The 87,406-nt window shown below is 54.9% G+C and carries 82 protein-coding genes and 1 pseudogene (1 of these 83 cut by a window edge); 35 read left to right on the top strand and 48 right to left on the bottom strand.

Translation table 11 applies throughout. The annotated features are described in order from the left end of the window. Positions 1 to 90: 90 nt before the first annotated feature. The 9 genes from ACR0NF_RS17110 to ACR0NF_RS17070 all read right to left on the bottom strand — a co-directional run bounded on the left by ACR0NF_RS17110 (position 91) and on the right by ACR0NF_RS17070 (position 10,198). Positions 91 to 984 (bottom strand): nucleotidyl transferase AbiEii/AbiGii toxin family protein, encoded by an 894-nt coding sequence (locus tag ACR0NF_RS17110; protein ID WP_480778662.1) that lies wholly within the window; start codon positions 982 to 984, stop codon positions 91 to 93. A gap of 74 nt (positions 985 to 1,058) precedes the next feature. Then, positions 1,059 to 1,655 (bottom strand): DUF6088 family protein, encoded by a 597-nt coding sequence (locus tag ACR0NF_RS17105; RefSeq protein ID WP_480473222.1) that lies wholly within the window; start codon positions 1,653 to 1,655, stop codon positions 1,059 to 1,061. Between the two features lie 204 nt (positions 1,656 to 1,859). After that, positions 1,860 to 3,245: a M20 family metallopeptidase gene (locus ACR0NF_RS17100; protein WP_480472952.1), complete on the bottom strand. Its 1,386-nt coding sequence runs from the start codon at positions 3,243 to 3,245 to the stop codon at positions 1,860 to 1,862. Between the two features lie 12 nt (positions 3,246 to 3,257). Beyond that, entirely contained in the window at positions 3,258 to 4,664 is a 1,407-nt protein-coding gene (locus ACR0NF_RS17095) for an amidohydrolase (protein ID WP_480472950.1), read from the bottom strand. Positions 4,665 to 4,684: 20 nt separating this feature from the next. Beyond that, positions 4,685 to 5,689 carry an ABC transporter ATP-binding protein gene (locus ACR0NF_RS17090; protein WP_480473306.1) on the bottom strand — a complete coding sequence of 335 codons (1,005 nt, stop codon included), beginning with the start codon at positions 5,687 to 5,689 and terminating at the stop codon, positions 4,685 to 4,687. Then, positions 5,686 to 6,663 (bottom strand): ABC transporter ATP-binding protein, encoded by a 978-nt coding sequence (locus ACR0NF_RS17085; RefSeq protein WP_480778661.1) that lies wholly within the window; start codon positions 6,661 to 6,663, stop codon positions 5,686 to 5,688. Before ACR0NF_RS17085 ends, ACR0NF_RS17090 begins: the two co-directional genes overlap by 4 nt. Further along, entirely contained in the window at positions 6,660 to 7,583 is a 924-nt protein-coding gene (locus ACR0NF_RS17080) for an ABC transporter permease (RefSeq protein ID WP_480472946.1), read from the bottom strand. The genes ACR0NF_RS17085 and ACR0NF_RS17080 overlap by 4 nt, the downstream gene beginning before the upstream one ends. Next, positions 7,580 to 8,557 carry an ABC transporter permease gene (locus ACR0NF_RS17075; RefSeq protein ID WP_480473304.1) on the bottom strand — a complete coding sequence of 326 codons (978 nt, stop codon included), beginning with the start codon at positions 8,555 to 8,557 and terminating at the stop codon, positions 7,580 to 7,582. The genes ACR0NF_RS17080 and ACR0NF_RS17075 overlap by 4 nt, the downstream gene beginning before the upstream one ends. A 60-nt stretch (positions 8,558 to 8,617) precedes the next feature. Beyond that, entirely contained in the window at positions 8,618 to 10,198 is a 1,581-nt protein-coding gene (locus ACR0NF_RS17070; RefSeq protein WP_480472940.1) for an ABC transporter substrate-binding protein, read from the bottom strand. A gap of 180 nt (positions 10,199 to 10,378) precedes the next feature. Here ACR0NF_RS17070 and ACR0NF_RS17065 point away from each other — a divergent pair, with 180 nt between their 5' ends. Continuing rightward, a complete protein-coding gene (locus ACR0NF_RS17065; protein WP_480472938.1) occupies positions 10,379 to 11,290 on the top strand; it encodes a LysR family transcriptional regulator in 912 nt (303 codons plus the stop codon). On the opposite strand, the gene ACR0NF_RS17060 is transcribed toward ACR0NF_RS17065, so the two are convergent. Continuing rightward, the gene (locus ACR0NF_RS17060) at positions 11,287 to 12,828 is read right to left on the bottom strand and encodes a M81 family metallopeptidase (RefSeq protein ID WP_480473302.1); all 1,542 of its coding nucleotides are present in this window, start codon (positions 12,826 to 12,828) and stop codon (positions 11,287 to 11,289) included. The two genes, ACR0NF_RS17065 and ACR0NF_RS17060, sit on opposite strands and share 4 nt — an antisense overlap. Before the next feature lie 151 nt (positions 12,829 to 12,979). Between ACR0NF_RS17060 and ACR0NF_RS17055 the strand changes: the two genes are divergently transcribed. Beyond that, positions 12,980 to 13,480 carry an RES family NAD+ phosphorylase gene (locus ACR0NF_RS17055; protein WP_480473300.1) on the top strand — a complete coding sequence of 167 codons (501 nt, stop codon included), beginning with the start codon at positions 12,980 to 12,982 and terminating at the stop codon, positions 13,478 to 13,480. A 217-nt stretch (positions 13,481 to 13,697) separates the two neighbouring features. Here ACR0NF_RS17055 and ACR0NF_RS17050 read toward each other — a convergent pair whose 3' ends face one another. Next, entirely contained in the window at positions 13,698 to 15,257 is a 1,560-nt protein-coding gene (locus ACR0NF_RS17050) for an acetolactate synthase large subunit (RefSeq protein ID WP_480473298.1), read from the bottom strand. Positions 15,258 to 15,378: 121 nt separating this feature from the next. Next, positions 15,379 to 15,564, bottom strand: a pseudogene (locus ACR0NF_RS17045) (hypothetical protein); the annotation flags it as partial. 153 nt (positions 15,565 to 15,717) lie between these two features. Here ACR0NF_RS17045 and ACR0NF_RS17040 point away from each other — a divergent pair. The 6 genes from ACR0NF_RS17040 (at position 15,718) to ACR0NF_RS17015 (ending at position 21,039) form a co-directional block, all read left to right on the top strand. Next, entirely contained in the window at positions 15,718 to 16,335 is a 618-nt protein-coding gene (locus tag ACR0NF_RS17040; protein ID WP_480473296.1) for a GNAT family N-acetyltransferase, read from the top strand. A gap of 436 nt (positions 16,336 to 16,771) precedes the next feature. Continuing rightward, positions 16,772 to 17,305: an FHA domain-containing protein gene (locus ACR0NF_RS17035; RefSeq protein ID WP_480778660.1), complete on the top strand. Its 534-nt coding sequence runs from the start codon at positions 16,772 to 16,774 to the stop codon at positions 17,303 to 17,305. Positions 17,306 to 17,397: 92 nt separating this feature from the next. Beyond that, positions 17,398 to 18,348, top strand: coding sequence for a S1 family peptidase (locus tag ACR0NF_RS17030; protein ID WP_480778659.1), 951 nt, complete (start codon positions 17,398 to 17,400; stop codon positions 18,346 to 18,348). 351 nt (positions 18,349 to 18,699) lie between these two features. Further along, positions 18,700 to 19,563 (top strand): LysR family transcriptional regulator, encoded by an 864-nt coding sequence (locus ACR0NF_RS17025; RefSeq protein ID WP_480668032.1) that lies wholly within the window; start codon positions 18,700 to 18,702, stop codon positions 19,561 to 19,563. A 402-nt stretch (positions 19,564 to 19,965) separates the two neighbouring features. After that, positions 19,966 to 20,235 carry a hypothetical protein gene (locus tag ACR0NF_RS17020; RefSeq protein WP_480570596.1) on the top strand — a complete coding sequence of 90 codons (270 nt, stop codon included), beginning with the start codon at positions 19,966 to 19,968 and terminating at the stop codon, positions 20,233 to 20,235. 252 nt (positions 20,236 to 20,487) lie between these two features. Then, positions 20,488 to 21,039 (top strand): 2OG-Fe(II) oxygenase, encoded by a 552-nt coding sequence (locus tag ACR0NF_RS17015; RefSeq protein ID WP_480778658.1) that lies wholly within the window; start codon positions 20,488 to 20,490, stop codon positions 21,037 to 21,039. Between the two features lie 205 nt (positions 21,040 to 21,244). On the opposite strand, the gene ACR0NF_RS17010 is transcribed toward ACR0NF_RS17015, so the two are convergent. The 4 genes from ACR0NF_RS17010 to ACR0NF_RS16995 all read right to left on the bottom strand — a co-directional run bounded on the left by ACR0NF_RS17010 (position 21,245) and on the right by ACR0NF_RS16995 (position 30,220). Further along, positions 21,245 to 22,555: an MFS transporter gene (locus ACR0NF_RS17010; protein ID WP_480570591.1), complete on the bottom strand. Its 1,311-nt coding sequence runs from the start codon at positions 22,553 to 22,555 to the stop codon at positions 21,245 to 21,247. A 671-nt stretch (positions 22,556 to 23,226) separates the two neighbouring features. Beyond that, positions 23,227 to 25,752: a cation:proton antiporter gene (locus ACR0NF_RS17005; RefSeq protein WP_480778657.1), complete on the bottom strand. Its 2,526-nt coding sequence runs from the start codon at positions 25,750 to 25,752 to the stop codon at positions 23,227 to 23,229. A 1,771-nt stretch (positions 25,753 to 27,523) separates the two neighbouring features. Then, positions 27,524 to 29,068 (bottom strand): ShlB/FhaC/HecB family hemolysin secretion/activation protein, encoded by a 1,545-nt coding sequence (locus tag ACR0NF_RS17000; protein WP_480778656.1) that lies wholly within the window; start codon positions 29,066 to 29,068, stop codon positions 27,524 to 27,526. 219 nt (positions 29,069 to 29,287) lie between these two features. Further along, complete coding sequence (locus tag ACR0NF_RS16995) at positions 29,288 to 30,220, bottom strand: SdiA-regulated domain-containing protein (protein WP_170790473.1); 933 nt, start codon at positions 30,218 to 30,220, stop codon at positions 29,288 to 29,290. Positions 30,221 to 30,402: 182 nt separating this feature from the next. On the opposite strand from ACR0NF_RS16995, the gene ACR0NF_RS16990 reads away from it, so the two are divergent. Then, complete coding sequence (locus tag ACR0NF_RS16990) at positions 30,403 to 31,161, top strand: DUF4956 domain-containing protein (RefSeq protein WP_170493949.1); 759 nt, start codon at positions 30,403 to 30,405, stop codon at positions 31,159 to 31,161. Here ACR0NF_RS16990 and ACR0NF_RS16985 read toward each other — a convergent pair whose 3' ends face one another. From ACR0NF_RS16985 to ACR0NF_RS16955, 7 genes are all read right to left on the bottom strand, one after another. Next, positions 31,162 to 32,031 (bottom strand): metallophosphoesterase family protein, encoded by an 870-nt coding sequence (locus ACR0NF_RS16985; protein WP_170790474.1) that lies wholly within the window; start codon positions 32,029 to 32,031, stop codon positions 31,162 to 31,164. Between the two features lie 61 nt (positions 32,032 to 32,092). Continuing rightward, positions 32,093 to 33,526: a hypothetical protein gene (locus tag ACR0NF_RS16980; protein WP_480778655.1), complete on the bottom strand. Its 1,434-nt coding sequence runs from the start codon at positions 33,524 to 33,526 to the stop codon at positions 32,093 to 32,095. 19 nt (positions 33,527 to 33,545) lie between these two features. Then, positions 33,546 to 34,187, bottom strand: a complete 642-nt coding sequence (locus ACR0NF_RS16975) for a protein-tyrosine phosphatase family protein (protein WP_480778654.1) — start codon at positions 34,185 to 34,187, stop codon at positions 33,546 to 33,548. Between the two features lie 120 nt (positions 34,188 to 34,307). Beyond that, the gene (locus ACR0NF_RS16970) at positions 34,308 to 34,481 is read right to left on the bottom strand and encodes a hypothetical protein (protein WP_170493938.1); all 174 of its coding nucleotides are present in this window, start codon (positions 34,479 to 34,481) and stop codon (positions 34,308 to 34,310) included. A 402-nt stretch (positions 34,482 to 34,883) separates the two neighbouring features. Beyond that, positions 34,884 to 35,498, bottom strand: a complete 615-nt coding sequence (locus ACR0NF_RS16965) for a hypothetical protein (protein WP_170790052.1) — start codon at positions 35,496 to 35,498, stop codon at positions 34,884 to 34,886. A 55-nt stretch (positions 35,499 to 35,553) separates the two neighbouring features. Further along, entirely contained in the window at positions 35,554 to 35,916 is a 363-nt protein-coding gene (locus ACR0NF_RS16960; protein ID WP_170790053.1) for a hypothetical protein, read from the bottom strand. Between the two features lie 300 nt (positions 35,917 to 36,216). Beyond that, entirely contained in the window at positions 36,217 to 36,516 is a 300-nt protein-coding gene (locus tag ACR0NF_RS16955) for a hypothetical protein (protein ID WP_170790054.1), read from the bottom strand. Positions 36,517 to 37,084: 568 nt separating this feature from the next. Between ACR0NF_RS16955 and ACR0NF_RS16950 the strand changes: the two genes are divergently transcribed. The 3 genes from ACR0NF_RS16950 to ACR0NF_RS16940 all read left to right on the top strand — a co-directional run bounded on the left by ACR0NF_RS16950 (position 37,085) and on the right by ACR0NF_RS16940 (position 38,964). Beyond that, the gene (locus ACR0NF_RS16950; RefSeq protein WP_480778653.1) at positions 37,085 to 37,600 is read left to right on the top strand and encodes a DUF805 domain-containing protein; all 516 of its coding nucleotides are present in this window, start codon (positions 37,085 to 37,087) and stop codon (positions 37,598 to 37,600) included. Between the two features lie 73 nt (positions 37,601 to 37,673). Further along, complete coding sequence (locus ACR0NF_RS16945) at positions 37,674 to 38,444, top strand: hypothetical protein (RefSeq protein ID WP_170790056.1); 771 nt, start codon at positions 37,674 to 37,676, stop codon at positions 38,442 to 38,444. Next, on the top strand, positions 38,428 to 38,964 hold the full coding sequence (locus ACR0NF_RS16940; protein WP_281996014.1) for a hypothetical protein: 537 nt from the start codon (positions 38,428 to 38,430) through the stop codon (positions 38,962 to 38,964). The genes ACR0NF_RS16945 and ACR0NF_RS16940 overlap by 17 nt, the downstream gene beginning before the upstream one ends. Before the next feature lie 108 nt (positions 38,965 to 39,072). On the opposite strand, the gene ACR0NF_RS16935 is transcribed toward ACR0NF_RS16940, so the two are convergent. Then, on the bottom strand, positions 39,073 to 39,390 hold the full coding sequence (locus ACR0NF_RS16935) for a hypothetical protein (RefSeq protein WP_480778652.1): 318 nt from the start codon (positions 39,388 to 39,390) through the stop codon (positions 39,073 to 39,075). 144 nt (positions 39,391 to 39,534) lie between these two features. On the opposite strand from ACR0NF_RS16935, the gene ACR0NF_RS16930 reads away from it, so the two are divergent. The 3 genes from ACR0NF_RS16930 (at position 39,535) to ACR0NF_RS16920 (ending at position 44,336) form a co-directional block, all read left to right on the top strand. Further along, the gene (locus ACR0NF_RS16930) at positions 39,535 to 40,245 is read left to right on the top strand and encodes a M48 family metalloprotease (RefSeq protein WP_480778651.1); all 711 of its coding nucleotides are present in this window, start codon (positions 39,535 to 39,537) and stop codon (positions 40,243 to 40,245) included. 351 nt (positions 40,246 to 40,596) lie between these two features. Continuing rightward, positions 40,597 to 41,961, top strand: a complete 1,365-nt coding sequence (locus tag ACR0NF_RS16925) for an alpha/beta fold hydrolase (protein WP_480778650.1) — start codon at positions 40,597 to 40,599, stop codon at positions 41,959 to 41,961. A 773-nt stretch (positions 41,962 to 42,734) separates the two neighbouring features. Further along, positions 42,735 to 44,336 carry a GMC family oxidoreductase gene (locus ACR0NF_RS16920; protein WP_480778649.1) on the top strand — a complete coding sequence of 534 codons (1,602 nt, stop codon included), beginning with the start codon at positions 42,735 to 42,737 and terminating at the stop codon, positions 44,334 to 44,336. 519 nt (positions 44,337 to 44,855) lie between these two features. On the opposite strand, the gene ACR0NF_RS16915 is transcribed toward ACR0NF_RS16920, so the two are convergent. Continuing rightward, positions 44,856 to 45,500, bottom strand: a complete 645-nt coding sequence (locus ACR0NF_RS16915; RefSeq protein WP_170766404.1) for a cation diffusion facilitator family transporter — start codon at positions 45,498 to 45,500, stop codon at positions 44,856 to 44,858. Between the two features lie 75 nt (positions 45,501 to 45,575). Here ACR0NF_RS16915 and ACR0NF_RS16910 point away from each other — a divergent pair, with 75 nt between their 5' ends. Then, positions 45,576 to 45,992 (top strand): MerR family transcriptional regulator, encoded by a 417-nt coding sequence (locus tag ACR0NF_RS16910; RefSeq protein ID WP_170363786.1) that lies wholly within the window; start codon positions 45,576 to 45,578, stop codon positions 45,990 to 45,992. Between the two features lie 275 nt (positions 45,993 to 46,267). On the opposite strand, the gene ACR0NF_RS16905 is transcribed toward ACR0NF_RS16910, so the two are convergent. Continuing rightward, on the bottom strand, positions 46,268 to 47,128 hold the full coding sequence (locus ACR0NF_RS16905; RefSeq protein WP_480667932.1) for a LysR substrate-binding domain-containing protein: 861 nt from the start codon (positions 47,126 to 47,128) through the stop codon (positions 46,268 to 46,270). Between the two features lie 131 nt (positions 47,129 to 47,259). Between ACR0NF_RS16905 and ACR0NF_RS16900 the strand changes: the two genes are divergently transcribed. Genes ACR0NF_RS16900 through ACR0NF_RS16890 form a run of 3 tightly spaced genes read left to right on the top strand, consistent with a single transcriptional unit; the run spans position 47,260 to position 50,314 of the window. Then, complete coding sequence (locus tag ACR0NF_RS16900) at positions 47,260 to 48,279, top strand: agmatine deiminase family protein (RefSeq protein WP_480667933.1); 1,020 nt, start codon at positions 47,260 to 47,262, stop codon at positions 48,277 to 48,279. Further along, positions 48,279 to 49,199, top strand: a complete 921-nt coding sequence (locus tag ACR0NF_RS16895) for a helix-turn-helix transcriptional regulator (RefSeq protein ID WP_480667934.1) — start codon at positions 48,279 to 48,281, stop codon at positions 49,197 to 49,199. Before ACR0NF_RS16900 ends, ACR0NF_RS16895 begins: the two co-directional genes overlap by 1 nt. Before the next feature lie 17 nt (positions 49,200 to 49,216). Further along, entirely contained in the window at positions 49,217 to 50,314 is a 1,098-nt protein-coding gene (locus ACR0NF_RS16890; protein WP_480667935.1) for an agmatine deiminase family protein, read from the top strand. Between the two features lie 65 nt (positions 50,315 to 50,379). Here ACR0NF_RS16890 and aguB read toward each other — a convergent pair whose 3' ends face one another. The 7 genes from aguB to ACR0NF_RS16855 all read right to left on the bottom strand — a co-directional run bounded on the left by aguB (position 50,380) and on the right by ACR0NF_RS16855 (position 58,765). Beyond that, positions 50,380 to 51,261, bottom strand: coding sequence for an N-carbamoylputrescine amidase (gene aguB / locus ACR0NF_RS16885; RefSeq protein WP_480667936.1), 882 nt, complete (start codon positions 51,259 to 51,261; stop codon positions 50,380 to 50,382). An 84-nt stretch (positions 51,262 to 51,345) separates the two neighbouring features. Continuing rightward, the gene (locus tag ACR0NF_RS16880) at positions 51,346 to 52,383 is read right to left on the bottom strand and encodes an extracellular solute-binding protein (RefSeq protein WP_480778648.1); all 1,038 of its coding nucleotides are present in this window, start codon (positions 52,381 to 52,383) and stop codon (positions 51,346 to 51,348) included. A gap of 20 nt (positions 52,384 to 52,403) precedes the next feature. Further along, positions 52,404 to 53,207, bottom strand: a complete 804-nt coding sequence (locus ACR0NF_RS16875; RefSeq protein WP_480667938.1) for an ABC transporter permease — start codon at positions 53,205 to 53,207, stop codon at positions 52,404 to 52,406. After that, complete coding sequence (locus ACR0NF_RS16870; protein ID WP_480667939.1) at positions 53,207 to 54,061, bottom strand: ABC transporter permease; 855 nt, start codon at positions 54,059 to 54,061, stop codon at positions 53,207 to 53,209. Before ACR0NF_RS16870 ends, ACR0NF_RS16875 begins: the two co-directional genes overlap by 1 nt. 35 nt (positions 54,062 to 54,096) lie before the next feature. Next, positions 54,097 to 55,152 carry an ABC transporter ATP-binding protein gene (locus tag ACR0NF_RS16865; protein ID WP_480667946.1) on the bottom strand — a complete coding sequence of 352 codons (1,056 nt, stop codon included), beginning with the start codon at positions 55,150 to 55,152 and terminating at the stop codon, positions 54,097 to 54,099. A 500-nt stretch (positions 55,153 to 55,652) separates the two neighbouring features. Continuing rightward, complete coding sequence (locus ACR0NF_RS16860; RefSeq protein ID WP_480778647.1) at positions 55,653 to 57,836, bottom strand: esterase-like activity of phytase family protein; 2,184 nt, start codon at positions 57,834 to 57,836, stop codon at positions 55,653 to 55,655. Between the two features lie 335 nt (positions 57,837 to 58,171). Beyond that, positions 58,172 to 58,765 (bottom strand): TetR/AcrR family transcriptional regulator, encoded by a 594-nt coding sequence (locus ACR0NF_RS16855; protein ID WP_480778646.1) that lies wholly within the window; start codon positions 58,763 to 58,765, stop codon positions 58,172 to 58,174. A gap of 103 nt (positions 58,766 to 58,868) precedes the next feature. On the opposite strand from ACR0NF_RS16855, the gene ACR0NF_RS16850 reads away from it, so the two are divergent. Together ACR0NF_RS16850 and ACR0NF_RS16845 are read left to right on the top strand one after the other, a co-directional pair. Next, positions 58,869 to 59,294 (top strand): VOC family protein, encoded by a 426-nt coding sequence (locus ACR0NF_RS16850; protein ID WP_480667320.1) that lies wholly within the window; start codon positions 58,869 to 58,871, stop codon positions 59,292 to 59,294. 383 nt (positions 59,295 to 59,677) lie between these two features. After that, positions 59,678 to 60,448, top strand: coding sequence for a VOC family protein (locus ACR0NF_RS16845; protein ID WP_480778645.1), 771 nt, complete (start codon positions 59,678 to 59,680; stop codon positions 60,446 to 60,448). A gap of 299 nt (positions 60,449 to 60,747) precedes the next feature. On the opposite strand, the gene ACR0NF_RS16840 is transcribed toward ACR0NF_RS16845, so the two are convergent. Continuing rightward, positions 60,748 to 60,978, bottom strand: a complete 231-nt coding sequence (locus ACR0NF_RS16840; protein WP_170646575.1) for a hypothetical protein — start codon at positions 60,976 to 60,978, stop codon at positions 60,748 to 60,750. Between the two features lie 97 nt (positions 60,979 to 61,075). Further along, the gene (locus ACR0NF_RS16835; RefSeq protein WP_480778644.1) at positions 61,076 to 62,668 is read right to left on the bottom strand and encodes a tetratricopeptide repeat protein; all 1,593 of its coding nucleotides are present in this window, start codon (positions 62,666 to 62,668) and stop codon (positions 61,076 to 61,078) included. Between the two features lie 163 nt (positions 62,669 to 62,831). Between ACR0NF_RS16835 and ACR0NF_RS16830 the strand changes: the two genes are divergently transcribed. Both ACR0NF_RS16830 and ACR0NF_RS16825 read left to right on the top strand, forming a co-directional pair. Further along, positions 62,832 to 63,143, top strand: a complete 312-nt coding sequence (locus tag ACR0NF_RS16830) for a hypothetical protein (RefSeq protein WP_170637314.1) — start codon at positions 62,832 to 62,834, stop codon at positions 63,141 to 63,143. A gap of 20 nt (positions 63,144 to 63,163) precedes the next feature. Next, the gene (locus ACR0NF_RS16825; RefSeq protein WP_480778643.1) at positions 63,164 to 63,763 is read left to right on the top strand and encodes an HdeD family acid-resistance protein; all 600 of its coding nucleotides are present in this window, start codon (positions 63,164 to 63,166) and stop codon (positions 63,761 to 63,763) included. A 67-nt stretch (positions 63,764 to 63,830) separates the two neighbouring features. Here ACR0NF_RS16825 and ACR0NF_RS16820 read toward each other — a convergent pair whose 3' ends face one another. The 4 genes from ACR0NF_RS16820 to ACR0NF_RS16805 all read right to left on the bottom strand — a co-directional run bounded on the left by ACR0NF_RS16820 (position 63,831) and on the right by ACR0NF_RS16805 (position 66,718). Then, positions 63,831 to 64,328 (bottom strand): DUF6653 family protein, encoded by a 498-nt coding sequence (locus ACR0NF_RS16820; protein WP_480667325.1) that lies wholly within the window; start codon positions 64,326 to 64,328, stop codon positions 63,831 to 63,833. A gap of 93 nt (positions 64,329 to 64,421) precedes the next feature. Next, positions 64,422 to 64,799, bottom strand: coding sequence for a nuclear transport factor 2 family protein (locus ACR0NF_RS16815; RefSeq protein ID WP_170623095.1), 378 nt, complete (start codon positions 64,797 to 64,799; stop codon positions 64,422 to 64,424). 39 nt (positions 64,800 to 64,838) lie between these two features. Beyond that, positions 64,839 to 65,768 carry a DMT family transporter gene (locus ACR0NF_RS16810; protein WP_480778642.1) on the bottom strand — a complete coding sequence of 310 codons (930 nt, stop codon included), beginning with the start codon at positions 65,766 to 65,768 and terminating at the stop codon, positions 64,839 to 64,841. Then, on the bottom strand, positions 65,768 to 66,718 hold the full coding sequence (locus ACR0NF_RS16805) for a glutathione S-transferase family protein (RefSeq protein ID WP_480778641.1): 951 nt from the start codon (positions 66,716 to 66,718) through the stop codon (positions 65,768 to 65,770). The genes ACR0NF_RS16810 and ACR0NF_RS16805 overlap by 1 nt, the downstream gene beginning before the upstream one ends. A 115-nt stretch (positions 66,719 to 66,833) precedes the next feature. Between ACR0NF_RS16805 and ACR0NF_RS16800 the strand changes: the two genes are divergently transcribed. Beyond that, positions 66,834 to 67,754 (top strand): LysR family transcriptional regulator, encoded by a 921-nt coding sequence (locus ACR0NF_RS16800; protein WP_480778640.1) that lies wholly within the window; start codon positions 66,834 to 66,836, stop codon positions 67,752 to 67,754. A gap of 491 nt (positions 67,755 to 68,245) precedes the next feature. Here the strand turns inward: ACR0NF_RS16800 and ACR0NF_RS16795 are convergent, their stop codons facing one another. From ACR0NF_RS16795 to ACR0NF_RS16780, 4 genes are all read right to left on the bottom strand, one after another. Further along, on the bottom strand, positions 68,246 to 69,199 hold the full coding sequence (locus tag ACR0NF_RS16795; protein ID WP_480667330.1) for a BMP family protein: 954 nt from the start codon (positions 69,197 to 69,199) through the stop codon (positions 68,246 to 68,248). Between the two features lie 89 nt (positions 69,200 to 69,288). Beyond that, on the bottom strand, positions 69,289 to 70,221 hold the full coding sequence (locus ACR0NF_RS16790; protein WP_480667331.1) for an ABC transporter permease: 933 nt from the start codon (positions 70,219 to 70,221) through the stop codon (positions 69,289 to 69,291). A 3-nt stretch (positions 70,222 to 70,224) separates the two neighbouring features. Then, positions 70,225 to 71,310 (bottom strand): ABC transporter permease, encoded by a 1,086-nt coding sequence (locus ACR0NF_RS16785; RefSeq protein ID WP_480667332.1) that lies wholly within the window; start codon positions 71,308 to 71,310, stop codon positions 70,225 to 70,227. Beyond that, on the bottom strand, positions 71,307 to 72,836 hold the full coding sequence (locus ACR0NF_RS16780; protein ID WP_480778639.1) for an ABC transporter ATP-binding protein: 1,530 nt from the start codon (positions 72,834 to 72,836) through the stop codon (positions 71,307 to 71,309). The genes ACR0NF_RS16785 and ACR0NF_RS16780 overlap by 4 nt, the downstream gene beginning before the upstream one ends. Positions 72,837 to 72,999: 163 nt before the next feature. Between ACR0NF_RS16780 and gcvA the strand changes: the two genes are divergently transcribed. The 8 genes from gcvA to ACR0NF_RS16740 all read left to right on the top strand — a co-directional run bounded on the left by gcvA (position 73,000) and on the right by ACR0NF_RS16740 (position 80,952). Further along, positions 73,000 to 73,926: a transcriptional regulator GcvA gene (gene gcvA, locus ACR0NF_RS16775; protein WP_480778638.1), complete on the top strand. Its 927-nt coding sequence runs from the start codon at positions 73,000 to 73,002 to the stop codon at positions 73,924 to 73,926. 97 nt (positions 73,927 to 74,023) lie between these two features. Then, entirely contained in the window at positions 74,024 to 74,707 is a 684-nt protein-coding gene (locus ACR0NF_RS16770; protein ID WP_480778637.1) for a DUF1989 domain-containing protein, read from the top strand. Beyond that, complete coding sequence (locus tag ACR0NF_RS16765) at positions 74,655 to 76,208, top strand: amidohydrolase family protein (protein ID WP_480778636.1); 1,554 nt, start codon at positions 74,655 to 74,657, stop codon at positions 76,206 to 76,208. Before ACR0NF_RS16770 ends, ACR0NF_RS16765 begins: the two co-directional genes overlap by 53 nt. A gap of 15 nt (positions 76,209 to 76,223) precedes the next feature. After that, positions 76,224 to 77,111, top strand: coding sequence for a polysaccharide deacetylase family protein (locus ACR0NF_RS16760; protein WP_480778635.1), 888 nt, complete (start codon positions 76,224 to 76,226; stop codon positions 77,109 to 77,111). Beyond that, entirely contained in the window at positions 77,108 to 78,379 is a 1,272-nt protein-coding gene (locus ACR0NF_RS16755) for an amidase family protein (protein ID WP_480778634.1), read from the top strand. The genes ACR0NF_RS16760 and ACR0NF_RS16755 overlap by 4 nt, the downstream gene beginning before the upstream one ends. Positions 78,380 to 78,474: 95 nt before the next feature. Beyond that, positions 78,475 to 79,134 (top strand): FMN-dependent NADH-azoreductase, encoded by a 660-nt coding sequence (locus ACR0NF_RS16750; protein ID WP_480667339.1) that lies wholly within the window; start codon positions 78,475 to 78,477, stop codon positions 79,132 to 79,134. Between the two features lie 270 nt (positions 79,135 to 79,404). Then, positions 79,405 to 80,751 carry a dihydrolipoyl dehydrogenase family protein gene (locus ACR0NF_RS16745; protein ID WP_480667340.1) on the top strand — a complete coding sequence of 449 codons (1,347 nt, stop codon included), beginning with the start codon at positions 79,405 to 79,407 and terminating at the stop codon, positions 80,749 to 80,751. 42 nt (positions 80,752 to 80,793) lie between these two features. After that, on the top strand, positions 80,794 to 80,952 hold the full coding sequence (locus ACR0NF_RS16740; RefSeq protein WP_480667341.1) for a hypothetical protein: 159 nt from the start codon (positions 80,794 to 80,796) through the stop codon (positions 80,950 to 80,952). 91 nt (positions 80,953 to 81,043) lie between these two features. Here ACR0NF_RS16740 and ACR0NF_RS16735 read toward each other — a convergent pair whose 3' ends face one another. Next, positions 81,044 to 81,964 (bottom strand): SMP-30/gluconolactonase/LRE family protein, encoded by a 921-nt coding sequence (locus ACR0NF_RS16735; RefSeq protein WP_480667342.1) that lies wholly within the window; start codon positions 81,962 to 81,964, stop codon positions 81,044 to 81,046. A 126-nt stretch (positions 81,965 to 82,090) separates the two neighbouring features. Here ACR0NF_RS16735 and ACR0NF_RS16730 point away from each other — a divergent pair, with 126 nt between their 5' ends. After that, positions 82,091 to 82,372 (top strand): winged helix-turn-helix transcriptional regulator, encoded by a 282-nt coding sequence (locus ACR0NF_RS16730; RefSeq protein WP_480778633.1) that lies wholly within the window; start codon positions 82,091 to 82,093, stop codon positions 82,370 to 82,372. 253 nt (positions 82,373 to 82,625) lie between these two features. On the opposite strand, the gene ACR0NF_RS16725 is transcribed toward ACR0NF_RS16730, so the two are convergent. Further along, positions 82,626 to 83,609, bottom strand: coding sequence for a LysR substrate-binding domain-containing protein (locus ACR0NF_RS16725; protein WP_480473165.1), 984 nt, complete (start codon positions 83,607 to 83,609; stop codon positions 82,626 to 82,628). A gap of 101 nt (positions 83,610 to 83,710) precedes the next feature. Here ACR0NF_RS16725 and ACR0NF_RS16720 point away from each other — a divergent pair, with 101 nt between their 5' ends. Beyond that, entirely contained in the window at positions 83,711 to 83,989 is a 279-nt protein-coding gene (locus tag ACR0NF_RS16720; RefSeq protein WP_480473163.1) for a DUF4242 domain-containing protein, read from the top strand. A 237-nt stretch (positions 83,990 to 84,226) separates the two neighbouring features. Here ACR0NF_RS16720 and ACR0NF_RS16715 read toward each other — a convergent pair whose 3' ends face one another. Further along, a complete protein-coding gene (locus ACR0NF_RS16715) occupies positions 84,227 to 84,700 on the bottom strand; it encodes a DUF6714 family protein (RefSeq protein WP_480473161.1) in 474 nt (157 codons plus the stop codon). A 71-nt stretch (positions 84,701 to 84,771) separates the two neighbouring features. Here ACR0NF_RS16715 and ACR0NF_RS16710 point away from each other — a divergent pair, with 71 nt between their 5' ends. After that, positions 84,772 to 85,239 carry a hypothetical protein gene (locus tag ACR0NF_RS16710; RefSeq protein WP_480778632.1) on the top strand — a complete coding sequence of 156 codons (468 nt, stop codon included), beginning with the start codon at positions 84,772 to 84,774 and terminating at the stop codon, positions 85,237 to 85,239. A gap of 211 nt (positions 85,240 to 85,450) precedes the next feature. Here ACR0NF_RS16710 and ACR0NF_RS16705 read toward each other — a convergent pair whose 3' ends face one another. After that, positions 85,451 to 86,317 (bottom strand): LysR substrate-binding domain-containing protein, encoded by an 867-nt coding sequence (locus ACR0NF_RS16705; protein WP_480778631.1) that lies wholly within the window; start codon positions 86,315 to 86,317, stop codon positions 85,451 to 85,453. A gap of 358 nt (positions 86,318 to 86,675) precedes the next feature. Then, a protein-coding gene (locus tag ACR0NF_RS16700; RefSeq protein WP_480473153.1) for an adenylate/guanylate cyclase domain-containing protein crosses the window boundary here: on the bottom strand, positions 86,676 to 87,406 show its final stretch. 1,012 nt of this gene lie beyond the right edge of the window; the window shows 731 of its 1,743 coding nt (coding positions 1,013–1,743); its start codon lies off the right edge, out of view; it ends in the stop codon at positions 86,676 to 86,678.

Raw genomic sequence — 87,406 nt, 5'->3', positions numbered from 1 at the left:
GGTCAGTTCACGCCCGGACTCCGTCCGTTTCGTCAATTCGCAGAACTGGCTGCCTAACTTTGGTATAATCGCCAAGACAATTTGGCGCGTTCAGAACTTTGCAACAGAGCCATCCCCGATGATCATTTCTTGCATCCCCACATAGTCCCGGCGCAGCGCTGCTTTCAGCTCAGGGTTTGGTAGCAATCTTAGAGATCCAGGCCTGGCATTCTCGTAGTTAGCCCAAGCCGCTTTGAAGAAGACGGACTTATGGTGTGCAACCTGATCCAGCAAGTCGATCTGTTCGATAGCACGAGAATGGGACTCGTGTCTGATCAACTGAGCCATGTCGTAATAATGGCGCGACATACGGTCAGCCAGAGGTTTGGTGATGTTCTGATGAAAGAGCATATGCAGGATCGTGGCTTTTTCCCAGAATGTGCGTTCAACACCCAAGACCTTCACATCGACGTCGCCCTCCCCCAAAAGGTCTGGAAAGGCCTGATGCACATAAGGTGATATCCTGCGGGACTCGGCTGGTAGGTGAACCCCACGGGCGCCAAATTCGAACCGCACTACCGGCTGGATGTAGCCGCTGGCCGCACTTGTCTCGGATGGATAGGCGAAAAGCAAGGTTTGTGCATCATTAGGATCGACCGACAGGAAAAAGTGCTGATCCAGCGCGGCGCCAAACTTGATCTTGGTTTCTTTCAGAAGCGGTCCTGAGACTACTTTGGTGGCCGTATCCTGAAGTTCCTGCAATAGTTGCTTTTGTTTTTTGCCGGAAAGGGCAGGGTGCTCGGGGTCACGTTCGCCCTCGAATCCAAGCTGCGCTCGGTCGAGTGACAGATCCACGTCTTCCGAGAACCGATGGATGATGTCATAGGCCTTGGATAGCGATGTCCCACCCTTGAAGATCATGTGAGTGCCAAAAGAGGGCAGGGCGAATAGATGTTTCAGCGACCAGCAGACCCAGAAATCCTTCTCAACGATTGCCTTGGACATACCAAGCTTTGCGGCCGTTTCCTGAAACGCTTCTTCACGGTTCTTTGGAGTATCGTTGGCAAACTGGTCCAAGATCAGACCCGTGCCACAATTTGCTGCACTACCGGGTGCATCCAGGCCGGTACATATCTACTTTGTTTTGCGAGCAATGCGCGGTCCTTAACATCCAGATTGCGGGCCAGCGTGTCGACAACACGGCTATCCACCTGGTTTTTGCCAACATAGCGTAACGCCTGAAATATGGCGCCGGTTTTCTGGCCTGCACCAACTAGCGTTTTGGATGATGCATTTCGAAACTGGATGACTTGTCGACCAACTGTCTTGGTGCGGGTCGGGCCGTCGGTCATATAAGTCGGCTTGGACGGCACTTGGGTCGACAGCCCCAACTGGTTGGCTGCCATGGCAGGGGAGGGCTGTAGAACCTGATTGTCTTTGCGTGCAATCGCTTTGGCAATGTCATCGGCTGACGGAGACAACAGCCCTAATCGGGCGCTCTTTCTCGGATAGTCATAAAGCCCACGCGTTAACCGTCGGATCATCCCTTGATCCGCCAAACGCGACAATGCCTGATCCACGCTTGCGCGGGAGCCGATATCCAAAAAGTCCAGTGGCGCAAAGATTGCCCCCCGGCCTTTTCCGATGATGCGTTGTTTAATCGATGAAGTGATCATAGTTTTCTCCTTGTCAGAAAATATAGTACTTTTTTCTGACATTCAAGTTAGGAGAAAGCTGAGGTGATGTGTAAGTCGGGCGGACAGCTGACTTTCGCTGCATATGCGAGAGCAACTCTACCAATCTGTGAAAGCGGTCATTTACAGTCAGATATGCGATACACGCCCGATCCAGGTACGGATGAAGTCCTTTGTGGCGCGGGATCAGAGCGACCTGGCAAGGTCGCCAATATCCCAAAAAAGCCCGGCCATTGCGCGCAATGCATCACGCGAAACTGACTTTAACACGTGCTCGTTTGGCGCGTGCTGCGAACAGCCACGATAGGAGTGCGGCACCCAAACCGTTGGGAGACCGAGCAAATCGGAAAAGACCTCGTTGGGCAAGGAACCGGCGAGATTTGGCAGGACATGGGGTGGCTTCCCACACGTTTTTTCAAGCGAACGCGCGACAAAAGACACCCACGGATGGTTGGGCGACGTTCGCGTTGCATCAAAGAAGCTGCGGTCATGAGGCTTGATCTGAACGATCTCAAAACCTCTCGCATCAAGGTGGCGTCGAAGGGCGGGCAGGATATCGGATTGGTTAGTGCCAACAACGAAGCGGAGCTGGCAGGCGGCTATGGCAAATCCCGAGATCGCGTTGACCGGTGCCTCGGGGACACCGCTTTTCATTGCGAGGACCGCAAAACTGTTCCAGCCGAAGACGCGTTCGGCCGGTGTCAGGCCTTCCTCTCCCCAATTCTCGTCAATCTTCGGACCACCATCCCCGCCAACCGGCAAGTTGCGCAGGGTGTCCCGGATGTCTTCAGTCAGGCTGGTCGGCCGCCATTCTGGTATTTGGATTTGGCCCCGCACATCGGTGATCGTCGAGAGGGCTTGTGCAAGGATCATCGCGGGGTCGGCAAGCAAACCGCCCCAGTTACCCGAATGGTGCGCGCCGTCTCTTAGATCAACGATGAGGTCGAACGAATTGCCGCCCCTTGCCCCCATGAACAACGTGGGCGTGTCGGACTGAAGGCGCGGCCCGTCCGATGCGATCAGGACGTCTGCGGCTAGGTTGTCCTTGTGCTTGGCGCAAAACTCCGACAACCCCGGTGATCCCATTTCTTCGCCCATTTCAATGAGAATGCGCATGTTGAAGCCGAGCGCTCCACGGGCCTCAATGACAGCGCTCAGCGCCGCCAAATTGATGAGATGCTGCCCCTTATTGTCGGCTGTTCCGCGTCCATAGAGGCGGTCGCACTCATCAACCAGTCGAAATGGGTGAAGCCCGTCGCGCCATTGATCCGTTTGCGCGCGGATCACGTCGCCATGCCCGTAGGACAGGATTGTCGGACGCGTGTCGTCCTCGATGCGCTCTGCAACCAAGATCGGTCCGGCATCGTGCACAGGGTTCGGGTAGATTTCACAGGAGAACCCGAGTCTGCTCAGGCGCGGAACGAGGGCTTCCTCAAGATAGCGCGGAAGCTCCGCGGCTTTTTCTTGTGTCTGGCTCTCCGTCTCATGGGCAACCAGTTCGCTAAGTTCTGTTGCAAATTGACCGGTGTCGAAAAACTGGGCGGCGTTGTCTATTGCAGAGGCGCGGGTCACGGTTGTTTTGCCTCAGACAGGTGGACGCACGTCGTCCGGGATCGGACATGTGTAAGGTGTTTGGCCCAGATGGTCTTGATGCGTCGCGCATGCAGCTTCGATGCGCGAGGGATCCTCAACCAGTCGACAAGCTGTCGCGGCCATTGCTTTTGCCGCGTAGACCATGCCTTTGTGAGCCGCGGGCGCCTTGCCTTGTGCCACTGTTTGCCACGTATGAAACGGCGTTCCTATAGCACAGGTGGCAACTCGTGCCTGAACGGTTGGGACTGCCCAACTCACGTCGCCAACATCTGTCGAGCCTTCGCCGCCATCGCTGTGGCGATCAAGAGGTGCGATGAAGTCGCAGAGTGCGAGATTTTTTTTGGGCTTAGCACCGATCCGCTTGAAGGTCGTATTGATGTCAGCGGCGGTTAATGTGGTCTGAATGTCGCGGGCAAAACTGAGATCTGCCTCGTCAAAGGCGACGGGTCCAAGTTTCTCTAGCTCGTGCTGCATGGTTTCTTCCAAAGGACGGTTGCCAAGCAGGTTTGAAACGCCGGAAAAGACCTGGCTGGTAACTTGCGTTCCTGTCATCAGCGCCGCGCCGTCCGCAATCTTTCGGACGCGCGTAACCAAATCGGCGAGGTCCGGTAGCGAGCTGGCGCGGACGAGTTGGCGCACTGTGGCCTTGGCCTGCACCACGTTCGGCGCAACACCACCTGCATCGAGATAGGCGTAGTGAACCCGGGCGCTGTCGGGCATGTGCTCGCGCAGGTAATTTACACCGATGTTCATCAGTTCAACCGCATCAAGCGCCGACCTACCCAATTCCGGTGCACCCGCCGCATGGGCAGCTTTTCCATGAAAAGTGAAATCGATCCGGGTGTTCGCGAGCGATCTGGCCTCATTCACGCCTGTGAAGGTCGCTGGATGCCACGAGATGGCTGCGTCGACATCATCGAACAGTCCTTCGCGCACCATGTATGTCTTGGCCGCGCCCCCTTCTTCAGCGGGGCAGCCATAGTATCGCACACGGCCCTTGATGCCGTTTTCGGCCAGCCAGTCTTTCACCGCCGTCGCGGCCAAGAGTGCGGCGGCCCCTAAAAGATTGTGACCACACCCATGCCCGTTGCCGCCCTCTTCAAGCGGCTGATGTTCAGCCACACCTGGCGCCTGGCTCAGATATGGCAGCGCATCGAACTCGCCGAGGATGGCAATCACCGGACCCTCGTCTCCTGCTTCGCCAATCACGGCCGTAGGAATGCCAGCTGCGTTCTCTGTTATCTTGAAGCCCTGAGCGCGTAACATCTGCACATGTTCGGCGACGGACTTGTACTCGGCATAAAGCGTCTCGGGCGTGTCAAAGACTCGATCTGACAAGGCGATAAAATCATCACGATGGCGGTCGACGTGGTCCCAGATCGGATCGGCGTTTTTCAAGGGGCTCTCCAGCTTCTCGTTCAAACGGTTTCGGCGTGTTCCAGCAGGCAAGCCGTTTCGCGCCCGCCGCGCCCCGCTTTCAGTTCAGGAACAGTGGTGCGGCACTCAGCGGTCGCCACCGGGCAACGCGGGTGGAAGGTACATCCAGATGGCGGATCGAGCGGCGACGGAATTTCCCCCTCAATCGGGGCAAACTCACGCCGGCGCTGATCAAGGCGCGGAGCCTCTGCAAGCAGCGCTTTCGTGTAGGGATGGCGTGGGTCCGAAAAAATTTCCTCAGTCGATGCGCTCTCGACAATGCGGCCCAGATACATGATCGCCACGCGGTCGGCGATGTGTTCGACGACGCTCAGGTCATGGCTGATGAACAGATAGGTCAGGCCCAGCTCTTCGCGCAGATCCATGAACAAGTTGATAACCTGCGCCTGGATCGACACGTCCAGCGCAGCGATGGCTTCGTCGCAGACAAGGAACTTCGGCTTCACGGCGAGCGCACGTGCAATTCCAATCCGTTGCCTCTGACCGCCGGAAAACTGATGCGCGTAACGCCGCTTGAGCGACGGGTCGAGGCCGACCTTGCGCATCACGTCGTCCACGTATTCCGCACTCTCTGCCTTGCGGACGATCCCATGCATACGCGGTGCTTCGCCGATGATATCTTCGACGCGCATTCGCGGATTTAGGCTGGCAAAGGGGTCCTGGAAGATCATCTGAATTGCGAGGGTCGCCGCGCGTTTGTCGGTGCCGTTCAACGTCGCAACATCTTTGCCTCCGTAGAACATCTGTCCGTCACTTGCAGGGTGAATGCCGGCAACAACACGTCCCAAAGTGGACTTGCCGCAGCCGGATTCGCCGACCAATCCCAGAACCTCACCCTTTTGAATCGACAGGTTCACGTTATCGACAGCATGGACCGTTTCTTCCCGGATGTTTGCGCCAAGTCGCTGTGCGATTTTCCCCGCGACGTCCAAACGTTTGGTGAAGCGCTTCGAAACGCCTCGGATTTCAACGAGCGGCTCACTCAAAGCGTCGTCTCCTTGGTGCGTTGCGGATTGAAACAGCGAAGGCTGCGGCCATCCACGTCCTTAATCGGGGGGCGCTTGGAACACGCTGCCGTTCGGGCCTGACAACGCGGTCCAAAGGCGCATCCTTCAGGCAGGGCGAGCATGTTTGGCGTCATCCCTTCGATCTGGAACAAACGCTGCCCGCGCCGGTTCGCCGTCGGAACCGATCCGAGAAGCCCGACCGTATAGGGATGCAACGGACGGTCGATAACATCGTCGATACTGCCTTGCTCAACGATCCGTCCTGCGTACATCACCGAAATCCGGTCCGCGAGCCCTGCCACAACGGCAAGGTCATGCGTGATCCAGATCATCGCGGTTCCCGTGCGTTTCGTCAGCTTCTGTGCCTCGTGGATGATCTGCGCCTGAATTGTCACGTCGAGCGCTGTCGTCGGCTCGTCGGCAATAATGAGGTCCGGCTGGTTCAAGAAGGCTGTCGCAATCGCCACGCGCTGCCGCATCCCACCGGAAAGCTGATGCGGATAGGCTTGCAATCGCTCTTCCGGCGATGGGATGCCAACCAAACCAAGCGCATCACGGCTTCTTTCCCAGGCGGTTTGGCGGCTTACGTTTTCATGGGCGAGAATGGCCTCGATCATCTGCGTATCGACGCGCAGGACCGGGTTGAGAGTCATCATCGGATCCTGAAAGATCATCGAGATTCGGTTGCCACGCAAGGTCTTGAGTCGCTCTTCCGGTGCGTTCGCGATCTCGTCACCATTAAAACGGATTGACCCATCGACGATGCGCCCGGGAGGATCGATCAGCCCAAGGATGGAAAACCCGTTGATCGACTTGCCCGACCCGGACTCACCCACCAGACCCATTACCTCGCCCTTGGAGACGGTGAAATCCACACCATCTACGGCCTTGACCACACCCGCGTGCGTGAAGAAGTGGGTCTTTAGCCCGCTGACTTCGAGTACTGCCGTCATTTCTTCAACCTCGGGTTCAAAACATCGCGCAAATGGTCGCCCACAAGGTTGATGGACACGACCGTCAGCAAGAGCGCGATGCCGGGGAAAACGGATATCCAGTAGCGCCCGGACAGCATGTACTCGAAGCCATTTGCGATCAGCACCCCAATCGACGGTTCAGTCTGTGGAAGGCCTACGCCAAGAAACGAAAGCGTCGCTTCCAATGAGATTGCGCTGGCGGTTTGCACCGTGCCAACGACGATCAGAGGCGCCATGCAATTCGGAAGGATATGGCGAAAGACGATCCGGGGTCGCGATATTCCAAGGCATTGCGCGGCTTCGACATATTCCTTGCCACGCTCGACAAGCGCGGTCGCGCGAACCGTGCGGGCGTAATAAGCCCATTGCGCGATCACGAGGGCGAGGATGATCTTGTCGACACCCTTACCAAGTGCCGCAACCATCATCAGCGCAACAAGCGATGCCGGGAACGACAGTTGAAGATCCACGATGCGCATGATGAACGCTTCGGTCCGGCCTCCGGCGTAGGCCGCGACCAGACCGATCGCCATACCGATCAGAAGGGCAATCACCCCAGATGCAAGCCCAACGGTCAGAGAAATACGCAAGCCATAGAGAATTGCCGAGTAGAGATCGCGTCCAGACCCGTCCGAACCGAGCCACATCGTGTATCCGTCGAATGCTTCGGAACCTGGAGGCAAGCGCCCATCCATGACGCTGACCTGGCCAAGATCGTAGGGGTTCTGCGGCGTGATCCAGGGTGCCAGGATGGCCAGCAGAACGATGATCAGGAATATGCCGAGCGCCGCTGTTGCGATCCTGCTTTCGAAGAACTCGGCCCGAAATCGCTGGAACGGCGTCTCGACTTTAGGGGACTTGGCGGGGGTCAGAGAATGATCTGTGACGGTGTCGGTCATGCGCCCTGATCCTGCAAACGAACCCTCGGATCGAGGATCGAGTAGAGTATGTCGACGATCAGATTGATCAGCACGAAGAACAGTACGATGATCATCAGATAGGCGACGACGACAGGCCGATCCAATTGCAGTATTGCGTCGATCAGCAGTTTGCCCATTCCCGGCCACGCGAAGATTGATTCAGTCACCACCGAGAACCCGATCAAACTACCGAATTCGAGGCCCATGACGGTCACTACCGGGATCATGATGTTTTTCATTACATGCACCAGAATGATGCGTCGGGTCGAAAGCCCTTTGGCCCGGGCATACTTCACGTAATCCTGTCCCATCGCTTCCCGGACACCCGCTCGGGTAAGGCGGATTGCCAGTGAAATCTTAAGAAGCGCTAGGTTGAGAGCAGGCAGGAAGATGTGGCTCAACCCATCGAGCGTAAAAAGGCTGCTGTGAATCCCAAGAAACGAGCCGATATCGCCGCGCCCTGTCGCTGGGAGCCATCTAAGTTCTACGGCAAACAGCATGATGAGCATAAGCCCGACCCAGAAGGTCGGCAGCGAAAACCCAAGGATTGAGCCAGCCATAATGCCCTTGGACAGCGGGCTGTCGGGATAGAGCCCGGCATAAAGACCCAATGGAATACCGATCACGATAGCAAGAAAGAGTGCACTGAAGGCCAGTTCCATCGTGGCAGGCATATGGTGCAGGATCAGTTTGAGCGCGGGCTCACCGAAGACGAAACTGTCGCCGAGGTCACCCTGTGCAGCACCTTTGAGGAACAACCAGTACTGTTCCCAAATAGGCCGATCCAATCCAAGCCGTCGAATTGCAGCTTCGATGTCAGCCTGATCCGCGTCGGGGCTGACCAGCATGTAGACCGGGTCACCAACGATATTGACGCCGAAAAAGACAATCACCGACATCAGGAACACAACAAGCATTGCTTGCTGCAATCGGCGAATGACAAAAACGGTCATGAGGACATTCCCTGGGCAAAGGCTCCGGGCCGCTGCGAAGGCGGCCCGGATGCATTGCGATTACTCTTTCACGACGCCTGTCGCGAGAGTGTATTCGTCGGTCCGAGGGATGTAGCTCAGACCTTTTTTGGCCGCCCAGGTGTTGACCTGGAAGTGCGTCGGAATGATCGCCACGTTCTCGATCGCGCGCTCTGTCGCCGCGGCGAGCAGTTCCTGCCGCTTTGCGTCATCGACTGTTCGCAGGGCTTCTTCGATCAGTGCGTCGGTTTCAGCATCCGAGTGCCGGCCACGGTTCGATGATCCAAAGCCCGCATCCTTGTCATGGGTGTGGATCAGCGATTTGAGAGGCGAGGACGCTTCGCCGGACCCCGCGCCCCATCCGACGAGGATAAAGCTGAACTCCGGCAGACCCTCTGGGCTGCCTTTGGACGCGCGTCCAAAGTATACCGAACGCGGCATTGTTTCGACGGCTGTCTTGATGCCAACACGGGTCAACATTTGCGCAATTGCCTCGGCAATTTTGGCGTCGTTGATGTAACGGTCATTCGGCCCATGGATTGTCATTTCAAATCCATCGGGATAACCGGCTTCAGCCAGAAGCGCTTTAGCACCGTCCGGGTCATAAGCCACGACGTCCAGATTGTCGGACACGCCAAAGAACCCCTCGGGCAGAAGCTGGCCGGCGGGCAGGGCAACCCCCTCCATGACACGCTCAACGATTGCATCGCGGTTGATCGCCATGCTGATCGCCTTGCGGACGCGGACGTCCATGAGGGGGTTCTTGATATCGCCGCCACCGTTGGCCTTCACAAAGGGTGAATCCTCGCGGAATTGGTCCATGTGAAGATAGATCACTCGGTTGGACACGCCCTGGCTCAGCTGGATACCATCATTGCCCTGAAGTGTTGTGATATCGGTCGTTGGTACGCCCGATATCATGTCGACGTCACCGGCAAGAAGCGATGCAACACGGCTCGGACCGGACGTGATTGGGCGGAATTCCACCTCGGACCAGATCGGCGCGTCACCCCAGTAGTCGTCGTTCCGCACCAGTACGATGCTTTCACCCGGTGTGTAACTTTGGAACTTGAACGGCCCTGTGCCGATGGCGGCCGTACCCGCGTTGAAGTCTTCCGTCGTTGCTTCGCAGCCCACTTCTGAGATCACAGGGATCGTGGAAATGTCATTGCCCATCAACGGATAAGGTGCGGCCGTTTTGAAGTGCACCGTGTAGTCATCGATCTTGATGACTTCCTTACCCTTTAGATAGGTGCCGTATCCCGATGGAGAGTTCGGTACGTCCGGCGCGCGCGCCATGGTGCAGACTACATCGTCCGCCGTAAAGTCACTTCCGTCGTGAAACTTTACGCCCTCACGCAGCTTGAACTCCCAAGTCAATTCATCAATCGGCTCCCATGACACGGCAAGACCCGGCGATAGGCGCTGCTTCTCATCCTGCGCGATCAGCCGGTCAAAGATGTGCACGGACATCGCGTTGTTCGGACCCAGGTTGTGAAAATGCGGATCGAGTGACGTCGGCTCCGAAGCGAGGCCGATCGTTAGTTTTTCGGCCGAAACAGCACCGGCGCCGAAAGCCAAAATGCTGACAGCGACGGCTGTCGCAGATGTGAGTTTCCTCATCAAAAAGACTCCCTGTTTGTTTGGCGCTTGTGAATGGGCGAATCTTTGGCCGATCCCGCGCCCTATAAAAAAAACTAGCTACCGCAAAAATCATTGCCAATACTTATTGCTATGCGACTTTGCATAGACCAATCCAAGAGTTTGGATGTTCAGCCGCTCGTACCGGGGGAGTAATGTAGTATGACGGAACACAGACACAGACTGCGCGAGTTCGAGTCGCTAAGAGCCGTGATCACGACTGGGACAACCATCGGCGCCGCGCGGCGTCTCGGGATTTCGCAGTCTGCCGTGAGCCGGTCCTTGTCACAACTCGAGGCCCGTGTTGGGCGATCGCTCTTTCTCCGGCGATCGGGACGTATCGACCCAACAGACGAAGCCTTGCGTCTCAACGAAAAACTGGACCCAATTTTCGAGACGCTGGCGGACATTGAGGGCGCAGAATGGGCTACTCCGGATAACGAGCCGTTACGCCTGATCGTGCCGCCGACTCTGGCACATCACTTTGTCATCTCCAGGGTGGCCAGTTTTCTCAAGAAGAATGAAGGAAAGCAGCTTCAATTGGATATTCAGGCCACGGACGTGCTGGTCGCCGGCATTCTCGACCTCCGCTATGATCTTGGTTTGACGAGTGCGATGATCCAACGAACGGGTGTTCATCTCATGCCTTGGCGCCGCAGTCAGGTGGTCTGCGCCATGCCGAGCAACCATCCGCTATCGGAAAAACGAGTGGTGACGCCGCACGACCTTGAAGGCGTCGCGCTGATCGAGTTTCTGCGAAGGCTGGGGACGCGAGCGATCACCGAAAAGATCTTTGCGCGCGCTGGAATTCGGCCGAAACAAGTCGCAGAAACGGCAACGAACATGGCCGCACTGGAGCTCGTCCGCGAGGGTTTGGGCGTGACGCTGATCAATCCCTTCCCGTTGTTGTCGTCAGGGATGGAAGGTGTCGTCGTCAGGCCATTTGACGCCGCCATTTTTTATGACACGAGCTTTGTACTTCCATCAGGCAGGCCACCTTCTCAGCTTGCCCGCCAGTTCATGCGATTTGTCAAGTTGACGACGCCGCAGGACAAATACTCAGAGCCCGTCTAGCGCAGCATCTTAGCCGACCACGAGGTGTCGACGTCCATCGGAAAGTTCGGTCGTGGCAAATTCGCAAACGGCCAGCGGTCGTGAACTGGCGACGTAAGCCCGCCCGTGTCGACCTCAAATACCTGGTTTGGCCCAAACCAGTTGGAAAACCCGGCCCGAAAGTGGCCTCGGGATTTCACAACAACAGTCCGGGCAGACGCAATATCCAGCCCGAACATATGAAAGAACACGGGGTCGGCAGTCTGTGTGCGATCGGTGATCACCACCACGGTGATACCACCAATACGAAGCGCAGCGGATGGCCCTAGGGCCAATCTCCGACCAGCCGTCATGCCCAGTTCACCTACCACATCTCCATTATGGAGACCCAAGACCTCTGCATCCACCTCAAAAGGCACATCCCATTGCGCCCAGAAAGCGCTGGAATCGGAAGACCGGTTGAATCGTGCCCTGAATTTGCCGCCGACACCGATGCCATGGGCTTCGTTCGCAAGTTCCGGATCACAAAAGGAACCGAATAGGCATTCTTCGACTTTTGCCGCATGAAGAGCGGCTATCAGTTCCGTCGTCCTGCCACTGCCGCCGCCACCAGGATTGTCACCGGCATCGGAGAAAATCACAGGCGTGCGCGCTTGGTCAGCGGAAATTGAGATCGCTTCCGTCACGGATGTCAGTTTCCGAACGAAATCCTTCCTCAATGACCAGGCCATGTCTGCCAATTCTTCCGCCAGTGCATTGGCCGCCTTCTGGTCCTCACGCGCGGTGACAACGATGCTCAGACCGTTGTCGGGCGTGTCGGAGAAAAGAAAATTACCGAAGATCGATACGTTTAGAATCTCACCTCGACCTTCGGCTTGTCGTCGCTGACCATGGTCGATCAGCGCGCCATACGGGTGCTCGGCACTTAGCAGGGTCACGGATGCCGGAACAAGAGGCAGTTTGACATGCGCGGTTTGGGGCCGGACGCCCGACGCCAAAACCCGGTGCAGCGAAAAGGCGGCTTCCTCGCCACGTTCTATTTGATCGACGTGAGGATTGGTCCGATAGCCGACGATCAGGTCACAGGCATCGACCATCCGTTGTGAGATATTTGCATGCAAATCGAGTGTCGCGATGACAGGTACGTCCGGTCCGACAACTCTCCGAATGCGTGACATCAACAAACCGTCGGGGTCGTGGTCGTGCTCGGCAACCATCGCGCCGTGATTGCAGATGTAGACTGCGTCGACAGGGCCAGCTGAGCGAAGCATGTCTTCCGAAGTCACCATGATCTCTTCGATCACGGTTTTTCGTACTGGACCTGCGGGATGGCTGGCTGCCAAGATACAGGGTACCGGCGTCCAGTCGCCCGTAGCATCCATCGCCCGGACAAAGGCCGCAAATTCTATTGCCAGCTTTGGTGTCGCGGATCTGGCTTCAGACATCAAAGCATCGCTTGTAAGCCATGTCAGAGACTTAAAGTCTGACAAATCAGCCGGGGGTGCAAAGCGATTTGACTCGAGAATTGCGCCAAGGAGGGCGATCTTTGGAGCCGTCATGCGAGAGGCCTTTGGAAATGCAACACAGTGCGAGGAAACATGAGTAGGTGATTTCAATCAAGATATCATGCGTCTTCTCTGTTCTAGGAAAACCACTGCCGCCTTGCGTCTTTCCTATAACGCGACGCGCAAACGATCAGTGCCACCCGTTATGCTGACAGAAGTTTCCGGAGAATTCGTAAAGATTGTTTGGGCCGATGACCCAGACGTTCACCTCATGCGCGGCGCACCGGATCGCCCACCCGCCCGGTTCAATCGCCGGGGGCAGGACGCTTTGTATCTGAGCCCTGATGTCGAAAGCGCAAAAGTCGCTATTGGTCAGGACGTTAGGAAGGATGATCGCCCGCGGGTTGTGCTGACCTTCGAGGTGGAACGATGTGCGTTATTCGATCTGCGCAGCCCCGAAGCCGCGGATATCTATGCACTCGCCAGTCAGCCCTGGCGCAAACTCTTAGCTGCGGGCGGAGAGCCGTCTTCATGGCTCGCTGCTGATCGGCTCAGAACAGATCGGCATATCGGGTTGATTGACCCTTCGCGAAGGCGTCCGGGTCTTTGGCACATAACTTTATTTCGATGGAGCGAGCCAGGCGCACCTGGCGTGTTTCGGCGTAGTGAAGTGAAGCCGGTTTCCGTCCTGCCGGATTATCGGTGACGTTTAAGGTGCGACCAACTATCATTTCGCAATTATGGTCATCGCGAAAATTGGCTGTGTGGAGGACATTGTCATGAGTTCTCTTCTGGCACGCCAATGACATTTTTTTGCATGTTGTTTGAGCGCTCGTGACAGTCTGCTTTCAGTGCCAAAATGTAGCTTCGCTTTGGGTAACGAAAGGCGGCTTTGGGCCGCCCGTTTCAAAAAGAATTTGTGTTCAAGATGCTGGCGGGCACATGACTTCGATCAAGGAAGGGCCGTCACGTGATAGCCCCGCGGAAAGGGCTTTTGCAAAGCTATCGGTGTCTTCAATTCGTATTCCGGGAACCCCATGCCCTTTAGCGAGCGCAACCCAATCAAGCGTTGGGTTTTCCACATCAAACATTGCCTCCGCATTCTTGCCAAAACTCTCAACACCGACATTTGCCAGCTCATCTCGAAGGATTTGATAGCCGCGGTTTGCAAAAACAATCACCGTAACGTCCAGGCTTTCGCGTGCCATCGTCCACAAAGATTGCAACGTATACATGGCTGATCCATCGCCTGTTAGAGCAATTACTTTTCTATCTGGACATGCAATTGCTGCGCCGGTTGCGCACGGTAGGCAAAGCCCTATCGCACCACCGGTTCCCCCAAGCAAGTCATGTGGTCGCGCGGTTGCAGTCGGAGGAATGACGTGAAACCCGGACGTCACGGATTCATTGCAAACGATAGCATTCTCGGGAATGAGGGCCGCTAACGCTTGGCCGACTTTCGCTAGGGTGAGATCTCCGGTTGGGATTGGAGGCAGGTCGAGAGCGTATGTGTTCAGCTGTGTCTTGCTCGAAACACCAACCGCATCTGCCAGTGTTTGAAGAGTCCAGGCAATATCATCCGTCGGAGCACACAGGCTTGAAACCGTGCAACCGGCGGGCTCGGGTGTGCTCGGTTTGCCCGGGTATGCAAAGAAGGCAACGGGTTGGTCGGCGCCGATCAAAGTGATTGACGATGTCTGTTCAAGCTGAGCGATCTTGGGTGCAATTGGATACACAAGTTGATCCAATTTGGCAGCCCCGGCCCCCTTCGAAATTCGAGGGATTAGAGTATCCGCCAACAGGCGGCATCCGGTTTTGACGGAAATTTTTCCAGCCAGTACACGAAGTGGACCAAAAAGCGCGGAACCACCTATCATCAAAGCCGCGTTTGCAGTCTTCAGACGCATGGCTGCGGCCTCGATGCCTTCCAAGGACGGGCGATGAAGTGGTTGGGCCAGAATGCTATTCGTCGCAGGGCCAGTCGCTGCATCCCAAGCAGTATCGGCGGGAAGAACAAGAGTGGCGATCTGGCCGTTTTGAGATCGGGCGGCCTGGATGGCTGCGGCCCCGTCCGATGCGACGCTTGTGGCCTGATCAGAAACTCGTGTCCAATGGCTTATGGCCTGACTTACGCCAATAATGTCGCCTCTGAGTGGGCTTTCATAGCGCAGGTGATGTGTTGCGTGATCTCCCACCACATTCACGATCCCGGACCCTGATTTTCGGGCGTTGTGTAGATTGGCAAATGCGTTGCCTAGCCCCGGTGCAAGATGCAGCAGAGTGCCGGCGACGTCCCGTTTCATGCGGTAATAGCCATCAGCGGCGCCCGTCGTTCCACCTTCGAACAGGCACAGAACACAGTTCATCTCGGGATGTCTATCAAGAGCCGCAACAAAGTGCATTTCAGACGTGCCTGGATTGGCGAAAACCGTATCCACACCATTGTGAAGAAAGGTTTTGACTAACGATTCTGCGCCATTCATTCGATCACCGCCAACTCTGATTTCAACGAACTTTATGGGAGAGACAATCTAAAAGTAACTGAAAAAGCTTTCGATGATGTGCAGGCCGTCAATCGTCATCGATGCCCTCGCCCGTAAGACATGCCATGTTGAACAACGCGAAATCGCGGTGGTTTTCGGCCAGTTCAAGTCGAACTCGGGTCGCCCAGACATGCTTGGGTTTTGGCGGCCGCTTCTGACCGACGATACGTCCTTTGTTCCAGGTTGGGCGAAGCGCGCGAACGGCAGGTATGTTTGGGTTTCCATGACTGATCCTCCGATCCGCCATGCCCTCCCACAACGACAACCCGACATTGACGAGAAACAATATTACAGGATGCTGCGTCGCCTCAGAGGCCTGCTGGGAGCTCGACGTAGCCATCCATCGTTGCTTGAGCAGGACAATAAATTGCGCATTTGACAACAAGTATTTGCGGCCCACATGCTGAAACGTGAAAATCGAGGTGTAACGACCAAAGGTAATTTCATGTTTAGATCATCAACCCGAAGTGAAGCAGAAAGTTTGTTAAGCGGACTTGCTCTTGGATTTTCTGCGGACCCGTTCATGCGTTGGCTGTATCCTGAACCTGCCGATTTCCTTACCCACTTCCCGCGAGTAATGGATTTCTTTGGCGGGCGTGCATTTGAACAGGGTAGCGCGTTTCGGAACGATGATTTCACTGCTGGCGCACTTTGGCTTCCGCCAAGCATTCACCCTGATGAAGAACGGCTTGTCGCCTGTTTTGAGCAGACGGTCTCACCAGAAAAGCATGATGCGTTGTTCGAAACCTTCGGGCAGATGGACAATTATCATCCCGATGAGGATTGCTGGCATTTAGCATTTATTGCGGTCGATCCAATTCGCCAAGGAAAAGGATTGGGGTCCGCGTTGCTTGAATGCTGCCTCAAACGTTGTGATGAAGATGGAAGACCTGCTTACTTAGAGTCGACAAACCCTACAAATCTATCGCTGTATAAGCGCTATGGTTTCCAAGAGATGGGTCTAATCAAAGCCGACCAAGCCCCACCCCTGTTTCCGATGTTTCGAGCCGCCCAATAGCGGTAGATCAAACGGCTGCATTGTCTGCAATCTGTGAGTTCGGCAGTTTCAGGATATTTATGTCCGTAGCGAATGGCCGGTCTGGTGAAGCCGCACTGCGGCACCAGTGACTGCGATGAATGTCTCTTATGGGCCGTCTGCTGGCCCTGTCGCTGATACTGTGATGCACCCTAGGTCAACTGTGAGCCTAGCCTGTGAATTCGAATTTCTCGCTTGGTGCAGCCGCAGTACCAGAAGTGTTGCAAACGTTAAGTATGGTCACTGTTGCTAGTGCAGAGGGAACGTCTATCAAGCCGGAGTTGGGCCGGACAAATGGGGTTGTCATCTATAACTTGACGATCCGTTCTCGCGATCCAAACATTTTCCGTGGAAGCTGTGGCAGCTTCACAATTGCGCATGATAAACTGCTTGCAACGCATAAGATCAGAGATGAACCATGCGGTTACCGGATGAAAGCGATACGGAATATGGAACGGGCAATGTCCGGGCATTTCTGGAAAGCTTGACCGGTCCGTCTCGCGGAACCGTAACCTGGCTTGTCGGCACCGCTTTGTCCGCTTCACTAGGTCAAGACCGTATCCTGAAGATAAGGCGGAAAGAGGATGTACCCCCACATGACGAAGATGTGGCGACCTTTCAATGGTCGCAAGGCGGTTACACGCTAAACGCGCTGCCCGGCCGGGAAATCTGGGTCAATGGTCAAAAGACTGCTTCGGCAGTTCTTAGGCATGGCGACATGATCGAGTTTGGTGAAAAGGGTCCCATGTCGCGCTACAGGATGTGTGACCACTCATTCCCTGCACATCAAACGGTCGAAGACATAATAAGTGACGCTTATGTGTATGCGCGCTCCAGCCGACGACCCTTCGCCAGCAAAATGTCCAGTGCGCTGCGCGAAGGCGGACGTCGACTGACATCACAAACCACGGTTTTGTTCCGGTTTACCGTTATCTACTTCTACTTCTACTGATTACAGCCTTTGGCTATTTGCTTTTTCAGAACGATCGGAAGCTGGCGGATAGCCTGAAACAGGAATCTCTCAAGATCGAGGCGGTTGCTGTCATGCTTACGCAGACGCGAGAAGATGCATTGACGGCGGATGATCTGGTCGCGCTCAGAGAAGCGTTTGACAATCAGGTGCTTTCCACCGAACAGCGCCTTGGGACATTGGAAGAGCGTGCTGGTGCATCCAGGCGGGTAATAACGGGCTCGACGCGATCCATTGCCTTTATCCAAGGGGCCTACGGATTGCGTCAAACCGAAAGCGGCAAATTACTGCGGCATGTGCTTGGCCCAGACGGGGAGAAACTAAAAACTCCATTCGGGAAACCGTGGATTGAGCCAGATGCGGCAGGCGCGCCGGCAGAGTTTCAGTTCACCGGGACCGGGTTTCTTTTGCAGGACACCTCTCTGTTGGTGACCAACCGTCATGTCGCCTTGCCCTGGACGACCGGGGATCGGGCACAGGCCCTGAAGGCAGCAGGGCTTGAAGCCGAGATACTTAGTCTGCTGGCTTATCTGCCAGAACAATCCGAGCCAATGGAAGCGGTATTGCTTAGGGCAAGCAAAACGGCCGATCTGGCACTTCTGTCCGTTGATGCGAACCGTGTTCAAGGGCTTGGGCTTACACTGGCACCTGACCCGCCGCGTGCAGGTGAAGAAGTTTTCCTGCTTGGATTTCCAACTGGCCTAAAGGCCTTGATTGTGCAGGCCGGGCCGGATTTTCTGAAAACGCTGGAGAGCGATGGCGCCGTCGACTTCTGGACGATTGCAAAAAATCTTTCAGAGCAGAACAAGATCAGGCCTCTGGCCAGCCGGGGAATCGTCGCCCAGACCAGTCCCGGTGCAGTCGTTTATGATGCTGAAACCACAACCGGCGGAAGCGGCGGACCTGCCCTGAACCGAAATGGCGAGGTGGTGGCTATCAATGCCGCGATCTTACCTGAATTTGGCGGCTCCAACATCGGTGTTCCTGTATCGCACCTCAAAGTGCTTCTGGAGGAAATCCGGTAGCAGCCACTGGGGCGAAACTCCCGCTGACTGTTACCGTCAACAGAGATAGCTCAGAATTGTATCAGTTCTGCGCTTAGCTAGGGTCTAAACATTGTATTCCTTGTTATGGATCGGGAACGCAGGCCAACGCGTACCCGATCAGCTGAGGCAGGTCGTGTAGCATGAAAGATGCTTCGCGCTGCCGGGAGCCGTTCTTCGACACTCACTTCGAGATGGGGGACTCTGAGACCCTGGGGTCGCAACCGAACAGCGGCAGCAGTTTCATGCTACGAGCCAAATCTGCCACATACTGTTTTAGTTGAATAGCGAAATTGCTTCATGCATTATATTTGAAAATTAAATAGATACCCCATGGATATTGAACTCGCGCGAACATTTCTGGCGATTGTCGAAACGGGCAGTTTTCTGGAGGCTGCCAACAAGGTTTACGTTACGCAATCAACAGTGAGCATGCGCATTCGGTCACTCGAACAACAGCTCGGACGACCAGTATTCGAGCGCGGAAAATCGGGTGCTACACTTACTCCGGCCGGGCACCGCTTTCATAAACACGCGCAGGCACTTGTCAGGTGCTGGACACAAGCCCGGATCGACGCCTCCCTGCCTGATGCGGTGGAAGCTGCTCTGGAAATCGGTGCTGTGCCCAGCTTGTGGGACGGGTTCCTGATCGACGCGATGCCAGCGTTCATGCAAGCGTTTCCGAATGTGGCGGTTCACGGGTCTACGGTTTCAACTGAAACACTGCTAAGCCAAACGACTGCGGGCGCGCTGGATTTGGCTGTGATGTATGATCCGCGGAACACTGTCGGGCTGACCGCAATGCAGTTGTTCGAAGATGATTTCGTACTCGTGAGCAGCGATTTCGATACCTCGCGAAGCCCATTTGAAGAAAACTATGTTCTAATCGACTGGGGGCCGGAGTTCCGTGCCGATCACCTGCTGAACTTTCCGGAAATTCCGACGCCAATGTTGCAGCTTGGAATTGGCACTCTTGGCCTGAACTACTTGAAAGCCCAGCCGGGAGCCGGATTTTTTCCCTGGCGGGTAGTAGCGCAGGAAGTCGAAACCGGTTGGTTGAAGGTGATTGAGGATGCTCCTCGGTTTGCTTATGCCGCCTATGCTGTTTTTGCAGACGATGATCCTGAAAGCCTCCCCTGCAAGGCCGCCCAGCTATTGAGTGCCTTTGCAAAAGAACAGTTTCCCGTCACGGCCTGAGATGGCGGACTACTCGCGGCTTACCATGTAGAAGGCGAATTGTCAGTTTTCGGAAGCCTCCAGGGCTTCGGTTGCTGCGGGTTGCATTTTGCCAGACTCGAACATTAGACCTGCAGTAATCCCGACCATCAAAACGCCGCCCATGACGGCCCAGTACCTCCAACCAAAAGACCTGTGCAAACGCATTTTTCTCTCCACGGTCGTCCATCGAGACCAGAACAGTATAAGGAGGGATAGAAATCTGCCAAATCGTGGGGACTGACCCTCAAAAAGGCAATATACTGAAAACAAACATCTATTCAGATCATCGATAGCACAGTTGAGAAAAAATCATTAGGTTTGGCACTCCGAAAACGAAGATTGATCCCCTAAAATATCGAAGCAGAGGGAAAGGAGGTTTCGATGGATAGGCGTTGGATTAATCGCGTTACCGAACACATAAGGCGTTTCATAGCGTCACAACGGTTCGGGATCGTGAAGCATTCGGCAGCAAAACAGCAGGATTTGCAAAGCCCACAAGATTGGGACGATGCCGCCGAGATATGGGACCCGTCCGAATTCGACCCGGAAAAAGAAAACCGGGAACGACGTTTGCGCCCGAGCGATTACGAATGGGAAGCAACCGGCGAACTTCCTTGGCGCGGGCACAATCACCGATTCAAAGGAGGTTGAGGGAAATCCAAGGCCTGAACATTGGTTATTACAGTCTCAGGTGACGCAATACTCGCGTCCCCTGATCCCGCATCGCATACCGTTTGGGATCCGAGCGCACCGAAGATGAATTCCCACTCCGGATAGCATGACCGAATACATTTGAGATTATGGAAAAAAATTACGTCGCTTTCGGCCTCTTAGGTCGAAAACAGCGCAGCGCCTTCTGTGTGTTTTGGCAAAATCCAGTACCAATCAAAAACGGTGTACAGAATGCTGGAAGTTCATTCGATTCCCGGCGCTTTTACCGCGCGGGAATGTGAGCAAATTGTTGCTGAATCACAAAAAGCCCCGGCAAACGAGGCCCTGCTTGTTGGGCAGAACAAGGGTCATAATCTGCGCAGAGCGGATGTGACTTGGCTGGACGACGTCGACGGCTCTGATTGGGTGATGTCACGCCTGATTGATGTGGTCCGTCGCTCCAACACCGACAAGTTTGGCTTCGATCTGAGCGAGTTCGCCGAAAGTCCGCAGATTGCCTGCTATAAAGCATCAGATGGTGGTCATTTTGCGTGGCATTCCGATATTGGCGACGGTCCAGTCGCCCGAAAAAGAAAGCTGTCGTTGGTTGTTCAACTCAGCAAACCCGGAATGTACGACGGCGGAGACTTGGAGATAATGCCGGGCGCTTATGCTGTAACGGCCAGCCGGCATCAGGGCAGCGCAACCATCTTTCCCAGCTTCTTGTTGCATCAGGTGACACCGGTCGAGAATGGTGATCGGTATTCGTTGACGGTCTGGGCGCATGGCCCGGCGTTTCGGTGATGATTTCCGAACTCGATTGATTAAGAGTCCGAGACTACAAGGCTAACGATTCCTTTCATGTAGGAAACAGAGTCGAAAGAGTTAGGCTTGCCTTTAACATATTCGCTGAAATGGCATTTCCTGTAGTCCAACGTATCTGCTAAATCCTGGAATCCGCACGGTACTGACGCCTGAGTTGCTTTGGTCACTCAATGGCTGGCCTCTATTATGTATCCGTCGGTAAGCGACTGGCGACTGATTTCTCATGGACTAAGTTTGGCAGGCTCACCATATCAGAAGCAACTTTGCCAGCTGCCTTTGAAGTACTTTCGACAGATATGCGTGTCTGACCCAACCGGGGGTGCAGCTTACGAGCCAGAACCCACGTCCAAAGCAAACCCGCGCCACCCGCGGCGAACACGCCAGAGAGCGGTGCCACGAGAAGAACCAGCCAGGCGGCACCAGGTGTAATAATACCCGAAACATCGCGAAAGCTCGCGTAAATTGCTGACATCTCAGTTCGTTCGGAAGGTTTGACTGCGAGAAGGAAAGGCAAACCTGCGGAAACATCAAGTAAGATCAGGAAAATCGAGCCCATCATCAAGAACGCGATTGTGACTTCAGGGATTCCGAATGGAACTCCAGCAAAAAGAAATAGCAGCCCGGACATGAGGAATCCGGTTCTGACTGCTGCGCGCACCGAACTGCGCTGCATAAACCTAAGCATCAGCGGGGTGCAAAACAGGGCGGCATTGGAAATCGATAAAGCAATCCCTCCAAGCTGGCTGCCTAGCCCGTTCTGAACCGCATAGATGGGCAGATATACGACATAAATCCACCACCCGCAGGAACGAACGACTGCGAATACCCATCCGGCAACCAATCGCGGTTGCGCAAAAAACCTCCCGAAATAGGCGAACGGATTTGCGGGAGCGCATTGGCTTCTGGTGATGAGCCTGCCGTTTCCGAGGCGCATAACAAGAAAGATGAGAAGCATGACAATCGCTGCACCGGCTGCAATCAGGAACGGTGCAGGTTGCCACCACTCGTACAATATCGCGCCAAGTGCAGGGCCAGCCGTCCAACCCAGCGCACTGTAGAAAAGCCGAGATGTCTCAAAACGTCCCAGTTCAATCCTGGCAACATGGTCGAGTACATAGGCGTTGAAGCACACAAATGTCGTCACAACGGCGAAAGTCGTGAGTGCGAGCCCCGCAATAACGGCAGCAGGGGTCGCAACGGTCGTCACAACCGCACCCGCGACGTACGAAAGAGTGCCGAATACATAGACCCATCTCCTTGGGACAAACCGGATCAGGTAGGGAACCAGAAGACCGATCAAGAGTGAAACTGTGCCAATGGCGAAATAAATTTCGGATACAAATCGCGCATCCTTCAGCGCGTTGTATATCGCTACCGGAAAAACAGAGATCAAAATACCCCTGGCAATCGCCTCTGATCCCGCCAGAATGGCGAATCCCGGCACACTGGGTGCTGGCGCATGGCGAAGCCATTCTGGTATTCGGCGTTCATGCATGAGAAGTGCTCAATGGACTGGGAATCAGTCAAACCTGTTTCCTCATTTTTTCTCTCCTGGCAGCGACCCGATGTCGTTTTTGCTAATCGTGTAAGTTACAAAAATTCCATAACTGAATTTCGTTTTTTCTTTTTGGGAACCCGCTTCGCTGGCGTTCAATTTAAGCGCTGAATCCAGCGAAAGCATAGCTTGAACTCGGGCTGGATTCGCCCAGTAGAATGGCCGCAAACGGGAAATCACTGCACGACCGAAAAATCTACCGCTGCGGATGCGAGCACTTTCAGCATGAGCAAAAGTCGTGGCTGCAAAAGTCGGTTTTTTCCGCGATCTGTGAATTCAGGCTCGCCCAGATTTTGCTGCCGCAGCGAATGTCGGCAAAGCGGGCTGCTGCTGCAACACCTGATGGCCTCGCTCAAAGTCGGCAATGGGCCGGACCTGTCACAGATCGCTTACCCGTCCTTCTTACAAAGTCGCACTTCGTGGCTGGTGCTATTAAATATGGAGCTAGGAAACTGGGGCGATTGTCCGGGATGTTGAGAGTAGTGACGGTTTTTCGAGTGAACAAGCTTCTGATAGGAGAAGACCATCGACAAAACAGAACCCGATTGGTGCCCATGAGACAACACCGTTGTTTCCGCGGCTCCTTTCCAATTGATGATCTTTCAAGACAATTAACCCTGTTCAGAAAGCCCTGCACGCTGATCCAAGTCCAGCACCGCAGGGTCTATCATGCGGTTTTTTGCGCTCATTCTGACAGAATTCCGCATGGCTTCACTTCGGCGAAGCAATCGACGGAAACGCGCCTCGTCGAGCAAAAGTAGTGTCGAGGGCGCCAACGCCCGCACGTTAACGCGACGGGGCCGTTTCAACAGCATGGCCAATTGCCCGAACATTTCGCCACGACCTAACCGCGTAGTGTGTCTGCCTAACTCCACTTCGACTGCGCCAGAAGCGATGAAGAACACACTCCGGGCGAGTTCATCTTTGGAGATGATGGTTTCACCTGCATTGGCATAACGGGTACGCAGTGCTCTGCTGAGTTTTCTCAGTGATGCTTTGTCGAGATCAGAGAATAGCGGAAACTGCCTGACCAGATCCCGTCCTTTGAGGGCGATGTCCAGTACCGGACGCCCTTCAGTTAAGGCACGGCGTGCCGCCATTTCCTGCATCAACACCGAATAGAGTTCTTCACCCACCAGGCCGTCTTCGCGCATGACCGTGTATTCACGCTCTTCCAGTCGCAGCGCAGTTCGTCGGATGAACCGCCGCTCCAGTTTTTCGGCATAGCCTGGATATTGTAGCCGCAAACCATCAAGCGCGGTCTCAACCGCCTCGGATCGACGTGCCAACAGATCATCGAGCAATTCCGCAACCCGGCGGCCGTGAATCCGTCGTATGCGGCCACGGACAAACCCGTCGAGATCCCGCAGGATCAGGCGTTGCATGAGCAGTCTTTCAAACCGATCCGTTGTGATACGCGTGAGTGGAAACGAGATTCGAAGCCGGTTGTGCAGAAACACAGCGATCCGGAAAGACTTGCCGTAAACGACGGACCGATTTGACGCGCGTTGATAGCCGATCCGGCCTCCGGTCCGTGCCCCTTCAATGAGTCTATCCGCGTCGGACAGAACTTTTTCACTCAGAACCGACGACATGGTGCGCTCTCGCATTCGGGCCAACACGGAATCTCGCTCCGCACCGGCCAGTGCAATCAGGCCAAGCGTGATCCGGTCACGATCAAGGATCTGAGCGCTGTCTTCGGCGGCCTTTACAGCTTCATCGAGGCGTTCGCTGAACTGTTTGGCTTCGGTTCTGATGATATCGTGAGTCAGGTTGTAGTTTTCTGCGGTGCGGGACACGTCCTCGCGCACTGATTGCAAGGCGACCGCGACCACCTGGCGTGATAGTGCCGTATCAAGCGGAGAGAGCTTGTCGAGCCCCAGCTTTGTGATCACCGAGCGCAAGGTTGTGCCCTGAATAATCAGCGTAAACAGTGTAAAGCCTGTGGCCAGGATGCCAACCAGACGCTTGGTCTCGAGCGGGATATGCGTGCTTTCAGTGACTGCCAGCGCCAGCGCCAGAGTCACGGCACCCCGCAGCCCACCCCACAGCATCGCGGTGCGATAGGGGCGTTCCACAGCCGGCGACAGACCGATTGTCGTAAGCAATGGCAACAACCCGAACAGAACCGCCGCCCGCGCGAGTGTTGCAGCAAGAACCACCACAGCCAACAGGCCAAAGTCAGACGGTCGCACGCCTTCCAACAATCTCGGTATCAGCAATGCTGCAAGAATAAAGATCAGCGCCCCGGCCCAATGCGCCAGAAGGTCCCATACTTCTTGCAGATTTGCCCAAGCGACCGGTGACACTCGACCGGGGCCGGTCAGATTGAGAGTAAGCCCTGCCGCCACAACAGCGATGACACCCGAAGCACCGATGCTTTGTTCAGCAACGATATAGGAGAGATACGGCAGCGCAACGGAAACTGAAATTTGCGCCATTTCCCAGCGGTCTACGAAAGCCATCAGCCAAACCGTCATGCGCGCCATGAGCCAACCGGTGAGTACTCCGCCTAAGATCAACAGAGGAAATTGCCCCAAGGCTTCACTTAGTAAGGGATCGGGTCTTCCGAGCATGACAAAGCTCATGAATAGCCCGAAAAGAGCAATCGCTGCGGCATCGTTGAGAAGGCTTTCGCCCTCGATAATTCGTGACAGCCTGCGTGGTGCGGAGATGGATCGAAAAATGCTGACAACCGCCGAGGGATCAGTTGTCGACACAATAGCACCGATCAACAGGCAGGCGGCCAGCGGCAACGTACTTACCCAACTGAGCGCGTAGCCAATAGAAAGTGTAGCCACAATCACTGCCACAACGGCCATCATCAGGATGGGCATCCAGTCGTCCAGCATCCTGCGTAGGTTCATGCCGAGTGTGGCCTGAAAGAGCAACGTTGGCAGGAAAACATAAAGGAATGCGTTGGACCGGATCGGCAGATCAATGATCGCTTGCGCCCCAGGATTCAGCGCATCCGTCAGGTCAGTGTTGAGAAAAAAGGTCGCGCCAAGCCCGATCACCACCCCCAGGACGGCGAGAATAACGCTGAAAGGCAAGCGCAATCGAGCAGCCAGTGGCTCCGCCACGCCGATTACAACAAAAAGCGAAGTGATGATGGTCGTAATTACGACTATGTCCATCAATACCTATTACCTGAGAACTCGAACTAAGGGAATCCAACCTTCAAACCGGATCGACCCTGTGGGATCAATGTGTGAACTTACACTCGTCAATAATGTGCAGTTGCAGCGAATGTCAGGAATGACGGGCCGCAGTGCGACACCAGAGCGGTGAGTGAACGGCAGGTTTGGGCCGTCCGCAACAATCCCTCAGACTGAACTTTCGGCTGATGCTGCAATGCATCCGATGGCCTCGAAGAGCCCAAAATACAAAATGCTTCAACGCGCTTTAAGGTCAGCGATGCGCAGAAAGCTGACTTTGCAAAGTTGCCGTTCAACGTTTCGCTTGCCCGACCTGACCGTCCCAGATGGTCGGAGGCTCTTCTTGGAAGTGCGGCACTTTAGATTGTTGTCCTAATTGAGGCAAATTTAGGTACAGAGCATTTTTGGGCTACGTCAGCCAACGTAAACGCCAGGGAATATGGGCAATACGAAATCCAATTATCCAGATGACAATTGACGAACTATTGGTCGACTAATCTCATTGTCCGAGCAAAACCTACCATGCGAGCTTCAGCGCTGCTTTCGTTTGACCGAAATAATGCATCCAGAATGTTTTGGATGCCTTGCAGGCACATCCCGTGCCATTGCGTCCACGTTTCCCAGGTGCCGTAACGCTCCGTTGTTCAGCAACACGCCTCGCCCAGCATCATAACGGCGCTGTCCAAATCCGCTGGCAACGCATTCCCAGTCTTCCTTGGCTGCCGCGTCGCGGAATCTCGGTAGGTCGTGCGGGTCATGTCGTCCAGGTGTTGCTGCGACGTGATCGTGTTTCTTCGCATTACTTTGGTGGGTTACATGGTGGGTCACTTGTGTTGTGCCAGGTTGCTGTACAGTACCGGTTGTCGGCCTCGGTTTGGGGCGCATGATTGTCACGACGCCTTGAGGCTTCGGATGTCCTGGGACGGCCACGTGAGTTGCCGTAGGTTTTGGTGTCAACTGTGGAACCTGGCCAGGAACCGCCGTGGGAACCTGATTGGGGATTGCGGTTGGGATAAGCGGTGGTGTCGCCGTAGTACCGCTGGGTTGCGGAACACGGCCGGGCACTGCGACCGGAATCTGGTTTGGTGTTGCAGTCGGGACGAGCGGTGGCACAGCAGTTTGTCCAGTGGGCTGAGGTGGGACCTGACCAGGAACTGCGACTGGTATTTGGTTTGGTGTTGCGGTGGGCACAAGTGGCGGCACCGCTGTTGGGCCGGTAGGTTGAGGCGGAACCTGGCCAGGGATAGCTATCGGAACTTGATTGGGAGTTGCAGTCGGAACTTGCGACGGCACCGCGGTAGGACCGGTAGCCAATGGTGGAACCTGATTGGGAACGGCTGTCGGCACCCGGTTTGGTGTCGCGTTTGGTGCCAAAGGCGGAGTTAGAGTTGGCGCTACTACCGGCGTGGGAACCTGACCAGGAACCGCTATTGGTGTCGCAATAGGAACCTGATTGGGAATTGCGTTCGGGACCGCGCCCGGCGCAAGGACTGGAACAGTAACGGACGTGGGCGTTTGCTGCGTTCCCTTAGGCGGCAACTGATTTGCCACCGGTTGAGTTGGGCCAGTAACTTGATTACCTGCTCCTTGCCCACCAGCCTGCCCGCATCCTTGGCTCGACTGGTGTGGGTTCCCTACGCCTCGGCACCACCCGTAGTGATTTCCGCGGGCAAAGACTTGAGTAGCGGCTAGTTCTGCAATTAGACAAGTTGCGGTAAGTACAGCAATGCGGTTCAGTTTCATAATATCCTCACCAACTTGTTGTCAGAGCAAGATACGCGCCAGGATCGCCAGAGTCGGTCAATGGGCCGTCTCTCAAAGGGACACCGACGTATCCGGATAGGAATAGGTTTTGCTTAAACTCAATGTCCAAACCCAGACCTGTCGAAGCCAGTGTAGCATTATCAACTTCAAAACTCGCAGGGTCATTGTTCGAGATGTAACCCACGTCGAAAAAGGCAAAGGGCGTCAAGCGATGTATGCTCTGGGAACTGGGGAAGTAGGAATGAGACACTTCGAAAATCGCGGAAATCCCGGAATCACCATCCACTTCGTCAAAACGATATCCGCGCAAAGCATAACGATCACCAAGGAAGTACTCTTCGACTGAGGGCAGCCGGTCTGTTGTGTACTGCCCCCAGATCTCGGTGCGCCAAGCTGTGTTGGGAGACAAGCCCTCTAGCGGGCTTTCGTATCCGACGCCACCTCGTAGATGCCAGAACGAAGAGTCCCCGTCGTCAAAATTCGCGTCTGTCGTGTCGTTGTCATTGTCACCAAAAGATAAGGTTAGCCCCGCTTCCAGAGCTTGTCCCTTTGGATAGTTTTGCCCGTAAAGATATGTAAGGCCAACGACACTCGCGTCACTGGATAGTGGAACGCCACCACTGACTGAATCCGCTTTTGAAAGGCGATAGTCCAGCAGAAGATACCCATAACGGGCCACATCGCGGATCACGGGGTAACCCATCGCGACTGTGAAGTTCTCGCCGTCAATATCTGTTCTCGCAAAGCTCCCTGAGAGGTCACGTTTTGCGTTTATGTTCCCGTAGAAAATCTCACCGTATAGACCATTGCTGCTCAGCGGTGTGCGATAGGTAAGAGCGCCCCATAAAGAGTGTTCATCGTCTTTGTCCCAATTGTAGTTGCCTGAACCCTCAAATCGCAGCAAATCCCCGACGGTCAGCGTTGAATAAAACTCTTGTACGACATAGAAACTGAGCGCTTCTCCAAGCTCTCGCGGAGGGTTGTCGAGTGTCGCGCTGCCTGCTTGCTTGCGCAGAGGTTCTCCCAATACTCTCAGCCGCGCGCCGGCCTGATCTGGATAGTCAAGTTCGGTCGACAATTCCAAGTCAGGTAAATCCTCGGCCAGCATGACAGCCCGCTCAAATCGTTTCAGTGTTGTGGGGTAGGAGGTGGTGAGAGGCTGAAAAATCTTCTCTAGTGTCTGGAAAGTACGCGTATCCACGCCTTCAATTTCGATGGTTTGAATACGCCCTTCATCAACAACAATGCTCTGCCCGTCGGGACCAGGCCAGGCCTCAGCCAAGAAGTAACCGTCTTCCCGGTATATCTGAGTGATCGTTGATGCGACTTCCACCGCTGTGATGCGCCCTGACCGATTGAAGGCCAATTGACCGGCAAAAGTTAGCAGCTCATCCGTATCATACACCGTTACGCCGCTGACCGAGTGTTGTGATGCAATGTCCCAAGTTTGGGCAATGCTACTTCTAGGAACTGATGCAGTTGCCACAAGAGTGCAAATGATCGCAAAAACAACCGAGCTGAATACGCGCATTTTTGACAACCTTAAAGTGACTGAGCATGTTGAAGTCCAATGTTATTATGTGGTTCGCATGTGTGAACCTGACGCTACTCGAATGTATTGATGGGTGATGTTTTTAAGAAACACAGTGAACAGAACGCAGATTTACTTATTACGCCGCACATACGACGGCGCTGAATTACACAAACCGGCTTTTCAACAAGTTAGAGTAGAGAACTAGTAGGACAGTCCTCACAATTCCGGTTGCTCAAAAACATAAAGCCGCGATTTCTTGGCATCGTCTGTTAGGACATAGAGAAGCCCTTTGGTCTCATCGAGAGCGATTCCTTCGGGATGTTTAACTTCCTTTTGTTTGCCATCTTCTGTGAACGTCAAACTGATAGACTTTACGGACTTGGACTCTGGATTGTAGACGAAGATTTGACGGCCTTTGTCACTTACAATCCAAAGAGAACGTGAGGACGGGGACCATGCTAGGCCGCTCAAATCCAGTTCATCATCATCTACACGCTCGGAGATAAAACCTGCATCGCGGGCTAAAGGAATGATCTCAACAATTTCGTCTAGCGCTGGTGATACGACCATTAACAACCTTGGTTGTCCTTCAATGCCAATGAAGACCCGCCCCGATTCCGGGTCAACAGCGATACCTTCGGGTCCCTTGTTTAATGGGTTGCCAACGAGTAATTCAGCGGCGGCCGAGTAACCTTTAAGAGATGTGAGAGGTATTGTTGTCAATTGAATGGGTTCGGTTGGGTGAACGACTAGAATTGATCGGTCAGTTTCCTGAAGCACCAAAACAGACCCATCCTTTCGAGGTGCAACACCCTCCAAATCTGATCCTGCCAATGCTGGCAACTTGAAAGAGTTTCCTAATACCCCGTCGACTCTGAGTAGGTGCAGTTTAGGTTCGGCATCACTTACAGACCACAAGAAGCCTTCAGCGTTAGACATTGCCAAACCGGAAGGCTCTGAAAATCCCTCTGATTTGTCTGCCACCTTGAATTTATCGACCAGAACCAAACCAGCACTTTCGGCGTAGGCAAAATTGGTCCAAGGCAAGAAGGCTGCCGCAACCGAGCTGGCCGTAAAAGCGAGTCGTCTAAGTTTGCAGAAACACCGTGAAATTTCAGCTTTTGACGAAAACACTCTGTTTTCTGTCATTGGATTCTCTCGCGCTTGGACCACATCCCTGTATCAGCGTTCGTATCACAGTCCGGATACGATGTCCGAAGAATGCACTGTAATCTCTTTACCTGATCCCGCCTGTTGCGATTGAATTGAATAGGGCACGATGTGCCTTTGGTTAAGCGTAAGCCTTTGGCGTGAGCAGGGAGGAAGACAAGTTGAATACGACCCTCACATTTGTGACCGTGTTGTTGATGCTGCTGTTGCCAGGTGCTGCGGTGTCACAAGTCGACCCTGCGACGATGCTGGCCGGGGCTTCGGGGTCGGAAATCGTTATCGAACGCCGGTGGACGCAGTTTCGTGGCAAACAGGAACTGTATTTCTTTACTCTCGATGTGATCGTCACGATCATTCTGGCTGGCTTGATCGTATATCATCCGGTGAGACGTAAAGCCCGTAGAAGCGTCCGCGACATAGTTATGCCAAGGCTTTTCTTCCTGTATGCGCTTATCGGCATGGCGGTTGGTTTCCTGGTGGTTCAGCACGGGTCAATGATCGGTTTCGTTATCTTTGGTATCGGAGCGTTGCTCAGGTTCCGCTCCAATCTCGATGATCCGGTGGACACTGTCGAAATGATAATCGTGACTGTTCTTGGTCTTGCGGTCGGTTTGGGCTTGCCGCTGATGGCCACACTAGTGGCGGTTGTTTGTTGGTGTTTCATTTGGCTCGGAGGGCGAAACAAGGGTGTGGAAATTTCGCTCAAAGCTTCGGACGAAGAGCACTCATTGAAAGTCACCGGAGCCATTGAAGCCATGGCCACAGAGGCTGGCTGGAAGCTGGTCAGAAAACACCACGTCCCCGGAAAATCTCGGGTTTCATTGCTTTTCATCACCTCGGGTGGACTGACGGAAGCCCGGATCGAAGAGATGATAAATGATCTGGTCCCTGAAAAAGTCGAACTGAAACTCAACCTCTAGTCATTTCACAAGGTCTAAGCGTTTCAACACCGCATTCGGGGATCTGATCTCTTTCGGGAGCGACTTGAAGTTTACCGACCTTTCGAAGTCAGGGCCTCGATATACGGCTATCTCAAACTCTCCGTTCGGCTGGAACGTAACATGAGTGAAGCTGTGAGGTGATCTGGCGCTATCGCCAATAAGCCGCCGCGGACCACCTCCCAAACAAGCTTGAGAGACATAAGCCACACCGTCTTTCCAACCGGGGTAGAAGGCATGATGGTGGCCTGAAAGATGCAGAACAACACCGCTTTCCAGATAGATTTTTTCAAGTGTTGGGTCACCGATGATTTCGCGTTCGCGCTGGATCGCGAACGGCCAAAGTGGGAGGTGACTGAAAGTGACAATCGGGTCTCCGTCTGCACCCAATTCCTGTAACCGGTCCTGCTGGTCACCGGATAGGGGTCCTAGGGTCGTTGCATCCAAAGACGCAAACGTAATGCCCTGCATCTCAAATGCGTAGAAGAACGGGTAGTCATCTGAAACCAGGAAGTCGACGCCTGGTTTTCTCGGCGTCCATTCCTCTGCGTATATTTTCCTTTCACGCTCGAACCCTCGGTAGGCGGAGGCATCATGGTTTCCAGGTGTGACCGCAAATGGAATGCCGGCAGCCTCTAATGGATCTGATACGACCTCGTGAAACGCATTCCACATATCCCTGACCTGTTTGTCGGACAAGTTGGGAATGCGCTGTCCCGCAACCATATCTCCGGTCGAAATAACCAGATCTGGATCAAACTCGATTATGCGCTCAATCGCCTTGTCGACGCGGGCATCGTATCTTACCGAACCATAGCTTCCATTCAGATCCGATATGACGATGACATCCAATGCCGCCGCTTTGCAGGCGAGCAGAGCGGTCCAAATACACACCGCAATAAGAGCAGAACACCTACGGTACATAACAGTCCACAGCCTCTACCTCGGTGCCGTTTCTCAAAAAGAATGCGACAGGATCCAAGTCGAACATCAAATCGCCATTTGAGCAATTGCTCTGGAGAATGGACGTTGCCAGCGCAGTATTTTTGACAACTTGTGCAATCTGACTGTCTGACAAACCAAAGCTTTGCGATAGCCAGTCATAGACTGGGCCTTGGGATAGAAGGTCACTATTCAATGCAACCAAGCGCCGATACGTGCTTGGAGAGAAGTGGCGAATTTTCTCCAGCATTTGAGTAGATTTCGCGAAGTTGGCGTATTCGACACGCCCACCAGCATCGTTGTCGTTTAGATTGCTGCGACGGATCAATAATGCGTCGTCGGGAACGTCTCCATCGTTTGGCTCATGGTGCTTGGCTTTCTTATGCTTCAGCTTTCCGTCTTCGACCCAATACCAATAGGGTGTGAAGTCTATGTTTCCTACGCGGTCCTGCTGGCTAAAGATGAAATCGAGGAGTACAATCTCGGTAAGTTCTTGCATCCAAAATGCCATCTGTTGGTCGCTGACATCGGGACCGAGATCCTTGTTGATCATCCGGTCTCTTCGACCTTCTCCAACGCCCTCTACAATGGCCTCTGGCAAGGGTTTTGAAGAACGCAAAGCCAAGAAAGCAGGAGTTTCCTGAAAATCGCGGTTCTGACCTTTCCCCCAACCAGATTTACGGGTGCCGTTGATTTCCGAGCCGTATCGATGCCCAGGGCTATCAAGCAGCGCACCGTATATTTGCGTTCGATCTGCGGTGAACAGATCGTCGGTTGGCTGGTACGAGTTCGGGTCGGCATCCGCAGCCGCGAAGACCCGCCAGCCTTCGTGGTTCATGCGCCCACCATGAGAGCCGCCAGAAATCGCAAGGCCGGGCTCTGCGACCTCGGAAAAGTGCGCCTGGGCGTCCATGCTACGCCAAACGGCGACTGGAACTTTTACAGTCGTGTCGAAATATCTGGAGAAATGATAGTAAAGCAGCGACGAGGTGGAAAAGGTTCCACTGGTGCCCTTTTGGTTCATGGTGGATTTGAATTTGGCCACCCTGTCCTTGGCCAGATCTTTCGCCGCCTTCCCCTCTTTGCAAGCGTTTCTCTCGAACTCAGTACGGTTCCCTGTGTAGGGTCCTTCCGAAATATCGTACACGGCCATTCCTGGGCTGGTACTCCAGGTTTTTGGGCAAATAGCAATTTCGGAGGCATAGAAATCGATCTCGCAATAGGCCGTTTCTTCCTCAAGATCGCTTTTCTTATACTCGCCCGTTGAAACTTTTTCGATCCGAATACAGCGTTCAGTAACGCCGTTGGGACTATCAAATGTCGTGGCTTCACCGAGGACATCGTCGTTCGCCCACAAGACGGTGGGTGCAATGAAAGCAAGTGACCCCAGAAGAATGAACTTCATTTGGATAGTTCTCCCAATATCATTTGGGGCAAATCGCTGCCTGTTGTTCGGTAGAGATCTTCAAATTGGGGTCGACACTGAAGTTGGAGAACTTTGAGTCAATCCACTGGTCACACCCGCCTGAACATGGGGCCCCGTTTCGGGCCTCATTCCAATATTCCTTGGCCCTTTCTTCTGTCCAACCGCAAAACTGAACGAGCGCCATCGCCGACAATGCACCTGAGGAATGAACGCCCCACATGCAGTGCACCAGAACAGGGCCCTTTCCAGGGTTTTGAATCACCTCGTGTATGGACGCCATGACAGCACTGGGTCGGGAGGATCTGGCGCTTTGATAGTCGAAAGATCCGTTTCCGCAACTTGTGCGGCCGTATTCGGTGTTCTTGCCGAAGTCTGCGTAAAACCCGGTTGAAAACCCTTCATCGCAAAGGGTCTCGCGTTGAACTTTACTCAGACCCGTTCGATCCTTGTCGCCGCCTTTGAAACCAGAGCGATACAATACTCCGCTTAAGACTGGGCGAAAGAAAGCGACGCCATCAACACCTCCGTCGCCACCCTTTGAAAGCATTTGACTGTTGCTTGGGCCACCGTTTCGACTGGTTACGTCAGAATTCGCCGCGGTTGCCAGAGCACCAAATATGAGGGACGTCAAAAACCGCATGCCAGCTCCTTTCTATTTTTCAGCCTGTTATGCTCAAACTCTTCCTACTTGGTAATCTATTGGAGCGGCTCATTCTCAACAGCCGTATCAAGTGCGGGATAGACTTTCCGACCTGAAGCTTTAAATCGGCCACACCAGATTGATGATAAAGACGACCACGAAGTAGGCCAGAAAAACTTTCCAGTTCCATTGGTGTTTGCTTTCTTCGTTGATCACGCCGGACGACTTCAATGCCAGGTTTGTGACAATCAGAGCGACAACGATGACCGCCGCATGTGCCAGATCAAAATGCAAACTTAAGCTCCCTTTTGCAGATGTTTGATTTATGAAAAATGTGTCAGCAGTCACCTGATGGCAGCATAGCTACATCTGAGTACCTTCCCTCAGATGTCGTGATCCGAGCACATGCACCAGTATCCGTGTTAAACCAGTACGAGGTGAGCCCTTCGCTTCGGATGAGTTCAAATCCGAGACTCTGGATGCCCATTTCAGCCTGTCCCGCTCTTGCCCCTTCAAATGACGAAAGATCGCTAGAGCTGCCCACAGTTGGTGCACTTGCATCCACTGATCCGCCACTCTCGTCGCATGCTGCAAGCGCAGTAATACACGTCGTGCCGATCACCAATAGGACCTTGGGATTCATCTGTGTTTCCCTCGCTTTTTTGGACTTGCGTTCCAGGGTTTCTGATTGATCACCTATTCAATTCCGAAAATTACGTTGTAGTCGACGGAAGAGTTGCTGCGATTGATAACTTCCACAACATGATCACCGGATTGCCAAAGCTGTCCTCGATACTCCTTGTCCGCCGACATCAATCCCAACAGTTCAGAACCATCGGGGTTACGAATGACGTAGTCCAAGGAGCCATTTCGCGGAGCAACGCGGACGTAAAGGAACTGTTCGTTCTTTGCACCGAGAAGGTATTGCTGCGACGCTCCGGGCGCGAGTTGGCCGCCAAGTTCGGCGCCAGTGGAACCGACATCGAATTTGACACGCTGGCTACCGGTAGAACCGGCGACGCCTGCAATGGCTCCACCGCCATCATCCATCGCCTCGACAACCGACATCTCTCCAATGCTTCCATCCTTGTACGCGATGCAGCGCCAAAGTGTTCCACCTGCATCTCGTAGCATGACGAGCGTACCTGCTTCCGAGAACTCTGAGCTTTCTATCGTACCTGATTGACCGTCTGGTCCTCCAACCTGCCGTAATTGGTCGATACACGCGTCATCGGCTTCTGACATTGCAAAAGCAGCAGTGCCCGCGATTGCGAACATGGGAGTGAGGAGTTTGAGTAAAACGAGTTTCATCAGATGGTTCCCTGTTGGCTTGTCCTTACAGTTTTGTTCCGTACTAAGCGGAACCTCACTTTGCATCCCTCAACTTTGATAGAAACTCATCGCATGCCTGTGCGCTGCCGACGACCTCGTCTGTCGTTTCAATTCCTTGCAGTGATGCCATCTCGGAATTTACGCGATTGAGGATCTGATCCGCTTGCTCGGGGGTGATCAGGTTCTCTGCTTGTGCTCCTTTCAATGTGGTGCAGACACCGGCGGACAAGCCTGTCGCAACGCCGACACCCACTGCGGCCCCGCCACCTAAGGTCATCGCCCCAACCACGCCGAGGACGAGCCCGATCACAATACCCAAGATCACTTTTCCCATGTTTTCCTCCCTTTTGGTGAGAATAAGCGCGGCTTTCACTACCGGCGCAAACCATGTGCCCATCTGCAAATCAAGACCAGCGCTAACAGGTTGAGCACCGGTGCGAGCGCCGCGAACCACGGTTTGGCCGACTCTGAGATCGAGTCCGCTACAAGTATCCAAGGTAGTCCCAACGGCAGAAGGAACACCCCGGACAAAGGGTCTCTTTCCTGTCCCAACCAGCCAAATGTGCCCGTCAAGAATGCAATCAACGCCAACAGGTAAAGGATCGCGAATACAATGATAGTGGTTCTACAAACCAAGTCGAGCCTCAGCAAATCAAGCCAGTGCTACGCAGCCGTTTTCGGCTACGCAGCAGACTGGTCACAATGCGCCTTCGTCGCCCAGGAACTCGATACCAGCTGTCGTGCCATCACTGTAAGCAATGCAATTCCAAGGAGCACGATCCTCGCCAACGCCTACAGTGACCTGTGTCCCCGCCTCGCTAAACGCGGATGAGAGCACCACGACTTGCGAATTGTTCGTTGTGCTGGCTACATCTCGCAAACACGCCTGCTGAGCGGGTGTGAGTTCGGCGGACGCACTGGATGTACTCGTATCGTCGCAGGCCGCAAGCAGTGCGAAACAAGTTGCGCCCGCAATCATCACCATCTTTTTAGACATTTTCTTCTCCCTCTGGTTCCGTTGAAATTGGTGAAATTGGATGGCTTGTTTGAAGTTCTCGCGTCAGAGCAGGCTATGAAACATACTTCGGCCCTGTAACTTCCCTTCCCAACAACTTGTCGCGGGGGGTGGCGGGCGGAGCTATATTACTTTGACAACCGAGACCGCCGACAACGTGTGAAGGCTGAATGACGACAATGGCAGAAGCTCGAGCGAATTCTGGAGGTAGGCCGAGTACACTAAGTATAAGCATCGCGTCCTCCCAACGCTCAATCATTGTAAAGTGCCTTCCGACCGCCAGCACTCACTCCAGCGGCCGGTAGGGCCCGACAAGTCGGGCGACAGCGATCACAACGGAGGTAAAATGAAAGTTGTGTCAAATTCACATGTTTGAATCTAATTTTTAATAAATCAACATTTTTTCCGCGCGTAAACTTCATTACGCTCTCGTACGATAGGCGTCTGCCCTCAAACAAAAAGGTAGGTGGGAGCACCCATGAGGGCGAATGTGTTCTTTTGGGTCGGCGAGGCGTTCTGAGGTCGCGCAGAAACCAAGAAAGGATTGAAAATGGGTTTTGTTGAAGCCGTCAAAACGTGTTTCTCGAAATACTTCCAGTTCTCCGGTCGGGCTATGCGCTCAGAATACTGGTGGTTCTTCTTGTTTGTGGTTCTCGTGAGTTCTGCTTTAGCTGTGGTGGATGCGATCATATTCGGGACCAACCCAGAAACAGGGCAAGGATCTCGAGTTCTGTCCTCTGTTTTCCAACTGGCCGTTATCATCCCTATGCTGGCCGCCGGTTGGCGGAGGTTGCATGATACAGGGCGACCTGGCTGGTACTTGCTGCTGCCGATGGCGCTTAGCATTACAACGCTTTTTGTTATGCTGGGTGGCGTGGCGTTCTTCTCGGCATTGGAGCAAGGGGCCGAAAACCCCGATGCATTGCGAGGACCCGCGGCAGTTTTGGGCGTGACCGGTATTGTTGTTGTCTCAATTCTTCAATTGGTTCTGTCCATCCTGATGATCTGGTGGCTGACGCGACCTTCTCAAGAAGGCGCAAACGAATACGGCGCACCTGTTCCCTGACCTGGTTGCGCAGGCAGCGGGTCAGAATCTCTGCTGAATGACAGTTCGATTCTTAATACCAGGGAGAGAGAAAATGAGTTTCAAGCTGATTCCCATTGGAACGCTACTGATGGCTATGGCGACCACAGCATCAGCAGAATGGTCGTTCAGTTCCGGGCCTAATCCCAATGCATTTATTCAGACTGGAAACATGACATTGGAACTTCAGTGTGACCGTATCCGCTTTGCTCCGGCTGGATACGAGGACAGCCAGGACATTGTGGACAAACAAGGGCTTTCCATTCGTTTTTTGAAGAACGGCACCACCGAAGTTGGGGCATTTCAGGTTGGCGCAGAAAACGCTGCCGTGCAGATCGTCGACAACTATCCCGTCGAGGTCAGTTTCAATAGTCAAGAGGACTATGGTTTTGTACTGGACCAGCTTGCGGCCAATGCATCGGTTAATCTGTCGATGATTGATCAAGATGTCAGCTACGGAATCTTTGACTTGAAAGGTTCCAGCGCGGCAATTCAGTCCCTTCGTTCCGCCTGCGATTCAGGTGCTAGCCAGGGGGCCTCCTACGAACCCCCCGAAGGCATCGTCTATTGTGGTGGCGGAGCGATAAAACGCCAAATCGAATATGTAATTCTGGACAATCCGGAAGGAGAGTGGGACGCGCGAGTAACGGTCAACGGCGAGTCGATCAGAGCCATGACGGCCTACAGTTACTTCGGAAACTATGAGCCGCCCGCCGGGTTTGTCGTTGCCCTGCTTGGGGAGGACAGGTCCGAGTTTCTGATTTTTAGCGAAGGCTCGGCAAACTGGCTGGAATATGGGGACTACAGGTATGATCAGTGCAATTGATGCCACCCTCCAACCGGCTTCCCAATTAGTGGGCCTGTTGAAAGGGTTGGTTTCCGGGATTGTGCTGGTTTCGAGCCCAGTATGGACCTCACCAGCTGTCGCGGCTGATGTTTCGCAACTTCCAACTGGTTTGCGGGCTAAGGTTGATCTGGCAGAACAAGCCTGCGCAGAGTTCAACGACGGTCAGTTTGACTTAGATTGGGGTGCGGTTGAGAGGGTCGATCTCGACGGAGATCTACAACCCGACTGGGTTCTGAATGAATCTGGATTCGCGTGTTCGAGTGCTGCATCTCTTTATTGCGGAACTGGTGGATGCATGTCGCACTTCTTGATTGAAGAGGAAGTTCACTCCTTGCTCAATCGAGGCTGGACGGTTGTCGAATTCGGGCGTCAACGCATTGTCCTTGCAGATGTCCACGGAACTAATTGTGACGGAATAAACCCGACGCCTTGCGCAACAGCCAGTGTTTGGGATGCGGAAGCAAAGACGTGGCGCTCGTCTGCTGGTGATTGGGAGTAAACTGTAATTGGGCACCGCATATAAGCCTGAGAGCCTGTATGTTCGGGTTCCTCAGTGGCATGCAAACCTGTTGGCAAACTTCCAAGCTTTTCTTTTATGAAATCAATGTCAGAAACGCAGCGTTATGAGCGTACCCACATCCGGTCTCGGAAATTGCAACGTCTTGTTACGAAGGTCCGCTTTGGGCTGAGACTTGCCGCCATCGCGACTTGCAGAGAGCGACAACAGTAAGCCCATACCGGAAACGCTCGTTAAACTGCACGTGCACTCGTAGCATTCCCTTTGCAGAGAAATAGATAGATTTGAAGCCGTCGTGCAGCGGAAATTGCGGCCTCTGATGCGGTATTCAACGCGGTTCAGGTCGTTACTGACGAGGTCGCGGACGGGCTGGCCGTTCGGCGTAATGCCATTTGCGATGCTTGCCATATTGGCGGCAGCTGAATCGTGATGCGGCTACACCCGATCTCCTCTGTTATTGAATAACAATTTATGCAGGCCGTAAGGTTTGGGTGGCTGCTTTATCGACGACTACAAACTCTATTTCGGCTCAAAAAGTAGAAAGGTGCATTTATGAAGCGGAGTGTCTTGGTATGGGTTGTTTTGTCGCTGGCGGGATGCGTGTCAACCGCGCCTCCGCCATCAGCACCCATCCCCAATCCCGGTCACGCGAGTGCACCAGTCAGTTCACAGCAGGCCCAAGTGAGATTTCGTCAGGTCGCCTCTCGAATTGAGCCCGTCGCAGAGCGAGAATGCCGCCGCCAAACGCGCGGAGTGAATTGCGATTTTTTAATCCGTATTGATCCAAACAAAAAAGCACCCTCAAACGCGTATCAGAGCTTAAGCAAGTCGGGACGACCGGTGATCACAATGACCCAAGCGCTGACACGGAATGTGAACAATACCGATGAACTTGCATTTGTTATGGCGCATGAGGCCGCTCACCATATTCAAGGGCATTTGGCGCGACGTGCTCAAAATGCAGCGGCCGGTGCAGTTATTTTGGCGGGTCTGGCAACAATAGCAGGGACCGCGCCGAATGACATTGCCGCGGCACAAGACCTTGGAGCCTTTGTTGGTGGGCGCAGCTATTCGAAGAACTTCGAACTGGAAGCTGATCGGCTAGGCACGGTGATAACTTACAAAGCGGGCTATGATCCACTCAAAGGTGCGTTGTACTTCGCACGAGTTCCTGATCCTGGTGATCGTTTTCTCGGCACACATCCTCCCAACGCTCAAAGATACTACGCAGTGCAAGATACAATGGCCCAGATCGGTCGCTGACCAATTTGAACTTATGTTTTGCAATCCTGATCTTGGTTTTGCAAAGCTGAGTGATAAAGGTCCGCTTCGGGCTGCCCATCGGTCACAGATGAGAAGAGCTACGGACTGACACCTTTAGAATTGATATTTCGAAGTGAACCTTAGTTAGCAACGCGAAATGCGTTAATCATTCACCTTAATTCTAGGTTTCGCCAGCCGATAAAACATTTTGCTCGGCTGTGTTTCAACGCAAGTTTGGGAACTTGCAGGCTTAGCAAAATGCCCAGGCACAAGTTTTGGTCACAAAAATCTATTCCTCTGTTAATTTTAGGTCACAAGAATTGGTTTTAGCAAAAAGGATCACATCAACTGATGAAGCGGAAAATTGCTGCGATCCTGAGCCTGGATGTCGTCGATTATACCAAGCGTATGTCAGAGGATGCTGAGGCCACGCTGAACACTCTACAACACATCTTGGATGATGTGATCAGGCCGTTGGTCCATGAATACAAAGGGCGAATATTCAAGCTGATGGGAGATGGAGCTTTGGTTGAGTTTGTCGCTGCCACAGATGCAATTGATGCTGCAAGCCAGATTTTCAATCAGATGAGAGATGAAGACGTAAATCTTCGAGGAGGTCTCCACGTTGGCGACGTAATGCCAAATGGCACAGACTTGTTCGGAGAGGCCGTGAATGTTGCGTCTCGCCTTCAGTCCAGTGCCCAAAATGGAAGTTGTCTCGTCAGCAAGACCGCTGCTGAAGTTGCGGGAACTTCGCTGGCAGTTGCGTTGCGACCAGAAAGCTCGATACGGCTGAAGGGAATTCCAAATCCGGTGGAAGCCTACTCAATTGATTTGGATGGTGACAAAAGACGCGCAAAGAACAAGCTGCTGGCTAACTCTCAAGACGTGCGTTTTGCAAAATCGAAGGACGGTACAACGCTTGCTTGGACATCGACTGGAAGCGGTAGAAAGCTACTGGTCACACCAAACTGGCTTAGGCATCTGGAATACGATTGGACGATGAACACCATCGCCGGATGGTTGCCTCTACTTTCGGAGAACCACTGCCTTTATCGGTTTGATGGTAGAAACAATGGCTTGTCCCAGAGGGGTGTGCAGGATGTATCTCTGAACCGGATCGTCGAAGATGTTGAAGCCGTTTTGGACGCAGCCGGGATCGAAAAAGTGCCATTGTTTGGCATTTCCTTCGGGGCAACTATTGCTGCAGCTTTTGCCGCACATAATCCTAACCGTGTTTCGGGGTTGGTTCTACTTGGTGGATTCGCACAAGGGCTTGCGGTGCGCTCACAGCCCGGTATTGCCGCGCTTGGGCAAGCTATGATGGATATGAGTCTTGAGGGCTGGAACGATGAATATCCTTCTGCAAGAGACTTGATGGCCCAGTCATTTGCTCCAACTGCAAGCCCGCATGACCAGCGCGCTTATGCAGAGTTTATGAAAGTTGCAATGGACCACCAGGATTGGCTCAAGATTGGACCACTGGTCGCCGAAGTCGACGTAACCGATCTGCTTTCGCAGATCTCGTGTCCTGCTTTGGTCATGCACGCTAATCGAGACAGGATGCACAGTGTTGAACAAGGCAGGATATTCGCCTCCGGCATCGAGAATGCGCGCTTCATTGGCATTGAGACAGCAAACAATACGATGCCAGAGTATGATCCTGCCTGGCCTAAAGCCCTAGTGGAAATAGAGCGTTTTTTGAATTCAATTTGAGCAGTGTACGTTGTTCATCGCCAAAACTTTATTGTTCGAAGGTAAGAGGATGCCGTGCGCCCTTCGATTTTCGATACTGGAATTTGAAATCTCAAGGCTTCTCGTCGTCGCCTGCTTTGTCCCGCAGACTGTGAGTTCGTGCACCCTGAAAATTTGCGCCTGCAGCGAACGGCCGGTTCGACGGACCGCACCGCAGCGGCGACATGTGTCGATGAACGTCCGCTTCGGGCCGTTGGATAGGTTGTATAGAACAGGGTAGGGACTTGTGCTGCTTCTGCACCGAGGTCTGCAGTGAGCCCACTTCGACCGATGCTGCGCATCGCACTGACGTCTGCTCTTCAAGGGTGGCCAATAACGTGACAAAACCAGATGCGGTTTTGCCAAGGGTCTGCGGCACAAGATATTTCAGGGATTCTGTCGGGGCGGTTATGAGGGACAAAAATGACCGTTACCGCCGGTGACACACACGGTTGAGTTTTGGCACATCCTACTATCTAGAGAAGGCTTGGAACGAGCCCGTTTGAGACCTTGGGTTCGTATCGCAAGTGGATGATCAAAGCATCTTGTTGAACGTGTAGTTGAATCTTAGTCTCGGATCTTTTTTGCATGAGTATGCATTCCGACCAATATTGGAATTGAAAAACGTAGCAAAAAGAAAAATAACTATATCAGTTCTGATCAAGCCAACCACCCACGAGCAGAAGTCTTCTCCAGTTCGGCAAATCTGAAAAAAGTTGCAATCGTATTCGAACTTGAAGTAGTAGGTGATCAGCTTGTTAGCCGGATTGCCGAATAATTGGCAATTTTCAAGAGTTACAGATCAAATCAGGAGCTGGGTTTTGGAGTTTGACTTTGTGGTTGTTGGCGCGGGGTCAGCGGGCTGTGCAGTAGCTAGCGGCCTCGCCGAAGCGAATATTGGGACGGTATGCGTTTTGGAAGCCGGGCCCACGGATGCCGTCCCGCAGGTGAAAATACCGTTTGGGCTTCTTTACACAATGGGGAGCAGCCGGGACTGGAAATTCAAATCGAAGTCCCAACCTGGCGCGGCAAATCGTATTCTGGACGTTAACCGCGGCCGAATGCTGGGTGGGTCCAGCTCGATCAACTCGATGGTTTGGTTTCGCGGTCGTCATGACGATTTTGACAACTGGTCGGTGCCAGGATGGTCGTGGTCGGACGTCGAACAGGACTACGAAGAGGTCGAAGCCCGTATTGAACCGCGCAGACTACCGGAGCCGCATCCAATTTCTGAGGCATTCGGTCGATCGTTTGGTTCGAATGGCTTTGCGCCTCCTACACCGGAACACGAAAGTGCAGGCGTCTTTCACACAAATATGCGAAACGGCCGGCGTTGGTCCGCAGCGGACGCTTTTCTTCGCCCTGCAAAACAGACCGGCCGATTGGAAACGATAACGGGAGCCAATGTCGATCGGATTGAATTTGAAGTAGATCGCGCCAGACACGTTGTTCTCGTAGACCGAAGGATTGTCACCGCACGGTGCGGTATTATCCTAAGCGCTGGAAGCATTGGGTCACCCGCGATTCTGATGCGATCTGGCGTCGGCCCAGCCGCTCATCTCCAAGAACTTGGTATCAACGTCCAAGTAAATGCGCCGGGGGTAGGCAAAAACTTGCACGACCATCCAGCTTGCGGCGTTCATCACAAGGGACCAAACTCCGGCTACGGCCTGACGGCGAACCAGGCTCTGGCCTGGGCAGTTTCACCCTTCCACTGGCTCTTGCAGCGGCAGGGCCGCATGACTTCCAATTTCGTTGAGGCCGGTGCATTCTTTCGAGCGATGCCCCCAGGGCCGGATGGCGACATCAGGCCGGACGTACAGACCCACTTCATTCCTTATATGATGGGTCATAAAGGCCGTTCGATCACACTTGGTTCGGGCTACTTTGCGGATGTTGGCGTGTGTCGACCCTTGTCGCGAGGCCAACTTTCACTGGTATCAAAGGACCCGCGCATTTCGCCCGAGATCGATCTTGGCATCCTTTCCGATCCTGCCGACGTTGCTGTTCTGGTCAAAGGAATAAAGAAATTGCGGCATGTTCTTGCTGCCGCGCCGTTTGAGTATATGTCAGCACCGGAGGTATATCCGGGTGAGTGTGTGGTTACTGACGCACAGATTGCTGATTATGTGCGATCTCACTGCGGAACGGCTTACCACCCAGTAGGAACGATTAGCATGGGAGTCGATGGTACAAACCCAATCACGCCAGATCTGAACGTTAAGGGTATTGATGGCCTTTGGGTGGCCGACGCCTCGATCATGCCAAAAATCACTTCGGCAAATACAAATGCTCCGAGCATGATGATCGGACACAGGGCAGCCAAATCTATCCGTGTTCAAATTTCAACTACTTAAGTTGGGCCATGACAAGAAACGTGACTACCGCGCGAGGTAATCCGGGATGCAGCATAAATCTGCAATAAAATGCTTTCGGAAAGTAAACACAACCGCCTGGCTGATACGAGATATCAGAATGCCCACCATTGGCAGAATGTCTGCTCCCACTTGTTGCAGATCAAACATCAGTATCGGTTTACCTCCGTCTCTTATTCCGCACACAGGCCATAATCCCCCTGCCAGTACCTATGGATCAAAAAACGCCCGTTTCTTTTCAGATGTCTGGAAGCAGACATTGGGGCGTATACAACGAAGGTTCGCTTTGTCCGCAGTGGGTAAGTTCGAGCAGGTCAGTTAACTCGCGGGCGCAGCGAATGTCTGGAAAGCGGGCTGCGACCACAGCATCGCGACACTGTACTGAACGTCAGGATTGGGCCGTCCCCATCGGTGCGATGTTAGTCGGGCCGGACAATGCTGTACACGATCTAACGGCGGCAGCGAGCCCATACCTGCCCGGTGTGCTCCCTGTAGCAAATATCAGCTTGTCCGCGCCGTTGCATGCTCATGCGCAGCAGCCTCGCGCCGTTCCTCAAGTGCCTGTCGAATGATCTGGTACGAAGATGACAAGAAGAGGCTTGCCATGATCGCTGCCACAACAAGGTCAGGCCAACCTGTTGCCGTTCCCCAAACGCCCAATGCGGCAATCATGACAGCGACGTTGCCGATGGCATCGTTACGAGAGCAAAGCCAAACCGACCGCACGTTGGCGTCCCCGTCCTTGTAGCTGACAAGCAAAAACACGCTCGCAAGGTTTGTTGCGAGAGCCAGTGCACCGATGATCCCCATGATTTCGGCCTCTGGAACACCGACGTAGAATACTCTGTAGACCGTGGAGCCGAACACCCACGCGCCCATCAGGAAGAGGCTGATCCCCTTCGCCAAAGCTGCATTCGTTCGAGCGCGAACTGACGCACCGATCACGGCGAGGGAAATGCCATAGGTCAGTGCGTCACCAAGGAAGTCGAGCGCGTCGGCTTGAAGTGCCTGAGACTTCGCGTAGTGTCCGGCAGTCATCTCGACCACAAACATGGTTGCATTCAACGCAATGACGATCCATAGCCGACGTTTGTATTCGTTCGACATCCCGTCGAATTTCACGTCGTTACCGCAGCACCCTGCCATCTTGAAACCTCTTCAGAATCGCCTCGAACCTAATGTAGTCTCTCTAGTGACTGGAGGTTCAAGAGGGTTTTTTGCATGTTCTCAATTGGGGAGCTTTCGAAGCGGACGAAGGTCAAAGTGCCTACCATCCGCTACTATGAAGAAATGGGTCTTCTGGCTCCACCGGAACGTACGGCAGGCAACCAGCGGCGTTACACAAACGATGGTTTGGAACGCCTGAGCTTCATCCGTCATGCGCGCGATCTTGGCTTCTCCATCGACGCGATCTCATCTCTGATCGAGTTGCAAAACCATCCAGACCGATCATGCGAAGCGGCTACCGAGATCGCCGAAGGTCAGTTGTCCGAAGTGCGAGCCAAGATCAAACGCCTCAAAGCGCTTGAGAACGAACTGAAACGCATTGCTCAAGGATGCGATGGTCGCGGCGTGGCAGAAGACTGTTATGTCTTGGCGTCGCTCGCAGACCATGACCTGTGTGGGCGAGATCACTGAACCTCGAAAGCTGAAATCTATTCGGCAACTCCAAACGGCAGGTTTGTCCGCGCTCTGTGAATTCGTCGACGACCAGATTTCACAATCGCAGCGAATGGCGGCAATGCGGGCTGCGACCGCAGCATTCTGACCAGTGGGTGAATGGCCGGAATGGGCCGTCCTCGGTGGCAGTATGACATGGGGCAAGGGACTTGCCGCACCTGCTCCGATGTCGGCATCGAGCCCAACGCGACCCATGCTGCGCGGCGCACCAAGGTCGGCTTACGACTTCTCCGCTACTGTAGTGATGAAAATTCGCTCAGCCATTGCCAGGTCGCTTGAACTGCTGGGCGGGAAAATGTGCGTTTCCAAGCTGACATGTGAAATTCGTGTGAGCATTCCAGGGGGGTAGATGCGACGCGAACAAGAGCGCCCCGCTCAAGTAAGGGTTCCGCCAAGATCTCCGACCCCAGACAGACACCGTGGTTCAGTGTTGCCGCCTGCAGCATCATACCCGGGTCAGAGAAGTTCAGCCCGCTGGAAGTTTCCTGCCGCGTCGACTGCACTTTGGTAAACCATTTGTGCCAGTCGTCCATGCCTTCGTCATGCAAGAGCGGGGCCAAATCCAGTCGGTTATGGTCCGTCCGTTCGGGTAAATCCATAGAGGTCTCAGGAGACGCCATCGGCCAGAGGCGATCGCGCAACAATGGCACAGTAACCGTGCCTTCGTCGTGCCATGGTGTCGTTGATATCACGATGTCGATCTCGGCCTCTTCGGGCACCCAGGTTTCATCGGTCGTATGAAGCCACGGTTCGACCTCTGGCAGATCTTCGCGCAGTTTTGCCAAGCGCGGCAGGAACCAGCCCTGGGCCAAAGCCGGTGACATCATCAAGATGACCGAACCCGGTTTGGTGTAGGCATTCAGGCGGCGCACGCCATGCCGAACGGTTTCAAGTGCCTCCTGCGCGGTGCTCAGCAGATCGTGGCCGGCGTCATTCAGTTCGATCCGGCGGCCTATGCGCCGAAAAAGCGGCTGACCCAGATGGTCCTCCAGCGTTCGGATCTGATGGCTGATCGCGGATTGCGTAATGTTCAGTTCCCCGGCCGCACGGGAAAAGCTGCTGTGGCGAGCGGCAGCCTCAAATCCCACGAGCATTGGGAGAGGTGGGAGAGATCGATACGGGTTATTCATGAGCAATATTTGCCAATTCTATGACAAATTGGAATTTTGCATAATTATTGTCTCATGAAAAGATGGCGTAGAACCCTTTTGTAGAAGATGACGCCATGCTGCACAGGCCCCCAACACCCCGCGATCTTGGCTATCGAATGCCCGGTGAATTCACCCGGCATGCGCGGACGTGGATGATGTGGCCGTGCCGGCAGGTTGTCTGGCCGGACATCGCGGCCACGCGCAAAAGTTTCAAAGCGGTGGCCCATGCGATCCGGCGTTTTGAGCCGGTGACCATGGTCGTGCACCCCGATGACAGGGCCGAGGCCACCGATATGCTGGGGTCGGACATTGACTTGCTCGAGGTGCTAATTGACGATTCCTGGGCGCGGGACGCCGGCCCGAATTTCCTTTTGGACGCGGATGGTGCCAAGGCCGCGGCACTGTTTGGATTCAACGCCTGGGGCGAAAAATACACACCGTTCGATCAGGATGCCGCGGTCGGACGCGCCATGGCCAAGGATGCTGGCGTGCAGACTTTCACCAGCCACCTGATTGCCGAAGGCGGCGGTCTGAGCGTGGATGGTGATGGTACCATTTTGACGACGAAATCATGCTTTCCAAATTCAAATCGCAATCCCAGCTGGAGCCTGAACGAGATCGAAGCCGAATTGATGGCCATGCTGGGCGGCGACAAGGTCATCTGGTTGCCCGGAAATGTCGAGGAGACGGAAACCGACGGTCATGTCGACGGAATCGCGGTATTTGCAGCACCGGGCGTTGTGCTTATCGAAGGGGCGGATGACCCGTCTGATCCGTGGCGGAAGATCAAACAGGCAAATATTGATGCGCTTGAAGGAGTAGCAGATGCCAAGGGACGTCCGATCCGCCTGGTGAAAATACCGGAAGCCGATGAAAGCTGCGTGATTGGGGACCGCTTCTGTCGATCCTACGTTAACGCCTATCTGTGCAATGATGGCGTGGTCATGCCGCGATATGGCACGAGCACTGACGGTGAGGCACGGGAAACTTTTCAGGATCTGTTTCCCAACTCGGAGGTGACGATGGTCGATATCGCGGACATTGCTGTCGGCGGCGGCGGCATTCATTGCATCACCCAGCAGGAGCCGGCCTGATGCAGCAGCAGGCTACCTCGGCGCGCTCTGAACCGGCGTTGCGCCTTGTGACGGGGATGGATCATCCGCATGACAATCGGGCGACGTTCCCAGGCACCATTGATCTTTTGGCGCAGGCGGTTCTTGCCGTCGGAACGCCAAGGTTTCCGGAGGTGCTTGCAGAGATTTGCAAAGAGGCATCAGGGTTTGAATCGGTCTTTGCCTGTGCGTTTTTCCCCGACCACGCCCCCATCGTGGTTTTCGATGACCTCGCAAGCACCGACGGTGCCGCGGTGCTGACGCCCTATCTGAATTGGGCATATCTGCTGGATCCGCTGCATGAGCTATATCGCGAAGGCGACAGCGATCTTGTTGAAATGCTGTCGGATTTCGCTCCGGATGATTTTCGCCAAAGCGACTATTTCAATCGCTTTTATGCCGCCACGGGGTTGGCTGACGAATGTGCCGTGATCCTGCGGTGTGGGGGTGACGCGGCCATTGTCCTGTCGCTTGGCATTCGGCACGGTCGTGCCGGGCGCGCAAATGCGCGGGTGCATCTGCTTGACATACTGCCCCTGCTGGGTGCACTGGCGCGGCGTCATTGGCCGGGGCTGTCGCCTGCGTCAACATCCGGCATCGGCCGTATCGGCGGTCATGTCGAGCAGGCCTTTGCCCTTTTTGGCACATCCATTCTGAGCGAACGTGAGGCCGAGGTGGCGCATCTGATTGCCAAAGGACATTCGAACAAATCCATTGCACGGCGATTGGGAAACAGTCCGGAAACGGTCAAAGTACACCGCAAGCGTATTTATACCAAGCTGGGGGTGAATTCGCAGGGTGGTTTCTTTTCCGTGTTCATGGCGGCCTTATCTGCCACGCCACCCGGCGCGGAAACCGATCCGCTGGACTTTCTGCCACCTGATTTCTGTCCCGCCTATTGACACCAAAGGAAAGAACAATGATGACACGCCGCGACATCATAAAGTCTGCAGCTGCCCTAACGGCTGCTGGAACGTTGCCCGCAAACGCCGCTCTGACCGGTGCGCGGAGCTATGGGTTCCGCTATCCGGAAGAAGCACAACCACATGAGCGTACCTTCATGCAGTGGCCGGCTAGCCGGTATGTCTATTCCGATGGGGCGTTTCTGAAGGAATTGCAGGCAACGATTGCGGAAATTGCCAACACCATTGCCGGGTTTGAACCGGTCGTTATGCTGATGGCCGCCAAGCACATCAAATCTGCCCGTGGTCTGCTGAGCGAGCAGGTTGAGATTTGGGACATCCCGACCGAAGACCTTTGGGCGCGCGACAGCGGGCCGTCTTTTGTCGTCAATAGCCAGGGCGATCTGGCCATGACCCATTTCAATTTCAATGGCTGGGGCGGCAAGCAGCTGCACCGCAAAGACGGTATGGTCGCCATCCGCGTGGCCGAGCGATTAGGCCTAGAGATGCTCGATGTAGGTCTGGTTGGTGAGGCCGGCGGGGCAGAATTTGACGGCGAAGGTACCCTGATCGCGCATGCCAGTTCGTGGATCAATCCCAATCGCAACAAGGGCGCGAAACAGGAGGTCGAAGAACTCCTGCTGGAGACCTACGGCGCCGACAAGGTAATCTGGGCACCGGGTATCAAGGGGGCGGATATCACCGATTACCACATCGATGCGCTCGCGCGGTTCACCGAGCCCGGAACCGTGCTGATCCAAATCGGTGACGAGGTTGATCCCGACGACCCGTGGAGCCGCGCGGCCTTTGAAACCCATGACATCCTGCGCAACGCTGAGGATGCGAGGGGGCGAAAGCTAGAGCTGGTGAAACTGCCCGAGCCCTGGGATATTCGTGTGCAAAGCTATGATTTTGTTGCGTCTTACGTGAATTACTATGTCTGTAACGGCGCGGTCATCGCATCCGAATTCGGCGATAAACCCGCAGATGAAGAGGCATATGCGATCCTGTCGGATCTCTATCCGGGCCGTGAAATCGTGATGCTCAACACCGACCCGGTTGGCGAAGTCGGTGGCGGCATCCATTGTGCAACCCACGAGCAGCCGAAAGTCTGACACGCAAAAGAAGAAGGTCGCCGGAATTCCATCCGGCGCCCTTTTCCTTTGTCCGGTGACCCCCTTCAGCCGACAGCAAGATTCACGCCATCGATCGTACCAAGCGCGGTGTACATGTCGGGGCGGCGATCCCGAAACACACCCCATGAAAGGCGATAGTCGCGCACCGCTTCAAGATCGAATGTGGCGGTCATGTAAGTCTCATCCGTGCGGTTTGCCTCGGCCACCTTGGCGCCGGTGTGATCCGCGATGAAGGTCGAGCCATAGAAGGTCATTTCGGTTTCACCATCCTTTTCCAATCCAACACGATTTGAAGCAACCAGCGGCATGATATTCGCTGCGGCGTGACCTTGCATCGTGCGTTGCCAATGAGCGGCGCTGTCCAGATCGGGATAGTGCGGCTCGGATCCTATGGCAGTCGGGAACATCAGAACCTCAGCCCCCATCAGCGCCAGAGATCGTGCTGTTTCCGGAAACCACTGATCCCAACACACCCCGCATCCCAGCTTGGCATAGCGCGTAGCGACCACCTGGAACCCGGTATCACCCGGCGTGAAATAGAATTTCTCTTCATAGCCCGCCGCCTGCGGGATGTGGGTCTTGCGGTAATTGGTCAGTATTTCGCCATCCGCGTCGATTACGGCCAGTGAATTGTAGTGCGCCAGGCCTGCACGCTCGAAATAGGAGATCGGCAAAACCACGTTCAGCCGCCTGGCCAAATCGCGAAAATGCTGCACCAACCGGCTTTCCTCCAGCGTGCTGGCCAAGGCCAGATGCCTGGCCGAGATCTCGAGACAAAAATATGGCGTCTGGAACAATTCCTGCAGCAGGATGATTTGCGCGCCATCCTCGGCAGCTGCGGTGACAATATCCTCGGCTTTCTGGATATTTTCGTCCTGGTCCCAGGAACAGGCCATCTGGGTGGCCGCGATGGTGACATTAGACATGACAATCTCCATTTGGCCTTGGTAAGCGGCCGGTCGTTCAATTTGAAAGCGGGTGCGCGGCACAAAAGGCGCCGCGCGATCGGGTCAGTTCATCAGCTTCGTCCAGACCCGGTCATAAAGCTCGGTCGACTCCGGGCTGCAGGTCGGGATGAACTCGGGTGCCGGGGCATCTGCAGGTGGGGTCAATTCCGGCGCGCCGGACAGATCAACGTCCACAAACGCCTCCGACCCCTTGATGCCATTGGAATAGCGCGCGTAATTGGTGATCATCGCTGCATTTTCCGGGGCCATCACGAAGTTGATGAAATTCTTGGCGTTTTCGAGGTTCTGGGCGCCTTTCGGAACGGCAAGATTGTCCATCCATCCCGTGAACCCTTCTTTCGGATAAACATAGCGCAGCGATGGTTTTTCATCGCGGGCCCGCATGGCATAGCCATTCCAGCTCATCGAAACGACAGCCTCGCCAGAGACAAGCGGTTCTTTGGTCTCGGAATCGAAGCTTTTGACCCATTCTTTCTGGCTTTCCAGCAGTGCCAGCACTTTCTTCATGTCCGCGGGGTTGTCATTACATCGCGGCAGATCAAGATAGCGCAACGCCATGTTGATGACGTCATTTATGTCGCGCAGCATGTTGATCTTGCCCTTCACCTCATCGGCAGGGTCAAACAACACCGCCAGCGTATCGACGTCCCCTTTCACGATATCCGTGTCAACAACAAACGCCGTGGAACCCCAGGCCCAGGGCGCAGAGAACTCACGCGCAGGATCCCAATAGACTTCACGCCACCGCTCATCGACATGTTCAAAGTTCGACATCGCGTGCACGTCGATCTGCTCGACAATGTTTTCGGCGATCAGGATCTGCATTGTGCCATCTCCCGGCACGATGATGTCATATCCGCCGGCCCCTGCGCGCAGCTTCGAGATCATGGTTTCCATGCTGTCATAGGTGTCGATATGCACATCGACGCCAAATTCCGCCTCGAACTTCTCGACCAGATCAGGCGGCGTGTATTCACCCCAGCTGTAGATGTAGAGATCGCCCTCGGCGGTGGCAGCAGAGGCCAGTGTCGATGTTCCCAGAGCCAGAACGGCCATGCGGGTCAGGTTTTTCAAAGTCATAGTTAGTCTCCCTCGATAGATTAGGTTTTGGTTTTGCGGCTGAGTACCGCGGACAGCAGGACAAGGATCGATGAGGCAGCGATCATCAGGCTGGATACGGCGTTGACCTCGGGCGTGATGCCGAGGCGCAGCATGGAATAAATGTGAACCGGCAAGGTGGTCGCCCCGGGCCCGGCAACCATGGCCGAGATGATGAAGTCATCCAGCGAGATGATGAAAGCAAGCAGCCAGCCCGAGATGATACCGGGCATGAGGATCGGCAATGTGATCCGGCGAAACGCCATCATGGGACGGGCAAAGAGATCGCGCGCCGCCTGTTCCAGCCCGGCATCCATTGACGCCAACCGCGCCCGGATCGGCAGATAGGCGAAGGGGATGCAAAAGACGATATGGGCCACGATCACCGTCATCAGCCCCAGCCGGAAACCGATTGTCGCGAAGAAGATCAGCGTGGCGATGGCCGTGACGATCTCGGGGACCATCAGGGGGAAGTTGATGATGCCATAGGCCACTTCCTTGCCACGAAACCGCAGGCGCACGGTGGCCACGGCCGCCGCGGTTGCCAGCACGGTCGCAACGCTCGATGCGATGACGGCCACGGTCAGTGAATTCAGAGCGGCATTCTGAATGCCTTCATTGGCAAAAACGGCTTTGTACCAACGCAGGGAAAACCCGTCGAGCTGGCTGATCGAGCGGCCCGAATTGAAGGAATAGAGGGTCAAAAATGCGATCGGAGCGTAGAGAAACACCACCGCAACAACCGCCATTGTGCCAAAGCCGGGCAGGTTGCGGATATCCTTGTCGCGTCGATCCAGAAGCGCCATTACACCACCTCCGCACCGGCTTTGGCCGCGCGACGGGCAGACCACATGAGCGCGATCAATGTCAGCGTCATCAGAACGGTTGAGAGTGCTGCCCCAAAGGGCCAGTTGCGCGATCCTTGAAATTGCTGGCCAATCAGGTTGCCAATCATGATGGTCTTGCCACCGCCCAGGATGTCCGGAGCCAGAAAGGCACCGATGCCGGGGATGAAGACCAGAAGGCTGCCCGCAACAACACCCGGGCGCAGGATGGGCAGAACCACGCCCACAAAGGCCTTCCATCGGTTGGCATGCAGGTCATAGGCAGCCTCGAGCAGGCTGAAGTCGAACCGTTCGATGGCGGCATAGAGGGGCAGGATCATGAAGGGCAGAAAGCTGTAGGCCAGCCCCACGCCAACGGCGAAGTTGTTGTATGACAGCGGCAACGGGCCAGCAGTCAGGCCAATAGCCTGCAAGCTGTCGTTGATCGGCCCTTCGTCGCGCAAAATCAGAAGCAAAGCGATGGTGCGCACCAGAAGGTTGACCCAGTAAGGCACCGTGACCAGCATCAACCAGAACGTTTTTTGCCGATCCGGGCGTGTGGCGATGAACCAGGCTGTCGGGATGCCGATGAGCAGACACAAAACTGTTGCCACACCCGCCTGCACCAGCGAGCGGACGAAAATGCGGATGTAGTCGGTAGAGAAACTGAGCGTGTCATCGAAAATATCGCGTTCGAACAACAGGCGGACATAGGCGTCGGTCGAGAATTCCCAGATTACACCGCCATATCGGGCGGGTTCCAGAAACGAATAGAGCGTGGTGATGCCGATCGGCACGATCATGAATACGGCAATGATCGCCAGTGTGGGTGACAAAAGCAGCGCCGCGAGTCTGTTTTGCCCCCGCGCCTTCATCGGGTCAAAACCCGCAGGGCACCAGGTTCGAAATCTGCATAGACCTGATCGCCGGGCTGGAAATCCAGTTGACCGCGCGCCCCGCCCCGCGGCATATGCGCGGTGACCAATTGGTCCTCGGCTTTCAGATGAAAGGCAACCGCGTTCCCCAGATAGGTGCGGTCGACCACCTGGAATGGGCCGATGCCTCCCGCGCCTGACGGGTTGAGCACCAGCTGTTCTGGCCGGATACATAGCGTCACCGCGTTTCCGCTTGCAAGCTGACCGGTCTCAGCATCGAGTTCCCCCAGATCTGAAACTCTGACGCGGCCTGTCGCGCTGACCCGAGCTTCCAGCAGGTTTGACCCCCCAATGAAATCTGCAACGAAACGATTGGCCGGAGTATCATAGATGTCCTCTGGCGTTCCCAATTGCTGAACGCGGCCATCGGCCAACACGGCAATACGGTCGCTCATGGCCAGGGCTTCTTCCTGATCATGGGTGACAAAGACAAAGGTGATACCTGTCTCGCGTTGTAGCGCCTTGAGCTCCAGCCGCATTTTCTGCCGCAGCTTCAGGTCCAGTGCAGACAGGGGTTCATCGAGCAACAGGATCTTGGGTTGCGGCGCCAGGGCGCGCGCCAGTGCCACACGCTGCCTTTGGCCACCAGACAGCTGGTCCGGCATTCTGTCCGCCATTGCATCCAGCCCGACTAGGCCGAGCATACGGTCGGTTACATCGGCAATTTCGGCCCGATCGCGCCCTAGCATTTCGAGGCTGAACCCGACATTGCGTCGTACATTGAGGTGAGGAAACAAGGCGTAATGCTGAAAGACAGTGTTGACCGGACGCGCTTCGGGCGGATGGCCAGCCATCTCCTGATCAAAGATCGAAATACTTCCTGTTGTGGATTGTTCGAAGCCACCGATCAGACGCAAGAGCGTCGTCTTGCCACAACCCGACGGACCGAGCAGCGTGAAAAACTCGTTCTCGTGAATTTCAAGCTCGATTCCATCCAAAGCGACATGAGGATCGCCCGCCGCATCAAAATACGTCTTGGAAACGTCCCACAATCGAGCCGCGGTCGAAGATTCGCTACCACAGCGCCCATTGCGATGATCCGTTTCTATCGACGATGTGGCGCCCACGTTTTCTCTCCACGCTTCGTTCTGGATGAGAAAGGGTGTCACTTAGATTCTGAGTTGCATATCACCTAGAGTGGGTATTGGCGGAGCCGGCTTTGCCGTGCGCAGCTGAGCAACGGAAATAACCTTGCTTGCCTGCATACCCTGTGAAATCGGCAGCAGAGGGCAAAACTGAGGACAAATTATTCTTTGATCTAATTCTAAAGCGGACTTTGAAGTATTCCGTATGAACGTCAACTTCGTCCGCATCCTGTGGTTCGCAGACGTCGAGATTTTGCATTTGCAGCGAATTGCAGGTTCCACGGGCCGCGCCGCAGCAGGTCGACCAGTTGGTGAATGTCCGGAATGGGCCGGAGCGTGGTGAGGCCATTGAATGAAGAAGCCCCGCGTAGTCTCTACGCGGGGCTCTCCAATCTCTGTTGTTTGACCTAGTTCCCAGCCGTCACCGACCCGATCGACCAGAACATCGTCTCGCCCGAGGCGTCGTCGACGCCGTCATTGTCGGTCATCACAAACGACTCACCCGAGGGCAGGATGGCCAGACCTTCGATCTTGTCCAGAACATAGCCGCCGGTCGAGGTCAGGTCGGGTAGCAGGTCGCGGACCTCTTGCTTGCTGACTACGGGCAGGGGGCCACCCAGCGGGGCTGGGGTCATTTCGGACAGCGGGATGCGGTAGACCTTCTTGGTCACGGCACGGTGGTCGTGCTGGTTGTCGCGCTCGATGACATAGACATGAGCACCGAAGGCCACGATTTCCGACAGGCCGACCCATCCGGTTTCGGGCTGTGCTTTGAGATAGTGCACGGCACCCCATTCCTTGTTCTCAAGGTTATAGGCCACCAGTTTCACATGGTTCTCAGGGTCGTCCTTCCATTCCCGCTGAACGGCCATCCACAAGGTGTCACCGACGCGGGTGATGCCTTCGAAGCCAAAGCGTTTTTCGACTGCCATCAGTTCCGGCGGCAGGCCGATTTCACCCTTGCGGTCTTTGATGAGGCCGTTCGCCGAGACATGATAGATCCCGTGCGGGATGACCCGGTCGGTGCGGCCTTCGGAGACGACGTAGAAGCCACCGTTGCCGTCCAGCGTGATGCCCTCAAGATCCAGCTTCTGCGCCGGGTTTCCGTCCTGACGGTGGATGCGGATCACGTCCACGATACGGGCGGGTTGCTGGCTGGGGTCGATCTTGAAGATCGAGGGCTGGAAGCCGTAGAAGCTGTCGTTGACCGCATAGATCATGCCGTCCTCATCCGCGACCAGACCGGACAGAGCTCCCCACCCAATCAGTTCATCTGCACCTTCCGAGGTCAGGTGAGGGTAAGCTGCGGGGGCATCCTGATACTCAAAAATGGACACATGCGCGCGGGGGCCACCATCTTCGATCAGGTCTTTTTCGTTGGCCGAGATCAGCAGGTTACGCTCGGGGATCGCCACATAGCCTTCCGGGCCAACACCCGAGGGCAGCAGTTGTTTCAGCACAGGGTGTGCCGGATCGGTGGCGTCATAGACCCCCACGACCGAGGCACGTTCGGCACCCACAAAGATCATCGGTGCGCCGCTGAAGATGGCCGCGGTCACGCTCTCGGGCTCGACCCCTTTGCTGTCCGAGCGTTTGTCGGGGTAGTGGCCGATCTGGATGATAGCTTTCTCGAAATCGGCGCCGTTTTCGTAAACAACGGTGCCGTCTTTGTGGAAGATCGTCCAACCGCGCGAGCCGCCCTTATAATCGCCTTCATTGGCGGTGGCGAAGTGGTTATCGTCGATCCATTTCACCGCGTCGGGTTCACGCAAGCGGCCCGGCTGGTTTTCGGTGAAGATCAGCGCACCGCGCTCATCGGTGGCGTCGATGCCTTCCAGATCCACGCTACCGGCCGAGAAATGGCTGATGACGGTGCCGTCCTTGCCAACAACAGCGATGTGGTTGTTTTCCTGCAGAGTGACGACGGTTTCGCCCAGAGCGTTTATGTCAACGAATTCAGGCTCGGGGTCGGTCGGGGCGACATCGGCCAAACCGGTCAGAGAGGCCATGGTCATACCCGAACAATCCAGCGCGCCATCTTTTAGCGGCACCAGCGCCAGCGACCCGGCGGGCAGCTGCGGGATGATACCGTCGTTCAGGTCTTCGTCCCGCTCATTCTCGATCGCGACGGCGACAAAGCTGGCATCGGGCGAGATGGCGACGCTGTCGGGCTGACCGCCCAGATCACAGGCACCGGTTTCGGCCTTGCCCGCGATATCGACTGAAATCAGCTTGCCCGATGGCGCGGTATAGCTTTCTGAAGTGTTGACACCCACAAAGGCGGTCGCGCCAACGATCCCGACCGAGGTCGGCTCGCCACTCACCTCCATCGCACCCAAAGGAGCCGGGTTCGCAGGATCGGTAATGTCGACCATGCCGATCACGCCCAGCGGGCTATCGGTGTAAACCAGTGTCATGCCATCTGCGGTTGCCGCGATGATCTCGGGCGAGGTTTCGCGTGCGGTGTCCGCGCCCTCGGCCATGTTCTTGACGACGGGGAAAGACGCAATTCGGTTAAAATTCATTTCTGCCACGGCCTGACCGGCTGTCAGGGCAAGGGCAGATGTCAGGCAGGCAAAGCGCAATGACATCGTTTGGTATCCTCTCTCACTTGATGAGAGTGGCATGGCCGCGATTCATTGCGGTTTTGTGACGGTTCGGATTCAATTTGATGACAACCGCAGAAAGGTAGATCACCGCCGTATACGTTAGCCAATTCAAACCCCACCAGATCTAAGGCTGTGTCGCAAGAGCGGGTTTTTTGGGACCATATTCTGTCCGGGATAACTGCGATTTAGCGCTCGTAGCCAATGTCGTGTTTGACGCGCCGTGCCACAGCATCGGAGCGAATTCCAATGACCGCTACGGGCCGAGTAGTTCACGGAAAAAGTGGTAGGGACCCATACTGCGGGGCTTCCGAGGTCTGCTAGTTGCCCTTGAGTACTTCACCAATCAAATGGTTCATAACCTCCTTGTAGACCTCTGGATCGCCCCCATAGGCGATCTCAAGAGCGGCGCGATCAAACGCGGCCGACAACAGGTTAGTCAAAGCATTGATCTGTTTTGGTGAATGCTCAGGAAGAGCCCGCGAAAGCCCTTCACGAAGTTCTTCTGTTCCATTGGCCCGAGTCAATGCGACAGCGGTGCTGTGCCCTAATACCGCTGGGGCCTCTTCCATCAGGAGGCGCACTCGACCTGGAACCAACATCGCATCAAAAAAGGCATTCGATCCTGTCACCATGGCCTGTTCGGGATCGGCCACATTGCGCGTTTTCTGGTCAATATGGTGTGAGATTGCTTTGGCCTCCTCTTCTGCGACGGCGCGGAAAAGGTCAGCCTTGTCCTTGAAATGATGATACAGCGCGCCGCGGGTTACGCTGGCCCTACGCACGATGTCTGGGGTTGCAGTATCGGCAAATCCCGAATTCACAAACAGTTCTCGGGCAGCTTCTACGAGTTTGGCACGCGTTTCGGCGCGTCGGTCTGCCTGGCTGCGTCGGGCGGGTTTTTCTGTGGGCAAATCTAACGGCTCCGAATATCACTACAAGCACCTTACATACATCTTGCATGTATTTGCAAATCTATGATACATACAAAGTGCATGTAAGTTAGGGAGATCAAAAATGCGTGTCACTCAATATTACCCGGTCATTCAGTCTGAAACGGTTTCTGAGACAGCAGAGTTCTACAAACGTCACTTTGGCTTCCGCGCTGCGTTCCAGGCGGATTGGTATGTGCATCTACAAAGTGAAGTGGATTCGTCGGTCAATCTCGCGATCGTCCAGTCGGACCACGAGACGATCCCGGAGGTTTCCCGCGGTGCGTCTAAGGGCATGATCCTCAACTTTGAAGTCGAGGATGTCGACAAAGTGGATGAACGACTTCGGTCAGAAGGAGTTCCGGTGGCAAAGTCACTTGTGAGCGAGCCGTTTGGCCAACGCCATGCGATTTATCGTGATCCGAACGGGGTACTGATTGATGTCATCACTCAGATCCCACCCTCAGAGGAATTCCTGTCTCAATATGCAGCCGACGCGGTACCGTCGTAATTCAGGGTGCCGGATGGCCAGGTTGGTTCGAAGCAGTTGGATCGATTTGCCCGCGTGTAAAGGGACCAATTCTGGACAGATCAGTGGCCCTCGCCGAGCTGGCCACCTTTGGTACTGGGGCGGCCTTGTTACCTGTGCCCATGTTCGAACGCTACATCGAACACGGTCGCCTGATACAACCCTTCAGTGAAGCCGTTAACGCTGGTAAATATTGCTTCGCCTAGCCTTCGGATCGCCCCGCAACGGATGATATGGGTAAATTTGCAGAATGGCTGACCGCCAACGGAGCCACTGAATTAATTGACTTCACGGACCAGAACCGCGCAAATTGATCTGCATCAATATTTGGACCGCAAACGAGAGTTATGGCGAACCGAAGCAGTTTGGATGAAGTCGCGGTGACAAAAGAAAAAGTTGGCCGAATTGTCTGGCACGATCTTTTCACGCCTGATGTGGAAACTTCCAGGTCATTTTACGAAAGCGTGGCAGGTTGGAGCTATATTGTCGAACACGCCACAGATTTCGCATGGGGCGGCGGCCATAGAGATTTTGTCCTCGCCACTCTCGATGAAGAGGCAGGGGCCGGGATTGTTTCTCAAAATCTGGTGCTCTTTGAAGGGTGGATCCCTTATGTTGAAGTCGAAGACGTAGATCAGGCCGCCAAACTCGCCGTCAAGCTTGAAGGATCAGTAGTGAAACCTCCCTTTGAAGTTCCTGGGGTTGGTCGGAACTGCCTCTTACGTGATCCGCTTGGCGCATTCTTCGGTGTATCAGTTTCGCGGCACGAATACCCTGCCCCCGCTCGTCAGTTTACGCATGAACACTACCTATCCCGTAGCGGCGTATTCCCGGACAACTTCTACCACCAAATGTGCGGATGGAATCTCTCACCTGCTAGAAACGTACCTTCGTCACAGAGACCAATTAGTCTAAAAGACGAAGTGTTGGCGATATGTGCAGCGGAACCTGCAGTTCCCAACAATAACGTGGCGTGGGTGCCGAGTGTTCGCGTCGACTTTCTCGAAAACGCGCTGAGCAAGATCAACTCAGGCCCAGGTTCCGTGCTTGCTCGTCATCAGAATAATAAAAACACTTTTGAGAATGGTCTGGTATGCGATGCAACTGGGGCATTGTGCTGTGTCGTCCAGAATTGATGCTCGGTCGCAAGGTTCGCAGTCTATTGTTTATAACGGCATCCTCAAGTGGGTCAAAAATCTCAAATCTGACTATAGTACAAGCGTAACGCAATTCCACTTTGCCCCGTTAGAGATAATACATTTAGCGCCAGTTTTCACAATCGCAGCGAAGGCAGGAAAGCGCGCTGCTAGCGAAGTGTGCGAGAACCATACTTGAGGTTCGGGTCGGGGCGATTGCACTTGATAGTTGTTAGAATTGTGAGCACGCAACATCCTGATGCGAAACGGCATTGTTTGGCCTTGAAAACAAGGACCGGCTATTCCAGAAATCCGTCGATGGTCGAGGCGACGTCAACGGCGGTTTTCACATCAGACATGCTGGTGTTCTCAAAGGCGCTGCCGCTTTCGACACTTGGCCTGAGCCTCTCATAAATGGACAGGATGTCTTCTTCCAGTTTGGCCGGCTTTTCTTCCGACCAACCGGCTTTGGTCTTGGCGATGTCCGTTGCGAGTTTCATCAGATCAAGGCGCTGTGGCAAAGTTAGCATTGGTCGTTTCCGGGTCTGGTTGTGATGTCAGGACCAACCTACGCGCAGAGGTGGAAAGGGCAGAGTGAGTCACCGTTAAATCCCTGACGGCCGAACCTCAGTCCAACGCCCCGGTTGTGCGCAGCGCTTCGGTCATTTTCTGTGAGATGTCAGATGGCACATGCCAGATCGCGTAGAGCGTCTGGATAAAACGGTCAACATCGGGAATGTTGGTCTTCAGGGCCAACAGGGTTGAATCCAGGTCGGCGTCCGGTTCCGTGTATGGGATGCACATAAGCTCAAGCACTTCAGAACCATTCCACATGCCACCACCGACTTTGCGCGCCGCTGAACGCGCGCCGCTGTAATCATCTTTCATGAAACAGATCAGGAACGTGCTTGCGTGGTACCAGCCGGGCGGGTTGGGGCTCAGCTCGATCGCGCGGGCGCTCAGTCTCGCGGCCTGTTCAAGATCGCCGCGCAACGCAAAGCAGGCCGCCAGATCGGCCAACATGTCTGGATAATTCGGATTGGCCCGCAATGCTTTATCAGCCGCGTCTTCAAAGCTTTCGAACTCTCCACGATGAAAATGGGTCAAAAACAATGCGTGCTGGCCGGTTGCGTTCAGCGGATCCAGAGCGACCGACCGCTGTGCGGCCTCCAGCGCGCGATCAAAGGGCGGGGGGGACTTGCGAAAATTGAACCCGCCGCGCAGTTCGTCGCCGTAGACAATCGCGAGCATCCCCCAGGCGCCGGCATATTCGGGATCAATCTCAACGGCGCGCTCCAGCAGGTCGCGGACCTTCTTGTGTTTTTTAACCGTGGGTTCACGCCAGTATTCGGTGGCCAGCAACCTGCACTGATAGGCATCCAGCGTGTGCGTCTGTGCCCTGCGCTGCACTGCACCTGTTCGATGGATCACTCCGTGGGGTTCCGCGATTTCCGTGGCGATCCGGGCGGCGATATCGTCCTGAATTTCAAATAGGCTGTCCGCGCTCAGGTCGCGGTCATAAGTGTCCGCGGAAACCTGTTGGCCGGTTTCCGCGTCAATAAGCTGGGCGGTGACGCGCAGCTTGTTGTCCCAATGTCGCACGCTGCCTTCGACCAGATATTGGACGTCGAGTTCGCTTCCGACCGCGCGCGGATCGCGGCCGCGGCCGCGAAAGCGAAAGGTGACGTGCCGGGACAGCACGCTCACCTCGCGAAACCGGGCGATGGCCGAGATGATTTCCTCGGTAAACCCATCGGCCAGATATTCCTGCGACGGGTCTCCGCTCAAGTTGTCAAAGGGCATCACGGCCACCGCGACCCGTCCGGTTGGCGCCGGGGGCGTTTCGGCATCGGTCCGGCGTTCGGGGTCAAACGCGATCTCAAAAACCGGGGCGTAGGACCCCTTGGGAATATGTATTCGAACCGGGTCCTCGCGCCCTTCCTGAGCGTAATAGAGATCCAGCCGGCTGCGCATTTTATTGGCCTGAACCCGAACGATCGTGTCGATGGTGGGGTCGAAATCCTCGGGCTTGTCGAAAACGTCAATGCCGATTGCATAGCCTTTCAGCGTCTCGGACCGACCCGCCAGCGCTTCGCCGACAATATGCGACAGAAAGCGGTTCAGGCGCGTGGTATCCGCGAAATGCGGACTGACGAGGACGCGCTTCAACTGTTCCTGAATGGCGCGCGGATCTATGGCAGAGCTTACTTCGGCAAGCATGTTTCCCTCCGTCGCTCAACTTTGTCCGATGACGGGCCTCGTCACAAGACAGCCCGGCGGTTTAACCGTGACTCACTCGGACGCCTGCCGGGGATTTGCGAGGGTCCGGGTCATGGCGCTCAAACGGGCCCAGCAAAAATATGACCCATGAAAGGACTGAACCATGACAACATTTTCCGAATTCGTACAGAAAGCCAAAGACGACTATACCCGTGTTGAGGACGAGCTGAAATCGTTCGAACAGAAGGTCAAGGACGCGGGCAACGCGACCGACAAGTGGACCCAGGAACAGGTGACAAAGCTGCAATCCGACCTGCAGGAAGCAAAAGACAAGGTCACCGACCTTGCCGACCGCATCCAGAAAGAAGGTGAGGACGCCGTGACGGACGCACATGATCAGGCAAAGAACCATTGGGAGGCCCTGCACGCCGCCGTTGCCGCCTATCGCGACCACCTCGACAAATCGGTCGCCTGACCATGATCCCGGAGGTCGACATGACTGATTCAGTTAACGAAACCTTACCGAAACCCGCGCTCATGGAAGAGGCCGCCGGTTGGCAGCCTCAACCGTTCTGGCTGATCGTGCTTGGCGTCGCCATGCTCTGCGTTGGGCTGTGCGCCGTAACCTTCCCACTGATGTCCACGCTTGCCGTCGAAGCCTTTGTCGGCGTGGCCCTGCTGGGCGGGGGCATCGTCACAGCGATTCAGGCATTTGCGGAAAAGGCGTGGAAAGGGTTCTTCTGGCTGTTGGCCATCGGTGTTCTGAACGTACTTGCAGGGCTTGTCTTGTTGCTTGATCCGTTCGGCGGCGTTCTGGCACTGACCCTTGCGCTTGGCGCGGTTTTTCTGGCCGAAGGTGTGTTGCGGATCGTAATTGCCATTCGGTCGGGTCAGGAGCGGCCCATGGCGCTGATGATTGCGTCCGGCGCGATGGCCATCCTGCTTGGCGGCCTGATCCTGTCCGGTATCGTCAATGGCACGTCCCTTGTTCTGCTGGGGGTTCTTGCCGGCCTGAACCTGATATTCGCCGGTGTATCCCTGATATCTTTGGGGCTGGCGCAGCGGTCCTTGGCGCATGGGGGGCCGCAAACTTAAGCGCGCCCTGGCGAACCCGGAATGGCAGGGGCATCTGATGCTCCTGCTTTCCGTTTTCACTGCGCCGCTATATTCCTTGCCCGGCGCTCACCGCCCGGGTGTCTTCAAACAGCCAGACCATGCGGTCCAGAAACCACAGCTTGCCACCCATAACCAGCAGCAACCCCAGAAGCGTCGGCCAGATTTGAAGCTGCCAAAGCCCCCAGACCAAGGGGCCGATACCGACCGCGCTGACTGCGGCCAGAACAAGAGGCATCTGGTGGTGCCTTGCAGGGATCGGCGATTTCGCGCGCGCAAGCCAGATCCGTTCCCCAAGTACACCTTTGGACATCCAGTTATCCGGATTGGCCGTTTTGCGGAAGGCGCGCGGGTTCCACCATGTCCAGAAGACAACAATTCCGATTGGAACAAGGCACCACCAGCCCAGCCAAACCCGGCTCCAGACGGCCAGAACGAACAGGGGCGGGATGCTCAGACGGCTCCAGCCGCTCCACGGGTTGGTGTGTCGGTCCCAGACGACGTCGGACATCGTCATGAGCTGTGCCAGAATGCTGCGATCGGTCATCGAACCCTCTTCCGAAGCTGGATCGCAATTATGGCCGCTTCTGCCCGTGTCGGCCAGAGCGGCAGGCAACGCGCGCCACCCTGACCATGCGCGTCAAAGACCCGAGATATCCACATACACCCGGTAATCCGCGATCCTGTCCTCGCGAAAGTTGAACCGTGCAGCAAAGCGCACGTCGTGTGTGCTTTGGTCCTTGCGCGTGTAGTGAACGGTGCCGTCGCAGAACGCGGTATCGCCGCTGGACCAGATGCCGGTGATGGTATGTTGCATACCCTGGATCGTGGCAAAGAATTCCGCGTTCGCGGCTTGCACGGCTATGCGCCCGTCAATCTGTTCGAAATTGCCAAGCTGGAACTGCACGTCTTCGGTGACATGCTCGACAACGCCGGCTTCGTCGAGCGCGTCAACCGCTGAATAAAGGGACGCGATCCGGGGCGCGTGAGCCGCTGTGGTGGGGGCCGTGATTTGCATGTTTTGGTTTCCTTTTCGGTTTGAAAGTTATCGGTGGGTCTAAGTCTGGTTGGCCTGTGACCGTCGGTGCAGGACCGGCGGGAGTTTCAGGTGGCCGTTGGTGACGGCTAGCCCAAGGAACAGGATTGCGAGGGACCCAAGCAGTCCGAGGCCAAGAGGTTCCCGAAAGACAATTGCCCCGATTGCGATGCCGGAAAGCGTGGCAAAATAGCCGACCTGCGCGAACCCAACGCCATCCGTGCGCCGCTGTACTTCGAAGGTCAGCGCATAGCAGAGCGCGGTGATGGATCCGATGCCGAAGATTGCGCCAAGCAGGGCAGGGGGCACCGAGACGTCGCTGATTGTGCTGCCGCGTCCCAGTAACAGGGCGGAAATCAGCAACAGCTGTGACAGAAGCGTTCCGGTCGCCAGCCCCAACGGATCGCCGCCGGGCGGGTAGGCATAGCTGCGAAAGACGTTGCCGCAGGCCAGAAACAAGGGCCCCAAAAGCGACAGGGCAATCCACGCCGGCTCGACACCCGACAGGTCAAATCCACCCATGGTGGCAAGGCTGACCCCTGCAAGGCCGATCAGAATACCAATCAGGCGGTGCAACGGCAGCATCCTGCGCGCGATCAGTGCCGTTATCGCAAAGGTAAACAGCGGTGACAGCGTGACGAGGGCGGAATAGAACCCAAGGCTTACGTGCTCTAGCACCAGAAACCCGATCACAGCGGGGCCGCTGACACCGAAAACTCCGGCACCGACATAATAGGGGATGTGCCGCGTGTCGAGCGCCACGCGCTTCTTCGGCAGCAAACACAACGCCAACAGCGCGATGCTGGCCAGAAAAACCTGCCAGAACAAAGCGGTCAGAGCAGATATTCCCGCCATCGAGACGAATTTGGACAAAGTGAAACTGACCCCCACCAGGACGCCGATGGCCATGATCAGCGCTGAAACACCGGATCTTCTGACTATATCAGGCATCACGCGGCCCCCATTTCCGGCATATTGGTCGAGCGTAGGGAAGCCGGGCCGATTGGCACAATTCCGCTGGGGTTGATGTGTCGATGGCTGAGAAAGTAATGCTGACGGATATGGGCCATGTCCACAGTGTCGGCCACGCCTGGCAACCCCATGACGTCGGCCAGATAGCGGGGCAGGGCGACATAGTCGCTGATGCGTTTGTAGTCGGTCTTGAAGTGGGTCACATAGACCGGGTCAAACCGCAGAAGTGCCGGAAACAGCTTCAGATCAACCTCTGTCAGCACGTCACCAGCCAGAAACCGGCGTTGGCCAAGCGTTTCTTCAATCGTGTCGAGACAGGCAAAGAGCGCCGTTACGGCCTCGCCATACGCGATCTGGCTGGTGGCAAACCCAGCGCGATAGACGCCTTCGCGGATCGGTGACTGAATTTGTTCGGCGATCCGGTCGATTTCGTCGCAAAGATGGGACGGGCGAAGATCGGGTCCCGCGGTATCGGGAAACGCCGTCTGAAGCATGCTCATGATCTCGGTCGATTCGGTGCTGACGATCCGGCCCGTCACCTTGTCCATCAGCACAGGCACGCTGATCGGACCCGTGTAATCCGGCTTGGCACTCTGATAGACATCGTAAAGGAAGCGGGTGCGTTTTACACCGCTTTGGTCGTCGAATAGCGTCTGGTCGATGACCCAGCCGTTTTCCGACATGACCGGGTCCATCCATGTGATGCTGAACGCATTGCGTAAGCCTTTCAAAGTTAGAATCAGATCGACGCCATGACACCAGGGGCAGGCTTTGGACAGGTGAAGGTGGTACCGGCCGGGCGTGTTCGGAAACGGGGCGCCCGGTTGCACGCTGATGTGGCTCGTGAATGGGCTTTGCAGGCGGTGAAAACGACCGTCCGAGGCGAGCGGTCTGTCACGCAGAACTCCGTTGATAAGCATCTTGGGCATGTCAGCCTCCGGCGTTAACAGGACATGCAGATAACTATTAGGCTTTCTATTTGATGATAATCGTGTGAATTTGAAACTTATAGGTGAGAATAATTCGCCCAAAGGATCGCAAAACATGACTGAAATTGGCGCTATCCCCGTTTTTGTTGCTGTGGCGGACTATGGCGGGTTCGCAGCCGCCGCCCGGCATCTGGGTCTTACAAAATCAGCGGTCAGCAAGCGGATCGGCGTGCTGGAGGCCCATCTGGGAACGCAGCTCTTTCATCGGTCGACGCGGTCCATTTCCCTTACCGAGGCGGGTGAAATCTATCTGGCCCACGCGGCGCAGGCGCTTGACGCAGCGCAGGACGGCGAAGACGCAGTTGCGGCGTTGCAGGGGCAACCGGTTGGATTACTAAGGCTCAGTACACCCATGTCCTTTGGACAACTGCATGTTGCGCCTATGATTGCTGCATTCCTCAGGCAATATCCGGGGATCAGAATTGACCTGACGATGGATGACAAATTTGTCGATCTCGTCGAAGGGGGCATCGACGTGGCCTTACGCGCCGGAACGTTGCCGAACTCGGCCCTGATCGCACGCAAACTCGCCCCGATCCACAGCGTGATTGTCGCTGCGCCGGACTATCTTGCGCAGTCCGGAACGCCAGAAACACCTGAGGATCTTCTGGCGCATTCCTGCCTTCACTACGCCTATTCGCGCGACCCTTCGGAATGGCGCTTAGCCGGGCCCGCGGGTGACATGCGCGTTCAGACATCTGGTGTTCTGCGCGTGAACAACAGTGAAGCCCTGTGCACCGTGCTGCTTGACGGTCTTGGTATCGGTCGCCTGCCGACCTTTGTTGCCGGAGCCCACTTGACCAGTGGCCGTCTGGTCAGGGTGCTGCCCGAATATCGCCTACCTGAACAGGCGCTGTACGCAGTCTTCCCTGAACGAAAGCACATGCCAGCGAAAGTTCGCGCGTTTTTGGATTTCGTCGTGGAACGCATCGGGCACGACGCACCCTATTGGGATTTGGATGCAGGTCCGCTTTAGGGGCAAGGGCCGATGATACTCTAACATTAAACCTGGACCGACCAAGAACACCCAAAGTGCGGGGCAGTCCTGCAATGTCTTCTTCGGGGAATGCTGTAGTGCAGAGTCGGACATTCTTGAACGGCTGGATTGGACCGTCTCATCGAAGCGAGACTTTTCTGGTCGCTGCACGCTGCGCTTGCCCTAAAGCGCAGAGTGAGCCCAGTTCGACCGATGCTGCAATGCGCAGGAATGTCTGGTCACAGATTTTGCATGGACGATGTTGATTGAGCGTTTTGCATGGTTGGATCTTAGGCAGCCCTGGAGTTGTTTGTTCTCGGACATTGCAGAACTAAAAACCATCAATAGAAAGCACAGCGACTCCGACGAAATCGGGGGAAACACAGTCCCACGCGGCACAAGCGAAATACTTAAAATATTGATTACTATGATAAAAAAATGCCCCCAGACTTGGAGGCGAGAGTAAAAGGAGTAGCGATTATTAGGGAGCGTTATTGTGGATTTACAACCAAAGTGCCTGACTTCATGGCGTCGATCAGATTGTTGACTTCATCCACAACGTCCACCGGGATATCTGAATGGAACGACCCGATCCGCATGGCCAATTCATTGCCCATATCCGCCCGGTAGAGTGCACCTTCCAGTTTTCCAGCAGCTGCCAGTTCCAGGTAGGACCGCATGTTGCCTCGGACATCCAAGATTGCGGACTGTAGGATTTCCGGCCATTCGTTGATCGCATCACGATAGATGCCGATACCATAGACACCTTTTTCCTGAACGGCCTGCATGGAGCCCAGCGTCGCGCTGTCCATTGTCGGCCAGACGACATCGGCGCCTTGGGAAATTTGGTTCAAGGCAGCTTCTTTGCCCTTGGCGATGTCATCCCAGTCACCGGTCCAGGTAACCAGAACTCTGACGTCCGGATTGGCCGCTTTGGCACCCGCTTCATAGCCAGCAACCGTGTCGGTCGTGAACTTGAACTGCTGCGCCGCGATGATGCCGATGGTGCCTGTGTCTGACATGGAGCCTGCAACGTAGCCCATCAGATAAGCGATTTGGCTGAAATAGAAATCCGCGTTGGCAATGTTGTCTTTGGTGCCCAGTCCGTTGTTCACCATGAACATGGTTTCCGGGAAGCGTGCAGCGACACGTTCCACGGCGTCCTGGAATTCTCCGCCGTGACCGATCACAAGGTCATACCCCCGGCGTGCGTAGTCGCTCAGGACTTCGATTTGTTCGGGCTGATGCACGCTTTCGGAAAAAGCGGCTTCAAAGCCGAGCGCTTCACCTGCCTTGGTGAGACCTTCGAATCCGGCTTGGTTCCAGCCATTGTCAGAAATCGATCCGGGCATAACGATCGCGGCGCGTTCGATCCCGTCAGCAGTCGCAGACCCTGCCAACATCAGTGCCGCAAGCCCCGCCAATAGTTTGGACTTCAATTGCATTGTTGTTCTCCCATACTGGATATGTGTTGTCAGGGTGACGGGAGGATCGCGACGTGAAAAACGATGGTTTCTCACGTCACGGCTGAGATTTATCGATGCTCTCGGTCGTAAGGCAGTCCGACGCTTGCAGGTGCGCTGGCTTTGGCTCCGAGGACCACGAGTGCGATAAGCGATGCCAGGTAAGGCAAGATCAGGAAGAGCTGATAGGGAATCTCTGGCGAGGTGAATTGCAGTTTGAATTGCACCGCATCACAGAAGCCGAAGAAAAGCGCAGCGCAGATCGCGCCGATGGGCGACCAACGTCCCAGGATGATTGCCGCAAGCGCAATGAAGCCTTTGCCCGCGCTCATGCCCTCCGCAAACACATAGACTTGCGACAAGACCAGATGCACTCCGGCAAGCGCCGCGAGGGCTCCACTAGCTGCAATCGCGAGATATTGCATGCGAAAGACAGGAACCCCGGCCAAGTCCGCGGCCTTCGGGTTTTCGCCAACGGCGCGCAGGTCCAGACCCTTGTGGGATTTCATCAGCCAGAACCAGGCTGCTATTGCCAACCCGATCAATAGGTAGAACAGCGGATCCTGGGAAAACAGGGACGGGCCAACGACGGGAAGATCTGACAAGAAGGGAAAATAGATCTGCGAGAATCCGTTTACTCGCGCCCCTCCGGCCTGAGCACCAAATATCTGACGGGACAGAAATGCTGTGAGTCCGGCCAGCAGCAGGTTGAGCGCGATACCACCAACCAGCTGGTTGATGCGCAGCCGGATCGACATATACCCAAGCAGCAGGCCAGAGATCAGGCCGCAAATTATCCCGCATCCGAACCCGATCACGGCGGAGCCCGTTGCGAAAGAACCAGCAGCAGCGCCAAGCGCTCCGGCTAGGATCTGACCTTCGAGGCCGATGTTGTACAGCCCGCCACGTTCCGCGATCACCCCGCCAAGGGCAGCAAAAGCAATTGGTGTACCCAATCGGGCGGTTCCGGCAAGGACGTCGCCCAGTAAAACAAGATCAATCATAGCTTATGCCTCTTTCTTCCGGCGTTGTGTTTGACTGCGCAGCCCCAGGTTTTTTGTCAGGAGTTTCAGAATGGATTTTGACGTGGTTCGCGGTGTCACGAGAGCGGCAGCGACAAAAACTACGACGAGCCCCTCGACCACTTCGATGACGGAACTGTCGACCCCGACGGCACGTTGCATCGTTCCCGCGCCGGCAGAAAGCCCGGCAAGGAACAGCGCGGTCAAAGGCGCGACAATTGGGTTAAGAGCCGCAAGGAAGGCGACGACAATTCCGTCATAGCCGTAGCCATCGCTAAACAGGTGGAACAGGCGGTACTTCAACCCGATCACCTCGATTGCGCCGGCCATGCCTGCAAGGCTGCCGCCAATCAACATGGCGCGGATGACGGTCTTTTTCTGGTCCACTCCGGCATAGGCCGCAGCGCGGGCATTGTGCCCGACAAGGTCCAGTTGGAAGCCCGATGGCGTGAAGCGCAGCCAGAAATACAAGATAACCGCCATGGCCAGCCCGAATACAAAGCCCACATGGGTATCAGATCGCGGCATCAGAATGGGCAGGCGATAGGCTTCTGAGACTTCCTCGGAATAAGGATATGGCGCGCCTTCGGCCAATAGCGGCCCAGCCACGGCGTAGCTGACGATGTGGATCGCAATGAAGTTCATCAGCAGCGTGACAATGACCTCATTCGTGCCCCGATAGGCTTTGAGATACGCAGGAATTGCCGCCCAAAACGCCCCACCGGCGGCGGCGGCGATAAATATCAGTGGCACGCCCAATAGACCGGTCAGATTGGGGATCGCCAAAGCGAAGACGGCGCCGAACAACCCACCAATATAAATCTGCCCCTCGCCACCGATATTGAACACACCGGCGCGCATCGGAATGATCACGGCCAGCCCGGCCAGAAGCATCGGCGAGGCTTTGACCAAAGTATTGGAGAAGCCCCAGTAATTCAGGAAAGATTCCAGAAACAGAACCTTATAGGCTTCAAACGGGTTGTGCCCGTCCAGCAGGATCAGCACGCCGCCAACGCTCAGCGCTGAAAGCAAAGCAATCGCAATCCGGCGTTGCATGGTAAACCTGTTCATTGTACCTCCTCCGGCGCTGCGGTCATCAAGAGCCCGATGTCTTGAAGAGTTGTGTTTTCTGGATCGACAACACCCGTGATCCGACCAAAAGCCATCACGGCGACGCGGTCAGAGATGTCGAGCACATGCTCAAGTTCAGTGGAGATATAGAGAACGCCCACGCCGCTTTGGGCGACAGCACGGATCTGGTTCTGAACAAATTCCGTTGCACCGACATCAAGCCCTTTAGTCGGCTGTACGACGACCAAGAGATTGCGCGCCCGGGCCACTTCACGGGCCAGAACGATTTTTTGTTGATTGCCGCCGGATAGAGCCGAGGCGTTCAGTTTCGGGTCTGGGGGCCTAATGTCAAAGGCCGCGACCACGTCGCTTGCGATCTCGTGCATCGCGCGCCGGGAAATCAGACCTCCAGACATGAACCTGTCATCACCAATGGATCGAAAAACAAGATTTTCTTCGACACTGAGTGAGAGGACTAGACCTTCGGCATGGCGGTCCTCGGGAACGAAGCCCATGCCATCCGCAATGCGCGAAGCGATGGAGGCGCTTGATATCTCCGCGCCATTAAGGTGAATGGCGCCGCTAGTTTGCCTTTTGAGGCCGGTGATCACCTCGCTCAACTCCGTCTGGCCATTGCCGTCGATCCCGGCGATTCCGAGAATTTCGCCAGCCTTCACGGAGAGGGTCAGATCCTGCAGGATTTCCGCGCCGCCTGGATCGATCAAGCAGACATCAGAGACAACCAGAGCGTCCGGTGCTGAGCTGGTGTCGTTGCGCGCCTTTTTGGCCTTGGGCGTCTCGACCGTTTCGCTGGTCGACTTTTCTCCCATCATAAGCGCTGACATCTGCGTCATGGGCGTGGTCGCAACCGGAAGAACTCCCTCGACACGCCCATGGCGCATTATCATGACGCGATCGGCAATTTCGCGGATTTCATCGAGCTTGTGGCTGATGAAAAAGACGAGGCAGCCGTTGGCAACTAGCTTGCGCACCCCTTTGAGAAACGGCGCGACTTCGGTCGGGGCAAGAACGCTGGTGGGTTCATCCAGGATCAGGATCGACACATCGCGAAACAGCGCCTTAAGGATCTCCACCCTTTGCTTCATGCCCACAGGCATTTCCGTGACGCGGATGTCGAAATCGACGTTAAAGTCAAAGTCGCTGCAAAGCTGCCGAATGCGCGCCCGCGCTTCGGCACCCCTTTTTGTGCTGGGCAAGCCGATCAGAATGTTCTCTTCGGCGTTCATCGCGCCGACCAGGCTGAAATGCTGGTGGATCATGCCGATCCCATACTCAATAGCTTTTGCTGGGCTGGTCACCGAAACACGTGTTCCGCTCAATTTGATTTCGCCGCTATCAGGCTGATACAGACCGATCAAAACGCTTGCGAACGTGGTTTTCCCCGCTCCGTTCTCGCCCAAAATCGCAATGCACTCGCCCTTCGACGCCAGCAGATTGACATTGTGCAATGCACGAACGGCGCCAAACGACTTGTCGATGCCGGTGACTTTCAAAAATGGATTCAAGACAACCTCCCAACTTTCAAACAAATTCAAGAGAGAATGCCCTATCTTCTCAAATTAGATGTTTTCACCTCACAGCTGAGAATTTCGCCCACATGTGAACTGGCAATCGGGTTAGAGTAGAGCGAAGAAATAGCATCGCATCAGGAGAGCAAAGCCGCGCGTCATGGCGAAGATACCGTCGTTGAAAAGCATTCAGGCCTTCGAAGCAGCCTGCCGGCATCTGAGTTTCAAGGATGCCGCCGATGAATTATGCGTCACTCCGACTGCCATTTCCCATCAGATCAAATCGCTGGAGGATCAACTTGGAGTACCCCTGTTCCACCGGCTGACCCGCGCCTTGAAATTGACGGAAGATGGGGCCAATTACGCGCCCCACATAATTGAGGCCTTCAAGAACATCGAAGCCGCTTCTCTCGCGCTGGAGGAAGACGACCTTGCGGGCACATTGACAATCTCAACAACCGGGTCTTTTGCCGCCAATTGGCTTAGCCCGCGGCTGCGAGGCTTTTACGAGAAATACCCGGAGATCTCGGTAAGGGTTCTGTCAAGCGATCAACTGGTGGATTTCAAATCCAGCGATGTGGATGTGGCCATTCGGTATGGCTTTGGCGATTATCCTGATAGCAATGTAGCTTGGGTCTTGAATGACTGGGTAGCCCCTGTCTGCAGCGTGGAAAAGGCGAAGTCACTGAGTTCCCCCGAAGATCTTCTGAAATCTCGTCTGATCGAATACCAATGGAGCGGGTTTTCTGATGCGGATCCGAGTTGGGAGCGCTGGATGGGCGCGGCTGGCTTGCAGACTGGTGATGTCGAGCCCTATGTCACCTATTCCGAGGAACACATCTGCTTGCTGACGGCAAGCGATGGTCATGGTGTGGCCCTGGTCAGCCTTTTGGCCGCCGCGCGTTTTTTGGAACGCAATATGCTGGTCGCCCCCTTTGACACGGCATTGAAGAACAAGAGCTATTTTCTCGTCTGCCCTGAAACTTACGCCAATCGTGCACGCGTTCGTGTGTTCCGGGAATGGCTATTGGACGAAGCAGATGAGTTTCGCGACAGCGCCGTCGGTCAAAGGTTTTTTGAGGATTAGCGCGTTCGCCAAGATCTAATCCGTCGCTTGAATATTTGTCATTTCTAAATTGCCGAGAAGCATGCGTTTCTGAACCCCTAATCAGGAGTTCTTGCGCATGCAAAGTTTTGACCCTTCCCAACCCGATGGTTTCAATCAAACTCTGGACAGCACGGTCTCTGCCGACGGCGTCCCGGTCATTGCACAACGGTATACAGTGCCAGCACGTTGCGGTGTCGCGGTGCGTTTGACAGCCGGGCAGACATTGACCATCACCAATCCGACCGGCTGGCAAGTCTGCGATTTCTGGGCGTTCAATGCGGCAGAGCTGCATGAATATTTGTCTATGCCGCATGTGCATCCGGATCTTCTGTCTGTTTTCCCAAAGGTCGGTGACAGGTTGGTCAGCAATCTGCGCAATCCTCTTCTGACGCTGACCCAAGACACATCGCCGGGTGTGCATGACACAACGGTCGCCGCTTGCGATGCCAACCGGTACAAGCAATTGGGCGTTACTGATTACCACGACAATTGCGCCGACAACTTGAGGCAGGCCTTGCTTGCTATCGGGAAAAAAGCACCGCATGTGCCAGCGCCCTTCAATCTGTGGATGAACGTCCCAGTTCACCCTGATGGCAGCCTTGCCTGGGCTGCGCCGGTGTCAAAGGCGGGGGATAGCATGACATTCAAAGCTGAGATGCCAGTCTACGCCGTGATGTCGGCCTGCCCGCAAGATATCACTCCAGTCAATGGGGACGAAGGCAAACCCAGCGCGCTGGAATTTGTTGTTCATGACGGCTAATGGCGGCGACATATTTTCTGCCCGCTGGATCATCGAAGATGCTTTTCACAGTCACAACGACTTCGCTCTTTATGTTCTAGACGGTAGAATAGGTGGCTTAGCACCTCTGGCCGTATTGAAGTCACGTTATCCCAGCGCAAGGGTGCACTCGGACACAAACACGGCGATCCTGCCCGGGTTTGTGAATGCTCATCACCATTGTTATGGGGTGAACCTGATCAACCAAGGGATACGGGATGACCTGTTAGAGCCTTGGATTTTCGCCTCCGCTGGCGCAGCCGACATTGCGCCGCGCCTCGCCACCGAATACGCGGCAATGCGCTTGCTGAAGAATGGGGTAACGGCTGTTGTGGATGCTGGCACCACGGGTCAGACAACGGCCATTGCCGAAGTGAAGATAAGGGACAAAATCGCCGTATATAATGGGCTTGGCCTGTCCTGTGCCATCGCGCCGGGCGAGAGATGGCACAACCAGCTTGTGCATCCATATGGGCAAAGCCAGTCGTTTCTGACCACCTTGCCCGAGGTTCTGCGATGCAAACTGCAACGCCAACACGTTGCGCGTACACGTATTGCACCGCAAAGCTTTGTACGGCTTCTGTCCCGGATGAATGGCGAATACGCGGCATCTGAATGCGCTGATGTGTGGTTTGGCCCCACGGCACCGCATTGGACGGGCCGAGAGATCCTTCGCGACATTGCCAGGGAGGTTCGCGAAAGCGGCCAGCGCATTCACACCCATGCAGAAGAGTCTCGGCTGCAGCACCTGTCGGCTACAGCCTGGAGTTTTCAGGGTGCCATCGCAGAATTGGGCAAAGCTGGCCTGCTCACTGACGGCTTGTCTTTGGCGCATATGGTCTGGGCGGACGAAAAAGATCTGGCGCGAGTCGCCGAGGCGCGCGCGCATATTGTGTGCAATCCTAGCTCCAATTTGCGGCTGCGGTCCGGCATTGCACCCGCGCCATTGATGAAGCGGATGGGCATCAACCTCGCACTGGGGATGGATGGGACCAGCCTGGCAGGCGATGACGATATGTTCGCCGAAATGCGTCTGGCGCAAAGCCTTTATTGGTCGAGTGATCGGGCGAACCCTAGCCTGACCGCGAAGGATGTTTTCGACATGGCCACTTTGGGTGGCGCGCGTTTGATGGGTATGGATCACAGCATCGGAAGCCTGTCCGTTAGAAAACGCGCCGACTTTGTGATCCTGCGCCTGGACCGTCTTGAAGGTCCCTGGTTAAACCCCGGCATTGATCCGGTTGAGCTGTTGGTCAGCTCGGCAAAATCCACGGACATCCAGAGCGTCTTCACCGGCGGACAACTGGCCGTTTCGCACGGCGAGGCCCAAAAGTGCGACGAAAAGAAAATTCTTCAAAACATCACCGACAGCATGCAGCGCGCCGCGGATCAAAGGCTGAGCGCCAGTGAATATGCCGTCGTCAAATCCGCATTGCAGCGCTGGTATGACGATTGGCTGACGAACAATGCCCCGCAATTGTGACAGAGGAGCAAGACCATGCAGAAAAAGATAATCTGGCCAAACGGCGCGCGATGCGCCTGTGCGATCACCTTTGATATCGATGCGGACAGCCTGATCCATATCGCAAAGCCGGTCGACGGGCATGATCGCCTGTATCCGATCTCGATGGGGCGCTACGGGCCGACGGTTGCCATCCCTCGGATTCTAGAAACCTACAAACGCCTCGGGCTGAAACAGTCCTTCTTCGCACCCGGATGGGTCGTGGAGCAATATCCAGATGCTATGCAAGCCATCCTGAAAGATGGTCATGAAATCGGCCATCATGGCTATTTGCACGAAGACCCGACAAACCACAGCGCGTCTGAACAAGCCTATTGGTTTGAACGCGCGCTGGAGTCGCATAAGCGGGTTCTGGGCAATGTGCCAAAAGGCTATCGCGCACCGGTTTACAATGTGACGCAAGCCATCATCGACCTGCTGAACAAGCATAAATTCGATTATGACAGTTCGCTGATGGCGGATGATGTGCCATATCTCATGCGATCCGGCGGGCGGACTTTGGTCGAACTTCCACCGCATTGGGGGACCGACGACTGGCCGCAATTCGCCCATTTTGAGGAGATTGGCTACATGATGCCCGTCGCCGGGCCACGCGCCGGGCTGACCCCATTTTGGGAGGAATTCGAAGCCCAATACGAAGAAGGTGGCTTCTGGATCGGTATTTGGCATCCCTTCCTGACCGGGCGTTTGGCGCGGTGGCGGCAGGTGGAAGACTGGATGGAAACCATCTTGAACAGGGGTGACGTCTGGTTCGCCACTCTCGGAGAGATCGCGCAGCACGTGCGCACGCAATATGAGGCAGACCGGCAAAGCGTACGGGTTGAAGAACTGCCTTATTATAAGGCTCCGGCCCTGACGACATGAATATCCTTCAACGGGCGCGCGACTTCGTGGCTTCGCTCGACGCGCAGCGCGAGGTATTCCTTAGCGTTGCGCCAGATAGACTGTTGGATGATGCCCGATCCGCCTCCGCGCGGCAGGCCGCAGGGAGCCTGCTTGGCCCGTTGGACGGCCAGTTTCTTGCGGTGAAGGCCAATATCGACGTGCAAGCGCTCCGAAGCCATGCGGGATCTTTGGCCATCGATCCTCAACCAGCAGACAATGACGCCCCGATCGTGGCCAAGCTACGTTCTGCGGGCGCGATCATTCTGGGTCATGTGAACATGTCGGAGTTCGCCTTCTCCGGGCTCGGAGTTAATCCGCATTTCGGCACCCCTCTAAATGCGTTGGATAGCACACTGGTGCCCGGAGGGTCCTCGAGCGGATCGGCGTCAGCCGTTGCCTTGGGCTTGGCCGACATCGCATTGGGCACAGATACCTCCGGCTCCGTGCGCATTCCGGCCGCCTGTCAGGGCCTGGTGGGGTTTCGCCCAACTATGGGCCGTTATGAAAGCGCCAGGATTTTACCACTGGCGCCTTCTCTGGATACGCCAGGCTCACTCGCTTTTAACGTCAGTCAGATTTGCGCTGTAGATCGCGTTTTGTCGGATTGCAAAGAAACCGGGGACGCCTGCCGTCATATTCTGTGCCTGAGGGAAGACGCCCTGGTGGGATTTACCCCGGATATCAGGGCTATGTACGAACAGGCCCAGCAGCAATTGTCCGATCATGGCATCGAATTGGAAAGGGTTGATATCCGTAGTTTCACTCGTGTCACGGAGATCTTCCAAACCTATGGAACGCTGGTGAGTGCCGAAGCCTTTCGTATTCTGCCAAGCTTGGTCGGAGACCAGCAGGCCAGACTGGACCCAAATGTGCAGGATCGCCTTGCTCAGGCGGCTTCAATCCTTGGCACAGATCTGCAGGCATTGCTGGAAATCCGGCGGGCACTCATCTCAGACTTTGGCAGGGAACTGGCAGGGAAGATGCTGCTTTACCCGACATTGCCGTCGTACCCGCCGTCTGTTCAAGCCGTGACCCGCGGTAAAGGGGTCTTTGCACGGGAAAACGCCCGTATCCTGTCGGTATCGATGAAAGCCGCTTTCCTCAATGCCCCAACAATTTCCATTCCATTTGGAGAACGGAGACCGGGGGTCAGCCTATCCTTGAGCGGCGGCGCAAACAGGGACGCGGATATACTTGCGACGTCGTCTCATCTGGAGAAGATTTTTTCAGCGATTAGAGATGGCTGAGGTCAGCTCACTCTATTCAGAATTCTCTTCATTTGTACCTGTGCGTCTCTGGCTTCACCTTTGAATGGTTCATTGCAAACTGACTAGGTGACAAGATGACCACAATCCTGAGAATTGACGCAAGCGTGCGCCGCACCGACAACCCTGTTGCGGCCTATAACTCCATTTCCCGCGCTTTGGCGGACAGTTTCGTGGAAGAATGGAAAACGGTTGATCCGGACGTCGAAATTATTGTGCGTGACGTCGGAATGACCCCGCCGGACTTCATTTCCAACGATTGGATCGCGTCCGTCTTTACACCGGATGAAGAACGCACTCCTGAACAGAGCGCTTTGGTCAGCTTGTCTGATACGCTGATTGAAGAGCTCGACCGCTCCGACATCCTTCTGATTTCGACGCCCATGTATAACTATGGCATGCCCGCAGCCCTGAAGGCTTGGTTTGATCAGATCATCCGGATCAATAAGACATTTACGTTTGATTTGGCGCGCGGCGACTTCCCTCTGGAACCGATCATGTCCGGAAAAACACTGGTGCTGCTGACATCGGCTGGCGAATTCGGCTTTGAGAACGGTGGGATTCGCAATGACTCGGGCCACCTTTCTGCGCATATAGGCACCTTGCGCAAGTACCTAGGCGCAGAACGCATGTTCGAAGCTGCGGCCGAGTATCAGGAATTCGCGGATGAGCGTCACAAAGCTTCGGTCGCCTCAGCTCAGGCCCAGGCACGTCATATTGCGCGTGAGCTTGCCTAACCGTTTGCAGACCGGCAACTGGAGATGTCTATGGCCGCGACTACAATTCCCGGAGACGCGTCACCGGAGCGTTGCGTGCTTGACTGATCGAAAAACCTGACGCGCATTACTTTTTGTGCGGACCAGTCAGTTTCATGGGCGACGTGCAGGCTGACCTGGAAAGCCAAGGCGTTCCCGCCGAGCAGATCCACACCGAAAGTTTCGGTTCCGCCATGTGATCTCTATAGACAAAGATCCGCAATCGGAAATTAGAACGAGAGGAGTAACAATATGCGCGAGTCATATGATGTGATCATTATTGGTGGGGGCAATGCAGGGTTCGGTGTTTCCTCCGTGGCACATGGAGCCGGAAAATCGATTGCTTTTATCGAAGCGCGCGATTTCGGCGGGACCTGTCCCAATCGCGGCTGCACGCCAAAAAAGGTTCTGGTGGCGGCCGCCCATGCAATGCACGAGATCGAACAAGCCCCCATCCATGGGATCGAAGTCAGCAAGCCAAAGCTCAATTGGACGAAACTGATCGACCGAGAGAAAGACCTGATTGGTTTCATCCCTGAAGCCATGCAGGGGTTGGCCGAAAAACGCGGTGATGTCTTTCGAGGCACCGCGCGTTTTGTCGGGCCGAACGAGGTTGAGGTCGACGGTCAGGTTATACATGGCAAGGACATCGTTATCGCAACAGGATCGAAGCCAAGGCCTCTGCCTATTCCCGGCACCGAGCACATGATCACGTCCGACGAAGTTCTTTCCGATGCGACAGTGCCGAAAGAAGTTGTCTTCATTGGCGGCGGCGTCATTGCCATGGAGTTCAGTCATGTCTACGCGCGAGCCGGAGTGCGGGTGACAATCCTTGAAGCGTTGCCACAGTTGCTGCCGCGTATGGACAGTGACGCCGTATCGGCTCTGCAAGCGGAAACCGAACGCCTGGGCGTAGCGGTCAAAACCGGAGTATCGGTGACGGCAATCGAGAAGACTGCCGACGGGTTGCGTGTTGAATTCGAACATGACGGCAGAAACCAAAGTCTTTTAGCCGAGCGGGTCGTCAACGGCGCAGGCCGCGTCGCCAATATCGACGGGCTTAACCTCGATGCCGCCGGTGTCGGGCATGACGGACTTCGCATTCTGATCGACGATACGATGCGGTCCACCTCCAACTCTTCAGTCTGGGTTGCGGGCGATGCTGTCACCAGCTCCGCTCAACTTTCCCCCATCGCAACGTATGAGGGTCAGATTGTCGGCCACAACATCGTGCATGGACCAACTAAAAGGCCGGATTACAGCGTGATCCCCAGCGCCGTCTACACCGTTCCAGCGCTCAGCACCGTGGGCCTGACTGAAGCCGAAGCGCGGGAAAAGGGTCTCGATGTCTCAGTTACGGTTTCTGATATGTCCGGTTGGTTTTCCACCAAGACCTATGCGGAAACGGCAGCCTGGTCCAAGGTTTTAGTCGACAAGAGTACCGATCAAGTCTTGGGTGCTCATATTCTGGGCCATCACGGTGACGAACTGATTCATCTCTTTGCGATGGCCATGCGTCACGGCATCTCTGCCAGCGATCTCAAGTCCTCGCTATATGCGTTTCCGACCTTCGCTGCGGATATGAAATCCTTGATTTAGAGCAGCTTGATACAAGCTGATCCTTCCCAAAGGAGAGCCGCCATGAACGATAAAGTCTGTCTGATTACAGGTGTCGGTGACGGAACCGGAGCATCGGTTGCCCGCCGGTTTGCACAGGACGGATACCGTATTGCCTTGCTGGCCCAGAACGCAGTTAAGTCGATGTCATCAGCCATGAACGCCCGCGCGTCGATTACCTGAGAGCCGAAGGTATTGGTAACTCTCAATTGTGCGCCTTGGACAAGACGAAACGCGCGGCCCGTGCGGGCCTTCAGCACAAAAGTCTCTGCCATCAGAACAGCAAAGCGCCAGTTGTTGGCAGGAGGACCGCATATACGCTTGTGGAGGCGGTGATGAACAGGCGATTGCGTTTCGGCCCGCCAAAGCAAACATTCGAGACCTCTTTTGGGACGAAAATCTTGCCCAGCAGCGTGCCATCCGGGTGGTAACAATGAACGCCGTCCTTTGCGCTCGTCCAGATACGGCCTTGGGTATCGAGCCGAAATCCGTCAAAGACGCCTTCTTCGCATTCAGCAAAGACATCCCCGCCTGAGAGCTTGCCGTCTGCACCAACGGAGAACGCGCGGATATGATGCTCTCCGCTTGCGTAACGCGTGCCACCACTGTCAGCGATATAGAGCGTTTGCTCGTCTAGCGAAAATGCAAGTCCATTCGGACAGGCGAAGTCAGTAGTCACTTGTGTGACATCGCCGGTGGCCGGATCGAGACGATAGACATGTTCACCGTCAAGCTCTGGGTCTGCCTGAAACCCTTCGTAGTCAGACTCTATCCCGTAGGCCGGATCACTGAACCAGATCGTGTCATCTGATCGCACCACAACATCGTTGGGGCTGTTGAACCGCTTTCCCTCGAAATGACTGGCCAGAGTCGTAACCGACCCATCATGCTCAATCCGGGTGACACTGCGCGTCCCATGCTCGCATGCCACGATCCGCCCTTGCCGGTCGAGCGTTGAGCCATTCGTGTAGCATCCGAGGCCTGAGCGGATGTCTCCGACTGCTCCGGTTAGTTCGTCCCAGCGGAGCCGTCGATCATTGGGAATGTCGCTCCAAATCAGGCATCTGAACGTCGGAGAATACACCGGTCCTTCTGTCCATTTACCCCCTGTCCAGATTTGGTCGATCGGCTCATCCAGTTTGATGCTGCGTTTGAACCGATCATCACGGACTTCGTAAGTATCAGTCTTGGTCATTGGCAATACTGGCTCGGGTTGCTACAAATTACATAGCAACATAAATCGCTACAGAAAGTATAGCAAGTGACTAAGATACCGATACCAGGTCAGCCTGTCCGTGGCTCAAAAAGCGGCGCGCCCATTATGGCTCTGTTCGACCTGCTTGGACGGTACTGGGCTATGGGAGTCCTTTGGACGTTGAGCGAGGCTGGCCCATGCACATTCCGAAAGCTGCAAGAAGAGTGCGAAACAATCTCACCTGCGGCACTCAACACCCGACTGAAAGAGCTTCAAGCGGCGGGATTTGTTCATCGCGTTGCCGAAGGATATGCGTCGACTGATCTGGGACAACACCTCTATGATCATCTCTGTCCACTCGGAGACTTCAGTAAGGAATGGGCGAAACACTTACATGCTCGGGAATAGGAGAGCGGACGTTCAGAACCATTGATTGAAAGTTCGGTTTGTCTCGCTTTTCAATCACCTGAACCAGCTGCAGCGATGCGTTCGCAGCGAATGTCAACAAAGCAGGCTGCGAATGCAGCATTGGCGACCCACGTCCAAGGTCGGCTTAGGGCCGTTTTCGCCCGACCTGAAGGTGAATTGTCGATTAGGCATTGGTTTCAGGTCAGCTTCTGACTCCAATGCGGGGGTCGAGTTCATTTGCATACGAGCGGGGTTAACTGTTGATCTGTAAACCCTTACTTTTGTTCTTGTAGCCATTAATCCGCTCTTGGGTTTCGGTGGCTTCGCGCTTGAGCCAATCTACGAAACGGCGCAATTGGGGACGCTGCAACGTTTGCTCTCGCAGGTGAATCCGAAATGGGTTTGGCGCTGAAAGCCCTTTTTCAACAGGATAGGGAAGCACCAAGGACCCTTCTTCCAGATCGTTCTCTATCAAAGAAGCGCCGCAAAGGAGAAAGCCCACATCTTCTCTCACTGCTTCAAGGGCCATCTCCGCTCGCTTGTAATACGGTCCTCGGTCAGCACCAGTACGCCGCATTCCGAAAGTCTGAAACCATTCACGAAATCCTGGCCTGTCTTCTTTACTTCTGTGCTCTTCCAAATGAAGTAGCGGCATCCCTTCCATTTCGTGCTCGGTGTCGTAATCAGCTATTCTGCGTAAGTTGTCTGGGCTGCATACAGGGACGAGATAGTCAAAAAAGAGCGGCTCCCCTTTTTCACGTCCGCCGTATTCAACGCGGATATCTGGCGCCCCCAGCCGCATCGGAACGTCCCCCGCTCCGTTGATGCAAAAAAGAATGTTTGGATGGTCTTCTCTAAATTTCGGTAACCGAGGTGCCAGCCACAATTCGGACCAATCCGGGTCGGCAACGATGTGAATTTCGCTAACACGCTGAAAATCGAGCGCAGTTGATACGCGTTCAAGTGCCGAAAATGCAGTACGAAGATCCGTCAGTGCCCCTGACAGTTCGGGTGTTGGGTGTAAACCCGACCGACCACGGACCAAAAGGTCTGTTCCAAGGTAGTCTTCCAGTGCCCGGATCCTTTGACCAACCGCAGCTGGGGTGATCCCCAATTCGCTGGCGGCTGCTTTGAGCGAACCAGTTCGAAGGGCTACTTCGATAGCTTGAAGAGACTTGAGGTGCGTAGACATAGAAGTTTGATAAAGATTTTCTTTCGACGGCGCAAATTTCTGCACTACTACGCCGGTTTTTCTTTAGTTCAGCAAAGAAAATTTGGTTCGGAATCTTGAAGCCTGAGTGCCACAATCTCTGTACACGGTAAAACGGAGGTGGAGAAATGTTGAAGAGATTTGTAATCGAACGGGACATTCCTGGCATTGGAGATTTTTCGTTGACCGAGCTTTGCGCCGCGTCGCGTGCTTCAAATAAAGCACTTGTCGACGTCGGCCCGTCAATTCAATGGCAACATTCCTATGTTGCCGGAGACAAAACATTTTGCATCTATCTGGCTGAAAGCGAAGCCGAGATTCAGAAGCATTCAGAGTTGTCGGGGATTCCGGTGGGGAAGATAACCGAGGTTCACCAAATCATCGACCCGCTTACCGCGAACAACTGATGCACATGGCACGCGCACGGTGACCAGCCCTAGTTGGTCACCGCGCGCGAATTACCGATCTTCTTTTAGTAAAAGTAGCGTAGCGCAATCATAGTCCCGATTTGGTTGAGCAATGGTGAATTTGTATCAGCCTTGGTTTCGCAAATCTTGCGAATGGCGGAAAACCGGTTAGGACAAAAAGCGCTGCGAAGAGCCACATCAAATGCATAAAAATCATCGAACCGGTGACCACACGCCTTATTCAATCCAGTAGTTGACCAAAGCGGCTTCTGCAAATTCACCAAGCTCAGGATGGTCGCTGAAATAGTTCAAAAAACTCAACACGGCCTCATTCTGTGCAGGCGTCAATTGGTTGAACTTGGACTTCCTGAACTCATGCAGCAGTTCTTTCGATGTGCCGGGGTCGAGTGCAAGTAGGATGCTTTCACTGGCATATTCCGGACTGTCTGAATTTCGCAGAGCCCAAAGCAGATATGCAGGCAAATAGTACTGAAATGCCTTGGCGCTGAAGGCAGTGGGGGCAGCGTAACCGTAAACGATCATTTGATCGGTCATCTCATGCCATTTGACCCCGCCGTAGAATTCAAGAATATCCACGTCATCCATACATTCGGGGTGAAGAAGTTCATCATCAGCAGGTGGATCAAGGCCGTCAAATGCAGCAATGATCTGGGTCGCAAGATCTTCCGTTGTTGTCGTTACCTTTGGCATGGTGCCACATTAAACTGGCTGAAACCCCGAAATCGAGTGTATCAGCAACAATTCGGATTCGAGTGATTGCGATGGATAACGGACAAAAGCTCTTCCAGGACGTCAGTCATGAATTCCACGACAATTCCATTTATGCCCTAAAATTGATTTCGCCTGACCCAGACAACGATGACTGGGTGAGTGAGCTAAAACTCGACATTGATCATATTGAGGAATGGATCAGGCAGGACAATGGGCAATTCAGTTTCTCCGTTTCCCAGGTCAATCTGTGTTTCGAGGGCGTTTCCGATCTGTCCGTTTCCTTTTCGTTTCCGAAATCGACCGTTACACCGCTGCCAATCGACCGGATTACCCGGTCCAAAGAACCAGTTCGGATCCATGGAATGGACTATTCCGAATTTGCCTGGACCATCGAACTGAATGACCGCCGCGGCGGTCGCATTTGCTTCTACGCCACCGGGTATCGCTTTGAAAGGGTCGGGGAACCCGTCATCTGCGAAGAACAATATATACCCAAACACCTGCGCCCACCGCAATGAATTCAAACTTTTTTTGGTCACCACTGCAATTTACAACGTAGCAGACCATCTGCGATCTTGCCGAGGATCTGGATTAAGTACTTGGGTATGTTTTTCAGTGCCGCTTGTGCCTGTCAGCCTTTCGCTTATCAGGTTTTGAAGAAAGAAAGCTACTCGGTGACCGATTGTCCGCCGTCACAGTGGCGGCGACTTCATTCTGCGCATAGCAAAATTAAGCAGTAGCCACACCTTCCGGGGATTGCGCCTCCTGTTGCAACCACCCTCGAACAACACGGACAGCTCGCCGCCGTCCCGCGCGCTGGTTGGTGGCGAGGTAATATCCACCAAAGGGAATTTCTACGACGTTAAGGCTCACCAACGCACCTGTCTCAACTTCTGTTTGACAAAGGTGCTTGTCCATCAGAACCGCCCCCAGGCCGGCGACGGCTGACTGGATTGACAGGAGTGCTCCTAATGGGTGAGGCAGATCAAGAGTTGGAACTTCTTTCAAACCAGATTTCGAGAACCATTCTGGCCAAAGACGGAATGTTGCCTCTTCAATCAATGGGCCGGTTGCCAGAACTTTAAGGTCGGCCTCAGAACCTTTAATTGGCGCAAAGTTTGGCGCGGCAAAAGCTCTGACCAGAGATGGGAACAACAGGTCGTACCTTTCGTCTGGGGGGGTGCGCAGATATCTTAGGCCCAGATCGAAATCGTGCGCCTCAATATCCATGACCTCTGTTGTGATCGATAGACGTAAGTCTATCTCTGGATGCGCGGCTTTCAGACGTGGTAGCCGTGGAACCAACCATTTTTGCGCGACGGCGCTCTCTGTCGTCATGGTAACAACACCTTTGGGCGCGGAAGTCAGAGCGTCAGTTGCGATGGCAATTTGGTCAAGTGCAGGTGTGATCTGTCCCAAGTAAATTTGTCCCTGTTCGGTAAGGGCAACACCAGACTTTTGCGTCCGAAACAAATGCACGTTAAGCCGCTTTTCCAACCCGCGAATGTGACGGGAAATTGCGGAGTGCGATACGTTCAATTCCTCCGCTGCACGGGTAAAGCTACCCAACCTCCCGGCGGCCTCAAAGGCACGCAACGGATTTAGGGGAGGTAAGTTTCTTGGCATGATTGATTGTGACTTTTTGGAACAATAAATGTCAAGAAACGGCGTTTGTGGGATGCCAAGCTTTCTATGAGAGTAGGTGCATGACTAATAAAGGAGAGATCCATGAAGTACGCCTATACTCGTGATTTTGTATCACATCGTGAAGTCCCGGCCTCAGGAGTCAAAAGTGTGTACGCCTTGTGCGAAAAAGTCAAAGCGTCGCTCCGTTCGCTGTTTGCAAAGCGAATAGACCCAACCAGAATGAGCAGGGTTGAACGGCAAGATTCAGGAATCTCAGACGCCGAGATTGATTGGCATAACGCCTTACGCGGACCTTTGATTAAGTGAGTCAGACAGGCAAACCAGCTTTATGCAGACCGGTTGCCAGAACTTCGAAATCGTCTCGATGCCGCCACATAGATTCATAACCACGCGCAAGAGTGGAGAGATTATCTTTGGGCACTTCGATGCCTCGACTCCTAAATTCGTCATGGCGCTCCGCGATAAATTCCTGCAATGCAGCCGAAGCCTCGGATTGCCGGCCAAGATGCGCGTAAGATGCTGCCACGAATGCCGCAGCTAACGAGTTGAGCCGTGCCTCTCCCATCAAAAAGCCGATTGCTTCCTCGTAGTTTCCGCAGAAGAACTCTATCTGCCCCATGATCCAATCGATCGAAGGGGGATGCAACGGATCTAATCGCATCGCTTGCGACACGACCTCTCTCGCCTTTTCGTGTCTCCCCAGCAACAGAAAAGCATAACCGCACCACGCCATGGACTCCGCTTCGTTTTCGATCTGCGATAACGTCTTTTCGAACTGTGCATTTGCTTCGTCCCAAAGGCCTGCGCAAAGATAAGCAAAACCCAGTTGGTCTTGAATGTAGACGTCCCGGTTGTCCAGTGCAGCACCCTTGCGAGCGATATGCAGGATGTGATCGGAAGCGTCAGAGCCCGCCAATCCTAACCAAAGATCGATAACATAGGTGTCTGAGAGGTACATGTAAGACCGAGCAATGGACGGATCGAGCGCAATGGCCCGTTCCAGCAAAGCTCGTGCTTTAGCCGTATCCCTGGCATTTA

This window comes from Ruegeria sp. CF4, assembly GCF_056537345.1.
This window is presented reverse-complemented; position numbering and strand designations above follow the sequence as displayed.

Excerpts from the sequence above, each read along its gene's own strand:
- ACR0NF_RS17110 (WP_480778662.1), bottom strand. The coding sequence starts at position 984 with ATGTCCAAGGCAATCGTTGAGAAGGATTTCTGGGTCTGCTGGTCGCTG.
- ACR0NF_RS17105 (WP_480473222.1), bottom strand. The coding sequence starts at position 1,655 with ATGATCACTTCATCGATTAAACAACGCATCATCGGAAAAGGCCGGGGG.
- ACR0NF_RS17085 (WP_480778661.1), bottom strand. The coding sequence starts at position 6,663 with ATGACGGCAGTACTCGAAGTCAGCGGGCTAAAGACCCACTTCTTCACG.
- ACR0NF_RS17080 (WP_480472946.1), bottom strand. The coding sequence starts at position 7,583 with ATGACCGACACCGTCACAGATCATTCTCTGACCCCCGCCAAGTCCCCT.
- ACR0NF_RS17075 (WP_480473304.1), bottom strand. The coding sequence starts at position 8,557 with ATGACCGTTTTTGTCATTCGCCGATTGCAGCAAGCAATGCTTGTTGTG.
- ACR0NF_RS17070 (WP_480472940.1), bottom strand. The coding sequence starts at position 10,198 with ATGAGGAAACTCACATCTGCGACAGCCGTCGCTGTCAGCATTTTGGCT.
- ACR0NF_RS17065 (WP_480472938.1), top strand. The coding sequence starts at position 10,379 with ATGACGGAACACAGACACAGACTGCGCGAGTTCGAGTCGCTAAGAGCC.
- ACR0NF_RS17060 (WP_480473302.1), bottom strand. The coding sequence starts at position 12,828 with ATGACGGCTCCAAAGATCGCCCTCCTTGGCGCAATTCTCGAGTCAAAT.
- ACR0NF_RS17055 (WP_480473300.1), top strand. The coding sequence starts at position 12,980 with ATGCTGACAGAAGTTTCCGGAGAATTCGTAAAGATTGTTTGGGCCGAT.
- ACR0NF_RS17050 (WP_480473298.1), bottom strand. The coding sequence starts at position 15,257 with ATGAATGGCGCAGAATCGTTAGTCAAAACCTTTCTTCACAATGGTGTG.
- ACR0NF_RS17040 (WP_480473296.1), top strand. The coding sequence starts at position 15,718 with ATGCTGAAACGTGAAAATCGAGGTGTAACGACCAAAGGTAATTTCATG.
- ACR0NF_RS17035 (WP_480778660.1), top strand. The coding sequence starts at position 16,772 with ATGCGGTTACCGGATGAAAGCGATACGGAATATGGAACGGGCAATGTC.
- ACR0NF_RS17030 (WP_480778659.1), top strand. The coding sequence starts at position 17,398 with ATGCTTACGCAGACGCGAGAAGATGCATTGACGGCGGATGATCTGGTC.
- ACR0NF_RS17025 (WP_480668032.1), top strand. The coding sequence starts at position 18,700 with ATGGATATTGAACTCGCGCGAACATTTCTGGCGATTGTCGAAACGGGC.
- ACR0NF_RS17020 (WP_480570596.1), top strand. The coding sequence starts at position 19,966 with ATGGATAGGCGTTGGATTAATCGCGTTACCGAACACATAAGGCGTTTC.
- ACR0NF_RS17015 (WP_480778658.1), top strand. The coding sequence starts at position 20,488 with ATGCTGGAAGTTCATTCGATTCCCGGCGCTTTTACCGCGCGGGAATGT.
- ACR0NF_RS17010 (WP_480570591.1), bottom strand. The coding sequence starts at position 22,555 with ATGCATGAACGCCGAATACCAGAATGGCTTCGCCATGCGCCAGCACCC.
- ACR0NF_RS17005 (WP_480778657.1), bottom strand. The coding sequence starts at position 25,752 with ATGGACATAGTCGTAATTACGACCATCATCACTTCGCTTTTTGTTGTA.
- ACR0NF_RS17000 (WP_480778656.1), bottom strand. The coding sequence starts at position 29,068 with ATGCGCGTATTCAGCTCGGTTGTTTTTGCGATCATTTGCACTCTTGTG.
- ACR0NF_RS16995 (WP_170790473.1), bottom strand. The coding sequence starts at position 30,220 with ATGACAGAAAACAGAGTGTTTTCGTCAAAAGCTGAAATTTCACGGTGT.
- ACR0NF_RS16980 (WP_480778655.1), bottom strand. The coding sequence starts at position 33,526 with ATGAAGTTCATTCTTCTGGGGTCACTTGCTTTCATTGCACCCACCGTC.
- ACR0NF_RS16975 (WP_480778654.1), bottom strand. The coding sequence starts at position 34,187 with ATGCGGTTTTTGACGTCCCTCATATTTGGTGCTCTGGCAACCGCGGCG.
- ACR0NF_RS16965 (WP_170790052.1), bottom strand. The coding sequence starts at position 35,498 with ATGAAACTCGTTTTACTCAAACTCCTCACTCCCATGTTCGCAATCGCG.
- ACR0NF_RS16960 (WP_170790053.1), bottom strand. The coding sequence starts at position 35,916 with ATGGGCACATGGTTTGCGCCGGTAGTGAAAGCCGCGCTTATTCTCACC.
- ACR0NF_RS16955 (WP_170790054.1), bottom strand. The coding sequence starts at position 36,516 with ATGTCTAAAAAGATGGTGATGATTGCGGGCGCAACTTGTTTCGCACTG.
- ACR0NF_RS16950 (WP_480778653.1), top strand. The coding sequence starts at position 37,085 with ATGGGTTTTGTTGAAGCCGTCAAAACGTGTTTCTCGAAATACTTCCAG.
- ACR0NF_RS16945 (WP_170790056.1), top strand. The coding sequence starts at position 37,674 with ATGAGTTTCAAGCTGATTCCCATTGGAACGCTACTGATGGCTATGGCG.
- ACR0NF_RS16940 (WP_281996014.1), top strand. The coding sequence starts at position 38,428 with ATGATCAGTGCAATTGATGCCACCCTCCAACCGGCTTCCCAATTAGTG.
- ACR0NF_RS16935 (WP_480778652.1), bottom strand. The coding sequence starts at position 39,390 with ATGGCAAGCATCGCAAATGGCATTACGCCGAACGGCCAGCCCGTCCGC.
- ACR0NF_RS16930 (WP_480778651.1), top strand. The coding sequence starts at position 39,535 with ATGAAGCGGAGTGTCTTGGTATGGGTTGTTTTGTCGCTGGCGGGATGC.
- ACR0NF_RS16925 (WP_480778650.1), top strand. The coding sequence starts at position 40,597 with ATGAAGCGGAAAATTGCTGCGATCCTGAGCCTGGATGTCGTCGATTAT.
- ACR0NF_RS16915 (WP_170766404.1), bottom strand. The coding sequence starts at position 45,500 with ATGGCAGGGTGCTGCGGTAACGACGTGAAATTCGACGGGATGTCGAAC.
- ACR0NF_RS16910 (WP_170363786.1), top strand. The coding sequence starts at position 45,576 with ATGTTCTCAATTGGGGAGCTTTCGAAGCGGACGAAGGTCAAAGTGCCT.
- ACR0NF_RS16905 (WP_480667932.1), bottom strand. The coding sequence starts at position 47,128 with ATGCTCGTGGGATTTGAGGCTGCCGCTCGCCACAGCAGCTTTTCCCGT.
- ACR0NF_RS16900 (WP_480667933.1), top strand. The coding sequence starts at position 47,260 with ATGCTGCACAGGCCCCCAACACCCCGCGATCTTGGCTATCGAATGCCC.
- ACR0NF_RS16895 (WP_480667934.1), top strand. The coding sequence starts at position 48,279 with ATGCAGCAGCAGGCTACCTCGGCGCGCTCTGAACCGGCGTTGCGCCTT.
- ACR0NF_RS16890 (WP_480667935.1), top strand. The coding sequence starts at position 49,217 with ATGATGACACGCCGCGACATCATAAAGTCTGCAGCTGCCCTAACGGCT.
- aguB (WP_480667936.1), bottom strand. The coding sequence starts at position 51,261 with ATGTCTAATGTCACCATCGCGGCCACCCAGATGGCCTGTTCCTGGGAC.
- ACR0NF_RS16880 (WP_480778648.1), bottom strand. The coding sequence starts at position 52,383 with ATGACTTTGAAAAACCTGACCCGCATGGCCGTTCTGGCTCTGGGAACA.
- ACR0NF_RS16875 (WP_480667938.1), bottom strand. The coding sequence starts at position 53,207 with ATGGCGCTTCTGGATCGACGCGACAAGGATATCCGCAACCTGCCCGGC.
- ACR0NF_RS16860 (WP_480778647.1), bottom strand. The coding sequence starts at position 57,836 with ATGTCATTGCGCTTTGCCTGCCTGACATCTGCCCTTGCCCTGACAGCC.
- ACR0NF_RS16850 (WP_480667320.1), top strand. The coding sequence starts at position 58,869 with ATGCGTGTCACTCAATATTACCCGGTCATTCAGTCTGAAACGGTTTCT.
- ACR0NF_RS16840 (WP_170646575.1), bottom strand. The coding sequence starts at position 60,978 with ATGCTAACTTTGCCACAGCGCCTTGATCTGATGAAACTCGCAACGGAC.
- ACR0NF_RS16835 (WP_480778644.1), bottom strand. The coding sequence starts at position 62,668 with ATGCTTGCCGAAGTAAGCTCTGCCATAGATCCGCGCGCCATTCAGGAA.
- ACR0NF_RS16830 (WP_170637314.1), top strand. The coding sequence starts at position 62,832 with ATGACAACATTTTCCGAATTCGTACAGAAAGCCAAAGACGACTATACC.
- ACR0NF_RS16825 (WP_480778643.1), top strand. The coding sequence starts at position 63,164 with ATGACTGATTCAGTTAACGAAACCTTACCGAAACCCGCGCTCATGGAA.
- ACR0NF_RS16820 (WP_480667325.1), bottom strand. The coding sequence starts at position 64,328 with ATGACCGATCGCAGCATTCTGGCACAGCTCATGACGATGTCCGACGTC.
- ACR0NF_RS16815 (WP_170623095.1), bottom strand. The coding sequence starts at position 64,799 with ATGCAAATCACGGCCCCCACCACAGCGGCTCACGCGCCCCGGATCGCG.
- ACR0NF_RS16810 (WP_480778642.1), bottom strand. The coding sequence starts at position 65,768 with ATGCCTGATATAGTCAGAAGATCCGGTGTTTCAGCGCTGATCATGGCC.
- ACR0NF_RS16805 (WP_480778641.1), bottom strand. The coding sequence starts at position 66,718 with ATGCCCAAGATGCTTATCAACGGAGTTCTGCGTGACAGACCGCTCGCC.
- ACR0NF_RS16800 (WP_480778640.1), top strand. The coding sequence starts at position 66,834 with ATGACTGAAATTGGCGCTATCCCCGTTTTTGTTGCTGTGGCGGACTAT.
- ACR0NF_RS16795 (WP_480667330.1), bottom strand. The coding sequence starts at position 69,199 with ATGCAATTGAAGTCCAAACTATTGGCGGGGCTTGCGGCACTGATGTTG.
- ACR0NF_RS16790 (WP_480667331.1), bottom strand. The coding sequence starts at position 70,221 with ATGATTGATCTTGTTTTACTGGGCGACGTCCTTGCCGGAACCGCCCGA.
- ACR0NF_RS16785 (WP_480667332.1), bottom strand. The coding sequence starts at position 71,310 with ATGAACAGGTTTACCATGCAACGCCGGATTGCGATTGCTTTGCTTTCA.
- gcvA (WP_480778638.1), top strand. The coding sequence starts at position 73,000 with ATGGCGAAGATACCGTCGTTGAAAAGCATTCAGGCCTTCGAAGCAGCC.
- ACR0NF_RS16770 (WP_480778637.1), top strand. The coding sequence starts at position 74,024 with ATGCAAAGTTTTGACCCTTCCCAACCCGATGGTTTCAATCAAACTCTG.
- ACR0NF_RS16765 (WP_480778636.1), top strand. The coding sequence starts at position 74,655 with ATGGGGACGAAGGCAAACCCAGCGCGCTGGAATTTGTTGTTCATGACG.
- ACR0NF_RS16760 (WP_480778635.1), top strand. The coding sequence starts at position 76,224 with ATGCAGAAAAAGATAATCTGGCCAAACGGCGCGCGATGCGCCTGTGCG.
- ACR0NF_RS16755 (WP_480778634.1), top strand. The coding sequence starts at position 77,108 with ATGAATATCCTTCAACGGGCGCGCGACTTCGTGGCTTCGCTCGACGCG.
- ACR0NF_RS16750 (WP_480667339.1), top strand. The coding sequence starts at position 78,475 with ATGACCACAATCCTGAGAATTGACGCAAGCGTGCGCCGCACCGACAAC.
- ACR0NF_RS16745 (WP_480667340.1), top strand. The coding sequence starts at position 79,405 with ATGCGCGAGTCATATGATGTGATCATTATTGGTGGGGGCAATGCAGGG.
- ACR0NF_RS16740 (WP_480667341.1), top strand. The coding sequence starts at position 80,794 with ATGAACGATAAAGTCTGTCTGATTACAGGTGTCGGTGACGGAACCGGA.
- ACR0NF_RS16735 (WP_480667342.1), bottom strand. The coding sequence starts at position 81,964 with ATGACCAAGACTGATACTTACGAAGTCCGTGATGATCGGTTCAAACGC.
- ACR0NF_RS16730 (WP_480778633.1), top strand. The coding sequence starts at position 82,091 with ATGGCTCTGTTCGACCTGCTTGGACGGTACTGGGCTATGGGAGTCCTT.
- ACR0NF_RS16720 (WP_480473163.1), top strand. The coding sequence starts at position 83,711 with ATGTTGAAGAGATTTGTAATCGAACGGGACATTCCTGGCATTGGAGAT.
- ACR0NF_RS16715 (WP_480473161.1), bottom strand. The coding sequence starts at position 84,700 with ATGCCAAAGGTAACGACAACAACGGAAGATCTTGCGACCCAGATCATT.
- ACR0NF_RS16710 (WP_480778632.1), top strand. The coding sequence starts at position 84,772 with ATGGATAACGGACAAAAGCTCTTCCAGGACGTCAGTCATGAATTCCAC.